The organism is Stutzerimonas kunmingensis, from assembly GCF_021432085.1.
Lineage (GTDB): Bacteria > Pseudomonadota > Gammaproteobacteria > Pseudomonadales > Pseudomonadaceae > Stutzerimonas.
Genome location: NZ_CP090366.1, coordinates 4,485,146 through 4,600,488 on the forward strand (window position 1 = coordinate 4,485,146; position 115,343 = coordinate 4,600,488).

The 115,343-nt window shown below is 64.3% G+C and carries 95 protein-coding genes, 2 tRNA genes and 1 pseudogene (1 of these 98 cut by a window edge); 53 read left to right on the top strand and 45 right to left on the bottom strand.

All coding sequences use genetic code 11. The features are described from left to right. Positions 1–76: 76 nt before the first annotated feature. The 8 genes from fdnG to LW136_RS21505 all read left to right on the top strand — a co-directional run bounded on the left by fdnG (position 77) and on the right by LW136_RS21505 (position 9,719). Complete coding sequence (gene fdnG, locus LW136_RS21470; RefSeq protein WP_234174119.1) at positions 77–3,151, top strand: formate dehydrogenase-N subunit alpha; 3,075 nt, start codon at positions 77–79, stop codon at positions 3,149–3,151. Further along, complete coding sequence (gene fdxH / locus LW136_RS21475; RefSeq protein WP_179486357.1) at positions 3,151–4,089, top strand: formate dehydrogenase subunit beta; 939 nt, start codon at positions 3,151–3,153, stop codon at positions 4,087–4,089. Before fdnG ends, fdxH begins: the two co-directional genes overlap by 1 nt. Positions 4,090–4,146: 57 nt before the next feature. Further along, a complete protein-coding gene (locus tag LW136_RS21480) occupies positions 4,147–4,770 on the top strand; it encodes a formate dehydrogenase subunit gamma (RefSeq protein ID WP_179485140.1) in 624 nt (207 codons plus the stop codon). Between the two features lie 130 nt (positions 4,771–4,900). Next, positions 4,901–5,818, top strand: a complete 918-nt coding sequence (gene fdhE, locus LW136_RS21485) for a formate dehydrogenase accessory protein FdhE (RefSeq protein WP_234174120.1) — start codon at positions 4,901–4,903, stop codon at positions 5,816–5,818. Beyond that, positions 5,815–7,224 (top strand): L-seryl-tRNA(Sec) selenium transferase, encoded by a 1,410-nt coding sequence (selA, locus tag LW136_RS21490; protein WP_044313980.1) that lies wholly within the window; start codon positions 5,815–5,817, stop codon positions 7,222–7,224. Before fdhE ends, selA begins: the two co-directional genes overlap by 4 nt. Continuing rightward, a complete protein-coding gene (gene selB / locus LW136_RS21495; RefSeq protein WP_179485143.1) occupies positions 7,221–9,137 on the top strand; it encodes a selenocysteine-specific translation elongation factor in 1,917 nt (638 codons plus the stop codon). The genes selA and selB overlap by 4 nt, the downstream gene beginning before the upstream one ends. A 38-nt stretch (positions 9,138–9,175) precedes the next feature. After that, positions 9,176–9,271: transfer RNA gene (locus LW136_RS21500), tRNA-Sec, on the top strand. Positions 9,272–9,401: 130 nt separating this feature from the next. After that, positions 9,402–9,719 (top strand): hypothetical protein, encoded by a 318-nt coding sequence (locus LW136_RS21505; protein ID WP_031297438.1) that lies wholly within the window; start codon positions 9,402–9,404, stop codon positions 9,717–9,719. 95 nt (positions 9,720–9,814) lie between these two features. Here the strand turns inward: LW136_RS21505 and LW136_RS21510 are convergent, their stop codons facing one another. Together LW136_RS21510 and LW136_RS21515 are read right to left on the bottom strand one after the other, a co-directional pair. Further along, entirely contained in the window at positions 9,815–10,279 is a 465-nt protein-coding gene (locus LW136_RS21510) for a glycine cleavage system protein H (protein WP_234174121.1), read from the bottom strand. Continuing rightward, positions 10,276–10,650 (bottom strand): DsrE family protein, encoded by a 375-nt coding sequence (locus LW136_RS21515; protein ID WP_234174122.1) that lies wholly within the window; start codon positions 10,648–10,650, stop codon positions 10,276–10,278. Before LW136_RS21515 ends, LW136_RS21510 begins: the two co-directional genes overlap by 4 nt. Positions 10,651–10,799: 149 nt before the next feature. Here LW136_RS21515 and cfaB point away from each other — a divergent pair, with 149 nt between their 5' ends. Then, positions 10,800–11,981 carry a C17 cyclopropane fatty acid synthase CfaB gene (cfaB, locus tag LW136_RS21520; RefSeq protein ID WP_041015408.1) on the top strand — a complete coding sequence of 394 codons (1,182 nt, stop codon included), beginning with the start codon at positions 10,800–10,802 and terminating at the stop codon, positions 11,979–11,981. 39 nt (positions 11,982–12,020) lie between these two features. On the opposite strand, the gene LW136_RS21525 is transcribed toward cfaB, so the two are convergent. From LW136_RS21525 to LW136_RS21535, 3 genes are all read right to left on the bottom strand, one after another. Next, positions 12,021–12,872: a universal stress protein gene (locus tag LW136_RS21525; protein WP_234174124.1), complete on the bottom strand. Its 852-nt coding sequence runs from the start codon at positions 12,870–12,872 to the stop codon at positions 12,021–12,023. Positions 12,873–12,886: 14 nt separating this feature from the next. Next, on the bottom strand, positions 12,887–14,374 hold the full coding sequence (locus LW136_RS21530) for a SulP family inorganic anion transporter (RefSeq protein ID WP_234174125.1): 1,488 nt from the start codon (positions 14,372–14,374) through the stop codon (positions 12,887–12,889). A 292-nt stretch (positions 14,375–14,666) separates the two neighbouring features. After that, a complete protein-coding gene (locus LW136_RS21535; protein ID WP_234174127.1) occupies positions 14,667–15,881 on the bottom strand; it encodes a cyclic di-GMP phosphodiesterase in 1,215 nt (404 codons plus the stop codon). Between the two features lie 200 nt (positions 15,882–16,081). Here LW136_RS21535 and LW136_RS21540 point away from each other — a divergent pair, with 200 nt between their 5' ends. Then, positions 16,082–17,845, top strand: a complete 1,764-nt coding sequence (locus LW136_RS21540) for a sensor histidine kinase (RefSeq protein ID WP_234174128.1) — start codon at positions 16,082–16,084, stop codon at positions 17,843–17,845. Between the two features lie 31 nt (positions 17,846–17,876). Next, complete coding sequence (locus LW136_RS21545) at positions 17,877–19,220, top strand: sigma-54-dependent transcriptional regulator (RefSeq protein WP_234174129.1); 1,344 nt, start codon at positions 17,877–17,879, stop codon at positions 19,218–19,220. Between the two features lie 279 nt (positions 19,221–19,499). Here the strand turns inward: LW136_RS21545 and LW136_RS21550 are convergent, their stop codons facing one another. From LW136_RS21550 to LW136_RS21560, 3 genes are all read right to left on the bottom strand, one after another. Beyond that, a complete protein-coding gene (locus LW136_RS21550; RefSeq protein ID WP_234174130.1) occupies positions 19,500–20,741 on the bottom strand; it encodes an RNA polymerase sigma factor in 1,242 nt (413 codons plus the stop codon). Positions 20,742–20,743: 2 nt separating this feature from the next. Continuing rightward, complete coding sequence (locus tag LW136_RS21555) at positions 20,744–21,100, bottom strand: YciI family protein (RefSeq protein ID WP_023444787.1); 357 nt, start codon at positions 21,098–21,100, stop codon at positions 20,744–20,746. Positions 21,101–21,188: 88 nt separating this feature from the next. Further along, positions 21,189–21,647, bottom strand: a complete 459-nt coding sequence (locus LW136_RS21560; protein ID WP_046618110.1) for a YybH family protein — start codon at positions 21,645–21,647, stop codon at positions 21,189–21,191. A 278-nt stretch (positions 21,648–21,925) separates the two neighbouring features. Between LW136_RS21560 and LW136_RS21565 the strand changes: the two genes are divergently transcribed. The 3 genes from LW136_RS21565 to LW136_RS21575 are packed head-to-tail and all read left to right on the top strand — an operon-like array spanning position 21,926 to position 25,475. Beyond that, on the top strand, positions 21,926–24,130 hold the full coding sequence (locus LW136_RS21565) for a TonB-dependent receptor (protein WP_046618111.1): 2,205 nt from the start codon (positions 21,926–21,928) through the stop codon (positions 24,128–24,130). Next, on the top strand, positions 24,130–25,257 hold the full coding sequence (locus LW136_RS21570; protein ID WP_234174131.1) for a PepSY-associated TM helix domain-containing protein: 1,128 nt from the start codon (positions 24,130–24,132) through the stop codon (positions 25,255–25,257). The genes LW136_RS21565 and LW136_RS21570 overlap by 1 nt, the downstream gene beginning before the upstream one ends. Continuing rightward, positions 25,254–25,475, top strand: coding sequence for a hypothetical protein (locus LW136_RS21575; RefSeq protein ID WP_014822071.1), 222 nt, complete (start codon positions 25,254–25,256; stop codon positions 25,473–25,475). Before LW136_RS21570 ends, LW136_RS21575 begins: the two co-directional genes overlap by 4 nt. Here the strand turns inward: LW136_RS21575 and LW136_RS21580 are convergent. Next, positions 25,438–28,224 carry a response regulator gene (locus LW136_RS21580; protein WP_234174132.1) on the bottom strand — a complete coding sequence of 929 codons (2,787 nt, stop codon included), beginning with the start codon at positions 28,222–28,224 and terminating at the stop codon, positions 25,438–25,440. The two genes, LW136_RS21575 and LW136_RS21580, sit on opposite strands and share 38 nt — an antisense overlap. Then, positions 28,221–29,378 (bottom strand): acyl-CoA dehydrogenase family protein, encoded by a 1,158-nt coding sequence (locus LW136_RS21585; protein WP_041015420.1) that lies wholly within the window; start codon positions 29,376–29,378, stop codon positions 28,221–28,223. Before LW136_RS21585 ends, LW136_RS21580 begins: the two co-directional genes overlap by 4 nt. A 120-nt stretch (positions 29,379–29,498) precedes the next feature. Between LW136_RS21585 and LW136_RS21590 the strand changes: the two genes are divergently transcribed. Continuing rightward, positions 29,499–30,686: a lactonase family protein gene (locus tag LW136_RS21590; protein WP_234174133.1), complete on the top strand. Its 1,188-nt coding sequence runs from the start codon at positions 29,499–29,501 to the stop codon at positions 30,684–30,686. Between the two features lie 70 nt (positions 30,687–30,756). On the opposite strand, the gene LW136_RS21595 is transcribed toward LW136_RS21590, so the two are convergent. Beyond that, entirely contained in the window at positions 30,757–30,969 is a 213-nt protein-coding gene (locus LW136_RS21595) for a hypothetical protein (RefSeq protein ID WP_014822075.1), read from the bottom strand. A 191-nt stretch (positions 30,970–31,160) separates the two neighbouring features. On the opposite strand from LW136_RS21595, the gene LW136_RS21600 reads away from it, so the two are divergent. Further along, entirely contained in the window at positions 31,161–32,582 is a 1,422-nt protein-coding gene (locus tag LW136_RS21600; RefSeq protein ID WP_234174135.1) for an iron-containing redox enzyme family protein, read from the top strand. 23 nt (positions 32,583–32,605) lie between these two features. Next, complete coding sequence (locus LW136_RS21605; RefSeq protein ID WP_234174144.1) at positions 32,606–33,553, top strand: methyltransferase; 948 nt, start codon at positions 32,606–32,608, stop codon at positions 33,551–33,553. Between the two features lie 117 nt (positions 33,554–33,670). Here LW136_RS21605 and LW136_RS21610 read toward each other — a convergent pair whose 3' ends face one another. The 4 genes from LW136_RS21610 to LW136_RS21625 form a co-directional block, all read right to left on the bottom strand. Beyond that, entirely contained in the window at positions 33,671–34,603 is a 933-nt protein-coding gene (locus LW136_RS21610; protein WP_234174146.1) for an AEC family transporter, read from the bottom strand. 129 nt (positions 34,604–34,732) lie between these two features. Then, positions 34,733–35,251: a transcriptional regulator gene (locus LW136_RS21615; protein ID WP_234174147.1), complete on the bottom strand. Its 519-nt coding sequence runs from the start codon at positions 35,249–35,251 to the stop codon at positions 34,733–34,735. A gap of 61 nt (positions 35,252–35,312) precedes the next feature. After that, entirely contained in the window at positions 35,313–36,485 is a 1,173-nt protein-coding gene (locus LW136_RS21620; protein ID WP_234174148.1) for a zinc-dependent alcohol dehydrogenase, read from the bottom strand. A gap of 145 nt (positions 36,486–36,630) precedes the next feature. Then, on the bottom strand, positions 36,631–37,491 hold the full coding sequence (locus tag LW136_RS21625) for an SDR family oxidoreductase (protein ID WP_234174149.1): 861 nt from the start codon (positions 37,489–37,491) through the stop codon (positions 36,631–36,633). 136 nt (positions 37,492–37,627) lie between these two features. On the opposite strand from LW136_RS21625, the gene LW136_RS21630 reads away from it, so the two are divergent. The 3 genes from LW136_RS21630 (at position 37,628) to LW136_RS21640 (ending at position 42,104) form a co-directional block, all read left to right on the top strand. Then, complete coding sequence (locus tag LW136_RS21630; protein WP_234174150.1) at positions 37,628–38,548, top strand: hydrogen peroxide-inducible genes activator; 921 nt, start codon at positions 37,628–37,630, stop codon at positions 38,546–38,548. A gap of 4 nt (positions 38,549–38,552) precedes the next feature. After that, entirely contained in the window at positions 38,553–40,625 is a 2,073-nt protein-coding gene (gene recG / locus LW136_RS21635) for an ATP-dependent DNA helicase RecG (protein WP_023445568.1), read from the top strand. 75 nt (positions 40,626–40,700) lie between these two features. Next, positions 40,701–42,104, top strand: a complete 1,404-nt coding sequence (locus LW136_RS21640) for an aminoacyl-tRNA deacylase and HDOD domain-containing protein (RefSeq protein ID WP_042922894.1) — start codon at positions 40,701–40,703, stop codon at positions 42,102–42,104. 57 nt (positions 42,105–42,161) lie between these two features. Here LW136_RS21640 and LW136_RS21645 read toward each other — a convergent pair whose 3' ends face one another. From LW136_RS21645 to gspE, 9 genes are all read right to left on the bottom strand, one after another. Then, the gene (locus tag LW136_RS21645) at positions 42,162–42,677 is read right to left on the bottom strand and encodes a type II secretion system protein M (protein WP_046618123.1); all 516 of its coding nucleotides are present in this window, start codon (positions 42,675–42,677) and stop codon (positions 42,162–42,164) included. Continuing rightward, positions 42,677–43,810 carry a type II secretion system protein GspL gene (gspL, locus tag LW136_RS21650; RefSeq protein WP_234174151.1) on the bottom strand — a complete coding sequence of 378 codons (1,134 nt, stop codon included), beginning with the start codon at positions 43,808–43,810 and terminating at the stop codon, positions 42,677–42,679. The genes LW136_RS21645 and gspL overlap by 1 nt, the downstream gene beginning before the upstream one ends. Before the next feature lie 3 nt (positions 43,811–43,813). After that, positions 43,814–44,803: a type II secretion system minor pseudopilin GspK gene (gspK, locus tag LW136_RS21655; RefSeq protein WP_234174152.1), complete on the bottom strand. Its 990-nt coding sequence runs from the start codon at positions 44,801–44,803 to the stop codon at positions 43,814–43,816. Then, a complete protein-coding gene (gene gspJ / locus LW136_RS21660) occupies positions 44,800–45,513 on the bottom strand; it encodes a type II secretion system minor pseudopilin GspJ (protein WP_125860850.1) in 714 nt (237 codons plus the stop codon). Before gspJ ends, gspK begins: the two co-directional genes overlap by 4 nt. Beyond that, the gene (gspI, locus tag LW136_RS21665; RefSeq protein WP_101276926.1) at positions 45,510–45,929 is read right to left on the bottom strand and encodes a type II secretion system minor pseudopilin GspI; all 420 of its coding nucleotides are present in this window, start codon (positions 45,927–45,929) and stop codon (positions 45,510–45,512) included. The genes gspJ and gspI overlap by 4 nt, the downstream gene beginning before the upstream one ends. Next, complete coding sequence (gspH, locus tag LW136_RS21670; RefSeq protein ID WP_179485213.1) at positions 45,926–46,495, bottom strand: type II secretion system minor pseudopilin GspH; 570 nt, start codon at positions 46,493–46,495, stop codon at positions 45,926–45,928. The genes gspI and gspH overlap by 4 nt, the downstream gene beginning before the upstream one ends. A gap of 3 nt (positions 46,496–46,498) precedes the next feature. After that, positions 46,499–46,933, bottom strand: coding sequence for a type II secretion system major pseudopilin GspG (gene gspG, locus LW136_RS21675; protein ID WP_003284145.1), 435 nt, complete (start codon positions 46,931–46,933; stop codon positions 46,499–46,501). Positions 46,934–46,938: 5 nt separating this feature from the next. Then, the gene (gene xcpS / locus LW136_RS21680; RefSeq protein WP_234174153.1) at positions 46,939–48,153 is read right to left on the bottom strand and encodes a GspF family T2SS innner membrane protein variant XcpS; all 1,215 of its coding nucleotides are present in this window, start codon (positions 48,151–48,153) and stop codon (positions 46,939–46,941) included. Positions 48,154–48,303: 150 nt separating this feature from the next. Beyond that, positions 48,304–49,818, bottom strand: a complete 1,515-nt coding sequence (gene gspE / locus LW136_RS21685; RefSeq protein ID WP_234174154.1) for a type II secretion system ATPase GspE — start codon at positions 49,816–49,818, stop codon at positions 48,304–48,306. A 522-nt stretch (positions 49,819–50,340) separates the two neighbouring features. Between gspE and LW136_RS21690 the strand changes: the two genes are divergently transcribed. Genes LW136_RS21690 through LW136_RS21700 form a run of 3 tightly spaced genes read left to right on the top strand, consistent with a single transcriptional unit; the run spans position 50,341 to position 53,233 of the window. Then, positions 50,341–51,462: a Re/Si-specific NAD(P)(+) transhydrogenase subunit alpha gene (locus LW136_RS21690; RefSeq protein ID WP_234174156.1), complete on the top strand. Its 1,122-nt coding sequence runs from the start codon at positions 50,341–50,343 to the stop codon at positions 51,460–51,462. Positions 51,463–51,475: 13 nt separating this feature from the next. Then, complete coding sequence (locus LW136_RS21695) at positions 51,476–51,793, top strand: NAD(P) transhydrogenase subunit alpha part 2 (protein WP_234174157.1); 318 nt, start codon at positions 51,476–51,478, stop codon at positions 51,791–51,793. Between the two features lie 3 nt (positions 51,794–51,796). After that, the gene (locus LW136_RS21700) at positions 51,797–53,233 is read left to right on the top strand and encodes an NAD(P)(+) transhydrogenase (Re/Si-specific) subunit beta (protein WP_234174159.1); all 1,437 of its coding nucleotides are present in this window, start codon (positions 51,797–51,799) and stop codon (positions 53,231–53,233) included. Positions 53,234–53,407: 174 nt separating this feature from the next. Here the strand turns inward: LW136_RS21700 and mdaB are convergent, their stop codons facing one another. Together mdaB and LW136_RS21710 are read right to left on the bottom strand one after the other, a co-directional pair. Beyond that, positions 53,408–53,998: an NADPH:quinone oxidoreductase MdaB gene (gene mdaB / locus LW136_RS21705; RefSeq protein ID WP_234174161.1), complete on the bottom strand. Its 591-nt coding sequence runs from the start codon at positions 53,996–53,998 to the stop codon at positions 53,408–53,410. A gap of 120 nt (positions 53,999–54,118) precedes the next feature. After that, positions 54,119–55,108 (bottom strand): bile acid:sodium symporter family protein, encoded by a 990-nt coding sequence (locus LW136_RS21710; RefSeq protein WP_230358341.1) that lies wholly within the window; start codon positions 55,106–55,108, stop codon positions 54,119–54,121. Positions 55,109–55,195: 87 nt separating this feature from the next. On the opposite strand from LW136_RS21710, the gene LW136_RS21715 reads away from it, so the two are divergent. From LW136_RS21715 to LW136_RS21740, 6 genes are all read left to right on the top strand, one after another. Next, a complete protein-coding gene (locus tag LW136_RS21715; protein WP_376785350.1) occupies positions 55,196–55,996 on the top strand; it encodes an AraC family transcriptional regulator in 801 nt (266 codons plus the stop codon). 165 nt (positions 55,997–56,161) lie between these two features. Continuing rightward, complete coding sequence (locus LW136_RS21720; RefSeq protein ID WP_041015440.1) at positions 56,162–56,362, top strand: DUF1127 domain-containing protein; 201 nt, start codon at positions 56,162–56,164, stop codon at positions 56,360–56,362. A 108-nt stretch (positions 56,363–56,470) separates the two neighbouring features. Then, the gene (locus tag LW136_RS21725) at positions 56,471–56,788 is read left to right on the top strand and encodes a DUF2388 domain-containing protein (protein ID WP_023445583.1); all 318 of its coding nucleotides are present in this window, start codon (positions 56,471–56,473) and stop codon (positions 56,786–56,788) included. A 112-nt stretch (positions 56,789–56,900) separates the two neighbouring features. Next, on the top strand, positions 56,901–57,197 hold the full coding sequence (locus LW136_RS21730; RefSeq protein WP_102833369.1) for a DUF2388 domain-containing protein: 297 nt from the start codon (positions 56,901–56,903) through the stop codon (positions 57,195–57,197). 44 nt (positions 57,198–57,241) lie between these two features. Next, on the top strand, positions 57,242–57,562 hold the full coding sequence (locus LW136_RS21735; RefSeq protein WP_014822100.1) for a DUF2388 domain-containing protein: 321 nt from the start codon (positions 57,242–57,244) through the stop codon (positions 57,560–57,562). Beyond that, positions 57,559–59,514, top strand: a complete 1,956-nt coding sequence (locus LW136_RS21740) for a DUF7844 domain-containing protein (RefSeq protein WP_234174162.1) — start codon at positions 57,559–57,561, stop codon at positions 59,512–59,514. The genes LW136_RS21735 and LW136_RS21740 overlap by 4 nt, the downstream gene beginning before the upstream one ends. 228 nt (positions 59,515–59,742) lie before the next feature. Here LW136_RS21740 and LW136_RS21745 read toward each other — a convergent pair whose 3' ends face one another. The 6 genes from LW136_RS21745 to polA all read right to left on the bottom strand — a co-directional run bounded on the left by LW136_RS21745 (position 59,743) and on the right by polA (position 71,202). Continuing rightward, complete coding sequence (locus tag LW136_RS21745; protein WP_234174164.1) at positions 59,743–60,459, bottom strand: hypothetical protein; 717 nt, start codon at positions 60,457–60,459, stop codon at positions 59,743–59,745. Between the two features lie 162 nt (positions 60,460–60,621). Then, positions 60,622–61,875: a hypothetical protein gene (locus LW136_RS21750; protein ID WP_234174165.1), complete on the bottom strand. Its 1,254-nt coding sequence runs from the start codon at positions 61,873–61,875 to the stop codon at positions 60,622–60,624. After that, on the bottom strand, positions 61,872–65,081 hold the full coding sequence (locus LW136_RS21755; protein WP_234174167.1) for a toxin VasX: 3,210 nt from the start codon (positions 65,079–65,081) through the stop codon (positions 61,872–61,874). The genes LW136_RS21750 and LW136_RS21755 overlap by 4 nt, the downstream gene beginning before the upstream one ends. Further along, a complete protein-coding gene (locus LW136_RS21760) occupies positions 65,078–67,228 on the bottom strand; it encodes a type VI secretion system Vgr family protein (protein WP_234174169.1) in 2,151 nt (716 codons plus the stop codon). The genes LW136_RS21755 and LW136_RS21760 overlap by 4 nt, the downstream gene beginning before the upstream one ends. A gap of 183 nt (positions 67,229–67,411) precedes the next feature. After that, entirely contained in the window at positions 67,412–67,930 is a 519-nt protein-coding gene (locus LW136_RS21765; protein ID WP_003286458.1) for an Hcp family type VI secretion system effector, read from the bottom strand. 527 nt (positions 67,931–68,457) lie between these two features. Next, positions 68,458–71,202, bottom strand: coding sequence for a DNA polymerase I (polA, locus tag LW136_RS21770; RefSeq protein ID WP_234174171.1), 2,745 nt, complete (start codon positions 71,200–71,202; stop codon positions 68,458–68,460). Between the two features lie 76 nt (positions 71,203–71,278). Here polA and LW136_RS21775 point away from each other — a divergent pair, with 76 nt between their 5' ends. From LW136_RS21775 to ppnN, 6 genes are all read left to right on the top strand, one after another. After that, positions 71,279–71,563 carry a DUF2782 domain-containing protein gene (locus tag LW136_RS21775; protein ID WP_003291686.1) on the top strand — a complete coding sequence of 95 codons (285 nt, stop codon included), beginning with the start codon at positions 71,279–71,281 and terminating at the stop codon, positions 71,561–71,563. Positions 71,564–71,587: 24 nt separating this feature from the next. Beyond that, positions 71,588–72,541, top strand: coding sequence for a homoserine kinase (locus tag LW136_RS21780; RefSeq protein ID WP_125898007.1), 954 nt, complete (start codon positions 71,588–71,590; stop codon positions 72,539–72,541). Positions 72,542–72,706: 165 nt separating this feature from the next. Continuing rightward, positions 72,707–73,333, top strand: a complete 627-nt coding sequence (locus LW136_RS21785; RefSeq protein ID WP_234174173.1) for a CDP-alcohol phosphatidyltransferase family protein — start codon at positions 72,707–72,709, stop codon at positions 73,331–73,333. Between the two features lie 52 nt (positions 73,334–73,385). After that, the gene (locus LW136_RS21790) at positions 73,386–74,006 is read left to right on the top strand and encodes a lysophospholipid acyltransferase family protein (protein WP_090522555.1); all 621 of its coding nucleotides are present in this window, start codon (positions 73,386–73,388) and stop codon (positions 74,004–74,006) included. A 1-nt stretch (position 74,007) separates the two neighbouring features. Further along, complete coding sequence (locus tag LW136_RS21795) at positions 74,008–74,937, top strand: phosphatidate cytidylyltransferase (protein ID WP_041015453.1); 930 nt, start codon at positions 74,008–74,010, stop codon at positions 74,935–74,937. Between the two features lie 201 nt (positions 74,938–75,138). Beyond that, positions 75,139–76,512 (top strand): nucleotide 5'-monophosphate nucleosidase PpnN, encoded by a 1,374-nt coding sequence (gene ppnN, locus LW136_RS21800; RefSeq protein WP_234174175.1) that lies wholly within the window; start codon positions 75,139–75,141, stop codon positions 76,510–76,512. 39 nt (positions 76,513–76,551) lie between these two features. Here the strand turns inward: ppnN and LW136_RS21805 are convergent. The 6 genes and pseudogenes from LW136_RS21805 to LW136_RS21830 all read right to left on the bottom strand — a co-directional run bounded on the left by LW136_RS21805 (position 76,552) and on the right by LW136_RS21830 (position 83,221). After that, positions 76,552–77,423 (bottom strand): annotated as a pseudogene (locus LW136_RS21805) (DMT family transporter). Between the two features lie 361 nt (positions 77,424–77,784). Next, positions 77,785–78,492 carry a TSCPD domain-containing protein gene (locus LW136_RS21810; protein WP_234174177.1) on the bottom strand — a complete coding sequence of 236 codons (708 nt, stop codon included), beginning with the start codon at positions 78,490–78,492 and terminating at the stop codon, positions 77,785–77,787. Between the two features lie 61 nt (positions 78,493–78,553). Further along, positions 78,554–80,704, bottom strand: a complete 2,151-nt coding sequence (locus LW136_RS21815; RefSeq protein WP_125940364.1) for an adenosylcobalamin-dependent ribonucleoside-diphosphate reductase — start codon at positions 80,702–80,704, stop codon at positions 78,554–78,556. Between the two features lie 193 nt (positions 80,705–80,897). Further along, positions 80,898–81,053: a 50S ribosomal protein L33 gene (gene rpmG / locus LW136_RS21820; RefSeq protein WP_003284185.1), complete on the bottom strand. Its 156-nt coding sequence runs from the start codon at positions 81,051–81,053 to the stop codon at positions 80,898–80,900. Between the two features lie 11 nt (positions 81,054–81,064). Beyond that, entirely contained in the window at positions 81,065–81,301 is a 237-nt protein-coding gene (gene rpmB / locus LW136_RS21825; protein WP_003284186.1) for a 50S ribosomal protein L28, read from the bottom strand. A 294-nt stretch (positions 81,302–81,595) separates the two neighbouring features. Next, positions 81,596–83,221 (bottom strand): AMP-binding protein, encoded by a 1,626-nt coding sequence (locus LW136_RS21830; RefSeq protein ID WP_234174179.1) that lies wholly within the window; start codon positions 83,219–83,221, stop codon positions 81,596–81,598. 169 nt (positions 83,222–83,390) lie between these two features. Here LW136_RS21830 and LW136_RS21835 point away from each other — a divergent pair, with 169 nt between their 5' ends. Further along, positions 83,391–84,176: an IclR family transcriptional regulator gene (locus LW136_RS21835; protein ID WP_234174181.1), complete on the top strand. Its 786-nt coding sequence runs from the start codon at positions 83,391–83,393 to the stop codon at positions 84,174–84,176. Positions 84,177–84,179: 3 nt separating this feature from the next. Here the strand turns inward: LW136_RS21835 and LW136_RS21840 are convergent, their stop codons facing one another. Then, positions 84,180–84,758 (bottom strand): TetR/AcrR family transcriptional regulator, encoded by a 579-nt coding sequence (locus LW136_RS21840; RefSeq protein ID WP_003284191.1) that lies wholly within the window; start codon positions 84,756–84,758, stop codon positions 84,180–84,182. Positions 84,759–84,857: 99 nt separating this feature from the next. Here LW136_RS21840 and LW136_RS21845 point away from each other — a divergent pair, with 99 nt between their 5' ends. Beyond that, a complete protein-coding gene (locus tag LW136_RS21845) occupies positions 84,858–85,742 on the top strand; it encodes an alpha/beta hydrolase family protein (RefSeq protein WP_234174182.1) in 885 nt (294 codons plus the stop codon). 140 nt (positions 85,743–85,882) lie between these two features. Then, on the top strand, positions 85,883–87,241 hold the full coding sequence (locus LW136_RS21850; RefSeq protein WP_125897999.1) for a spinster family MFS transporter: 1,359 nt from the start codon (positions 85,883–85,885) through the stop codon (positions 87,239–87,241). Between the two features lie 357 nt (positions 87,242–87,598). On the opposite strand, the gene LW136_RS21855 is transcribed toward LW136_RS21850, so the two are convergent. From LW136_RS21855 to gabD, 5 genes are all read right to left on the bottom strand, one after another. Continuing rightward, entirely contained in the window at positions 87,599–88,741 is a 1,143-nt protein-coding gene (locus LW136_RS21855; protein WP_234174184.1) for an acyl-CoA dehydrogenase family protein, read from the bottom strand. Positions 88,742–88,753: 12 nt separating this feature from the next. Further along, complete coding sequence (locus LW136_RS21860; RefSeq protein ID WP_234174185.1) at positions 88,754–89,950, bottom strand: acyl-CoA dehydrogenase family protein; 1,197 nt, start codon at positions 89,948–89,950, stop codon at positions 88,754–88,756. A gap of 43 nt (positions 89,951–89,993) precedes the next feature. Next, the gene (locus LW136_RS21865; protein WP_234174186.1) at positions 89,994–92,099 is read right to left on the bottom strand and encodes a 3-hydroxyacyl-CoA dehydrogenase NAD-binding domain-containing protein; all 2,106 of its coding nucleotides are present in this window, start codon (positions 92,097–92,099) and stop codon (positions 89,994–89,996) included. 234 nt (positions 92,100–92,333) lie between these two features. Beyond that, on the bottom strand, positions 92,334–93,539 hold the full coding sequence (locus LW136_RS21870; protein WP_234174187.1) for an HDOD domain-containing protein: 1,206 nt from the start codon (positions 93,537–93,539) through the stop codon (positions 92,334–92,336). Between the two features lie 155 nt (positions 93,540–93,694). After that, positions 93,695–95,143, bottom strand: a complete 1,449-nt coding sequence (gene gabD / locus LW136_RS21875; protein ID WP_003282461.1) for an NADP-dependent succinate-semialdehyde dehydrogenase — start codon at positions 95,141–95,143, stop codon at positions 93,695–93,697. A 313-nt stretch (positions 95,144–95,456) separates the two neighbouring features. Between gabD and LW136_RS21880 the strand changes: the two genes are divergently transcribed. Further along, complete coding sequence (locus LW136_RS21880; RefSeq protein WP_041015466.1) at positions 95,457–95,909, top strand: c-type cytochrome; 453 nt, start codon at positions 95,457–95,459, stop codon at positions 95,907–95,909. Between the two features lie 37 nt (positions 95,910–95,946). Here the strand turns inward: LW136_RS21880 and LW136_RS21885 are convergent, their stop codons facing one another. Beyond that, positions 95,947–96,642, bottom strand: a complete 696-nt coding sequence (locus LW136_RS21885) for a cytochrome b/b6 domain-containing protein (RefSeq protein ID WP_172602790.1) — start codon at positions 96,640–96,642, stop codon at positions 95,947–95,949. A gap of 168 nt (positions 96,643–96,810) precedes the next feature. Here LW136_RS21885 and LW136_RS21890 point away from each other — a divergent pair. The 14 genes from LW136_RS21890 to LW136_RS21955 form a co-directional block, all read left to right on the top strand. Continuing rightward, positions 96,811–96,887, top strand: a tRNA-Arg gene (locus tag LW136_RS21890). 346 nt (positions 96,888–97,233) lie between these two features. Then, a complete protein-coding gene (locus LW136_RS21895) occupies positions 97,234–97,368 on the top strand; it encodes a hypothetical protein (RefSeq protein WP_014822124.1) in 135 nt (44 codons plus the stop codon). Positions 97,369–97,388: 20 nt separating this feature from the next. After that, positions 97,389–98,585: a type VI secretion system-associated FHA domain protein TagH gene (gene tagH, locus LW136_RS21900; protein WP_234174193.1), complete on the top strand. Its 1,197-nt coding sequence runs from the start codon at positions 97,389–97,391 to the stop codon at positions 98,583–98,585. Between the two features lie 4 nt (positions 98,586–98,589). Continuing rightward, a complete protein-coding gene (tssJ, locus tag LW136_RS21905) occupies positions 98,590–99,072 on the top strand; it encodes a type VI secretion system lipoprotein TssJ (RefSeq protein WP_090522908.1) in 483 nt (160 codons plus the stop codon). Positions 99,073–99,074: 2 nt separating this feature from the next. After that, positions 99,075–100,406 carry a type VI secretion system baseplate subunit TssK gene (gene tssK, locus LW136_RS21910; RefSeq protein ID WP_234174194.1) on the top strand — a complete coding sequence of 444 codons (1,332 nt, stop codon included), beginning with the start codon at positions 99,075–99,077 and terminating at the stop codon, positions 100,404–100,406. A 5-nt stretch (positions 100,407–100,411) separates the two neighbouring features. Next, positions 100,412–101,293 carry a type IVB secretion system protein IcmH/DotU gene (icmH, locus tag LW136_RS21915; protein ID WP_234174196.1) on the top strand — a complete coding sequence of 294 codons (882 nt, stop codon included), beginning with the start codon at positions 100,412–100,414 and terminating at the stop codon, positions 101,291–101,293. 1 nt (position 101,294) lies between these two features. Further along, on the top strand, positions 101,295–104,834 hold the full coding sequence (tssM, locus tag LW136_RS21920; RefSeq protein ID WP_234174199.1) for a type VI secretion system membrane subunit TssM: 3,540 nt from the start codon (positions 101,295–101,297) through the stop codon (positions 104,832–104,834). After that, a complete protein-coding gene (locus tag LW136_RS21925) occupies positions 104,834–105,565 on the top strand; it encodes a PP2C family protein-serine/threonine phosphatase (protein ID WP_234174200.1) in 732 nt (243 codons plus the stop codon). The genes tssM and LW136_RS21925 overlap by 1 nt, the downstream gene beginning before the upstream one ends. Further along, positions 105,562–106,539 (top strand): serine/threonine-protein kinase, encoded by a 978-nt coding sequence (locus LW136_RS21930; RefSeq protein ID WP_234174201.1) that lies wholly within the window; start codon positions 105,562–105,564, stop codon positions 106,537–106,539. Before LW136_RS21925 ends, LW136_RS21930 begins: the two co-directional genes overlap by 4 nt. 21 nt (positions 106,540–106,560) lie before the next feature. Continuing rightward, positions 106,561–108,609 (top strand): type VI secretion system Vgr family protein, encoded by a 2,049-nt coding sequence (locus tag LW136_RS21935; RefSeq protein WP_234174202.1) that lies wholly within the window; start codon positions 106,561–106,563, stop codon positions 108,607–108,609. 53 nt (positions 108,610–108,662) lie between these two features. Then, positions 108,663–110,981, top strand: a complete 2,319-nt coding sequence (locus LW136_RS21940) for a hypothetical protein (protein ID WP_234174203.1) — start codon at positions 108,663–108,665, stop codon at positions 110,979–110,981. Further along, complete coding sequence (locus LW136_RS21945) at positions 110,978–111,838, top strand: XAC2610-related protein (RefSeq protein WP_234174204.1); 861 nt, start codon at positions 110,978–110,980, stop codon at positions 111,836–111,838. The genes LW136_RS21940 and LW136_RS21945 overlap by 4 nt, the downstream gene beginning before the upstream one ends. A gap of 449 nt (positions 111,839–112,287) precedes the next feature. Further along, positions 112,288–112,953: a hypothetical protein gene (locus LW136_RS21950; RefSeq protein WP_234174205.1), complete on the top strand. Its 666-nt coding sequence runs from the start codon at positions 112,288–112,290 to the stop codon at positions 112,951–112,953. Between the two features lie 584 nt (positions 112,954–113,537). Next, positions 113,538–115,343: the 5' portion of a di-heme-cytochrome C peroxidase gene (locus LW136_RS21955; protein ID WP_234174206.1), read on the top strand. It continues 66 nt past the right edge of the window; only the first 1,806 of its 1,872 coding nucleotides appear in the window; the start codon lies at positions 113,538–113,540; the stop codon falls past the right edge of the window.

The following is a 115,343-nucleotide window of genomic DNA, read 5'->3' on the forward strand; positions in this document are numbered from 1 at the left end:
CCCATTCTTGACTAAGCTGCTTAGCAGACGCCGGCAAAGCATCGGCGTACCAGCCTGATAAGAAGGAGAACCTCCGATGGATATGAACCGTCGACAGTTCTTCAAGGTCTGCGGTGTGGGCCTTGGGGCGTCGAGCATGGCGGCATTGGGTATGGCCCCGCCGACGGCGTATGCCGAGTCGATCCGGCATTTCAAACTGACCAACACGCGCGAAACCCGCAACACCTGCCCCTACTGCTCCGTCGGTTGCGGGCTGATCATCTACAGCCAGGGCAGCGGCGGCAAGAACGTCGCACAAAACATCATCCACATCGAAGGCGACTCCGATCACCCGGTCAACCGCGGCACCCTGTGCCCGAAAGGCGCCGGCCTGCTCGACTTCGTTCATAGCCCCAACCGCCTGACCCACCCGGAAGTCCGCGAAGCCGGCAGCAACGAGTGGAAGCGCATCGAGTGGAGCGACGCCCTCGACCGCATCGCGCGGCTGATGAAGGACGACCGCGACGCCAACTTCATCGAGCGCAACGACAAGGGCCAGACGGTCAACCGCTGGCTGAGCACCGGTTTCCTCGCCGCCTCGGCGTCCTCCAACGAGGCCGGCTACATCACCCACAAAGTGGTGCGTTCACTCGGCATTCTGGGATTCGATAACCAGGCACGTGTCTGACACGGCCCGACGGTGGCAAGTCTTGCCCCGACGTTTGGCCGTGGAGCCATGACCAATCACTGGTCCGATATCCAGAACGCTGACCTGGTCCTGATCATGGGCGGTAACGCCGCCGAAGCGCACCCGTGCGGCTTCAAATGGGTCACCGAGGCCAAGGCGCGCAACAAGGCGCGGCTGGTGGTGGTCGATCCGCGCTTCACCCGTTCGGCCTCGGTGGCCGACATGTATGCGCCGATCCGCACCGGCACCGACATCGCCTTCCTCGGCGGGCTGATCAACTACCTGCTGGAAAACGACAAGATCCAGCACGAGTACGTGGTCAACTACACCGACGTCTCGTTCATCGTGAAGGAAGGCTTCGGCTTCGAGAATGGTCTGTTCAACGGCTACGACGGCGATCGGCGTACCTATACGGACAAGGCCAGCTGGAGCTACGAGCTGGACGATGAAGGCTTCGCCCGCGTCGACAAGAGCCTGACCCACCCACGCTGCGTGTTTAATCTGCTCAAGCAGCACTACAGCCGTTACACGCCGGAAGTGGTCAGCAACATCTGCGGCACACCGCAGGACAAGATGCTGCAGGTGTGGGAGACCATCGCCGAAACCTCGGCACCGGGCAAGGTCATGACCATCATGTACGCCCTGGGCTGGACGCAGCATTCGGTCGGTTCGCAGATGATCCGCACTGGCGCCATGGTGCAGCTGCTGCTCGGCAACATCGGCATGCCTGGCGGCGGGATGAATGCGCTGCGCGGGCACTCCAATATCCAGGGCCTGACCGATCTCGGCCTGCTCTCCAACCTGCTGCCGGGCTACATGACGCTGCCGCTGGAAGCCGAGCAGGACTACGCGGCCTACATCGCCAAGCGCACCGCCAAGCCGCTGCGCCCGGGGCAGCTGTCCTACTGGCAGCACTACGAGAAATTCCACGTCAGCCTGATGAAGGCCTGGTACGGCAAGAACGCCACCGCGGAGAACAACTGGGGCTACGACTGGCTGCCGAAGCTGGATATCCCCGGCTACGACGTGCTCAAGGTGTTCGACATGATGTACCAGGGGCAGGTCAACGGCTATTTCTGCCAGGGCTTCAACCCCATCGCCTCGTTCCCCAACAAGGCCAAGGTCAGCGCTGCGCTGGCCAAGCTCAAGTACCTGGTGATCATGGACCCGCTGGCCACCGAGACCTCGGAGTTCTGGCGCAACGCCGGCGAATACAACGACGTCGACACCGCCAGCATCCAGACCACGGTGTTCCGCCTGCCGACCACCTGCTTCGCCGAGGAGGACGGCTCGCTGGTCAACAGCGGCCGCTGGCTGCAATGGCACTGGAAGGCCGCCGAGCCGCCGGGCCAGGCGCAGACCGACGTGGTGATCATGGGCGGGCTGTTCCATCGCCTGCGCGAGCTGTATCGCAAGGAAGGCGGCGCCTACGCCGAGCCGCTGCTCAACATCGACTGGGGCTATCGCCAGCCGGAAGAACCGACCGCCGAGGAAATCGCCCAGGAGTACAACGGAAAGGCCCTGAGCGATGTGTTCGACCTACAGACCGGAGCGCAGGTGGCCAAGGCCGGCGAGCTGCTAGCAGGCTTCGGTCTGCTGCGTGCCGACGGCACCACCTCCAGCGGCTGCTGGATCTGGTGTGGCTCCTGGACCCAGGCCGGCAACCAGATGGCCCGACGCGACAATGCCGACCCCTACGGCATGGGGCAGACGCTAGGCTGGGCATGGGCCTGGCCAGCCAACCGGCGCATCCTCTACAACCGCGCTTCGGCCGACCCGGCCGGCGACCCGTGGGACCCGCAGAAGAAACGCCTGGTGTGGTGGGACGGCACCAAGTGGGGCGGCACCGACGTGCCCGACTTCAAGGTCGATTCACCACCCGAAGCCGGCATGAACCCGTTCATCATGAACCCCGAAGGGGTGGCGCGGCTGTTCGCCGTGGACAAGATGAACGAGGGGCCATTCCCCGAGCATTACGAGCCGTTTGAGACGCCCATCGGCCGCAATCCCATGCACCCGGATAACGTCCAGGCCATCAGCAATCCGGCCGCGCGGGTGTTCAAGAACGACATGGAGCTGTTCGGCACCGCGGAGGACTTCCCCTACGCGGCCACCACCTACCGGCTGACGGAGCACTTCCACTTCTGGACCAAACATTGCCGGCTCAATGCGATCACCCAGCCCGAGCAGTTCGTCGAGATCGGCGAGGTGCTGGCCAACGAGCTGGGCATCAAGGCCGGCGAGCGGGTCAAGGTGTCGTCCAACCGCGGCTACATCAAGGCGGTGGCGGTGGTGACCAAGCGCATCAAGCCGCTGACGGTGGACGGCCAGACCGTGCATCACATCGGCATCCCGCTGCATTGGGGCTTCGCCGGGGTGGCGCGCAACGGTTACCTGACCAACACGCTGACGCCGTTCGTCGGTGACGCCAACACCCAGACGCCGGAGTTCAAGTCGTTCCTGGTCAACGTGGAGAAGGCATGATGGCTACTCAAGACGTGATTGCCCGCTCCGCCACGACCACCGAGCGGCCGTCGATCCGTGAGATCGGCGAAGTGGCGAAACTGATCGACGTCTCCAAGTGCATCGGCTGCAAGGCCTGCCAGGTGGCGTGTTCGGAATGGAACGACCTGCGTGATGAAGTCGGCACCAGCAACGGGACCTACGACAACCCGATCGACCTCACCGCCGAATCCTGGACGGTGATGAAGTTCGCCGAGTACGAGAACCCCGGCAGCGGCAACCTCGAGTGGCTGATCCGCAAGGACGGCTGCATGCACTGCGCCGACCCGGGCTGCCTCAAGGCCTGCCCGGCGCCGGGGGCCATCGTGAAGTACGCCAACGGCATCGTCGACTTCAACCAGGACCACTGCATCGGCTGCGGCTACTGCATCACCGGTTGCCCGTTCGACATCCCGCGTATCTCCGAGAAGGACAAGAAGGCCTACAAGTGCACGCTCTGTTCCGACCGCGTGTCGGTCGGGCTCGAGCCGGCCTGCGTGAAGACCTGCCCCACCGGGGCAATTGTCTTCGGCAGCAAGGACGATATGAAGGATCACGCGGCCGGGCGTATCGCCGATCTGAAGGAACGCGGTTTCGACCAGGCCGGCCTGTACGACCCCGATGGTGTCGGCGGTACGCACGTGATGTACGTGCTGCACCATGCCGATCAGCCCTCGCTGTACAACGACCTGCCGAACGAGCCGACCATCAGTCCACTGGTCGGCCTGTGGAAGGGCGTGACCAAGCCCCTCGCCTTGCTGGGCATGGGCGCGGCGGTGCTGGCCGGCTTCTTCCACTACACACGAGTCGGGCCGATCCGCGTCGAGGAAGAGGATGACAACGCCGAACTCAGCGAGCCCGTGGTGCACCAGGTCGATCCTTCGGTGCATGTGGTCGACCCCAAGGAACCGCGCCCCTGATCCCGGCGGCCCCGTTCGCGGGGCCATCCTCGGAGTCGATCGCTCAAGGAGCCAACGATGAATAACAACGACATCGAACGCTACAACCCCTCGCAGCGGACCAATCACTGGATCGTTGCCATCCTCTTCGTACTCGCCGCGCTGTCCGGCCTGGCGCTGTTCCATCCGGCGCTGTTCGGCCTCTCCGGGCTGTTCGGCGGCGGCACCTGGACGCGCATCCTGCACCCCTTCATCGGGGTCGCGATGTTCGTCTTCTTCCTCTGGCTGGCGATCCGCTTCGCCGGGCATAACCGCATCGAAGCACGCGACCGCCAGTGGCTCAGGCAGATCAACGACGTGGTGTGCAACCGCGAGGAAAAACTGCCGGAAGTCGGCCGCTACAACGCCGGACAGAAGGTGCTGTTCTGGGTGCTGATCCTCAGCATGCTGGTGTTGCTGCTCAGTGGCATCGTCATCTGGCGCGAGTATTTCAGCAGTTTCTTCGGCATCGTCTCGCTGCGCTGGGCCAGCCTGCTGCATGCGGCCGCCGCCTTCGTGCTGATCGTCAGCATCATCGTGCACATCTACGCCGCCATCTGGATCAAGGGCTCCATGGGCGCGATGCTCTACGGCACCGTCAGCCGCGCATGGGCGCGCAAGCATCATCCGGCCTGGTATCGGGAGATCACCGAGCGCAAATAAGCACACCGCTGTAGCCGAAGATTCCCCGCACACGCGCGGGAGTCTTCGACCTCGCGCATCATCGAAAGCCGAGCGACAGCCGGTGACGGACTATGCTGTTCGGCACAACCCCAAGAATAAGGAGTCCTGCGTGGCAGGCACCATTCTCGAACCCGGGCAGATCGAAGCCGCTGCCAGCAAACCACCCTTCCTCAACCTGCCACCGCGCAACCTGTTCGCCCTGCGCAGCGAGCGCCTGACCAGGCTCGCCGAAGGCCATCCGTTCGCCGACTACCTGCGCCTGCTGGCAGCGGTGTGCCAGGCGCAACAGCAGGTGCTGGACAACCCGCCGACAATCGCGCCGCTGGACGAACACCGCACCCGCGAAAGTCTCAGGCACAACCTGCCGCCGCTGGCTGCCGATACTCTGGTCCGCGACGATGCCTGGCTGACGATGCTGGATGCCTGGCTGGATGCCTTCGTGGCGCCGGAAAGCCCCGCGGTAGTGACTGCCATCGAGCAACTGCGCAAGGCCGAAAGCGGCCAGCGCAAGGCCTGGGCCGTGGCACTGGTCAGCGGCCAGTACGACAGCCTGCCGCCGGCGCTGGTGCCCTTTCTCGGCGCCGCCCTGCAACTGGCCTGGAGCCACCGGCTGCTGCAGCTCGACCTCTCCGACCTGCGCGAGCGCGAAGACCAGACCCACTGCCCCTGCTGCGGCGCGCCACCGATGGCAGGCATCATCCGCCATCGCGGGCAGCTCAACGGCTTGCGTTATCTGGTCTGCTCGCTGTGCGCCTGCGAGTGGCATTACGTGCGCGTCAAATGCAGCCTCTGCCGCAGCACCAAGAAGCTCGACTACCTGCACTTCGAAGGCTCACCGCAGGGCATCAAGGCCGAGGTCTGCCCCGAGTGCAACGGCTACCTCAAACAGCTCTACCTTGACCTGGCGCCGGATGGCGAAAGCCTGTCCGCCGACCTCGCCACCCTGGACCTGGACCTGCTGCTGGCCGAGCAGGGTTTCCAGCGTCAGGCACCCAACCTGCTGCTGGCACCGGGGGGCGATGCATGAGCAGCAGCCACCTGCCCTCGGTCGACAAGCTGCTGCGCGACCCAGCCTGCCAACCGCTGCAACAGCGCTACGGTCGCCAGGCATTGCTGAGCACCCTGCGCGACCTGCTCGATGAACTGCGCGAGCCGGCCCGCCATGGCCAGCTGGCCGCACTGGAACTGTCCGAAGCGGTGCTCGCCGGGCGCGCCGGCGAACGCCTGGCCAGCCAGCACCGCAGCCGCGTGCGCCGGGTGTTCAACCTCACCGGCACGGTGCTGCACACCAACCTCGGCCGCGCCTTGCTGCCGGATGAAGCCATCGAGGCGATCACCCTTGCGGCGCGCTACCCGCTCAACCTGGAGTTCGATCTCGCCACTGGCAAGCGCGGCGACCGCGACGACCTCATCGAAGGGCTGATCCGCGAGCTGACCGGCGCCGAGGCCGTTACCGTGGTCAACAACAACGCCGCCGCCGTGCTGCTGGCCTTGAACAGTCTCGGCGCACGCAAGGAAGGCATCATTTCCCGCGGCGAGCTGATCGAGATCGGCGGTGCCTTCCGCATCCCCGACATCATGGCCCGCGCCGGCGTGAAGCTGCATGAAGTCGGCACCACCAACCGCACCCACGCCAAGGATTACGAAGCGGCCATCAACTCGCGCTCGGGTCTGTTGATGCGCGTGCACACCAGCAACTACAGCGTGCAAGGCTTCACCGCCAGCGTCGCCACCGCCGAACTGGCGCGCATCGCCCATGCCCACGACCTGCCGTTGCTGGAAGACCTCGGCAGCGGCAGCCTGCTCGACCTCTCGCGTTGGGGTCTGCCGAAGGAGCCGACGGTGCAGGAAGCGCTGCGCGACGGCGCCGATATCGTCACCTTCAGCGGCGACAAACTGCTCGGCGGCCCGCAGGCCGGGCTGATCGTCGGCAGCAAGGCGCTGATCCAGAAGATCAAGAAGAACCCCCTCAAGCGCGCCCTGCGCGTCGACAAGCTGACCCTCGCCGCGCTGGAAGCGGTGCTCAACCTCTATCGCGACCCCGACCGCCTCGCCGAGCGCCTTACCAGCCTGCGCCTGCTCAGTCGCCCGCAGACGGAGATCCGCGACCAGGCCGAACGCATCGCCCCGGCACTGGCCACCGTGCTCGGTAAAACCTGGCTAGTCTCCGTAACCGATGCCCTGGGCATGATCGGCAGCGGCGCGCAGCCGGTGGCACGCCTGCCCAGTGCCGCCCTGTGCATCCGCCCGCAGCAACCCAAGCGCCTGCGCGGCCGCAGCCTGCGCCAGCTGGAAGAAGCCCTGCGCTGCCTGCCGATTCCTGTGCTCGGGCGCATCGATGACGACGCCCTCTGGCTCGACCTGCGCCAGCTCGACGACGAACCGGCCTTCCTCCAGCAAATGGTGCACCTGCAAGAGGAGCTGGCCCGTTGATCGTCGGTACCGCCGGCCATATCGACCATGGCAAGACCGCACTGCTGCAAGCCCTCACCGGGCAACAGGGCGACCGCCGCCGCGAGGAGCGCGAGCGCGGCATCACCATCGACCTCGGCTACGTCTACGCCGACCTCGGTGAAGGCAGCCTCACCGGCTTTATCGACGTGCCGGGCCACGAGCGTTTCGTGCACAACATGCTGGCCGGCGCCAGCGGCATCGACTGCGTGCTGCTGGTGGTCGCCGCCGACGATGGCGTCATGCCGCAGACCCGCGAACACCTGGCCATCGTCGAGCTGCTCGGCATCCGTCGCGCGCTGGTAGCGCTGACCAAGATCGACCGCGTCGAGCCGGTGCGCATCGCCGAAGTCCAGCAGCAGATCGAAGCCCTGCTGGCCGCCGGACCACTGGCCGGCGCGCCGATCTTCCCGGTCTCAAGCATTCGCGGCGACGGCATCGACGCCCTGCGCACCGCGCTGATCGAAGAAGCCGCACGCACCGCCGCACGCAGCGACAGCGGCCACTTCCGCCTGGCCATCGACCGCGCCTTCAGCGTCACCGGCGCGGGTGTGGTGGTCACCGGCACCGCCTTTGCCGGGCGCGTACGAATCGGCGACGAACTATTGCTCGGCCCCGTCGGCAAACGCGTGCGCGTCCGTGGTCTGCACGCACAGAACCGTGAAGCGGGCGAAGCCCATGCCGGCCAGCGCGTGGCGCTGAATCTTGCCGGTGAGCGTTTGGCCGTCGAACAGATCCATCGCGGCGACTGGCTACTGCACCCCTTGCTGCACGCGCCGACGCAACGCATCGATATCGACTTCCAGCTGCTGCCCGGCGAGGCCCACGAACTCAAGCACTGGACGCCGGTGCACGTGCACCTCGGCGCCCAGGACGTCACCGCGCGCGTCGCCCTGCTCGAAGATGCGAGCCTGGCACCGGGCGAACGCGCCTTTGCCCAATTACTGCTGAATGCACCGAGCCACGCCGTGCATGGCGACCGCATCGTCCTGCGCGATCAGTCCGCCCAGCGCACCCTCGGCGGGGGCCGCGTGCTCGACCCGTACGCACCACCGCGCAATCGCCGCCGCGCCGCACGGCTGGAGCAACTTCGCGCCCTCGCCCAGCCGAGCCTGGAGCAGGCATTGCCGCCGCTGCTCGCCAGCGCCGCCAACGGCATCGACCCACAAAGCCTGGAACGCCAGTTCAACCGCCCGCGCGATGGCTGGCAGCTGCCGCACGGCGTAGTGGAAGTAGGTACACGACTGGGCCCACGACTGTTCGATCAGGCCCGCTGGAGCGAACTCGAAACCACCCTGCTCGCCACCCTGCAGCGTTTTCACGAAGAACAACCCGACGAACTCGGCCCTGACCGCGACCGCCTGCGCCGCTATGCGCTGCCGCAACTGGAACGGCCGGTGTTCATCGCCCTGCTGGAGCAGGCACTGGCCGCCGGCAGCATCGAAACCAGCGGCCCCTGGCTGCACCGCCCCGATCACCGGGTGCGCCTGAGCGATACGGAAGAAGGTTTGAAGGAACGCCTGTGGCCACTGCTCGAAGCCGGTCAGTTCGACCCGCCCTGGGTCCGCGACCTGGCCCGCGACCTCGGTGTCGACGAAACGCAGATGCGCAACCTGCTCCGCAAGCTCGCCCGCCTCGGCCTGTTGCAACAGGTGGTGAAAGATTTGTTCTACCCCGAGTTCACCATTCGCCAACTCGCGGGGCATGTACTGCAACTGGAAGCACAAAGCGGCGTGATCCGCGCCGCCGCCTTCCGCGACCGCATCCAGCTCGGCCGCAAACGCAGCATCCAGCTGCTCGAACACTTCGACCGCATCGGCCTCACCCGCCGCTTCGGCAACGAACGCAAAGTCCGCCAGGACAGTGCCTTGGCGATTCAGTCAGGCCTGGGGTAGGCTGGTCTCCGCTTCCTTTTCGCATCTGGACCAAATAAGGAAGGCAATCGCACCCGGTGGTGCGGCCGGGCTTCAAACCCGGTTGGGGGCGGCAGCCGTTCCCGGGTGAGTTCGACTCTCACTGCCTTCCGCCATCTACCCCCTCTACCCCTCGCCACCACCCTGCGACAGCCCTCCTCACTTCGCAATATCAAAAAGCCATCGCGCTCTAGCGCGAAGCGCGTCACAATCGCGGTTTTTCTTTCCAGGGATAGGAGAGGTGTCGTGGGAAACCCGCCAGATGAGCGCCGTGCATTGCACGCGCTGCGTGACCATATCGATTGCCTGCTGGCTGAAGGTGCATCCCTCGTCGGGCGTGACCCGGTGCAGCTGAGCTTTCAGGGCCGGACGCTGACAGTGCAGCACGGCATGCTGGTCAACGAGAGCGGCCATCAGGATCTGATCGAGACGCTGGCCGAGCTGGAGTGGACGAACAAGCGCACGCGCAATATGGCGATCGATATCTGCATCCGCCAGCTGGACCACGCGATCAAGGCGAGCTGCGTGAAGGTGCTCGACCTGTCGACACCGGACAAGCCCTGAGCGCCTGTCCCGCGGCAATTGCCAGCATTGCGCCCTGGCATAGCGTCCGGGCGGCGGGCTGAAAGCCTCCGCTCCTAACCCACCTCAAGCGCCCACTATTTCCACCGCAACGCCTGCACATGGGCGTTGGCAGGATCGAAGTTGTCCAGCCGCATGCGTTCGACGATGGCGGCTTCGGCGGCTTCGCCCAGTGGGAATCGGTCGCGCACGGTGACCCAGTCCGCGGGTTGCAGGCGGACCATCCAGCCCTCCCCATAACAATCCTGATTGATTAGCGCCGGACGCTCGAGCAGTGCTTCGTTCACCGCCAGCAGTTCACCGCTCACCGGGCTGCGCGCCGACGAGGCAGCCTTGGCGAACTCGACCACGCCAAAGCTGCGCTCGCGCTCGATACGTGCGCCGACGCGCTTGGGGGTGAAAGCGAAGATCTGGCCGTACAGCGCGCAGCCGTAAGCGGTCAGGCCGATGGTCAGGCTGCCGTCGGCCTCCTCGCGCAGCCACAGGCTGTGCTCCGGGGCGTAGCGCAGCGAGTCGGGGAATTCCAGCCCGTGCACATTCATAGGGTCAGCACTCGTTCGTATTCGAGGATCATCTGCGCCAGTTCACCGCCGCTGGAGATCTCATCCAGCTCGGCGATCAGCGTGGCGGGGTCGAGCTGAACCCCGGGCTGGCGGCACATCAGCAAGCGCGCGCCAGCCTGCTTGGCGTTGCGGATGAAGCGCAGCAGCGGCTCGCCACCTTCCACCGCGCGCAGCGATTCGGCCACCTCGCGGCGCGCCAACTGCGTGCCTTCACCGGTGAGGTAGAGGGTTACCTCGGCATCCATGCAGGCCAGCAGCGTGGCGATATGAAAAGGCGCGGCGCAGCGCGCCGGGGTACTGGGGCCGCTGGCGACCAGAATCAGTACGAGTTGTGAACCGTTGTATTCCATAAGTCCTCATGCGGTAGCCCGGCGAGTTAAGCCGTCAAATGCACGTTCGCCGCCGTTCGAACCATAGCGCGAAACTATCATCACCATAGCCTACCGGTTGCCGTTTGATGGTCTAGGATTTTCTTCGTGCACTGAAAAGGAGATCGAGCATGTTGGCAACCTTGCTACCGGCCCTTAAAGAACTCGCCCTGCCGTTGAAGCTGCAGCTATGGGATGGCAACGAGATCGAGATCGGCCCTACTCCCTGCGTCACGCTGGTGATCAAGGACCCCAGCCTTGTTACCCGACTGAGGCAGCCGAGCCTGGACGTGCTCGGCGCGGCCTACGTCGAGGGGCAGATCGACCTGCTTGGGCCAGTGGGGGAGGTCATTCGGATCGGCGATGTGATCACAAGGGCGCTGGGCCAGGACGATTTTCCGCTGCCTTCGCGCGAGGCGCATGACAAGGCGACCGACGCCGAAGCCATTTCCTATCACTACGACCTGTCCAACGATTTCTATCGGCTCTGGCTGGATAGGGACATGGTCTATTCCTGCGCCTATTTCGAAACCGGCAGCGAGGATCTGGAACAGGCGCAGCAGGCCAAGCTGCGCCACCTATGCCGCAAATTGCGGCTCAAGCCTGGCGAGCGCCTGCTGGATGTCGGCTGCGGCTGGGGCGGCCTGGCTCGCTATGCCGCACGCGAGTTTGGCGCGAAGGTGTTCGGCATCACCTTGAGCCGCGAGCAGCTCGAACTGGCTCGCGAACGGGTGGCCGAGGAAGGCCTAGCAAAGCAGATCACTCTGGAGCTGATGGACTACCGCGATCTGCCGCAGGATGGCCGCTTCGACAAGGTGGTCAGCGTCGGCATGTTCGAGCATGTCGGCCACGCCAACCTGCCGCTGTACTGCCAGCGCCTGTTTGACGCCGTGCGCCCCGGCGGGCTGGTGATGAACCACGGCATCACCGCCCGACACATCGACGGCCGCCCGGTCGGACATGGCGCCGGCGAGTTCATCAACCGCTACGTATTCCCCCACGGCGAGCTGCCGCACCTGGTGAACATCAGCAGCTGCATCAGCGATGCCGGGCTGGAAATCGTCGACGTGGAAAGCCTGCGCCTGCACTACGCGCGTACGCTGGAATTCTGGAGTGAGCGGCTGGAAGCGCAGCTGGAGCAGGCAAAACGGATGGTTCCCGAGCGCGCGTTGCGCATCTGGCGCCTCTATCTGGCCGGTTGCGCCTACGGCTTCCGCCACAACTGGATCAACCTGCACCAGATCCTCGCCAGCAAGCCGCTGGCGGATGGCTCACACGAACTGCCCTGGAGCCGGGCGGATCTTTACAGCTGACCGCTGCCGCACCCGGGACGGGCGCGCAGCGGATGGTGATCAGCGCAGCAACAGCAGCGGCGTGGAGGTGGTGCTGATCATGTTGGTGGTGGTGCTGCCGACGAAGAACTGGCGAATGCGCGAGTGGCCGTAGGCGCCCATCACCAGCAGGTCGATACCGTGCTCGGCCTGATAGGCATGCAGGGTCGGCTCGACTTCACCGGCGCGGATGGCGATTTCCACGTTGAAACCGGCGGCGGTCAGCACGCCGCGGGCATTTTCCAGCTGGGCCTGATTGTCGGCGGTGTCGGCCGCGACCATTACCAGATGAATCGGCATGCCCTTGAACAGCGGGCTGCCGGCGAGCATTTCCACGCCCTTGCGGCTGGTGGCGCTACCGTCGAAGGCGAGCATCACGCTTTGCGGTGCGCTGAAGTCGCCGGGCGCGACCAGGATCGGCCGCTGCATGGTGCGGATGACGTTTTCCAGCTGGCTGCCGATGTGCTGGATGGCATCGCCGCTGTCCTCGCCCTGACGACCGATGACCAGCAGGCGCGTTTCGTCCTGCAGATCACGCAGGGACTCGACCAAATCACCGTGACGCTGACGGCACTCGGGCTCGGCGACGCCGGCGGAGATCGCCCGCTGACGGGCGGCATCGAGCATCATGCGGCCCTCCTCCAGCGCCAGCTTGGCGCGCTTCTCGTCCAGCGTCGCCAGCTCCTGCAGGAGAAACTCGCGGCTGCCGAGGCCGATGATGCCGCTCAGATCGCCCGACACCGGATACTGCTGGCGATCGAGCACATGCAGCAGCGTCAGGGGTGCATCCAGGCGCTTGCTGGCCCAGGCCGAATAGTCGCAAACCGCCGCTGCCTGCGGTGATCCGTCGATACAAGCCATTACGTGGGTCATTGTTGTTCTCCTGGTCAGTGGCTCATGAGCTTGTCGATGGCCTCGGGTTTGTCATGCACACCGAAGCGGTCGACGATGGTGGCGCTGGCTTCGTTCAGGCCCAGCACTTCCACCTCGGTGCCTTCGCGGCGGAACTTGATGACCACTTTGTCCAGCGCCGCCACAGCAGTGATGTCCCAGAAATGTGCGCGGGACAGATCGATGGTGACCTTGCCGAGCGCTTCCTTGAAATCGAACGCACCGGTGAATTTGTCCGATGAGCTGAAGAATACCTGCCCGATCACCTTGTAGGTGCGCTGATTGCCGGCGGCATCCAACTCCGAACCGATGTGCAGGTAGTGGCCGACCTTGTTGGCAAAGAACATCGCCGCCAGCAGCACACCCGCCAGAACACCGTAGGCCAGGTTGTGGGTGAAGACCACCACCACCACGGTGACGACCATGACGATGTTGGTGGAAAGCGGATAGCGCTTGGGGTTGCGCAGCGAATCCCAGCTGAAGGTGCCGATCGATACCATGATCATCACCGCCACCAGCGCAGCCATGGGGATCTGCCCGACCCAGTCGCTGAGGAACACCACCATCAGCAACAGCACCACGCCGGCGATCAACGTCGACAGGCGCGTGCGGCCGCCGGATTTCACGTTGATCACCGACTGGCCGATCATCGCGCAGCCGGCCATGCCGCCGAACAGGCCGGAGACGATATTGGAAACGCCCTGCCCTTTGCATTCGCGGTTCTTGTCGCTGCCGGTGTCGGTGAGGTCGTCGACGATGGTCGCGGTCATCAGCGATTCCAGCAGGCCGACCACGGCCAGCGCGGCGGAATACGGGAAGATGATCGCCAGGGTTTCGAAGGTCAGCGGCACTTCCGGCCAGAGAAAGACCGGCAGGGTGTCGGGCAGGTCACCCATGTCGGCGACGGTGCGGATATCCAGACCGAAATACATGGCCACCGCCGTCATCGAGAGAATGCACACCAGTGGCGACGGGATGACCTTGCCGAGCTTCGGCACATAGGGGAACAGGTAGATGATGCCGAGGCCCGCGGCGGTCATGGCGTAGACGTGCCAGGTGACGTCCGTCAGCTCCGGCAGCTGCGCCATGAAAATGAGGATGGCCAGCGCGTTGACGAAGCCGGTGACCACCGAACGCGAGACGAAGCGCATCAGCGAACCCAGGCGCAGGTAGCCGGCGCCGATCTGCAACAGGCCGCAGAGCAGCGTCGCCGCCAGCAGGTACTGCAGGCCGTGCTCGCGCACCAGCGTCACCATCAGCAGCGCCATGGCGCCGGTGGCGGCAGAGATCATCCCCGGGCGGCCGCCGACGAAGGCGATCACCACGGCGATACAGAAGGAGGCGTAGAGGCCGACCCGCGGATCGACCCCGGCGATGATGGAGAAGGCGATGGCTTCGGGAATCAGCGCCAACGCGACGACGAGGCCGGACAGCACATCGCCGCGGATGTTGGAGAACCAGTTTTGTTTGATCGATTGCAGCATCGGACTATCCAGAGCAAAAGCACCACCATGCAGGCCACGGACGGCCGGCAGCGATACAAGACGAGATTTTTGGTGTGATTGATTCGGCTGTCAGTCGACGAAACGCACGGACAGCAGCGCACGACCACCCCATGACAGGCAGTCGCAAAGTGACGCGAGGGGGCGCAGCGCTATGGCGGACTAGGCAGCCAGGTCATGGGCATTACGAACTCTTCTCTGAGCGACTCGCCGGGCGAATCGCATTCGGGGGGCGACATTCTAGTCGCATCGCCCCCCGCTTACGACCGCCAATTTAGGTCCAGAGCGCATCCAGATTGCTGAAGCCCCAGGCGGCGGGGTCTTCGCGGCCGACGATGCGGTCGCTGCATTGCGGGCTGGAGAGGTCCAGCTCCACCGGCACGATCGTCGCGCGGGCGCGGGTGGAATAGAACAGTTTCAGGCGCGGCGCCGTCAGCTGCTGCGCGTTGTGTTCGATGACCACGCCGAGCCGCCCGGACTGCAGCCGTACCAACGAGCCCAACGGGTAGATGCCCACCGTGCGCACGAAGGCATGCAGGATCTGGGTATCGAAGTGCCCCTGCCACTGCGCCATGCGCGCCAGCGAGCCCGAAGCGTCCCAGGCGGTTTTGTACGGGCGATCCGAGGTGATGGCGTCATACACGTCGCAGATCGCGCCCATGCGCGCCAGCCGGCTGATCTGCTCGCCGGCCAGCCGATGCGGATAGCCGGTGCCGTCCATCTTCTCGTGATGATGCAGGCAGACATCCAGAACCGCCTCGGACACGGCCGCTCCCGCGCCGAGCAGGATCGCGTGACCACGCTCGGGGTGGCTGCGCATGACGGCGTATTCGTCGTCGCTGAGCTTGCCCGGCTTGTTCAGCACATCCAGCGGCATGGCCATCTTGCCGATGTCGTGCAGCAGCCCGGCAAAGCCGGCTTCCTGGACTTCCTGTTCGCTCAGGCCCAGCTGCCGGCCCAGCGCGACCATCAGCGCGCAGACCGCCACCGAATGCATGTAGGTGTACTCGTCCTTGGTCTTCAGCCGCGCCAGGCTGAGCAATGCCGAACCGTTGCGCGCCAGGGATGCGGAAATCTGCTCGACCAGTGGCAGGCACTGCTGCGGGTCGACGGCCTTGCCCAGGCGCGCCTCGTTGAACAGCGAGGTCACCTGCTGCTTGGAACGCTTGAGCAACTGCGCGGCGCGCTGCATTTCTTCCTGAACGTTGCATTGCTGGACCGACGCGGCGGTCGGCCGAGGCGCAACTGGCACGGCGTCGGAGACCAGCTGTGGAGACTCGGCGGCCGGGGGCGTTGCCGTTTCGACATCGACGCCCTTGCCCGTATCGATCCACAGCGCCTTGACGCCGCTGCTGCGCAGCGCCTGCAGGTCGGCGGGGTCTGTGAGCAAGAATTTGCTGCGCCAGAAGGAATGATCGAACCAGCTGCCGTCCAGCCCATGGACGTACATGCCGAAGCGGAGTTGGCTGACAAGGATTTTTCTGAGCAAGGCGGACCTCGACTGGAGCGGCTGGCCGTTCCGTACTAGCGATCCCTGCTGAGCTGATGGTAACTCCCCGCAGTATAGTGATGATGGCACTATGCCTCCATTGGGATAGATCAAGACTTTGGTGCTATCCCGAGGCTCGCCAATGCGCCACCACTGCCGACTATCGCTTACCATCGTCGCGTCCTGTCGCGAGCGCCGTCATGTCAGCACTGTCCAACCGCCTGCGGGTAACCCTGATCGTTGCGCTGATCCTCATCGGCCTGCTGCTGAGCATGTACTGGGCCGGGCGCCTGGCCGAGCAGCGCGCCTGGGCCGAGCGAGCCCAGGAAGCGCAGGGGCAGCTGGAACTCTATGCCCAGGCGATCCACACCCAGGTCGAACGCTTCCGCTCGGTGCCGGCCCTACTGGCGCTGGACAGCGACATCCAGGCGCTGCTCGCCGAACCGGGCAACCGCGCGCTGCGCCGCCAGCTCAACCAGCGCCTGGAACAGCAGAACCACGCAGCCGGCTCCTCGGTGCTGTACCTGCTCGACCGCGACGGCGAGACCATCGCCGCCAGCAACTGGCGCGACTGGAGCAGCTTCGTCGGCAACAACTACGCCTTCCGCCCGTATTTCCGCGATGCGGTGAGCAACGACAGCGGGCGCTATTTCGCCGTCGGCGTCACCACCGGCATTCCCGGCTACTTTCTCTCCAGCTCGGTGAAGAATGCCGCCGGCGAGGTGCTCGGCGTGCTGGTGGTCAAGCTCGAGCTGGAAGAGATGCAGCGCGACTGGGTCGGCCAGCCGGGCATCCTGCTGATCGCCGACTCGCTCGATATCGTCATCCTCACCAACCGCCCGGCCTGGCGCTTCCGCTATCTGCGCCCGCTCAGCGACGAGGTCCGCAGCCGCCTGGTCGATGCCCGGCGCTATGCCGAACAGACGCTGCAGCCGCTGCCGAGCAGCCGCGTGCAGCAACTCGCCGAGGGCAGCGAGCGACGCCTGGTGGATGGCCCGGACGGCCGCCGCGAATACCTCTGGCAACGCCTGGCGCTGCCGGAAGACGACTGGACCCTGCACCTGCTGCACGACCCACAGATGGTGGTCGCCAGCGTGCGCAGCTATCGCCTGGCCGCGGCTGGCGTGTGGATGACCCTGGCCTTTCTGCTGCTATACCTGGCGCAACGCGGCAAGACCCGCCGCGTCGAACAGCGCAGCCGCAGCGAGCTGGAGCGCCTGGTGCACGAGCGCACCCGTGAGCTACACACCGCCCAGGACGAACTGGTGCATGCGGCGCGCATGGCCGCCCTCGGGCAGATGTCCGCCGCCCTCGCCCACGAGATCAACCAGCCGCTGACCGCATTGCGCATGCAGCTCGCCAGCCTGCGCCTGCTGCTCGACAGCGGCCGCGACGGCGAGGTGCGCGAAGGCCTCGGGCATGTCGAAGGCCTGCTCGAACGCATGGCGGCGTTGACCGGCCACCTGAAGACCTTCGCTCGCAAGAGCCCGGCCGGGCTGCGCCAGCGTCTGAGCCTGGCCGAGGTGCTGGAGCAGGCCCTGCAGCTGCTCTCGCCGCGCATTCGCAGCGAGCAGGTCGAGGTATTCCGCCAGGTACCGGCCGAGGCTGCGGTCAGCGGCGACGCCATCCGCCTCGAGCAGGTGCTGATCAATCTGCTGCACAACGCGCTGGATGCCATGGCCGAGCGCCCGCAGCGACGCCTGCGCATCCTCTGTCAGCTCAACGGTGACCGCTGGCAGCTCAGCGTGGGCGACAACGGCGGCGGTATTGCCAGCGAACATCTGGATCAGGTGTTCGAGCCCTTCTTCACCACCAAGCCGGTCGGCCAGGGCCTCGGTCTCGGGCTGGCGGTGTCCTACGGCATCGTCCGTGAGATGGGCGGTACGCTGGAAGTCAGCAACGACGAGCACGGCGCGGTGTTCACTCTGACGCTGCCGGCTGCCGAAGAGCGCGCCGCCGAGTAAACTGCCGCGACGCGACCGCGAGGAGCAGGCAATGAGCGGGCAGGTAATCTTCATCGACGACGAGGCGGCGATCCGCCAGGCCGTGCAGCAGTGGCTGGAGCTGTCCGGCTTCCAGGTGCGCACCTTCTCCCGCGCCCGCGAGGCGCTGACGGCTCTGGATCGCGATTTTCCTGGTGTGCTGATCAGCGACGTGCGCATGCCCGATCTCGACGGCCTCGGCCTACTCGAACAGCTGGTGGCGCTGGACACCGACCTGCCGGTGATCATGGTCACCGGGCACGGCGACGTGCCAATGGCGGTGCAGGCGCTGCGTCAGGGCGCCTACGACTTCATCGAAAAACCCTTCACCCCGGAACGCCTGCTCGACAGCGTGCGCCGTGCCATGGACAAGCGCCGGCTGGTCTGCGAGAACCGCCAGCTGCGCGAGCAGTTCGCCCGCAAGGGGCGTATCGAATCGCAGCTGCTCGGCGTATCACGGGCGATGGTCAACCTGCGCCGGCAGGTGCTGGAGCTGGCCGGTACCGACGTCAACGTGCTGATCCGCGGCGAGACCGGCAGCGGCAAGGAACAGGTCGCGCGCTGCCTGCATGACTTCAGCCCGCGCGCCGGCGGGCCGTTCGTGGCGCTGAACTGCGCAGCGATCCCGGAAACCATCTTCGAGAGCGAGCTGTTCGGCCACGAGAGCGGCGCCTTCACCGGCGCTCAGGGCAAACGCATCGGCCGCATCGAACACGCCGCCGGCGGCACGCTGTTCCTCGACGAGATTGAAAGCATGCCGCTGGCCCAGCAGGTCAAGCTGCTGCGCGTGCTGCAGGAAAAGACCCTGGAACGCCTGGGTTCAAACCGCAGCATCGAGGTCGACCTGCGGGTGATCAGCGCGGCCAAGCCGGACCTGCTGGAAGAGGTGCGCGGCGGCCGCTTCCGCGAGGACCTGCTGTACCGGCTGAACGTCGCCGAGCTGCATATTCCGCCATTGCGCGAGCGCCGCGAGGACATTCCGCTGCTGTTCGAACACTTCGCCAGCCAGGCCGCCCAGCGCCACGGCCGCGCCGCACCACCGATGACGCCTGGCGAGCTGACGCAACTGCTCGCCCATGACTGGCCGGGCAACGTGCGCGAGCTGATCAACGCCGCCGAACGCCACGCCCTCGGCCTCAGCGCGCCGGCCCCGGCGAGCAGCGGCGGCCAGTCGCTGGCCGAGCAGATGGAAGCCTTCGAGGCGCAATGCCTGCACAACGCCCTGCAGCAGTGCAAAGGCAACATCACCGAGGTCATGACCCAGCTGCAGCTGCCACGGCGCACCCTCAACGAGAAGATGCAGCGCCACGGCCTGAGCCGCAGCGACTATTTGCCGGCGGGCAGCACGGATAGCTGAGCAGTTGGCCGAGCTGCAGAACTTCCGGCAGAGGTCCCCGCGCAACGTGCAACGAGCGCCTCGAACGCCGCACCGCAGCTGACCCGCAGGCTTTGTCGCCAGGCCCTTCAAGGCTTAGCGGCATTGAACATCAGCATCCAGCTCGCCCCCCGAACAAACCTCAGGGCAACCTTGGCCGCGAAGCTTTTGTGCCGCCGCCCGGCGGGCTAGAGCATGGGATCAGCGCACCGGTCGCCTTTCGCGGTCGAGACCGCTCCCACAAAAGGTTTCTGGGTACGGTCAGTCGCCCAACTCATCCAGCTGCCGCTGCAGGAAACGCCGTTCGGGCTCCAACTGCACCAGGCGCAGCGCGCTGCGATAGGCCTCGCGGGCCTCGTCGATACGCGCCAGCCGGCGCAACAGATCGGCACGGGTGGCGTGGCTGAGGTGGTAGTCCTGCAGATCACCGTGCCCGAGGAGTTCATCCACCAACAGCAGGCCGGCCTCGGGCCCGTCGCGCATGGCCACGGCCACCGCGCGGTTCAGTTCCACCACCGACGACGGGCTCAACTGCAGCAGCACATCGTAGAGCCGGACGATCTGCGGCCAGTCGGTCTGCGCGGCGCTCGGCGCCTCGGCATGCACCGCGACGATGGCGGCCTGCAGCGCGTAGGCGCCGAACGCGCGACTGGTCAACGCCAGCTGCACCAACTGCGATCCTTCGGCAATCTGCTGACGGTTCCACAGGCTGCGGTCCTGCTCATCCAGCCGCACCAGCTCACCGGTAGCATCGGTACGCGCAACCCGGCGGGCATCGTGCAGCAGCATCAACGCCAGCAGCCCCATCACCTCGGCGTTGGGCAGCAGTTCGAGGAGCAGTCGGCCCAGGCGAATCGCCTCGGCACAGAGGTCGGCGCGGGTCAGCTCGGCGCCGGCCGATGCGGTGTAGCCCTCGTTGAATACCAGATAGACCACCCGCAGCACGCTCTCCAGCCGCGCCGACAGCTCGTCGCGCTCGGGCACCCGATACGGCAACCGGGCGTCACGGATCTTCGCCTTGGCGCGCACGATGCGCTGGGCAATGGTGGCCGGTGGAGCGAGAAAGGCACGGGCAATCTCCTCGGTGGTCAGGTCGCAGACTTCACGCAGGGTCAGCGCCACGCGGCCATCGGCCGGCAGGGCCGGGTGGCAGCAGGTGAAGATCAGCCGCAGACGGTCGTCTTCCATCTCATCGACCTCCACTGCCTGCGCCGCGTCTTCCAGTTGTTCGGCCAGCAGCCGCAACGAGGCATCGAAGCGCGCCCGGCGGCGCAGAGCATCGATGGCCTTGAAGCGGCCGGCGGAAACCAGCCAGGCACGCGGATTGTCCGGAATCCCATCGCGCGGCCACTGCTGCAGGGCCGCGGCAAAGGCGTCATGCAAGGCCTCTTCGGCGCGATCGAAGTCGCCCAGCAGACGGATCAGCGTGGCCAACACGCGCCGCGACTCGCTGCGATAGACCGCCTCGACCCGCGCCGCCGTGAAATGTCCGGTCAGCGGCATGCTCAGCGCTGCGGCAGCTGGCGCAACGGCCGGACCTCAACGCAGCCAAGGCTGGCCGGCGGAATCTTCGCCGCGATGGCCTCGGCCTCCTGCTGGTCCGCCGCCTCGATCAGGTAGAAGCCCGCCAGCTGCTCGCGGGTTTCGGCGAAGGGGCCGTCGACCACCGAGGTGACGCCATCACGCACGCGCACCGTGCGCGCGGTGCGCACCGACTGCAGCGGTTCGCCGGCGAGCATGTGGCCACTGGCGCGCAACTCTTCGCCGCAACTCACGCAACGCGCGACCAGCGCATGCCACTGTTCGTCGGTCATCGCATCCACACGCTGTTCATCGTAATAAATCAGGCACAGGTAGTTCATGGCGGGGCTCCGTCTGCCGGCAACGCAGCAAAGCTAGCAGCCATTGAACGACCTCGCCCGATCGCGCGACGAACACCGCGGGCCAGCCTCAACCGGTCTGTTGCTGCGATGGTGTCTGATCCATGCATACCTGGCCGGTCTGCATGTCGAAAGGCATCGAAAAGTGCTCGTGGATCACCTTCCACTCACCGTTGCGCCGCGCCCAGACCCGCGTGCCGCGCATCCAGGCCGTTTGCATCTCGCCTTCGGCATTGGGTCCGCCACAATGGGTAAGCATGCGGCTGCAGGCCAGCTCGCCGCCGACATCCACATGCAGTTCATGGGTCTCGAAGAAACCTTCGCCCTGGCAGAACTCGAAGCAGCGCTGCCAGTGCGCCCGGTATTCCTCAACGCCCTTGAATTGCAGTGCGCCGACCGCATCGAAGGCGACTACGTCGTCGGCGTACTGCGCCATGATCCGGTCGAGATCCTTGGCCTTGGTGGCCTGTTCAAACGTTTTGTGCAGCTGGCGAATGGCGCTCTCGTCCTGGCTGTTCTGGCTGTTCATGTCCTTCTCCTCTGATCGGGTGAACGGGGTTCACCAACTAGTCGTTCGGCGACTTCCAGAATCGACAGACCCAATCAGTTTTTTCTACGCAGGCGCGGCCCGCATGCCAGACGCCCTGCGCCGGCGGCGCGCGAGCACACCGCGGCTCCATCGGGCGGAATACGGTTGCGAATTGTTAGCATTGAAATATGATAGTGGCTCTCAGATGGCACAGGCTCTCAACTACCCGCCGCGCCGTCATCCGCCACCCTCACAGCTCAACGTCCGGTCAGGTCCGTATGCCCACTCTTCGCTTCCCGCGTAAAACCGCACTGCTGCCCGTTTGCCTTGCCGCCAGCTTCGCTGGCTCGCCGCTCATGGCTCAGGAGCAACTCGAAGATCAATCTCAAGGCACTGCCGCCGAGCCGGTCGAACTGCAATCGGTGGAAATCACCGCCAGCGCCGACGCCTCGGCCGATGGCCTGACGCAACCCTACGCCGGCGAACAGGTTGCGCGTGGTGGGCGAGTAGGGATTCTCGGCAATCGCGACTACATGGAAACGCCGTTCACCTCGACGTCCTATACCTCGCAGCTGATCCAGGATCAGCAGGCGCGCAGCGTGTCCGACATCGTGCAGAACGATCCTTCGGTGCGCGTGGCGCGTGGCTTCGGCAACATGCAGGAGCTGTACGTCGTGCGCGGATTCCCGCTGTATTCCGATGATATTTCCTACAACGGACTCTACGGTCTGCTGCCGCGCCAGTATGTGGCCGCGGAGTTCATCGAGCGCGCGGAGGTATTCCGTGGTGCAAGCGCCTTTCTCAATGGCGCCGCACCGGGTGGGACCGGCCTTGGCGGTGCTATCAATCTGCTGCCCAAGCGTGCGCCGAACGAGCCCCTGACGCGCATGACATTTGGCGCCAGCTCCGGCGGCCAGGGCACGGTTGCCGCGGACCTGGGTCGCCGCTTCGGTGAGCAGAACCAGTTCGGTGTTCGTCTTAACGCAGCCAAGCGCGCCGGCGAGACAGGCGTTGATGAAGAAGACCAGACGCTGGACATGTTCGCGCTGGGTCTGGACTACCAGGGTGACCGCCTGCGCTTGTCGGCAGACATCGGCCACCAGTATCACTTCATCGACAATCCACGCCCCAGCGTGACTCCCAACGGTGGCCTGCCCAGCGCTCCAGATGCTGACGATAATTTCGCGCAACCCTGGACCTATTCGAAAGAGAAACAGACGTTTGGCACCTTCCGCGCCGAATACGACTTCACCGATGCAGTAACGGGCTGGCTGGCCGCTGGTGTGCGGGAGGGTGAAGAGCAAAATCGCCTGGCCAACCCTCGGGCTACAGCCTCTGGTACGACCACGGCGTCGCGCTTCGACAATTACCGCGAAGACAGCATCTTTACCAGCGAAGCCGGCTTGCGTATGCGCCTTCAGACCGGAGCGGTCTCACATCAGCTCGTGACATCGGCGGCCATCTTCGATTCGCAGGAGAAAGGGGCCAACCAGTTCTACGCTCCTGTCGCGGGTAACCTATACGACTCGTTCGACGCGGCACTGCCCACAACCGTTACCTACGATGGTGGAGACCTGTCTGATCCACACGTAACAGAGCGCATCCATACCAAAAGCATGGCTCTAGCCGACACGCTGGGCTTCATGGATGACCGTCTGCTGGTCACGCTTGGCGCGCGCTGGCAGGGTATCGAAACCAAGAGTTATTCCTCGCAGACCGGTAATCGCAGCGGCCAGTACGACGACCATGAAATCACCCCGGTCGCCGGGATCGTGTACATGCTGACTGACGAACTTTCGATCTACGCCAACTACATCGAAGGTTTGACCAAGGGTGAAACGGCCCCTGCGACATCCGGCGGCCGCCCCGTGCTGAATTCCGATACCTTGGCGCCTTACGTCGCCAAGCAGACCGAAATCGGCCTCAAGTACGATGGCGGCAATCTGGGTGGCAGCATTGCGGTGTTTAGTACCGAGCGGCCCTTCGGTATTGTTGAAAATCAGGTCTTCCGCGAAGGCGGGGAGCAACGCAACCGCGGCATAGAACTGTCGGTGTTCGGCGAGCCCGTCTACGGCGTGCGTCTGCTGGGTGGCGTCACTCTGCTGGATGCCGAGCAGAGGAAGACGCTCAACGGCGCCAACGACGGCAACGATGCCATCGGCGTTCCCAAGCTGCAGGCCAACCTCGGCGGCGAATGGGACGTGCCCGGTATGCAGGGGCTGACGCTGACCAGCCAGGTTGTGCATACCGGCAAGCAGTACGCCAGCGCCAGCAACGACCTCCGCCTGCCATCGTGGACCCGCCTGGATCTGGGCGCACGCTATCGCATGACCATCGAAGACCGTGACGTCACGCTTCGGGCCGGGCTCGACAACGCCACCGGCCGCGATTACTGGGCCTCGACCGGGGGCTATCCGGGCTCCAACTACCTCGTCCTCGGCGCCCCGCGCACGCTCTCGGTCAGCGCTACGGTCGACTTCTGATGCAGGCAGTCACCCTGCGGCGGTGGGGCTGGGTCCACAAGTGGTCCAGTCTCGTCTCTACGCTGTTCATCCTGATGCTGTGCCTGACCGGCCTGCCGCTGATCTTCTCCCACGAGATCGATCACCTCACCGGCAACGAGATCGAGGCGCCGGCGATGCCCGAGGGCACGCCGCGCGCTGCGGTCGACCGGGTTGCGGCCGAAGCTGTGAAGGCCTACCCCGGTCTGGTGCCGCTGTACTTCTTCGCCGAGGAAGACGCACCGGACGTCTGGTACGTCAAGCTCGATACCCGCGTCGACACCGATGAAAGCGAATCGACGCTGATCCTCTCCGATGCCCGCACCGCCGAGGTGCTCGGCGCGCCGAACTTCGACGAAGGCTTCATGAGCGTGATGTACCGCCTGCACGTCGACCTCTACGCGGGGCTCGCCGGCAAGCTGTTTCTCGGGTTCATGGGGCTGCTGCTGATGGTGGCGATCGTCTCCGGCGTGGTGCTTTACGCGCCCTTCATGCGCAAGCTGCGCTTCGGCGAGGTGCGCCAGGAACGCACGCCGCGCACCCGCTGGCTGGACCTGCACAACCTGCTCGGCATCGTCACCCTGGTGTGGGCCCTGGCGGTGGGCTTCACCGGAGTGATCAATACCTGGGCGGATCTGATCTTCCAGGCCTGGCAGGCCGAACAGGTCGCCGCGCTGCAAGCCGGTGAAACGCGGGTACTGCTGGCCACCGATGCCAGTGATGCGCCTGCCGCTGATGGCACCTTGCAGACTGCGGTCGATCGCGTGCTGGCTGCGGCGCCGGACATGGCGGTGTCGATGATTGCCTACCCCGGCACACTGCGCGCCACGCCGGAGCACGTCGCGGTGATCCTGCGCGGCGACACGCCGCTGACTTCCCGCCTGACCCAGGCGCTGCTGGTCGACCCGGCCAATGGCGAAGTGCTCGAAGCCGGGGCCCGGCCCTGGTACGTCACTGCGCTGCAGCTCTCAGAACCGTTGCACTTCGGTGACTACGGCGGCCTGCCGCTCAAGTTCCTGTGGGGGCTGCTGGATATCCTCACCATCGTCGTGCTGGGCAGCGGCCTGTACCTGTGGATCAAGCGCGGCACGACGGAGGTACGCTCATGATGCGCATCTGGTTGTGGCCGGTGCTGATCGGCGTGCTGTCCACGCTCGGGCTGATCGCCGGGCTGGTGTCCGAAGGCGCGGGCGATTGGCTGAGCTGGCTGGCCCTGGCGACGCCCGTCGCCATCGGCCTGCATGGCTTGTCGCGCAGCGGCGCCCGCCCCCAGGCACGCGGCGAGGCCCTTACCCCTGCAGGATCTCGGCGAGCTGGTCGAAGCTGAACGGCTTGGGCAGCGAGCGCGCCGGCAGGTTGCTTTCGATACGCCCTTCACCGGAGACGAATACCAGCCGCAACCATGGCTGGGTTCGCAAGGCATCGGCGGCGAAGTCGGGGCCTAATCGGCCCGGCAGATTGACGTCCAGCAACAGGTGATCGAAGCGCTGTTCGTGCAGCCCCTGCGCGGCCGCTTCAGCATTCGGATAGCCGCAGGCGCGGTAGCCCAGCTCCTCGACCATCTCGCAGGCCAGCACCAGCAGTTGCGGCTGGTCCTCCACCACCATCACCCACTGCTGCTCGACGGGTTTGTCGTCGCTGTGCTGCTTGCCCAGCAACTGGCGCACCTTGCGCGCCAGGTCTTCCTGCCGATAGGGCTTGCTCAGCAACTCCACGCCCGGATCGAGGCGCCCGCCATGCACGATGGCATTGCGCGTGTAGCCGGAGGTGAACAGCACGGCGATATCCGGCAGCAACACGCGAGCCTGGCGCGCCAGTTCAGTGCTGCTGAGCGGCCCCGGCATGACCACATCGGTGAACAGCAGGTCGATGGAAAGGCCGCTCTGCAGGATGCTCAGGGCGCTCTGCGCATCGTTGGCGCGCAGCACCGAATAGCCGAGGCCGGTGAGCAGCTCGATCACCGTGGCCTGCACCGGCAGATCGTCCTCGACCACCAGGATGGTTTCGCTGCCGCCCACAACCGGCCCGACGGTGGATGGCTGCGCCTGTACCTCGGGTTGCTCGGTGCGCGGCAGGTAGAGCTTTACGCTCGTGCCGGCGCCCGGTTCGCTGTACAGGCGGATATGCCCGCCGCTCTGCTTGGCGAAGCCGTAGGCCATGCTCAGCCCCAGCCCGGTGCCCTGCCCTTCTGGCTTGGTGGTGAAGAACGGTTCGAAGGCCTGTTCGATAATGTTGGCGGGCATGCCAACGCCTGTGTCCGACACCGCCAGCAACACGTATTGCCCTGGCGCGACGTCGATCTGGGTACCGGTGTAGTGCTCGTCGAGCATGGCGTTGCCCAGCTCCAGGGTGAGCTTGCCCCCATCAGGCATGGCATCGCGGGCATTGATCGCCAGGTTCAGCACCACCTGTTCGAGCTGGTTCGGGTCGACCATCGTCGTCCACAGCCCGCCCGCCACCACGGTTTCGATTTCGATGCGCTCGCCCAACGCCTGGCGCAGCAGCTCGTCGAGGTCGCGCAAAAGCCGGCTAAGGTTGGTCGGCTGCGGGCGCAGCGGCTGCCGACGGGCGAAGGCCAGCAGTTGCCGCGCCAGCTTGGCACCGCGCTCGACGGCGGAGCTGGCCGTATCGACCCGCTTCGCCGCGCCGCGGTTGGCCTCCACCAGCGGCTGCAGCAATTGCAGATTGCCGGCGATCACCTGCAGCACGTTGTTGAAGTCGTGTGCCACGCCGCCGGTGAGCTTGCCGATGGCTTCGAGCTTCTGCGACTGATACAGCGCCTGGCGGCTGAGTTCCAGCTCGCGGGTGCGCTCCTCGACCAGCTCCTGCAGCTGCTCGCTGGAGCGCTGCAGCGCCTGCTGCGCCAGCACCTGGGCGGTGACATCATGGCCCTGGCAGAAGATGCCGCTGACCTGCTCGTCCTCGCTGAACACCGGCTGGAAAATGAAATTCACATAGTGACGCTCGGCCTTGCCGCCGGCCTGCGGGCGCACGCGCACGGCGATGTCGCGGCCGATATAGGGCCGCCCGGTGACATAGACCTGCTGTAGCAAATCGGAGAGCGCGCGGCTTTCCAGTTGCGGAAACGCCTTGAGCGCCGGACGCCCGAGCAGCTCGCGGGCGCCGACCAGCTGGTGGAAGGCGCGATTGGCGATCTTCAGCTCGTGCTGTGGCCCTTCGGTGATGGCGATGAAGCCCGGCGCCTGGTCGAACAGCCGTTGCAGGTGGGCGCGCTCCTCGCTGAGCTGACGACCATGCAGCTCGTTGGCGCGACGCTCCGCGACCAGCGCCGAGACATCGCGCAAGGTCAGCGCCGCACCCACCACCGCGCCATCCGCAGAACACACGGCGGCGACGACGATCTCCAGCGTTCGCCCGTTAGCCGCATCTTCATGCTGCAGGGTCAGCGTCGTGTCGCAATCCTGGACCTGCGTCAGGGCCTGGCTCAGCTCGGCGCTCCAGAACGGCAGCCCGCTCGCCGCACGGCGTAGCACCTCGCCACGGCCCAGGCCGAACAGCTCGGCAGCACCGGCGCTCCAGTAGAGCACCGCCCCGGCGCGGTCGAGACCGACGATGGCGTCGCGTGCCGCGTCGATGAAATGATGCAGATAGAGCTCTGCCGTGGGTGACGAACGCTTGCTCAACTGCCCGCCATCGACCATCGCGTTGGCCTGCGCCAACGTGGTGCGCAGGCGCGCCCGCCGCCGCACGCTGGCCAAGGCCTGATCAAGCTGCGCCAGCGCGCTGGCGCCGAGGGTGACGATCGACCAGTGAGGCCCGAGCAACGGCGCCGGGCCCAGCTCGCGGTGCAGCGAGTCGACGCCCGCCTCATCGCTGAGGAACAGCAACTCGGTGGCCTTCCAGCGACTGCGCAGCTGCCGGGCCTGCGCCACCGGGCGTTGCAGTCCGGGCGCCAGCAGCACCAGCGCCGGCTCGTTCTCATCGGGCAGCAACGCGCCTGGATCAAGGCTGCGCACCTGCAGACCGTGGGCTGTCGCCCAGCTGTCGATCAGATCGCGCAACGCGGCATCGCCTGCCTCCAGCAGCGCGATCTGATCGAGCAGCAGCTCGCTCATAGCAGCGGCAGCCCCAGCAGGCTGCGACCGGTCCAGAGCTTGAGCAGGCCGGTGGTGGGGGTCATCACGTGCGCGGCCCGCGCGTCACGCAGCAGACGGGCGACACGACTGTTCTCGCGATAGGCGGCACCGCCGCAAAGAGTCATAGCCTCGTTGGCCAGGCGCACTGCGGTCTCCGCCGCATCGGCCTTGCACGCCAGGATGAACGACAACGCCTCGGGGTGGGCGCCATCGCCCCGGCGTGCGGCTTCGCGCACCAGCGCGCGGGTCTTGACCAGCTCGGTCCAGAGTTCGCCATAGCGGATCTGCAGGCTTTCCACATCCCGCAGCGACTCGCCGGAATGGCTGTAATGCCGCGAGCGCAGATGCAGGCTCGCCTCGTCCAGCGCCGCCTGAGCAACGCCCAGATAGGTGCCGGCCATGGCCATGAGGAAGAACGGCGCGACCACCTCGAACACGTACCAGACCTGATCGCCCGGCTCGCCAAGCAGGTTGCGCGCCGGTACCCGGACGCGATCGAGCTGCAGCGGCCGCGAGGAATTGCCACGCATGCCAAAGCCGGCCCAGGGCTCGAGCCAGTTCATGCCGGCACTGCCCTGGTCGACGATCAGGCAGCTGAAATCCCCCGCCTCGGCGCCCGCCGCGACGGTGGACACGACGTAGGAGTCAGCATGGTCGCCGTTAGTAACGAACTGCTTGGTACCGTCGACCAGGAAATCTTCGCCGTCGGCATCCAGACGGGTTTCCGGCAGGTAGAAATGCGCGCCGGTGCCCCGCTCGGAGAGCGCCAGCGTGGTGATGTGCTGTCCCGCGGCGATCTCCCGCAGGTAGTGTTCGCGCTGATGCTCGGTGGCCTTGGCCGCGATCACCGCGGTCGCCACGCAATGCATGCCGTAGCACAGCGCCGACGACGGGCAGGCGCGGGCGATGGTTTCGGTAATCACGCACAAGCCCAGCAGCCCCTGCCCCAGGCCGCCCAGTTCGCTTGGCACCTGCAGCCCGAGCAGCCCGGCGTCGCCAAGTGCGCGCAGCGAATGGGCGGGCCAGCGGCAGTCGGCATCGACCTCGGCCGCCAGCGGCGCAATGACGGTTTCAGCCAGATCGGCGGCGACGTTTTGCAATTCGACGAGCTGAACGGGTAGCAAGTGGTCCATGAATCTTCCTGAATTCGCGGGTGGCTGGCGTCCGCCCAGGTGCATATCAGACCCTGACAGTCGGGTATTGTTCGAACAACGTCTTCGGGAGCGTTGGGCGCCCACGGTGGTCATAGTGGCATGACATCAATGACCAAACGCCCCGTACTGCTTCGCCTCGCTCTCGCTGTGCTGGTCGGCGCGACGCTGTCTGCCGGCGCGCGAGCCGAGACCGACGACATGCACATCCTGATCGGCAGCTACACGCACGACAGCGACAGCCCGGGCGTTCTGCGCCTGCGCTTCGACCCGGTGAAAGGTCGGATCGACCCGCAACCGCTGCAGACCCTCGCCAGCCACAATCCCTCCTGGCTGGTGCTGGACGAGCAGCGCGGGCGCCTCTATGCCACCAACGAGAACAGCCCAACGCACGCCGACCCGGTCGGTCGTGTCAGCGCCTGGCAACTCGACAGCAGCGGCGAGCACCAGCTGATCGGGCAGAACATCAGCCTGGGCGACGAACCGACCCATGCCAGCCTCAGCCATGACGGGCGCTACCTGTTCATCAGCAATTACGGGGCGCGACCGAACCCGGGCGGCAGCCTGGCGGTGATGCCGCTGGCCGAGGATGGCCAGCCGTTGCCGGTCACGCAGCTTCTTGCGCATCAGTCGAGCGGCGTGCACCCCGAGCGACAGCAGGCCGCGCATGTGCACTCCGCCGTACCGAGCCCGGACGACAAGCGCCTGCTGGTCAGCGACCTGGGCGCCGATCGGGTATTCGTCTACCGCTACGACCCGCGCAATGCCGAACGTCCCCTGCAACCCGACGAACCCGCCAGCATCGAGCTGCCAGCGGGCAGCGGCCCGCGCCATCTGGTCTTCCACCCCAATGGCAAGCACGCCTATCTCGCCCTCGAGCTGAGCGCCCAGGTGGCGAGCTTCGACTACACGAACGGCAACCTGATCCGCCGGCAACTGCTGGACCTGAAAGATGCCGCTAGCGAGGTGCATCATTCACCGGGGGCGATCCACACCTCGGCCGATGGCCGTTTCCTCTATGTCAGCGACCGCGGCGACTACAACCACATCATCGTCTTCGCCATCGACAGCGACGGCGCCCTGCGGGAAATCCAGCGCCGCCCCACTGAAGGCCGCGAACCACGAGAATTTGCCATCGCTCCAGACGGGCGTTTCCTGCTGATCGCCAATCAGCTGAGTGATGACGTGGTAGTGATCGGGCGCGATCCGGACAGCGGAAAGCTCGGCGAGACGCTGCAGACCCTGCCGGTCGAGCGCCCGTCGGACATCAAGTTTTTCGCCAAACCCTGAAGCCGAGCGGCGGTATTAGCAGCAGGCCAGCCGGACCGCGTGCCGGCTGAGCCTGACATCGGCGCTCACATCAAGGCTTGCGTTGCGACTCGCGCGAGGCGTCCTCTTCGCTCACCTCCTCGGCCAGGCCCGGCGGCACGTTGTAGGCGCCGCCGGGTACGTCGGCTTCGTCACCACCGGCGACCTCGCCCTGGGTGGACGTGGTTTCCGGATTCTGCTCGTGGGCATCGCCGCTCTGGTCGATGGACTCGATGCTCTCGCGACCCTGGTCGTTCTGACTCATCAGCTGCTCCTCGCGTATCTGTGGCCACGCCCCGGCCTGTCCGGGTGGCTCTATCGATTGGGAGGAGACGTGGCGGCGGAAGTTGCAGCGTAAAGGCGCTTTTCTGGACCGATGGCCGCTCAGCGGTGCAGCTGAACTAAACCACAGGCCCGGCAGCCAAAACTGCACTAGAACTGCCATAGAACAGAATCATGCAACTGACTTCTCGCAGCCTGCCGATCACTCCTGCCCTTCACCCAGCGCAGGATCAGCCCTCACGGGCGCTGTACTTCGCCCTTGCCCGCGAGGTCGACGCGCAATCACGCGATAGCGCTGCGGAGTACCTGCGTGCGCAGCTCGAGGCCGCCGCTGCGCTGCCGTCCGACCTGCCGGAGGACCCGGCCGGCCTGGAAGCCTGGGTCATGCAGCGCACCGAAACGGTCGGTCGCCAGTATCAGGTTTACCTGGACCAGCGCCGTGCCGGCGGTCCGCGCCGCTATTTCGCCAGCAAGGCCCATGCTCTGCATTTCCTCCGCGGGGTGGCACCGACCAAGCTGGTCGATGGTGCCTGGCTCTATGGCCTGCTGCAGCGCTGGGACGATGCGCGCTTCACCGCGCTGATCCAGACCTATCTGGAAGAGCTCGGCGAAGGCCTGCCGGAGAAGAACCATGTGGTGCTCTACCGCAAGCTGCTGGCCAGCCAGGGCTGCGATGACTGGCAGGAGCTGGACGACGAGCACTTCGTCCAGGGCGCCATCCAGCTGGCACTGGCCGAGCATGCCGAGCAGTTCCTGCCGGAAGTGATCGGCTTCAACCTGGGCTACGAACAGTTACCGCTGCACCTGCTGATCACCTCCTACGAGCTGACCGAGCTGGGCATCGATCCCTATTACTTCACCCTGCATGTCACCGTCGACAACGCCGACAACGGCCACGCCAAGAAAGCCGTGCAGGGCGTGCTGGATGCCTTGCCGCAGGTCGGCGACAGCGCGGAGTTCTATCGACGGGTGCGCAACGGCTACCGGCTCAACGATCTGGGCGCCAGCACCGTTTCGGTCATCGGCGATTTCGATCTGTCCCGCGAGGTGCAACGCATCTTCGAGAAGAAGGCTGCCGTCGGCCAGTTTGTGCATTCGGACTACTGCCGCTTCGAAGGCCGCACCGTCAACCAGTGGCTGGCCGAGGACGTCGAGCAGTTCCTCGCCGTGCTGGACAAGCGCGGCTGGATCAAGCGCGGCCATGACCCGCAGGAAAGCCGCTTCTGGCAGCTGATCGCCGGCGAGCAGGCGCCGATGTTCGGCGTCTTCAGCGCTTACGAGCAGCAGATGATCCATGACTGGATCGCTGGCGACTGGCAGGCCGACAGCAAACGCAGCCCACGCGGCGCCTTGCTGCAGCGACAGGCGCTGTTCAACGGGCGCCGTGCCGCCTCGGCACCCGCCATGCCGCAACCCGTAGAGCGGGTCGGCGGCAACGATTTCGATGAAGAGCTGCAGCTGCTCGAGCAGCAGGTGGCACGTCTGCCCGATCGCGCCGCACGCATGCGCCTGCTGCTGCCGCTGCTGGCACCGCAGCGTCACCACAGCGCCGCCGGCCTGCTGGCCACGCGGCTGTTCAACGGACTGTTCAACTGAAGGCACCACCAAGGAAAGCGACGATGACCATGGACAATGCGCAGGACCGCGCGCTGCTGCACCTGGGCCAGGCCCTGCGCGATCGCGGCTATCACTTCATCACCCCCACGCCGCTGACCCATGAACGGGTCAATCAGCGCCCGGAAAACGCGCTCGCCGACGACCTGCCAGGGGTCTTCGGCTGGAGCCGCCCGTTCCAGCACGAACTGCTGCCACCGCCACTGTTCAGCCTCATGGATCAGGCCAACGTGCTGGAGCCCTACGGCTCGCGCTGGCGCTCCAAGGTGCGCCTGTCCAGCCTCGACGGTCAGCTGTTCCTGCACTCGGCCTTTCCCACCGAGGCCAGCGATGCGGTGTTCTTCGGCCCGGACACCTACCGCTTCGCCAGCGCCATCTGCAATCACCTGAATCAGCATGCCGGCGAGATCCGCCGCGTGGTGGACATCGGCTGCGGTTCGGGCGCCGGGGCGATTCTCACCGCACTGGCGCGGCCGCAAGCCGAAGTGCTGGCGGTGGACATCAACCCGCAAGCGCTGCGCCTGACCCGCATCAATGCGGCACTGGCTGGTGTGGACAATCTGCGCGCCGAACACAGTGACCTGCTGAGCAACGCGCAGGGCGAGTTCGATCTGGTCCTGGCCAACCCGCCTTATCTGGTCGACGCCGATCAGCGCGCCTACCGCCACGGCGGCGGCCCGCTGGGGGCTGGCCTGTCGCTGGCGATTCTCGACGCGGCGCTGGGCCGGCTGGCGCCAGGTGGCACGCTGCTGCTGTACACCGGGGTCGCCATGATCGACAACCAGGACCCCTTCCTGGCCGAAGTGCGCCAGCGCCTGGAGCGTACCGACCTGCAGTGGGGCTACCGTGAGATCGACCCGGACGTGTTCGGCGAGGAGCTGCTTGGCGGGGCCTACACCCAGTGCGATCGCATCGCTGCCGTGGTGCTGGAAGTGACGCGGGCGACGAGCTGAACGTTCCCGTGTGGAAACGCTTCGCGGTTTTCCACGGGGTGGCCATCCACCCTACGACCGGCCAGGCGTAGGGTGGATAACGCCGCAGGCTTATCCACGCGCAAGTGAGCGCGCATATCAGACCGGCAATAGCACCAGGATCAGCGACAGGCTGATCAGCGAGCCCAGCGTCGACAGCAGCACCACCCGCGACACCCGCGAGCCCTCGCGCCCATAGAATTCGGCAAGCATGTAGGGGCCAGTCCCGGTCGGCAGCGCGGCGAGCAGCAACGCCGAATAGGCCCACAGCGTCGGCAGCTCGAATACCTGAAAAGCCAGATACCAGGTAATCAGCGGCTGCACCACCAGTTTTAGCCCCACCAGCGGCCACACCCCCTGCACCCGTCCTCCGGGCTGTGGCTGGGCGAGGAAAAGCCCCAGCGACACCAGTGCGCAGGGCGCCGCCGCCGCGCCCAGCAGCTTGAGCAATGTCGCCAGCGGCACCGGCAATTGCAGGCTAGTCGCCGCCCACAGCGCACCGAGCAGCGGCGCGATCACCAGTGGATTGCGTACCAGCGCACTACTGACTTTGCCCAGCGTGCGCAACACGCCCTGCCCGGCATGCAGGCCGGTCTCGACGCAGGCCAGGGCGATGGCGAACAGCACACAGACCACCACGATCGAGGCGACCATCGCCGGCTGCAGCGCCTCGTCGCCCAGCACCAGCATGCACAGCGGAATCCCGACATAGCCGGTATTGGCGTAGGAAGCACCCAGCGCGTCCAGGCTGGCGTCGACCAGCGGCTGCTTCTGCAACATGCGATACGCAAGAGTGAAGGTGAACACACCGAGGCAGCCGATGGCGAACGCGGCGATGAAGCCGGGTTGCCAGAGCTGCTCCCAGGTCGAGGTGGCAACGACGCTGAAAAGCAGCGCCGGCAGGCCCAGCCAGACCACGAAACGGTTGAGTTCGGAGGCGCCGGTCGGCCCCATCCGCCCGCTACGACGGCACAGGTAACCGAGCAGGATCAGCGCAAAGACGGGCAGGACGACATTGACGACCGAAGACATGGACTCTCATCTGCAAACTGGCGGCGCGGCACAGGGCTGCGACCGAAACGGCCGGCCACCATAGCAAATGCGGCGGATCGTCGCGCTCAGAGTCGACCAGGCAATACCCAGCCGACCCTGGGTTTCAGCTCAATGAAGCGACGGCGAATAGCCGTTGGGCTCGGCCCGCGCGGCGGCGAACTCGGCCTCGACGCTGCCACGCATTTGCGCAGTGCCGCCGGGGAAACCGCTGCGGTCTCTGTAGTCCCATTCGACCACCGGCACCTGCTCGGCATCCAGACCCTTGGCGCAGCTCAGGTCCAGCGCAGTAATGCCGGCCACCGCGCCGGCGGCAATAGCCGCATTCGCCGGCTCGTGGCCGTGCTCGATGCTCCAGCCGAGACCGGCCAGGTCCAGTGCATCGCCGCCGATACGACCGTAGATCCAGGGTTTCGGATCATCCGCCAGCAGGATGCCGACACCGGTGGCGATCTCGCGCAGCCCGCAGGCGCGGACCAGCCCGTCGCTGCCGGGCATGCCGATAAAGCGTGCGACCTGCCGCGGCGCCACCAACTGGACGACGCCCAGACCGATACTGAACCAGCCCAGCCCCCGCGCCAGCGTGCGCGCGGAATGGTTGGGCCGGGTGACTTGACGTGGAATGCTCATAAAGACTCCTCGCTCGATAACGTGGCTCGGCCGATCCCTACGTTAGGGATCGGCGACCGGTTCATGGCTTGAGGACCACCTTGATACAGCCGTCATGCTTGTCGCGGAAGGTCTTGTACATCTCCGGACCCTGCTCGAGGCTGACGCAGTGGGTAATGACGAAGCTCGGATCGATCTCGCCTTCCTGGATGCGCCGCAACAGATCGTCGGTCCAGCGATTGACGTGGGTCTGGCCCATGCGGAAGGTCAGGCCCTTGTTCATCGCCGCGCCGAACGGAATCTTGTCGATCAGACCACCGTAGACGCCGGGAATCGAAATGATGCCGGCCGGGCGGCAGACGTAGATCATCTCGCGCAACACGTGCGGCCGGTCGCTCTCGAGCATCAGCGCCTGCTTGGCGCGGTCATACATCGAATCGATCGAACGCGCCGCGTGCGCCTCCATGCCCACCGAGTCGATGCACTTCTCCGGCCCCTTGCCGCGGGTCAGTTCCTTGAGCCGTTCAAGCACGCTCTCTTCGTCGAAGTTGATGGTGATGGCGCCGCCTGCGCGGGCCATCGACAGCCGCTCGGGCACGTTGTCGATGCAGATGACCTGCTCGGCACCCATCATCACCGCGCTGCGGATGGCGAACTGGCCGACCGGCCCGGCGCCCCATACCGCCACCGTGTCGGTGGGCTGGATATCGCACTGCGCCGCGGCCTGCCAGCCGGTGGGCAGGATGTCGCCGAGAAACAGCACCTGCTCGTCCGTCAGGCCGTTGGGGATCACCACCGGGCCGACATCGGCATAGGGCACGCGCACGTACTCGGCCTGGCCGCCGGCATAGCCGCCGGTGAGGTGGGTGTAGCCGTAGAGACCAGCAGTGGTGTGGCCGAAGACCTTGTCGGCGATGTCCTTGTTGCGGTTGGTGCGCTCGCACACCGAGAAATTGCCGCGCCGGCACTGGTCACACTCGCCGCAGACGATGGTGAACGGCACCACCACGCGGTCGCCGACCTTGAGCTTCTTGTTCGCCGAGCCGACTGCCATCACCTCGCCCATGAACTCGTGGCCCATGATGTCGCCGTGCTGCATGCCGGGCATGAAGCCGTCATAGAGGTGCAGGTCGGAGCCGCAGATGGCGCAGGAACTGACCTTGATGATGGCGTCGCGCGGGTCTTCGATGGAGGGATCGGGGACGTGGTTGTCGCAGCGGATGTCGTGCTTGCCGTGCCAGCGGAGGGCTCTCATGGACAATCTCCTGTCGGGTTTCGGAAACGCCGTCTCGGTGATTCTCCTTTGCTGCCTCGCTGTTGCTCCTCTGTCGGTGCGGCGTGCTGTCAGGATTTTAGTAAGCAGCGCCGCACCAGAGTTGCCCGATTACCGACGGGCTGCACTAATGCCGATTGCGATCCAGCGAAGCGTAACCGTCGCGATAGCTGGGATACCTGGGTTTCCAGCCCAGCGCACGGGCGCGGGCATTGCTGCAGCGCTTGCTGCCGGCGCGGCGGGTCATGCTCTGCTCGGCCCAGTGGGTGACGCCCAGGCGTTCGCGCAGCCAGTCGACCACCTCGTGCAACGGTGCCGGGTCATCGTCGACGCCCAGATAGCAATCTTCCAGGGCAGCACCACTGGCGTGGCTCTGCAGCAGAAACGCCAGCAGCCCGGCGGCGTCGTCGCGATGGATGCGGTTGCTGTACTGCGGCGGATCGCGCTCGACACGCAAACCGGCGCGCACCTGATTCTGCAGCCAGGGGCGCTTCGGGTCGTACAGCCCACCCAGACGCACCCGCGTTACCGGCAGGGCGCTGTCGAGCGCCAGCTGTTCGGCCTCCAGCATCACCCGACCGGTGAAGCCGCCGGGCTCGGTGGCCGAGTCCTCGTCGATCCACTCGCCGTCGCGCTGGGCGTACACACCGGTGCTGGAAACGAACAGCAGCCGCCGAGGGCGCTGGCCGCGCTGCTGTAACCAACCGAGCACATTGCGCAGGCCTTCGACATAGGCCTGGCGATAGCCGGCTTCGTCATGTTCGGTGGCGGATGCGGCATAGACCAGATAGTCCAGCGAGCCGTTGGGCCAGCAGCGCGGACAGGTCGGCTCGGAAAGGTCGCCGTTGACCGGCAGGATCGGCACTGCCAGCTGGGCGGCGTTGCGCCGCAGGCCGTACACCGTCCAGCCATCCCGACTCAGTTGCAGACCGAGACGACTGCCAAGGTCGCCACAGCCTGCGATCAATACGCTAAGGCGCTTGCCCATGTTCTGCTCCCTCAGTTGTAACCCGCCGCGCGGGCCGCACGAAACCGCAGTGTACCGACTTTCGAAGCCTGGCCGACCGGTTGGTTCTGCGCTGCGCAAAAGGCTATGCTTGCCGGCACATTGATGGATGCTGACTATGACTCTGACCGAATTGCGCTACATCGTGACCCTTGCCCAGGAACAGCACTTCGGCCGCGCCGCTGAACGCTGCCACGTCAGTCAGCCGACCCTTTCGGTCGGTGTGAAGAAGCTCGAGGACGAGCTCGGTGTGCTGATCTTCGAGCGGACCAAAAGCGCAGTGCGCCTGACCCCCGTCGGCGAAGGCATCGTCACCCAGGCGCAGAAGGTGCTGGAGCAGGCACAGAGCATTCGCGAGCTGGCCCAGGTCGGCAAGAATCAGCTGGCCGCACCGCTGAAGGTCGGCGCCATCTACACCGTCGGCCCTTACATGTTCCCGCACCTGATTCCGCAGCTGCATCGTGTGGCGCCGGACATGCCGCTGTACATCGAAGAGAACTTCACCCACATCCTGCGCGACAAGCTGCGCACCGGCGAACTGGACGCGATCATCGTCGCGCTGCCGTTCCAGGAAGCCGACGTGCTGACCAAGCCGCTCTACGACGAGCCGTTCTACGTACTGATGCCGGCCGACCATCCGTGGACGGCAAAGGAAACCATCGACGCCGAGATGCTCAACGACAAGAGCCTGCTGCTGCTCGGTGAAGGCCACTGCTTCCGCGATCAGGTGCTCGAAGCCTGTCCGACCACCCGCAAGGGCGAGGCACCGAGCCACACCACGGTGGAATCCAGCTCGCTGGAAACCATCCGCCACATGGTCGCCTCGGGCCTGGGCGTGTCGATCCTGCCGCTGTCGGCGGTGGAGAGCCACCACTACTCCCCCGGTGTGCTGGAGACCCGCCCGCTGACGCCGCCGGTGCCGTTCCGCACCGTGGCGATCGCCTGGCGCGCCAGCTTTCCGCGGCCCAAGGCCATCGAGATCCTCGCTGACTCGATCCGCCTGTGTTCGGTAGGCAAGCCGCCATCGTCGAAAGCCTGAGGCCATGAGCGAACTGGCGACCGTTCCGGTCACCGCACTCAAGGGCGTCGGCGCCGCACTGGCCGAGAAGCTCGCCAGGGTCGGCCTGGAAACCCTGCAGGACGTGCTCTTCCACCTGCCGCTGCGTTACCAGGACCGCACCCGCGTGGTGCCCATCGGTGCCCTGCGCCCGGGGCAGGACGCGGTGATCGAAGGCGTGGTGTCCGGCGCTGATATCGTCATGGGCCGCCGCCGCAGCCTGCTGGTACGCCTGCAGGACGGCAGCGGCACCCTGAGTCTGCGCTTCTATCACTTCAGCCAGGCGCAGAAGGAAGCCATGAAGCGCGGCACCCAGCTGCGCTGTTACGGCGAAGCGCGGCCCGGGGCCTCGGGGCTGGAGATCTACCATCCGGAATACCGCGCACTGACCGGCGAGCCGGCGCCTGTCGAGCAGACTCTGACCCCGATCTACCCAACCACCGAAGGCCTGACCCAGCAGCGCCTGCGCAACCTCAGCGAGCAGGCTCTAAGCCGCCTCGGCCCGCACAGCCTGCCGGACTGGCTGCCCGCCGAGCTGGCCCGTGATTATCGGCTCGGCCCGCTGGATCAGGCCCTGCGCTACCTGCACCGTCCGCCGGCCGACGCCAATCTGGAAGAACTCGCCGAAGGCCGCCACTGGGCCCAGCACCGCCTGGCCTTCGAGGAACTGCTGACCCATCAGCTGTCGCTGCAGCGCCTGCGCGAGCGGGTGCGCGCGCAGCAGGCGCCGGCGCTGCCGCCGGCGCAGAAGCTGCCGCAGCGCTTTCTCGCCAACCTCGGTTTCGCGCCCACCGGCGCGCAGCAGCGTGTCGGTGCCGAGATCGCCTATGACCTGGCCCAGGACGAGCCCATGCTGCGTCTGGTGCAGGGTGATGTTGGCGCCGGCAAGACGGTGGTCGCCGCCCTCGCCGCCCTGCAGGCGCTGGAAGCCGGCTACCAGGTGGCGCTGATGGCGCCGACCGAGATCCTCGCCGAGCAGCACTTTCTCAACTTCAGCAAGTGGCTCGAACCGCTCGGCATCGAGGTCGCCTGGCTGGCCGGCAAGCTCAAGGGCAAGGCCCGCGCCGCCGCGCTGGAGCAGATCGCCGGCGGCTGCCCGATGGTGGTCGGCACTCACGCGCTGTTTCAGGACGAGGTGGTCTTCAGGCGCCTGGCGCTGGTGATCATCGACGAGCAGCACCGCTTCGGCGTGCAGCAGCGCCTGGCCCTGCGCCAGAAAGGCATCGACGGTCGACTCTGCCCGCACCAGCTGATCATGACCGCCACGCCAATCCCTCGCACCCTGGCGATGAGTGCCTACGCCGATCTCGATACCTCGATCCTCGACGAACTGCCGCCAGGGCGTACGCCGGTGAACACCCTGGTAATCGCCGATAGCCGGCGCCTGGAGGTGATCGAGCGGGTGCGCATCGCCTGCAACGAGGGGCGCCAGGCGTACTGGGTGTGCACCCTGATCGAGGAATCCGAAGAGCTCACCTGCCAAGCCGCGGAAACCACCTTCGAAGACCTCTCGGCGGCGCTGGTCGGGCTGCGCGTCGGGCTGATCCACGGGCGCATGAAACCGGCCGAGAAAGCCGCGGTGATGGAGCAGTTCAAGCGTGGCGAGCTGCAACTGCTGGTCGCCACCACCGTCATCGAAGTGGGCGTCGACGTGCCCAACGCCAGCCTGATGATCATCGAAAACCCGGAGCGCCTGGGCCTGGCCCAGCTGCACCAGCTGCGCGGGCGGGTCGGCCGTGGCAGTGCGGCAAGTCATTGCGTGCTGCTGTACCATCCGCCGCTGTCGCAGCTCGGCCGCGAACGGCTGGCGATCATGCGCGAGACCTGTGACGGCTTCCTGATCGCCGAGAAAGACCTGGAACTGCGCGGCCCCGGCGAGATGCTCGGCACCCGACAGACCGGCCTCTTGCAGTTCAAGGTCGCCGATCTGATGCGCGATGCCGAGCTGCTCCCGGCGGTGCGCGATGCCGCCCAGGAATTGCTGGCGCGCTGGCCGCAGCACGTCAGCCCGCTGCTCGAGCGTTGGCTGCGTCATGGCCAGGAATACGGCCAGGTATGACAACCATCCGTCGCCACATCATCCGTGGCTGACGGCTTCGCTATACTCCGGCAGGTCACTACAACGGGTCCGCTCATGAATTCTGCTGTCGACACCGAAAGCTGCTCCGAACTGCCCCTCCTGATCACCAAGCTGTTGAAAGACCTCGGTGTGAGTTACCAGATCCAGCGCGATCGCCCCAACATTCCCGCTGCGCAGCGGGTGCAGGCGGTGCTGCTGGACGACAGCATCGGCGCGATGCTGGTGCTCTTCCCGCAGGATCATCTGCTCGACCTTGCACGCCTGGCCGAACTCACCGGCCGCGAGCTGGCCGCGGTCAAGCCGGAGCGGCTGGCGCGCATGCTGGCCAAGCACGAGTTGAGCCGCCTGCCCGGCCTGCCGCCACTGACCAGCTCGCCCTGCCTGTACGAAGAGTGCCTGATGCAGCAGCCACGGCTATTGGTTGAATCCGGCCAGCCTGGCCTGCTGGTGGAGGTCAGCAGTGGCGACTTCAAGCGTCTGCTGAGCAAGGCCACGGCCGGTAGCTTCGCCGTACCGCTGAGCAGCATCCGGCCGAACCTGGACCGCCCGGACGACGACCGCGCCGAGATCAGTCAGGCGGTGCAGAGTTTCACCGCGCGACGCATCCAGAAACGTCTGGAAGAAACCATCGAGATTCCGCCGCTGCCGCATACGGCGCAGAAGATCATCAAGCTGCGGGTCAACCCCGACGCCACGGTCGACGACATCACCGGCGTGGTGGAAACCGACCCGGCATTGGCGGCGCAGGTTATCAGCTGGGCGGCCTCGCCCTACTACGCCGCTCCCGGGCGCATCCGCTCGGTGGAAGACGCCATCGTTCGCGTGCTCGGCTTCGACCTGGTGATCAACCTGGCCCTCGGTCTAGCGCTGGGCAAGACCATCAGCCTGCCGGACGACAAGCCGCAGGACGCCACGCCCTACTGGCAACAGGCGATCTATACAGCCGCGGTCATCGAGGGACTGACCCGTGCGATTCCCCGCGAACAGCGCCCGGAACCCGGCCTGAGCTACCTCGCCGGGCTGCTGCACAACTTCGGCTATCTGGTACTGGCGCACGTCTTTCCACCGCATTTTTCGCTGATCTGCCGGCACCTGGAAGCCAACCCGCACCTGTCGCACAGTCACGTCGAGCAGCATCTGCTGGGTATCACCCGCGAGCAGATCGGTGCCTGGCTGATGCGTCTGTGGGGCATGCCCGAGGAACTGGCGGCCGCCTTGCGTTTCCAGAACGACCCCGGCTATGACGGCGAAGATGCGGCCTATCCGAACCTGGTCTGCCTGGCGGTACGCATGCTGCGCAACCGTGGCATCGGCAGCGGGCCGGATACCGAGGTGCCGCAGCAGCTGTTCGATCGCCTGGGTATCACCCGCGAGAAGGCCAACGACGCGATTGCCAAGGTACTCGCCGCTGAAGCCGCCTTGCGCGCCCTGGCGATGCAGTTCAACTCGCCACACTGAAAGCCCGCGCCGCCGGGTCTGTGCCTCGCACAGGCCCGGCGATGGATCAGGGCGCCATCAACTCCCCGCGCGAAAGCTCACCCGCGCATTCACCAGCCCTTCACCGGCGCGCTCCAGGCTGACGTCAGCAATGCTCACGCCCTGCCCCTGCAGGGTATCGAACCAGCGCAACAGCAACGCGTACGATGCCCCCGGCAGGCTCACCTGCACGCTGCCGTCGCTGCCATTGTCGAAGCTCTCGATTCGCAGGTTGCCCTGCTGCGCGCTTTCGGTGATCACCCCCTGCAGCTGCTCCGGCGCCAGCTCGACCTGGTTGCTGCGCTCCATCTGGCGCGCCAGATCGGTGTTCTGCTCCATGTAGGCATGCAGTTCGCGCTGCGCCTGGTAATACTCGCGAGCGTCGGCGGCCTGGCGTTGCGCCGGCAGCCACAGCCAGAGATAGAACAGCACGGCGAGCAGAAAGGCGCCGAGCAGGCTCAGCGAGGTGCGCTCACGGGGCGCCAGACGCTGCCAGCGCTGCCACAGCGGCGAATCGGCGAGGCGCACGGCCAGTTGTTGCTTGAGATTCATCATCAGCCTCCGATCACCACGCGCGCGCTGACGCCATCGCCTTCTCGACTGGCCGAGCCCAGCTGCACGCTCTGACCGGTGTCACCCAGGCGTTGGCGCAATGTTTCCAGCGTGGGAAAGTCCATGGCCTGCACCTGCAGCGCCAGATCGCCGCGATCCTGGTTGTAGTCGAGCTGGCCGATGGTCACCGGAATGCCGTCCTCCAGTGCCGCGGCGGCGTGGTCGAGCAGGCGCAGAAAGCCCGTCTGGCCACCGCTGCCGCGGGCCAGATGATCATCGAACTGCGCGCGCATGTTGACGATGCGGATGTCTTCGGGAAACAGCTCGCGATACAGCGCCAGACTGGCCTCGGCGTAGGCATCGCCCTGGCGCTGGAAATACCAGGCCTGACTCAGGTTGAAGCCCAGCTGCACCAGCAGGATCAGGCCGGCCACGGCGAATAGCGGTTTCCAGTAACCGAGGCCGGTATTGCCAACCTCCACGGCGAAGTCACCCTGGGCAAGGTTGATCGCTGCCGCGCGCTGCGAACCGAGAAGCGCATAGGGATCGTCCACCTGCCGGTAGTCGTCGAGCGCCAGCGGCGGCTCGCTTTCGCTGCCCTGCGCATGCCAGGGCGCCGGGCAGAGGCCGGACAGCTGCGGCCAATCCTCGGTGGCGAAGGCCAAGCGCGTTTCGCCGACGCCGCCGAGCAGGCCACGCTCACCGATGAACAACAGCTGCGTGCCGTCCCGCGGCAGCAGATCGGCGTCGACATGAATCGCCACGATCAGCAGGCCCAGCTCGCGCAACTGGCCAAGCCAGTCATCCAGAAGCTGGCGGCGGATCGCTACGACCCGCAGGCGGCCGTCCGGCAGTGCTTCGCCGAGGGCCAGATGCAGATCGTCGACGTTTTCCGCCAGCAGTTCCTCGGCGGCGTAGGCCAGCGCCTGCTGCATCCAGCGCGCCTTGCGCGTCGGCAGGGTGACGGCGAAAAAGCTGCAGACTTCCGCCGGCAGGATCAGGCTGATCGCGCCATTGCCTGCGGCGCATTCGCCCAGTGGCTGCCAGCGGCCGGGTTCGTCCTTTGGCAGCCAGTAGACGCGGGTCTCGGCATCGAGCCGGGCCGGACTGTCGGCGGGCAGAAACAGGCAATCCATGGTCTAGCGTTCTCCGTCGGATGGGAGGGTCTGCCGGGCAGGCTGACCGAGATTTCGCGCGAGCACGCGGACGCTGCCGTCCTGCTCACGTTGCAACAGGCTGACCAGCGCCAGCCGGCGGTCGCCCAGGCGCACTTCACTGGTGGCCTGGAAGAATTGACTGCCAACCGCCAGCGCAGTGCCCTGCAGCGTAGTCCCGGCCAGCGCCGGCTGCGCGAGGAACGCCGCGCTGTTGCGAAACGGCGCGGCGCGGCGCAGCTCGACCAGCGACTCGGCCGCGCCAAGGCTGATGTTGTCGCTCAGGCTGGAAAGCACCATCGCGCTCGCCGTGTTGACGTTCAGCGGCACGTTGGGCGGCAACGCGACGACATAGGGCGCCAGGCGCTGGAAATCCTCTTCGCGCATGTCCAGCAGCAGGCGCAGCTCGGACAGGTCGTGGAGCCGGCGACCGGCGCTGCGATAGGGCGTATCGAGGCCGAGATAGGCGTTGTCTTCGGCACCCAGCTCACCGCTCGGCTGCTGGTCGGGATCGATCCAGTCGAGCAGGCGCTCGGCATAGGGCGCGCTGATCTGCAGACGCAGCAGCAGCCGGCGGAACTGCTGAACCGCGGCGGGGTTGGGCTGCTGGTCGCGCAGCAGGTCGTTGAGGTTGAAGCGTCCTGCGAGATCCTCGATACGCACGAGGATCTCGCCCTGATCGATCTCGAACGCCGGCAGCGGCTGCGCCCAGGGCTCGAGCAAATGATCGACGGCCGCGGCCTCACCATTGGCGCCTGTCTCGCCCGTCGCGCCAGCCCGCAGATCGCGAGCGAGCATGGCCTGCGCCAGCGCTTCGCCGCCCAGCGCGTAATGCCAGGCCTGGCGTGCCTGCAGCTGGTTGCTGCTGGCACGAATGCTGAGCTGCTGGCGCGCGACCATCGCCGCGCTGACCACGGTGACGATGGCCACCACCAGCAGCACGGTAATCAGGGCAACGCCGCGCTGGCACCTCATTGCGGCAGCTCCCCTTCGAACGGCTCGGGCACGCCTTCGGCGCCGGGCAATGCCTGCTGCATCGTCTGCTCGACGGCGTCGGGCAGGCGCAGCAGACGGGTGATACGGCCGTAGCGGGCGTGCTCGATATTCAATTCCAGGGCGATCGGCAGGCGCTCGGCGGCGTTCTCCGGGCTGCCGCGACCGAAATCGAACGGCGGCCACTCCTCGTGCCACACCGCCTCCTCGTCCAGGTAGCGCAACTGCAGGCCCTGCACGTCTTCCAGTACCCGCTGCACGCGCGGCTCGCTGTCGAGGTCACGGTCCAGCACCACCCAGTAGACGCGCTCGAGCTTGTCGCCAGCCAGGCGCCAGCGCACCCGCTGCAGATTGGCGCGACGCAGCCCGGTGGGATTGCGCCAGCCGGCACGGGTCAGCTCCAGCACCGGCGCGCCGTCTTCGCCATCGAGCTGACCGATGAAGGCATTGCGCTCGTCGCCGAACTCATCACGGATCGGCCGCCCGACCACCTGCTGCAGGTCACGTTCGAAGGCCCACACCGCGCGGCTCAGCTCGCGCAGCTGCAGCTCCTGGGCACGCACCGCCTCATCGCTTTGCAGCACCGCTTCGAGCATGCGATAGGTGCCGAGGCCAAGCAGCGCGAACAGGGCAATGGCAATCAACAGCTCGAGCAGGGTGAAACCGGCGCTGGTGCGCGCGTGAGCATTCATTGGCGCGCGGCTCCCGGGCCGACACCGATGAATCCGGTGAGGCTGGTGACCGCGCGCTCGGGTACCGGATCGCTGCGGCCACGCGATGTCTGCAGCGCAACCCAGACGGTCACCCGCAGCAGGCCCGGATCGGCGCTGGCCTCGATTTCGCTGAGCGTTTGCCACTGGCGGCTGCCGTACTCCAGCGCCTGGGTTTCGCGGCCGATGGCAGGCGGGGTTTGCTGCAACTGCAGTTCGCTGATGCGGTTGTCGGCGATCCAGCCGGCCAGGGTCAGTTCCTCCAGCCGCCCGGCGTTGGTCAGGCTACGCCCGGCCGCAGTGAGCACCACGGCCGACACGCTGGCGAAGATCGCCAGTGCCACCAGCACTTCCAGCAGGGTGAAACCGCGGCCGGCCCTGGCCAGGCGCCTGCTCATCGCCTGTCCTCGATGACTTGCGCCTCAGGCAGACGGAAGCCGTCGCTGGTGACCAGCCAGCCACCGCCGCGCGGCTTGCGTTCGGACAGGCGCAGGCTGAACGGCGACAGCTCGCCGCTGGAAAGAATCAGCAACTGCGGCTCCAGCCGCGGCGCACGACGTTCGGTTCGCTCACCTTTGCTCGACAGCCCGGCACGGTCGTCCTCGCGCTGGGTCGGGGCCACCAGTTCCAGCGGCGTGCCGTCCAGCTCAAGGTCCAGGCGCATCCACTCCGGCACCTTGTGCACCTTGCGTCGCTCGACTTCCAGCCAGCGCGTCGCTGCCTCGTCATAGCGCAGTACGCGATAGCCCTCGCTGTTGACCAGCAGGCCGTACTCCCGGCTGTCGAGCACCGCCTCGTCGCTGAGCACGCCGATCAGCGCGGCCAGGCGGCGCGCCTCGTCACGCAGCTCGCGCGAGGTGCTCGAGCCTCCGACGCTGAGCACCGCCACGCTGACCAGAATGCCCAGCAGGACGATCACCACCAGCAGTTCGATCAGCGTGAAGGCGCGGGCGCGTTGCCGCATCGATTACAGGTCCCAGTTACCGATGTCGGCGTTTAGATCGCTGCCGCCCGGCTTGCCGTCGGCGCCGAAGGAATAGAGGTCGAACTGGCCCTGGGTGCCTGGCGACAGGTACTGATAGTCGTTGCCCCAAGGGTCCTTGGGCAGGCGCTTGAGATAGCCGTCGCGGTTCCAGTTCTTCGGCTGCGGGTTGCCGGAAGGCTTCTTCACCAGCGCATCCAGGCCCTGCTGGGTGCTCGGATAGGCGAAATTGTCCAGCTTGTACATGTCCAGCGCCGCGGCGATCGCCTTGATGTCGCCCTTGGCCACGGTGACCTTGGCCTGGTCCGGGCGGCTCATCACCTGCGGCACCACCAGCGCGGCGAGGATGCCGAGAATGACCACCACCACCATGATCTCGATGAGGGTGAAGCCCCCTTGCGTACGTCGTTGCAACTTCATTGTCGTTACCCCACCAGTTGGTTGAGAGAGAGGATCGGCATCAGGATGGCCAGCACGATGACCAGCACCACCGCCCCCATGAACACCAGCATGAACGGCTCGAACAGGCCGACCAGCAATGACACCTGGGCGGCAAGGTCGTTCTCCTGATTGCGCGCGGTTCGCGCCAGCATCTGATCCAGTTCACCGGATTTCTCCCCGCTGGCGATCATGTGCAGCATCATCGGCGGGAACTCCCCGGTGGCGTCCAGCGCGCGGGTCAGGCTGCTGCCTTCACGCACCTTCTGCGCCGCCTCCACCACCCGCTCGCGGATGCGCAGGTTGGCGATCACCGCAGCGGCGATAGACAGCGCTTCCACCAGGGGCACGCCGCTGCGCGTCAGGATCGCCAGGGTGGAGGCGAAGCGCGCCGTGTTGGTCGCCCGGCTCAGCCGACCGATCAGCGGTATCCGCAGGATGAACGCATGCCAGCGCAGGCGCAGCGCCGGGTCGCGCAGGGCCGCACGCATGGCCAGGAACGCGCCGACGAGGCCGAGCACGATCAGCCAGCCCCAGTTCTTCACCACGTCGCTGGTAGCGATCAAGCCGCGGGTCAACGCCGGCAATTCCTGGCCGGTGTTGACGAACACCTTGACCACGTCTGGCACCACGTAGCCGAGCAGGAGCACGACGATGGCCAGCGAGGCGACCATCAGGATCACCGGATAGAGCAGCGCCAGCTGGATCTTCTGCCGCGATTGCTGACGCTGATCGGTGTAGTCGGCGAGCTGATCGAGCACCAGCCCGAGATGGCCGGCATGCTCCCCCGCCGCCACGGTGGCGCGGTAGAGCTCGGGAAACGCCGACGGATATTCGCGCAGGGCCGCAGCCAGGCTGTGGCCTTCCATCACCCGCGCACGCACGGCCAGCAGCATCGATTTGATCTTCGCCGAGGTGGACTGTGCCGCTGCCGCGCGCAGGGCTTCCTCGATAGGCAGCGCAGCCTGCACCAGCGTCGCCAGCTGCCGGGTGACCAATGCCAGATCGCGCGCCGACAGGCCGCGGCCGAAACTCAGGCCGCCACGGCTGACGTCTTCTTTGGACTTGGCCTGCTTCACCTCCAGCGGCGCCCACTGCTTCTCGCGCAGCAACTGGCGCGCCTGACGCGGGCTGTCGGCTTCGATCAGGCCCTTCTGCTCACGGCCACGCGGGTCGAGGGCAAGGTATTCGAAGGCAGCCATCAGGCGGTCTCCAACAGGGGCGATCCGCGGTCGAGAGCGCCGCTACACAGACACCGGACAGCCGAGGGAGCAGCCGCGAATGGCACCACCATGCGATGTCGGTCAGGCTGCGGATGCCTCTGCGGGCGCGTCGGAATCAACCTCATCCCCTCACTCCTCACGCGTCACCCTCAGCACTTCCTCGATGGTGGTCACCCCCTCGCGCACCTTGCGCAGCCCGTCCTCGCGGATGCTCGGGCCCAGCTCACGGGCATGGCGCAGCATGTCCTGCTCGCTGGCGCGGGTGTGCACCATGGTGCGCAGGGCGTCGTCGAACAGCACAAGCTCATAGATGCCGGTACGCCCGCGGTAACCGAGGCCCCGGCACTGCTCGCAGCCTTCGGCGTGATACAGCGTCGGCGCCTCGGCCAGGCTGGCCCCGAGCAGCTCGCACTCGGCGGCATCGGCAACGTAGGCGCGCTTGCAGTCATAGCACAACACCCGCACGAGGCGCTGGGCCAGTACGGCGAGCAGCGAGGAGGAGATCAGGAACGGCTCGACGCCCATGTCCACCAGGCGCGTGACGGCGCCGATGGCGCTGTTGGTGTGCAGCGTGGAGAGCACCAGGTGACCGGTGAGCGAGGCCTGCACGGCCATGTCGGCGGTTTCCTGGTCGCGGATCTCGCCGACCATCACCACGTCCGGGTCCTGGCGCAGAATCGCACGCAAGCCGCGGGCAAAGGTCATGTCGACCTTGGTGTTGACCTGGGTCTGGCCGATGCCTTCGAGGTGGTACTCGATGGGGTCCTCGACGGTGAGGATGTTGCGCGTGCGGTCATTCAACGTGGTCAGCGCGGCGTAGAGCGTGGTGGTCTTGCCCGACCCGGTGGGGCCGGTCACCAGAATAATGCCGTGCGGTTTCTTCACCGCCCGCTCCAGGTGGTCGCGATCCTGCTCGTTCATGCCCAGATGGCGCAGGGTCAGGCGACCGGCCTGCTTGTCCAGGAGACGCAACACCACCCGCTCGCCATTGGCCGAGGGCAGCGTGGAGACACGGATGTCGACCTCGCGGCCGCCGACGCGCAGCGAGATGCGCCCGTCCTGCGGGATGCGCTTCTCGGCGATGTCCAGCTTGGCCATGACCTTGATCCGCGACACCAGCAGCGCCGCCAGCTCGCGCTTGGGCTGCACCACTTCACGGAGGATGCCATCGACGCGAAAGCGGATCACCAGGCGCTTCTCGAAGGTTTCGATATGGATATCCGAGGCGTTCTCGTTGATCGCCTCGCCGAGGATGGCGTTGATCAGGCGAATGATCGGCGCGTCGTCCTCCTGCTCCAACAGATCCTCGGTTTCCTGGATCTGGTCGGCCAGGCTGGCTAGGTCCAGGTCGTTGCCCAGCCCCTCGACCATCAACATCGCCGCCGAGGAATCGTGCTGGTAGGCGGCACCAAGCGCCTGATCGAAATCAGCCTGCGCTAGCCATTGCATCGGCAGACGCATACCAACGACCCGCTGCGCCTCCTGCACCGCCGTCAGCGCGGCGCCCTCGCGCAGGCCAAGGCGCAGCTCGCCGCCACGCTCCAGCAGGATCACGCCGTGCCGACGCGCAAAGGCGAACGGCAGGCGGCGCTGGGCCGGCTGTTCGAGCAGCGTGGTGACTTCGTTTACATCGAGTTCGGGCATCGTCCAGCTCCACCAGCGATACGCAGCGACCCGACGTCACTGCGCTCGAAACACTCCAATCGGGTCCAACCAGCCTAGTTGGACTACAAGGATTGAATGACATTTCAACGTGCGCGCGTTTTTCCTGCATACCCGACTTAACCCGACACCAAGGTCGGAGATGCTTGGCACCGCTGACGAATACCCTGTCAATGGCGCGTCATTCATGATGCGGCCGTGTCGTGTGCCTGGCGCGGACGAACTGGTCGTACGCAGAGCCAAACAGGACGCAATCTGCAGCGAAGCACGGAAAACAGGCAGTCATCCTGCGACCGGCGCGTCAAATACAATCGTTTGATTGAAACAGTTGTTTGATTTTTTCAAGGCTTGCAGAATGCCGCGCCGGGCGATCCGTTTTTGCGCATCGCCCGGCTGGCTTCACCTGTTCCATACCCCGTTCGCCAGAGCAGCGGGCGGGTGAAAAGCACGTCGGTGCGCGGTTCGCCGCAGCACCGGTCATGATCACGCAGGAGAACAACAACAATGCACATCGGTGTTCCTCTCGAAACCCACTCCGGGGAAACGCGCGTCGCCGCGACCCCGGAAACCGTCAAGAAACTGATCGGCCAAGGGCACCGGGTGACGCTGCAAAGCGGCGCCGGGTTGCTTTCCAGCGTGCCGGACAGCGCCTATGAAGCGGTCGGCGCGACCATCGGCGGTGCGGCCGCGGCGCTTGCCGCCGAGCTGGTGCTGAAGGTCAACGCGCCGGACGATGCCGAACTGGCGCAGATGCAGTCCGGCAGCGTGCTGCTGGGCATGCTCAACCCGTTCGACAATGACTGCATCGCGCGCATGGCTGCCCGCGGCATCACCGCCTTCGCGCTGGAGGCCGCGCCGCGTACTTCCCGCGCGCAGAGCCTGGACGTGCTGTCGTCGCAGGCCAACATCGCCGGCTACAAGGCGGTGCTGGTCGGCGCCCATCACTACCCGCGCTTCATGCCGATGCTGATGACCGCCGCCGGTACGGTGAAGGCCGCACGCGTGCTGATCCTCGGTGCCGGTGTCGCCGGGCTGCAGGCCATCGCCACGGCCAAGCGCCTGGGTGCGGTGGTCGAGGCTTCGGACGTGCGCCCGGCGGTGAAGGAGCAGATCGAATCGCTCGGCGCCAAGTTCGTCGACGTGCCGCTGGAGACCGACGAAGAGCGCGAATGCGCCGAAGGCGTCGGTGGCTATGCGCGGCCGATGCCGGCCTCGTGGATGGCGCGTCAGGCACAGGCCGTGCACGACCGTGCGCTGCAGTCGGACATCGTCATCACCACCGCGCTGATCCCCGGCCGCAAGGCGCCGACGCTGCTGCAGGAAGCCACCGTCGAGCAGATGAAGCCCGGCTCGGTGATCGTCGACCTGGCGGCCGGGCATGGCGGCAACTGCCCGCTGACCGAGATCGACCAGGTGGTGGTGCGCCACGGTGTGACCATCGTCGGCCACGCCAACCTGGCGACGCTGGTAGCGGCCGACGCCTCGGCGCTGTACGCCCGCAACCTGCTGGATTTTCTCAAGCTGGTCATCGACAAGGACGGCCAGTTCCAGCTCAACCTCGAAGACGACATCGTCGCCGCGTGCCTGATGTGCCGCGACGGCCAGGTCGTGCGGACCAACGGTTAAGGGAGACGCGAACATGGATCTGATTTCGGACGGCATCTACAACCTGATCATCTTCGTGCTGGCGATCTACGTCGGCTACCACGTGGTCTGGAACGTCACCCCGGCCCTGCACACTCCGCTGATGGCAGTCACCAACGCGATTTCGGCGATCGTCATCGTCGGCGCCATGCTGGCCGCCGCGCTCACCGTCACCCCGCTGGGCAAGACGATGGGCACCCTGGCCGTGGCGCTGGCCGCGGTCAACGTGTTCGGGGGCTTCCTGGTCACCCGTCGCATGCTGGAAATGTTCAAGAAGAAGGACCGCAGCGCGGCCAAGGCGGAGGGCAAGTAAGCCATGAGCATGAACCTGATCACCCTGCTCTATCTGGTTGCCTCGGTGTGCTTCATCCAGGCACTGAAGGGCCTTTCCCACCCCACCACCTCACGGCGCGGCAACCTGTTCGGCATGATCGGCATGGGGCTGGCGGTACTGACCACGGTCGGCCTGATCTTCAAGCTCGGCAGCGAGCTGGCCACCGCCGGCATCGGCTACGTGATCGTCGGCCTGCTGATCGGCGGCAGCGTCGGCACCGTCATGGCCAAGCGCGTCGAGATGACCAAGATGCCCGAGCTGGTCGCCTTCATGCACAGCATGATCGGCCTGGCCGCGGTGTTCATCGCCATCGCCGCGGTGGTCGAGCCGCAGTCGTTGGGTATCGTCGAGCAGATGGGTTACGCGATTCCGGTGGGCAACCGCCTGGAACTGTTCCTCGGCGCGGCCATCGGTGCCATCACCTTCTCCGGTTCGGTGATCGCCTTCGGCAAGCTGTCCGGCAAGTACAAGTTCCGCCTGTTCCAGGGTGCCCCGGTGGTATTCAAGGGCCAGCACATGGTCAACCTGGCCGTCGGCCTGGCGATCCTCGGCCTGGGCCTGGTCTACACCTTCACCGGCAACCTGACCGCCTTTGCCATCCTGGTGGCACTGGCGTTCGTCATCGGCGTGCTGATCATCATCCCCATCGGCGGTGCGGACATGCCGGTGGTGGTGTCGATGCTCAACAGCTACTCGGGCTGGGCGGCCGCCGGTATCGGCTTCTCGCTGAACAACTCGATGCTGATCATCGCCGGCTCGCTGGTGGGCTCTTCCGGCGCGATCCTCTCGTACATCATGTGCAAGGCGATGAACCGCTCGTTCTTCAACGTGATCCTCGGCGGCTTCGGGGCCGACGCCGATGCCGGCGGCCCGGCGGGCGCCCAGCTGGAGCGCAACGTGAAGTCCGGTTCGGCCGACGACGCCGCCTTCCTGCTGACCAACGCCGACACCGTGATCATCGTTCCCGGCTACGGCCTGGCGGTGGCCCGCGCGCAGCACGCGCTGATGGAGCTGGCCGAGAAGCTGACGCACATGGGCGTGACCGTGAAGTACGCGATCCACCCGGTCGCCGGGCGCATGCCGGGGCACATGAACGTGCTGCTGGCCGAAGCCGAGGTGCCCTACGAGCAGGTCTTCGAGATGGAAGACATCAACTCCGAGTTCGGCCAGGCCGACGTGGTGCTGGTACTTGGCGCCAACGACGTGGTCAACCCGGCGGCGAAGAACGATCCAAAGTCGCCCATCGCCGGCATGCCGATCCTCGAGGCGTACAAGGCCAAGACGGTCATCGTCAACAAGCGCTCCATGGCCAGCGGCTATGCAGGCCTGGACAACGAGCTGTTCTACATGGACAAGACCATGATGGTCTTCGGCGACGCCAAGAAGGTGGTCGAGGACATGGTCAAGGCCGTGGAATGATGGCCTCGCTCTGAACGAAAACCCCTCCCGGCCCGTGCCGCGAGGGGTTTTTCTTTACGTAGGGTGGGCTTCAGTCCACCAAAGCCGGTCGGCTTGGCCAGGCGCTAATCGCAGCGCTTTCCACACCGGCAACTCCAGGCTCGGCGTCAGCCTTCGGGCAGCTGAAGCAAAGCGTCATACGGCAAAGCCGAATACCTCACCCAGGTGCCGGCGATAGCGCTCGACATCCGCCTCGATCTGCGGCCGCTTCATCACATCAACGCTGAGAAAGGTCGGCAGGCCCTGCATGCCGAGAAACTCGTTGGCCTTGTGAAATGGCAGGTAGACCGCATCCACACCCTTGCCGGCGAAAAAGTCGCTGGGGTCGTCGAAGGCCTGCTGCGGCGCGTTCCAGGTCGCGGAGATCATGTAGCGTTTGCCCTGCAGCAGACCGCCGCTGCCGTACTTCTGCGAGGCGTCGGAGCGGGTGCGGCCGTCGTTGGCGTAGAGGCTGCCGTGGCCGGCGGTGAACACCTCGTCCAGGTATTTCTTCACCGTCCAGGGTGCACCCATCCACCAGCCGGGCATCTGATAGATCAGCGCATCCGCCCAGAGAATCTTCTCGACTTCCTGCTGCACGTCGTAGCCGGCGTCGATCTCGGTGGTGCGGACCTCGAAGCCGGCCGCGGTCAGGGTTTCGATGGCTGTCTGATGCAGCGTTGCGTTGTACTGGCCGGCGGAATGGGCGAAGGCCTTGCCGCCATTGAGTAGCAGAATCTTCTTCATGGGAACGCCTCAGCAACAGAATGGCGCGCAGCTTAGCCACCCCTGCGCACCGCTCCCAGACCGTAGCGGGCAAATGATCTTTGCGCTGCAGTCACGAATCCGCCGCTGATTGGCTTTGGGTCAGCCGGCTTTTGCGACCGCTGTTGTTTCTGGTCGCGATGCATAGCGCTGCGCCAGTACCGCGCAGACCATCAGCTGAATCTGGTGGAACAGCATCAACGGCAGGATCAGCGTGCCCAGCGCACCGCCAGCGAACAGCACCTGCGCCATGGGAATGCCGGTGGCCAGGCTCTTCTTCGAGCCGGCGAAGAGAATGGTGATGCGGTCTTCCAGATCGAAGCCCAGCCAGCGCGCGACCAGCCAGGTGATCAGCAGGGCCAGCGCCAGCAGTAGACAGCAGGCCAGCACCAGACCCAGCAGCTGCGGCAGCGGCACCTGCTGCCAGATGCCCTCGACCACCGCATGGCTGAACGCGGTGTAGACCACCAGCAGGATAGAACTCTGGTCGACGTTCTTTAGCCAGCCCTTGTTGCGCGCCACCCAGTCGCCAATCCAGCGCCGCGCGATCTGCCCGGCGATGAACGGCAGCAGCAGCTGCACGACGATCTTGCCGATGGCATCCAGCGTCGAGCCGCCTTCGCCCTGCGCGCCCATCAGCAGCAGTACCAGCAGCGGCGTGAGGAAGATGCCGATCAGGCTGGAAGCCGCCGCGCTGCATACCGCCGCAGGGATGTTGCCGCGCGCCAGCGAGGTGAAGGCGATGGCCGACTGCACCGTGGCCGGCAAGGCACAGAGGTAGAGCATGCCCAGGTACAGCTCGGTGCCGATCATCGGCGTCAGCAGCGGGCGCAGCGCCAGCCCGAGCAGCGGGAACAGCACGAAGGTGCAGCTGAACACCAGGAGATGCAGGCGCCAATGGCCCATGCCGGCGAGGATCGCACTGCCCGAGAGCTTGGCGCCGTGCATGAAGAACAGCAGGCCGATGGCCAGGTTAGTGATCCACTCGAATACCGCTACGCCCTGCCCCCGCGCTGGCAGCAGCGTGGCGATGGCCACCGCACCGAGCAGGGCCAGAGTGAAGTTGTCCGGTAACAGGCGAGGTCTGGCCATGGGCGCTCCTGATTGTGTGGCTTGCGGCAGGTTGCCAGCGAGTCTACTGTCGCGCTGGATATCCGACTAACGCCATAAGCCAGACAAATGTCGAGAAAAGGACAAAGCAGCCTCGTGCAACGCAGCATCCCGGCCATGGATGCACTGCCGCGCCCGCTCTTCGCCCGCAGCGAATCCCTGGCTGAACGCACCACCACGCCACGCCACCGCCATCCCTGGGCACAGCTGTCCTACGCCATCAGCGGCGTGCTGCGCGTGCATACCGAGCGCGGGCGCTTTCTCGCTCCGCCGCAGCGCGCCATCCTGATTCCGCCGGGCCTGCTGCACGAGGTGATCAGCTCGCCGCACACCGAGATGCGCAGCCTGTACATCGACCAGCGCGCCGTGGCCTGGGCGCCCGAGCATTGCCAGGTGCTCGCGGTCAGCCCACTGCTGCGCGAGCTGATCCGCGCCTTTGGCGCGCTGCCGGCGGAGTATGACGAGCAAGGTGCCGAAGGCCGCCTGGCAGCGGTGCTGCTGGACCAGCTGCGGGCGGCGCCGGCAATCGGCTATTCCCTGCCCTGGCCCGGGGATGCCCGGCTTCGTCAGCTGTGCGAAGCGCTCTATGAGCAGCCCGATCTTTCACTCAGCCTGAAGCAATGGAGCGAGCGCCTCCAGGTCTCGGAGAAAACCCTGACCCGCCAGTTCCAGCATGACACCGGCCTCAGCTTCCGCGCCTGGCGCCAGCGTCTGCGCCTGCTCAGCGCGCTCCCTTTGCTGGAGCAGGGCCAGCCGGTTACCGATGTCGCGCTGGCCTGCGGCTACGAATCCACCTCGGCGTTTATCGCCGCGTTCGGTCAACAGTTCGGCACCACACCAGGCGCTCTGGCACGCACACCGGACCGATAATCAGCGCAGCGAAAACAGTTGGCACGTTCGCGACCAATACAGTTGCATCCATTTCTGGAACTGCACCGGCACAATCGAGAATCCCTGTGGCTGTTGCACTTGGCTGACGCGCGCGATCCTGTTCTCCCATAACCCGTACCCGGTCACACCGGGAAGGAGCGCAGCATGGATCGCACGCTGTCTCGTCCGTATGTCGCCACCCGCGCCCGCCGCAACTGGCTACAGCTGCTGCAAGTATTGCAGCGCTGGCAACGCAACTACCGTACCCGCCAGCAACTGGCGCAGCTTGACGACCGCCAGCTGGCGGATGTCGGCATCAGCCATAGCGACCGCTCGGCAGAGCTGGACAAGCCGTTCTGGCGCTGAGGCATTCCGCGCCCACCGATTCGAGCCTATGCTGCGTGCTACAAGGCCGCAGCAACGGGAACGTCGCACCCATGGCGCGGTCTAGAGCCTCACCACTGGAGATCTGCCATGTCCCGAATCCTGCTCCCCTTCTTCGCTGCCGGCTTGCTGCTGAGCGGCGGCGCGTCCGCTGCCAGCTTCACCGCTACCACCGACATGGTGGTCGGCGGCCTGATCAATACCGTGGACGCAACCTCGGACCTGACCTCGTCGCTGCGCGACGACAAACTGGTGCTCGATGCTCGCGACGATGCGGCGCGTTTCGTTGCCAGCCAGGGCGATCTGCGCGGCGCCCACCTCGAAGCGGCGCTGCGCCACATTCGTAGCCAGCAGCCAGAACTGGGCGCCAGCGATCTGCAACTGGCTCAGGCGATTCTGGCGCTCTGATGCGTGCAGCAGCGCATGAGCGCTGCTGCAACCTGCGGAAGCAACCGGGCGCTGGCTCTACAGCCGGCGTTTCGCTAGCCTTGGCGCCGTTTTTCCCGGCAACAGGTTCCGCATGCGTTCGTATTCAATCGTTCTCTTATTTCTCAGCCTCACAGCTGGCGCCGCCCAGGCTTTCGATGTCACCACCGCAGGTGTCGTGCAGACCAGCTACGTCAGCAGCCAGCTGACCAGTGCTCCCTTCGACAACAAGCTGATCGCCGAGGCCCGCGAAGACGCGGCCGGCTTCGTCGCCAGCGAAGGCCAGCTCGACGCGGCTCGCCTGCAAGCGGCCATGGCGCGGCTGCGCCAGGAACACCCGGAGCTTGCCGCCAGCGACCTGGAACTGGCCGAAGCGATCCTCGTCCAATAATCGCACCGGCCTGCCGGTGCCCCGACCGTGAGAGATTCCAACCGATGAACAAGCTATTGCTCGCCGCCCCGCTGGCGCTGGCCGTCGCCGCGGGCACAGCCCAGGCACAGACCCTCGTCGCCACCAGCAACATCGTCGTGCGTGCCCTGGACCGAAGCATCAATTTCACCTCCGATGTGACCAGCCGCATCAGTGACATGAAGGTCGTCGTCGAAGCGCGTGAAGACGCCGCCAGCTTCGTCGCCAGCGCCGGCGAGATTCGCGGTGCGCATCTGGAAGCCGCGATCGGCACCCTGCGCAGCGAACTCCCTGCAGCGCGCAATGCCAGCGACCTGCAACTGGCCGAAGCCATCCTCGCCCTGTGATACGCCCCGGCGCCTGGCTGCTGGCAGGCTGCCTGAGCCTTGCTGCAGGTGTAGCCCAGGCCGACCTGCGCCTGGTTCTCGACTCACGCACACTGGACGCCGAGCAACGCGCCGCCAGCCAGGCGCTGCTGGACGAAGCCATGGCCGCACTGCCACCCCGCCTGGTGCAGAGCCTCGATCGCGAGGTGCGCGTGCAGTGGCGCGATGATCTGCCGGAACAGGCCTATGGCCGCGCCGGTGGCAATCGCCTGGAACTCAACCGCCGCCTGCTGCCGGCGCTCACCAACGGCAGCGCTGCCGAGGAAAAGACCAATCGACCCCACGGCACGGTACGCCGCGAGCTGCTCGCCACCGTCATTCACGAAGTGGCGCATCTGTACGATCGCGCTCGCCTGTGGTCGCCGGATCAATACCTGCTGCAGGGCCATTGCCGTCAGCGCGCCAGCAATCTCGGGCAGGTCGGCCTGCCGGACGACTGCCGCGGGCAGACCGACCGCCGCTTCACCCTCAGCGATGACCCGCGCCTGCTCGACCTGGCCGGCTGGCCGCAACGGGTCGGCAAGCGCGGCCTGCGTGAACACGACAACGCGCAGCTGGCGCGCAGTCCCGATCCGTACGAGCTGACCAGCCCGCTGGAATTCGTCGCGGTGAACCTTGAGTACTTCCTGCTCGACCCCAGCTACGCCTGCCGTCGCCCTTCGCTGCACCGTTACCTGCGTGAACACTTCGGTTGGGCGCCAGCAAACGCTGCCGGTTGCGCCGATGACTACCCATTTCTGAACGCGGGCCGCGAATTCGGCCGCACGCCACTGCTGAGCCTCAATCCGTCGCGCGTCTACGAGGTCGACTACCTGTTCGCCGAAGCCAACGAGGCCTGGGTCAGCCGCTGGGGCCACAGCATGCTGCGCCTGGTGATCTGCGCGCCCGGCCGCGAGCCCGGTCCCGCTTGCCGACTGGATCTGGATCACCACCTGGTGCTGTCCTTCCGCGCCTTCGTCGACGATGTGCAGCTGTCCAGCTGGGACGGCCTCACCGGCGTCTACCCCTCGCGGCTGTTCATCCTGCCCCTGGGCCAGGTGATCGACGAATACACCAAGGTGGAGCTGCGCGGGCTGGCCTCGGTACCGCTGAAGCTGCAGCACGAAGAGATTCGCGCACTGGTCGAGCGTAGCGCTGAGCTGCACTGGAGCTACGACGGCGACTACTACTTCCTGTCCAACAACTGCGCGGTGGAAACCCTCAAGCTGCTACGCAGCGGAACCACACGCGACGAACTCGTCGCCCTGGACAGCATCATGCCCAACGGGCTGCTGGAGGTGCTGATCCACCGCGACCTGGCCGACGCCAGCGTGCTCGACGATCCCCGCGAGGCGCTGCGCCTGGGCTATCGCTTCGACTCCTACCGCGATCGCTACCAGGCCATGTTCACCATCCTCAAGGAGCGCCTCGGTCTACCGCAGGACAGCGTCGAACAGTGGCTGGAACTCAGTGCCGCTGAACGCCAGCCATGGATCGACCGCGCCGATCTACGCGCCTCCGCCGCCCTGCTGCTGGTCGAACAGGCCGCCCTGCGCCGCCAGCTGCTCCTCGCCCAGGACGAGCTGAAGAACCGCTACCTCGGCGGCCGCGGGCGCGACGCCAGCCTGAACAAGGCCGACGGCGCCCTGCAGGAAATCCTCGCCAACAGCGGCTACCTCAGCCGCCCCGCCGAACTGCTCGACGGCCACGGCTACGGCCTGCCACAACCCAGCGAATGGACCCGCCTCGAACGCGAAAGCGAACAACGCCAACTACGCCTGAATCAGCTGAGCGAAGAACTGGACCAAGAAGTCCGGGTGCTGCTGGGGGATGAGCGGCGGGAGGAACTCGAAGCGATCGAAGTGAACCTGGCCCAGATCGGCGAGCATCTGCGTGGGTTGCACAAGGCTGGGGGTGGGTTGGAGTTGCCGTGAGAAATTACGTTTCGGGAGTAAGCCAATTAGCCAAACAACTCAATTGCAGTAATCGGACAACTACCTCTTGCGTCGGGTACGAGGATTGGTTCACACGTCCAATCCCCGCTCTCGCTCCAGGTCGAGTAAACGTGTAGTCGGGCCATTGGGTTGCAGACGTTCGGTGACGATCCGTGGCCAGCGGTTACGGGAACGACGTTTGGCGATGTTATACGTGAACTCCTGCAATCAGTTCATCGGATAGAAGAGCAAGTGTCCCAGGTACAGTACCGTATCCGTCCATTCCAAGTAGTTCTTGCCCTCGTTGGCTGCTTTTTTCTCGGCAATCCTTTGCCGCCGGTAGGCAAGAAACCCGGTGGGGTTGGTATGGGCAGAAAGCATTTTCTTGATGTAGGCGTCGGACGCGCTGTGCTGGCCGTTTTCATCGAACCAAGGACCATTGTCCATATAGGCACGTAGCCATTCCCAACGACCCTTCTGCATTTGAAGAGTTTTGCCCATTGGTAAACCGAGGCTTACCAGCCAGGCATTGTCGGACTCGCCCAAGCGGCGTACGAGGATTTCCAACGAGGCATTTCGCATTCCTCCTGTGTGCCGGCCAACCATGAGAAACTCTCCCGCCAGCGCTTGTATACCGTCCCAAGGGCTGTGGTAGGGCTCGCCGTTGTGATCGAAATAGACTTCGCGGGTACGGCGATTGAAGAGGATTGGTAGGGGAAGTGGACGGCATGTTTCCCAAGTAAAAGGAATAACAAATAGAACGACAGCCAAGATAAGGCCTATCCAGATACCATCTGTATTTCCGCTCAGGATAAGGATGGCAAGCATGACACACGTGGTTACGCCTCCGATTCCCCCGATTGCTCCAGTTAGCATTCCCCTGTCTGTGTCCCCGCCGGCCTTTAGTGCCAGATAGTGATCGGTATGTTCGTCGGTAACGAACATTTCCCAAGGCTTTCTCCTGTGGGTTCGTCGGCGTGCAAGATCACGCAAGGGGCCTGACCGAAGCGAGTGCGGGCTTGTTGGATTAGGTCGCTTACAGCCATGCGAGCTCCTTGAGCAAGCGGTTGCCGGTGAGCACCAGAGCACCGAGCTTTTCCGGTAACTTCACCCCCGATGAATATTGTCGTAATCATCGCCCTTGGGCGTGGCCTGGATACCCTTGGCTTCCTGCTGGCGGTAGTAGGTTTCGATGCCTAGGTTGGGGTCGATCTTGGCTTGGAGGATGCAGGGTTGCTCTTGCCACTTGTACACACGGTTGAGCTTAATCATCTCCGCACGGCTACGTCGCTCCCAGACCCTATAAGGCATATCGCGCCAGCGGCGCGGGTCGCGTTTGCTCTGCCGGTCGTGCTCGGCAGTGGTGGGGTCGAGGTGGCGGAACTGTTCGAGGATCGGCAGTTCGGGCAAGGGCTGGGTCACGTCCATATAGCGTTGCAACGTATCCCAGAACGCCATGGCTTCTTCCAGGCTCATGCCCAGAGATTGGATTTTGCCGCCAAGAAACACCTCGACCGAGGTGTAGCGGTGATGCAGCCAGATAGCGAAACCACTGTTTCCAAGGGGGCCGGGACGGAATTCCAGGGTGGCATCGAACTCATAGAAGGGAGCGCTAAAGGGCTTTTGGAAGCGCCTACCAATGGTCAGCATACCGGTCTGGCGGTTAAAGCCGCTTCCATCGTGGGCGAATATGCGTAGGTAGAGGTCTTGTAAGTAATCCCAGCCGATCAGTCCCATAAAGACGCTAAAGGCCATGCCGGCGCAGAGCCAGAACAGGTCGACTCCGTAGGGAGAGGCTTGAAAGGTTAGTAACGAAACAATTATAGCGACGGCAAAGCCTATTCCGGCGTGAACTAAGTATTCCTTATATCGAGGATTATCTTTTCCCCATACAAGCCAAGCACTTAAGCCCATCATTGCCATAGAGAAGAAAACTAACAGTATATCGGCCGCCATTCCGATACTGGCGCCGAAAGCTTGATCTATCCATTTAATTTTATTAGCCAGCGCCCCTCCGAGGCTAAGCATCCAAAAACCCCAAGAGATGAAAAATAAAGATGAATACTTAAAATATGGAATCAAAATCATCCATTTGCTGGTGTTATCGAAATTCCAGCGCTTTTGGTTGATATATATATTATCTTCTTTTTTTTTATCTAGGTAGCCACGCATGTCGGGCTGCAACTGTGCATCCACATCCTGCCACGGCTCCAGATTAGCGTAATGCCCCCAGCGCAGTTGCGTTCGAATTGGCCCGGTACGGTCGGCATCTTGCGACCATTTATGCGGCGGCTGTGCGGGGATGGCATTGCTGCGGTAAGCAGAATTGGCATAGGACGCTGTAGGTGCAGAGGCATTCATATTTTGGCAAAGTCCCTTTGGGTGATCAGCCAGTAGGCCACGTCACCGGCATTGTCGCTGTCTGTGGGCATCTGTGCTGCAAACGCTTGCCAGTTACGCGGCTTCGGCTGGGGGAGCGTGATGCGGTTATAGCCAGGGAAGGGATCGTCCGCATGGCAAATAGTTTCGCCCAGCTGGAACTGCCCGTAGACCTTGAGGCTGTATTCGATGGCTTGCCGGTAGCGCAGCGGGTCACCCGCCGCGGGCACGCCAAACTGCGCGGGCAGCACAAAGAGCAAACGGTTGCCGGTGAGTACCAGGGGGCCGAGCTTTTCCTTGGAAATCGGCTGGTAACGGTAGGTCCAACCTGAGGTGTGACCGCGAGTGCGCAGCACTTCCTTGGCGATCAGGCGAAATTCGAGGCCATTACGGAACTGGCCCAGCAGCGGGGTGCTTACTTCGACCACCCAGTCCTGCGCGGCCAGGGAAGCGCGTGCTTCGTTTTGTGCGGCTAGCAGGCCGGCCTTGTCCGCCGCGCTGGCCTTGTTCTGCCATAACTGCAGACGCTCGATCTGCACGCGGGGCTCGCCTAAAGCCCCCAGCAGTTGCTTGTAAGCCTGCAAGGGATCGTGCATCTGCGGCAGGCGCTGCTTGGTGCCAAAGGGGCCGTGCTTGATAGCCTGTTCTACCGCGCTATCGGCCAGTAGCACAGTCCCAATAAGCCCGGCCACCAGCAAGCCGACGCCCAGCCCGAGCAGCCAGGGGCTGGCCAGCAGGCCAATGGTATAGAGCGCCCAAATACCCGAGCCACTGGCTGCGATCATATTGGCTATGGCGACATCGTCGTCGCCGTCACGCAGAGCACGACCGGCATCCCAGGCAAATAGGATAGCTGTTACCCCCATGGCAGCAGCGGAGCCGAGGCGCGAGGCACTTAGCCAGGTGCCACCGGTACGCTTTAGCAGGTTGTCGGCCCAGAAACCGGAGGTCTGGAAACGGCCTCGCTCCCAGAAGACATGCCAAGGATTACCAGTACGTTTGGCATCACTCAGTAATTTGAGAGCAACGTTATTGGTGGCAAGCCCAAGATCTGCTAACGCTCCTCCTACACCTACATGGAAGCGCGCTTTTTCGCCGTTAGTACGTAAAGACTTAGCGCCTTCTGTATTCGCATACAAACTAAACCCTGCACACACCGTCGCTAGTATGGGCAGAGTTTTACTGTTGGCGAGCAATCTGGCGGTGCTCAGGTGGGCGGCGCTGGTGCGCCATTGTTTGTAGTCGGCCACCAGTGGGTCGCTGGCCTCGGCGGCCACCACCATGACCTGGCCCAGGTCTTTGCGGGCAAAGTTCAGGCGCTCGGCCAGCTTGCCGCTGCTGGTGGCGAGTACCTGACCATTCTTCTTCTCCAGGCTGGCATAGAGGTAGTTGTCACGGGTCAGGGCCGCACGCTCGGCGGCGGTGATACCAAAGCTGAAGCCATCACCATGCACGCCCAGCACCACCATATTCTTGGCCAGGGCTTCGCCTTGCGGCAGGAGTTTCAGCCCTTTGGCCTGGCTATGCAGTTTTTTCAGCACATCGAAGGTGGGGGCGAAGCTGCGGTGCAGTTGCACCTGAGTAACGCTATGGCTTTCGCTGATACGTCTGACCGCGAGTGCGCTGGCGGTGGCCACATGGTTGAGCAATTCGTCCAGAGCTGAAGCCAGGTTTTGCCCAGCATAGGCGGTGCTAAGGAAACTCAGTGCGCTTAGGCCCAAGCGCTCAGGCTTGACGGCAAGGCCGCCTGCCGCCAGTGCCTGCAGGCGCTTGGCGGTTTCTGGTAATTCCCCCTGAGCATCGGCCAGCAAGCCTTTGGTCAATGCATGGGTAGCCTCGATCAGTTGGCGGCTGAGTTTGTCCACGGCAGCGCTGACTTTCAGGTCGTGCGCTTCGATGCAGCGCGGGTCGCAGCCTTTGGGCGAGCGGTTAAGCACTTCCAGCAGTTCGGCTAGCTGGGCATAGGGTTCCAGCAGGCGTTCATCACGGCTGTGGATAAAGTCGTTCCATACCGACGGCAACCGTTCGACCAGCTTGAGCATGCGTTCCTGTTGGCGATAGAGCTGTTCGCGGGCTTGCTCGCGCTCGCTGTGCAGGGTGGCTTTCTTCAGCGTCTCTATGTCGATATGGCTTTTAAATTCCTGCAGTGGGCCACCCGCAGGCATGACCTCTTGGTAAAGCACCTCGGCATAACGGCCAAAGGGTTGGTGCGGAACCGATGCATTGAGGGTTTGCAACAGCTCAGCACATAGCCTCGACTGAGCAACTGCATGGCGCAGGGCAAAAATGGGGTCGTCGAGCATTACCCCGACCAATTGCGGATGGCCGCGCAACTGGTATTCGGAGAGCAAGTCTTTATTGGCGTGGAGTGCCGGCAATGGCTCGGGTGGAGTGCTGTTGATAAAGCCAGCCAGTTCCTTTTGGCGTTGCTCAAGCCGCTTGACCAACGATGTTGCGGGTAATTCAGTTAGGCCGGCATTGAATAGCAGAGGGTCTTCCAGCAGGGTTTCAAGATGCAGCTCACGGGCGCACATGCCTTTGCTAATGCGGGTGATCTGAATAATTGGCATCGCTTGCGTGGCTTTCCATTGCTCTGGGCCTACAACGGCGGCTGCCCACGCCGGTGCAATGTTCTGGCAACGTTGCTTGACCCGCGCAGAGCTGGCTTCCAACCACTGGATGTACTCCCAGGTCCAGGGCAGTTCGCTGTAGGCCATGGCGAGCTGGTCGCCGACAAAACGGCCTTGTAACAACATGGGTACAAGAATCAGATGCTGCTTGGCACCAACAGGCTTACGCTCATCTGCCTTGCCGCCACTCTTTGCGGTTTTGCGCCAGTGCGCGACATCCACCTCGAAAAGCTGACCTTTGCCGTCACTTTCCAGCTCACGCCACAGTTTGCCCTGGCGAAAAACGTAAAGACGACCGGGGCGAAGTACCCCGCCTTTAGGTGCCTGATCATATTTTTCATAACCCGGCAGACGCGCCATGGGCACCACAGCAAGAAAGGTATTTTGCTGGATGCTCTCTTCTTCTTCGTGGCTGCGCATATCTGTTTCAACAACGATTTGCAGCATTCCGCCATCGCTACGCTCGATATTCAGCCCAAGCCTCGCGCGGCGGGCGTTGTCATAATCCGTGCGCTTACGCGTGCCTTGGTTGATGGGCTGGTCCTTTAGCTCGCTCATGCGTCACCCTCCGGGTTAAGCAATTGAACTTGCCCGCCTTGCTCCGGGTCGCCCCAGACGTCCACGATCAACTGTTGCGGCCCCTTGACTCCTTTTTCTGTTGAGGCTGGTAACGGGTTCAGATTGGCAGTGCCGATTTTCTCGCCTACTGGTGCAGTATCTGCGGGTTTGGGCAATGTCGGCGCTATGGGCGCCGCCCCCGAACCGTTACCCGGCGCGCCGCCGGAGTTCATCCTGATCAAAGGCCCGACCATGGTGATGCCACCACCGTCGAGCTTGATAAAGTTGCCGCCAGCCTTGAAGGTCAGTTCGCTGCCCGCTTCGAGCACCACCTTGAGGCCGCTGGAGAGGTGGATTTCATTGCCCGCCTCGATGAATTGCCCAGTGCCGATCTTCAGGTGCTGGCTGTTGCCGACGGTGAGGTGGTCGTTGGCGCGGATTTCTGTCTTGCGGTCGGCGTGGGTGGTGCGGTGTTCTTCGGCGCGGAATTCGCTATAGCTGTTGGCTTCCACCGTATCGTGGCGTTCGTGGCCGACGCGGATCTTCTGGTCGTGCTCGATGTTCTCGTCCCAGTCGCGCTGGGCGTGAATGTAGATCTGCTCGGCGCCCTTGCGGTCTTCGATGCGCAGTTCGTTGTAGCCGCCACCGCCCGGGCTGCTCAGGGTCTTGAACACCGTGCGGGTCTTGTTCGCCGGCAGGTCGTAGGGGACCTGATGCTCCTTGTGGTAGAGGCAGCCGGTCACCAGCGGTTGGTCGGGGTCGCCTTCGAGAAAGGTCACCAGCACTTCCATGCCAACGCGCGGGATGGCGATGCCGCCGTAGCGGTCGCCGGCCCAGCTGGACGACACGCGCAGCCAGCAGCTGGTCTTGTCGTCGGCCTGGCCTTCACGATCCCAGTGGAACTGGACTTTTACGCGACCGTACTCGTCGCAGTGGATTTCTTCGCCGGCCGGGCCGGTGACCACGGCGGTCTGGCTGCCGAGAACCTTCGGCTTCGGATGCTTCAGAGCCGGGCGGAAGGGGATGTCCCAGGGGGTGGCAGTGAATTGGTTGCGGTAGCCTTGTTGGAAGTGGGAGCTGGCAAGAGCTCCCTCACCCCTGGCCTCTCCCCATAGGGGAGAGGGGGCCAGTCCGTCGTGAGCTGGGACATTGGTAATTGATTCCTCCAGCACCTGTGGCTGCTTACCTTCATGCAGCACTTCGGTCAGCAGCCAGAGCTGGTTCCAGTCGCTGCGGGGGTGTTCGCCGAGCGGGAGGAAGTGCCCGCTCGCCAGTTGCGGCTGGTCGCTTTCGCCTTCGGCCAGTTCGTAGTCGTGGCGATGGCGTTCCAGGGCGCGTTGCGACAGGTGCTTGCCCCGGGCGCGCTCGGTGAAGCGGCCGGGGTAAACGTAGTCTTCAAGGTCGGGCTGGAAGTCGCTGTGGAAGGCGGCCTCCATGGCCAGACGTGGCTTCTCGAAATCGTAATCGCGGCGCGTGACCCGGCTGGTACGGGTTTCCAGGCGCAGGCCGAAGCGCTTGATCACCGGCTGGTCGGCGACCAGGCCGGTGTCCTGCTGATAGGCGGTGGCAGCGAGCCTGGGGAAGACGGTCTGGTCATCGCCGAACACCAGGGCATGACCGGCCGCGGTGTGCTGGAAGTGATAGTGAATGCCCTCTTCCTCGCACAGGCGCTGGATGAAGTGCATGTCCGATTCGTCGTACTGCACGCAATATTCGCGCGGCGGGTAAATCACTGGGCCGAGCTGGAAGCGGTAGGCATCGACCTGGATGCCATGTTCTTCGAGCACCTGGGCGATGATCTGCGGCACGGTCAGGTGCTGGAAGATGCGCTGGTTGGTGCGATGGGCGAGGTAGGCCAGCTGCGGCACGAGCGTGAGCCGGTAGCGCGTCAGGCGCTGGCCGGACTCACCCTGGGCGGCCTGATGCACCAGCCCGTGGATGCCGCTGCCGTCCGACGCGAAGGAAAGGAAGGCCGGGCGATGCAGCAGGCTTTCCAGATCCAGATCGGGGTGCTCGCTGACCAGTTCCAGGTCGAAGCGATAGGGCTGGCTGATGGCCTCGCGGCCCTGGAATTCGAGCACCTTGAAGTCGTGCTCGACGCCTTCGAGGGTCAGTGTGAAGTGGGCCTGGTTGGCTGGGGCGAACATCCATGTTCCTCCTGTTCAGTCCATGTATCAGCGCATGGGCGCTTGCAGAGCCCCGTTTAACACAGGCCGGCCGCTCTAGAATGCATGGTTCGCGCATTCCAGAACGACGATGGCGGAATCTGCTCAGTGCTTCGCAAAAAGCGTTCGGCCAGGCGAGCCTGGCCGAAGCGGGACCGCGGCGAATCAGCCAGCGATCGGGGTGCGCCAGTCGTCGGAGCCGGAGGTGCCGGAAACCTCGTGGGTCCAGACGATCTTGCGGTAGGTGAAGTACACATCTTCCAGATGAGTGAAATGGGACATGTTCGGGTCCTGGCAGTTGGGCATGCGCGACTGCACATCGACGATCACCGCATCTTCCAGTTCGATGGTGAAGTAGTGTTCCTGGGTGCCGGTGGACGAGGTGCGGTACCACTCCAGACGGCACTTGTTCAGGCGCTCGCCGGAAGTCAGAGCGTTGAATATCAGCGGCGACGACTTATCGAATACCTTGGTGATCATCAGCGGCTTGTGTACGCGCTGGCCAGTCGGCTGGCCGGACTGCGGGTCTCGCGGGATGATGACCTGATGCTGGAAGGCCTGCACCAGGATCTGGTCCTCATGGCCTTCCTGGAAGATGTTGCCAACCGAGTCCTCGGTGAAGGTGCCGGCGGTGATCAGGCCTTGCTTGGTGCCTTCGAGGGACAGATACGCGGGTGTTGGCATGGGTGCTCTCCTTGTCTGAAATGAGTGCCAAATGGCCATTTCGTAACAACAAGCGCCGTGCCAAAAATAAAAAATTCTTATTTATCAAAGAAATATTTAATTTACACCACACAACCCGAATAGCAGAGTTGATGCCCGACACAGAAAGCTGCGCAAGTTCCTGCGCAGACATGGCAACAAGTTGCGCAACGCCCACCAAGCTCGCGACTCATCGCACTGCGAACAGCTTACCCACAAACTTATCCACAGAATGCTGCGCAAAAAATTGCGCAAGCCATTGCTCCTGGTGAGGCCTCATCCACTTTTCTGCAGGCAAAAAAAACCTCGAACTTCATTGGGGGAGGGGGAAGTTCGAGGTCCAAATCCGGACCGCTAGGGCGGGGTCCAGAGATCTGCCAACACTTAACACAACAAGGAGCATCGAAGGGCTTTTACACCCTTCGCATGCTCTGACCGGATGGTTGCAGCGGAAGTTCAACGCGAGCGAAAAAAATTTCGTCGACTATCGACATTTTTCGGCAGCCCGGTCAGTGCGCCTCGTCCCAGTTGTTGCCAACGCCCGCTTCGACCAGCAGCGGTACGTCCAGCTGGGCCGCCTCGCTCATCAACGGACAGATCTGCTGGCGGACCGGCTCGACCAGGTCTTCGCGCACTTCCAGCACCAATTCATCGTGGACCTGCAGGATCACCCTCGCATCCAGCCCACTGTCCTGCAGCCAGCCGTCCACAGCGATCATGGCGCGCTTGATGATGTCCGCTGCGGTGCCCTGCATCGGCGCGTTGATCGCGGTGCGCTCGGCGCCCTTGCGCATGGCGCCGTTCTTCGAATTGATCTCCGGCAGGTACAGCCGCCGACCGAACAGCGTCTCGACATAGCCCTGCTCGGCGGCCTGGGTGCGGGTGCGCTCCATGTAGGCCAGCACGCCGGGGTAACGGGCGAAATAACGGTCGATGTACTCCTGCGCTTCCTTGCGGCCGACGTCGATCTGCTTGGCCAGGCCGAAAGCGCTCATGCCGTAGATCAGGCCGAAGTTGATCGCCTTGGCGCTGCGTCGCTGGTCGTTGCTGACCTGCTCCAGCGGCACGCCGAACACCTCGGCAGCGGTGGCGCGGTGCACGTCGAGGTCGTTCTGGAAAGCGTGCAGCAGACCGGCATCCTGCGCCAGATGAGCCATGATGCGCAGCTCGATCTGCGAGTAGTCGGCCGCGAGCAGCTTGTAGCCCGGCGCCGCGATGAAGGCCTGGCGAATACGCCGGCCCTCAGCGGTGCGGATCGGGATGTTCTGCAGGTTCGGGTCGCTGGAGGACAGCCGGCCGGTGGCGGTCACCGCCTGGTGGTAGCTGGTGTGGATGCGCCCGGTGCGCGGGTTGATCTGCTGCGGCAGCTTGTCGGTGTAGGTGCCCTTGAGCTTGCTCAAGGAGCGGTGCTGCATGATCACCTTGGGCAGCGGGTAATCCTGCTCGGCCAGTTCGGCCAGCACGCTTTCCGCGGTGGACGGCTGGCCGCCGGCGGTCTTGGAGATTACCGGGCAGCCGAGCTTGTCATAGAGGATCGCGCAGAGCTGCTTGGGCGAGCCGAGGTTGAACTCCTCGCCGGCAATATCGAAGGCCTCGCGTTCCAGCTGCACCAGTTTGTCGCCCAGCTCGACGCTCTGCTGGCCGAGCAGCTGCGCATCGACCAGCGCACCGTTGCGCTCGATGCGCGCCAGCACCGGCACCAGCGGCATCTCGATCTCGGTCAGCACCTTGAGCAGCGATGGCGTCTGCTCCAGCTTGCCGAGCAGGGTCTGGTGCAGGCGCAGGGTGACATCGGCGTCCTCGGCAGCGTAGGGCCCCGCCTGCTCGATGGCGATCTGGTCGAAGGTCAGCTGCTTGGCGCCCTTGCCGGCGATGTCCTCGAAGCGGATGGTGCCACGGCCGAGGTACTTCAGCGCCAGGCTATCCATGTCGTGGCGAGTGGCGGTGGCGTCCAGCACGTAGGATTCGAGCATGGTGTCGAAGGTCATGCCGCGCATCTCGATGCCGTAGTGCATCAGCACGTTCATGTCGTATTTGCCGTGCTGGCAGATCTTGGTCTTCGCCGGATCCTCCAGCAGCGGCTTGAGCGCGCCAAGCACGGCATCAAGCTCGAGCTGCTGCGGCACACCCATATAGGAATGACGCAGCGGCACGTAGGCCGCCTGGCCCGGCTCGACGGCGAACGACACGCCGACCAGCTCGGCGCGCTGAGCATCGATGCTGGTGGTTTCGGTATCGAAGGCGAAGCACTCGGCGTTCTTCAGGCGCTCGAGCCAGGCATCGAACTCGGCCGGATCGAGGATCGTGGTGTACTCGGCTTCGGCCTGGATCGAGCAGCCTTCGGGCTGCACCTCGCAGTTCTCGCCGGCGGCCTTGGCCTCGCGCAGCAGGTCGTCCAGCCAGTTCTTGAATTCCAGCTCGCGGTACAGCGCAATCAGCGCCTCGCGGTGCGGCTCGCCGGGCATCAGGTCGGCGACCTCGACGTCCAGCGGCACGTCGAGCTTGATGGTCGCCAGCTCATAGGACATGAAGGCGGCGTCGCGGTGTTCGGCGAGCTTGGCGCCCAGTGACTTGGCGCCGCGGATCGGCAGGCCGGCGACCTGGTCGAGGTTGTCGTAAAGCCCCTTGAGCCCGCCGGGAATACCGTTGAGCAGGCCACAGGCAGTCTTTTCACCCACGCCTGGCACGCCCGGAATGTTGTCGACCTTGTCGCCCATCAGCGCAAGGAAGTCGATGATTAGCTCCGGGCCGACGCCGAACTTGTTCTTCACGCCTTCGATGTCATAAACGCTGCCGGTCATGGTGTTGACCAGGGTGACGTGCGGACAGACCAGCTGCGCCATGTCCTTGTCGCCGGTGGAGATGATCACGTCGCGGCCGAGCGCCGCGCACTGACGCGCCAGGGTGCCAATGACGTCGTCGGCCTCCACGCCTTCCACGCACAGCAGCGGCATGCCGAGGGCGCGGACGCTGGCATGCAGCGGCTCGACCTGGGAGCGCAGGTCATCCGGCATCGGCGGACGATGAGACTTGTAGTTCTCGAACAGCGCGTCGCGGAAGGTTGGCCCCTTGGCATCGAAAACCACCGCGAACGGACTGTCCGGGTATTGCCGACGCAGGCTGAGCAGCATGTTCAGCACGCCCTTGACCGCGCCGGTCGGCTTTCCGGTGGAGGTGGTCAGAGGAGGCAGGGCATGGAAGGCGCGATAGAGGTAGGACGAACCGTCCACCAGGATGAGGGGAGCTTGGCTCATGAGCGGAATCAACCTTTTCGGCGGGCCCGGAGCTAGAATGCCAAGGACCACTTATCGACAAAGGGACAAGGTTACCATGCGCGCTCTCAAACACCTGATGCTGGCCAGCCTGCTGGCGTGCGCTCCCCTGGCCGGTTTTGCCCAGGAGTCGGTCGACGGCGAGCCCGACGTAACCATCCGTCAGGAAGGCGACCGTACCGTCGAGGAATACCGCGTCAATGGCTTCCTCTATGCCGTGAAAGTCACGCCCAAGCATGGCAAACCGTACTTTCTGGTGCGCGCAGACGGCAACGACGGCAACTTCGTCCGTTCCGACCAGCCGGACATGCTGATCCCCTCCTGGAAGATCTTCAGCTGGTAACCCATCAACCGCCGGGAGGACAGCATGTCGGTATTCACGCCCCTGCAACGCGATGAACTGGAAGCCTTCCTGGCGCCGTACCGGCTCGGCCGGTTGCGCGACTTCCAGGGCATCGTCGCAGGCAGCGAGAACAGCAATTTCTTCGTCAGCCTCGAACAGGGCGAATACGTCCTGACGCTGATCGAGCGTGGTCCGACCCAGGATTTGCCGTTCTTCATTGAGCTGCTCGACGTGCTGCACCGCGCCGGCCTGCCGGTGCCCTACGCGCTGCGCAGCGAGCAGGGCGAGGCCCTGCGCGAGCTGGCGGAAAAGCCTGCGCTGCTGCAGCCGCGCCTGCCCGGCAAGCATGTGATGGCGCCCAATCCGCACCATTGCGCCGAGGTCGGCCGGCTGCTGGCGCGTCTGCATCTGGCCACCCGCGAGCACATCCTCGAACGCGCCAGCGACCGCGGCCTGGACTGGATGCAGGAACAGGGGCCAAGCCTGGCGCTGAGCCTCTCCGAGGACCAGCTGCCGCTGTTGCGCGAAGGCCTGGCAGAGATCGCCGAGCTGCGGCCGAAACTCCTCGCCCTACCGCGCGCAAACCTGCACGCCGATCTGTTCCGCGATAACGTGCTGTTCGAAGGCAGCCACCTGACCGGTGTGATCGACTTCTACAACGCCTGCTCCGGGCCGATGCTCTACGACCTGGCCATCGCCGTGAACGACTGGTGCTCGCACCCCAATGGCGAGATCGACGGTGAACGCAGCGAACCCTTGCTGGCGGCCTACTCCGCACTGCGCCGCTTCACCCCGGCCGAAGCCGAGCTCTGGCAGCCGATGCTGCGCGTGGCCTGCGTGCGTTTCTGGCTATCGCGACTGATCGCGGCGCAGCGTCACGAAGGCAAGACGGACGTGCAGGTGAAAGATCCCGATGAGTTTCACCGCCTGCTGAAGGCGCGCCAGCATCCATCCAGCGCGCTGCCTTTCGCTTTCTAAATCGAATCCCAGGCACAAACCCCGCGCGAAAGCGTTCAACACCTCGCAAATTTTCCAGTGCAGCTTGCGACCGCCGGGGCTTTACCCCAAAGTGCCGGGCGCACAGGATGCGCGCTGGCGTTAGCCGAAACGCGCGACTCGCCGATCATCGAAAGGAATCGATGCATGCCCTCCATCTATCAGCTCAAACCCCGTTTTCAGGCACTACTGCGCCCACTGGTCCAGCGCCTCCATGACAGCGGCATCACCGCCAATCAGGTCACGCTGACAGCGCTGGTCGTGTCGCTGGCAGTCGCAGCGGCGGTCGCGCTGCTGATCGAGCACCTCTGGATCTTCCTGCTGATCCCACTGTGGATGCTGCTGCGCATGGCACTGAACGTCATCGACGGCATGCTGGCGCGAGAATTCGGCCAGCAATCGAAGCTCGGGGCCTACCTCAACGAACTCTGCGATGTGGCCGCCGATGCGGCGCTCTACCTGCCGCTCGCGCTGGTGACCGGCGTCTGGCCAGCTGCCGTGGTGCTGGTGGTGGTGCTCGCAGCGCTGACCGAGTACGCCGGTGTGCTCGGTCCGATGGTGGGTGCCTCACGCCGTTACGACGGCCCGATGGGCAAGAGCGACAGGGCCTTCGCCTTCGGCGTGCTGGCCACCAGCGTCGCCCTGGGCCTGTTGCCAGCCGCCTGGATCAACGGCTTGTTGCTGCTGATCGCCGGGCTGTCGATCCTCACGCTGAGCAACCGGGTCAGACAAGGCCTGGCGGAAACCGCAGCGGCGCCAGCCGAAGCGGACTGAACCGCCACCCTCCCGCACCACCGACTTTCCGCCCGATACCGAGGAACCTCCCATGCTCGGCGCCCTGCTCGCCTTCGCGATCACTTCCGTTGCACGCCTGCTGACCGGTACGCGCAGCCTCTGGATCGGCTGCGCGCCGCTCAACCGGCAACGCATCTATTTCGCCAACCACAGCAGCCACGGTGATTTCGTGCTGCTCTGGGCATCGCTGCCGCCTGACCTGCGGCGCAGGACCCGGCCCGTCGCTGGCGCCGATTACTGGCAGAGCAGCGCGCTGCGCCGCTTCGTCATCCATCGCCTGTTCAACGGTGTACTGGTGGATCGCGAGCGCAGCGGCCCGGAGTCGAATCCGCTGCAACCGATGCTCGACGCCCTGGCCGGCGGCGATTCACTGATCCTATTCCCCGAGGGCACGCGCAATCTGGAAGAAGGCCTGCTGCCGTTCAAGAGCGGGCTGTATCGCCTGGGCCTGGCGTGTCCGGACGTGGAGCTGGTGCCGGTGTGGATCGCCAACCTCAATCGGGTGATGCCCAAGGGCCGCAGCCTGCCGCTGCCCCTGCTGTGCAGCGTCAGCTTCGGTGCACCAATGAGTATTGAAAAGGACGAGGACAAGGACGCGTTTCTGCAGCGCGCTCGCCTGGCTCTGCTAGAACTGGCCCCGAAGGAAGACTGACATGGATCGCAATACCCTGCTGCTGTTCGCCGGTATCGGTGCCCTGCTCGCCCTGGCATCGCTGATCGGCTTCGTCCTCAAGCGTCGCAGCGGCGGCGATAGTCCGGTGATCGACAACCTCAACGCCCGCATCAATGCCTGGTGGGTGATGGTCGCGCTGATCGGTATCGCCTTCTGGCTCGGCCACACCGCCGTGGTGATCCTTTTCTACCTGGTGTCGTTCTTCGCGTTACGCGAATTCATGACACTGACGCCGACGCGCAGCAGCGACTATCCGGCCTTGGTCGCGGCGTTCTACCTGGTGCTGCCGCTGCAGTATCTGCTGGTGGCGGTCGGCTGGTACGGCCTGTTCGCCATCTTCATTCCGGTCTACGTCTTCCTGTTGCTGCCGATCCTGGCTTCGCTGGGCGGCGACACCACGCGTTTTCTCGAACGTGCCTCGAAGGTGCAATGGGGCCTGATGATCGCAGTCTTCTGCGTCTCCCACGTCCCTGCCCTGCTCACCCTGGAAATTGCCGGCTACGAAGGTCGCAACCTGCTGCTGATCGCCTGGCTGATCATCGTCGTGCAGCTCTCCGACGTGTTGCAGTACGTGTGCGGCAAGTTGGCCGGCAAGCGCAAGATCGCCCCGCGCCTGTCGCCGTCCAAGACTGTCGAAGGCTTCGTCGGCGGGATCTTCCTCGCGACACTGATCGGCGCGGCGCTGTTCTGGATCACCCCGTTCGCCTGGTGGCAGGCGGCGCTGATGGCGCTGCTGCTGAACCTGCTGGGCTTCTTCGGTGGCCTGGTGATGTCGGCGATCAAACGCGACCGTGGCGTCAAGGACTGGGGGCACATGATCGAGGGCCACGGCGGCATGCTCGACCGGCTCGACTCGGTCTGCTTCGCCGCGCCGATCTTCTTCCACCTGGTGCGCTACGGCTGGACCTGACCAGCCAGGGACTTGCGCTGCGGGCGAACCGCCGATTGTTGCGAGGGTCGAACCTGCCACGGCTCTCGGAGCGATTTGCCTCTCGCCTACCGAACGGATCGCCCACCGCCGCTGCGCCACCGCGTTAAGATGGCGGCACGCAGCCGCCGTTTCGGTGCACCAGCTCCGCGATGGTGTCGCCATCGAATTCAGGAATCACCAATGACCCAACGCAACGTAATCAACGCCTCGGTTACCCCCAAAGGCAGCCTGGAAACCCTGTCGCAACGCGAAGTACAGCAGCTGAGCGAAGTCGGTTCCGGCAGCACGCACAAGCTGTTCCGCCAGTGTGCCCTGGCAATCCTCAACACCGGCACGCGCATCGATAACGCCAAGACCATCCTCGAAGCCTATGAGGACTTCGAGGTGCGCATCCTGCAGCAGGACCGCGGCGTACGCCTCGAGCTGTTCAATGCGCCGGCCGATGCCTTCGTCGATGGCGAGATGATCGCCAGCACCCGCGAGATGCTCTTCAGCGCGCTGCGGGACATCGTCTATACCGAGAGCGAACTGAGCAGCGCTCGCATCGATCTGAGCACTTCCCAGGGCATTACCGACTACGTCTTTCATCTGCTGCGCAACGCCCGCACGCTGCGCCCGGGCATCGAGCCGAACATGGTGGTGTGCTGGGGTGGCCACTCGATCAGCACCGAAGAGTACAAGTACAGCAAGCGCGTCGGCCATGAACTGGGCCTGCGCAGCCTGGATGTCTGCACCGGCTGCGGTCCGGGCGTGATGAAGGGGCCAATGAAGGGTGCCACCATTGCCCACGCCAAACAGCGCCGCGTTGGCAGCCGCTACCTGGGGCTGACGGAGCCGGGCATCATCGCCGCCGAGGCACCGAACCCGATCGTCAACGAGCTGGTGATCCTGCCGGACATTGAAAAGCGCCTGGAAGCCTTCGTCCGCGTCGGCCACGGCATCATCATCTTCCCCGGCGGCGTCGGCACGGCCGAGGAGTTCCTCTACCTGCTCGGCATCCTGCTGCACCCGGCCAATCGTGACGTGCCCTTCCCGGTCATCCTAACGGGGCCGAGCGATGCCGCGGACTATCTGCAGCAACTGCACGATTTCGTCGGCACCACCCTTGGCGAGGAAGCCCAGAAGCGCTACCAGATCATCTTCAACGACCCTACCGAAGTGGCCCGGCAGATGACCGAGGGCCTGCGCGAAGTACGACGGTTCCGCCGCGAGCGCAACGATGCCTTCCACTTCAATTGGCTGCTGAAGATCGAGGAAGGCTTCCAACGGCCTTTCGATCCGACTCACGAGAATATGGCCAACCTACCGCTGCGCCGCGACCTGCCGCCACACGAGCTGGCCGCCAATCTGCGCCGTGCCTTCTCCGGCATCGTCGCCGGCAACGTCAAGGACAAGGGCATCCGCCGCATCGAGCAGTACGGCCGTTACGAAATCCACGGCGATGCGGCAATCATGCAGCCGCTGGACAAACTGCTGCAGGCCTTCGTCGAACAGCACCGCATGAAGCTGCCCGGCGGCGTGCCCTACACGCCGTGCTACCGCGTGGTCAGCTGAAGCTGCCGAAAGGCCGGGCAGCAACCGCCCGGCCTTTGCTCATCCGCGATGCGGCTGCGGCGCGGCCCTGAACACCAGCGCCAGCCCCAGCAGAATCGCCCCCATTCCCAGCAAGCCGGTGCGCGACAGCTGATTGCCGAGGAACAGGTAATCCATCCCCACGGTCACCACCGGCACCAGGTAGAACAGACTGGTGACGTTCACCAGATTGCCGGTCTGGATCATGCGGTACAGCAGCAGCTGCGCCGCCACCGAGATCACCAGACCCAACCACAGCACCGGAATGATGAAGCCCGTCACCGCTTCCAGGCGGATCGGCTGGAACGGCACGAACGCAAGGCACAGCAGCAGGCTGACCCCGTACTGGGTCGGCAGCACCTCCACCGGGCTCTGGCGAACGCGCTGCTGCAGGATCGCACCCACTGTCATGCACAGCAGCGCGCCGAGGGCGAAGAGCATCCCGGCGAGTGAGAAACGTGCCAGCACCAGACTCTGGAATACCACCGCGGCCAACCCGGCCAGTGCCACCAGTAATCCCAGCAGACGCAGCGGCGAGAAGCGTCGTTCGAGGAGCAACAGGGTGAGAATCGGCTGCACGCCAAGCAGCGTCGCGATCACACCCGGCGTCACGCCATGGGCCATGGCCTGGAAATAGCAGATCGAATAACAGCCGATCATCAGCAGCCCGGTCGCCGCCGTCTGCCAAGCAGCGCCAGGCGCTGGCCGCAGCGCCTACGGTAGAGGCCGATAAGCAGAACTGCAGTCAGCGCGAGAGCAAAGCGCACGATCAGCAGGGCGAAGGGGGTAGCGTGGTCCAGTCCCCAGCGGGTGAAGATGGCCGCACTGCCCCACAGCAATACGAACACAGTCATGACGCCATAGGACGTCCACAACGATTTGTTGAAAGTCATCAGTGATTACCTGTCGAAGCGAAACAGGCTCCAGCGAACGCCGAAAGCGTGCGCGCACCGACCCGGAAGGATCAGAAGCGAAAACCGGAGCTGCGAAATGTGGGCGGATCAGCCCAGCGCAACCGCCTGTGGAGGTGGTGGCGCGATTGCCAGATCGGCAACGACAGAGGGAGGTGGAGCGATTGCGCACAGCCGGGCCGCGCCGAGATCGGCTGGCTTCATGGGTAACAGGCTGTGAGCAGTGGAAGACATTGGGTCAACGGCCGGACGGCGGTATGGAGAACGAAAACTAGCAGAGCCAGGCCCGCCGGGTAAAGCGAGCCTGACGAGCGTCACGGCAGGCGAAATCAGCGCAAGCCGTTTAGCCGCACTTGGAGTTGCCGCAGTTCAGGCAGGTGGCGCAGCCGTCCATCTGCACCACGGCCTGGGTATTGCACTTGTTGCACAGCTGCGCGCCGGTCGGGAAACCCTCGCCCGGCTCGACCGCCACCGCGCCCTGGCTCGCCTCGTAGGCGGCGCGCTTCTCGGCCAGGTACTTGAGCTGGGTTTCGTCCAGCGCATGACCTTCGAGCATGCCGATGGCGATCAGATGGCGCTCCAGCACCGCACCGATCTCGGCCACGATCGACGGCATGTAGACGCCGCCCTTCTTCAGGTAGCCGCCGCGCGGATCGAACACCGCCTTCAGCTCCTCGACGAGGAAGGTGCAGTCGCCACCCTTGCGGAACACCGCGGACATGATGCGGGTCAGCGCCACGATCCACTGGAAGTGGTCCATGTTCTTCGAATTGATGAATATCTCGAACGGCCGACGCTGCTCGTGCGGGGTGCCGGCGTTGAGCACGATGTCGTTCACGGTGACGTACAGCGCGTGTTCGAACAGCGGCGACTTGATCTTGTAGGTCATGCCGATCAGGGTTTCCGGACGCTGCAGGCTCTCGTCCATTTCCACCACATTGACGGCCTTGCTCGCCTTGTTATCGGTGCTGGCGGCAGCGGCCGCGGGGCGTTCGAGGGCCTCGTCGACGACCTTGAAGCCCTTGATGCGCTGGGTGATCTTTACGGTCATTGTGCAGATTCTCCTGCCGGGCGCAGCGATGGCCCGGCGCTTATACGATTGGCAGTCCGGTTCAGTACTTGCCGTAATAGCCTTCTTTGAGGGCGTCGAACAGGTTGGCGGCGGTGTTCACCTCGCCGTCGTACTCGACCTCCTGGTTGCCCTTGAGCTCGACCACGCTGCCGTCCTCCAAAGTGAAGCGGTACAGGGTCTTTTCCAGATCGGCTTCCTTGACCAGCACGCCCTGGAAGGCCGCCGGATTGAAGCGGAAGGTGGTGCAGCCCTTGAGGCCCTGGCGCCAGGCGTAGCGGTAGATGTCCTTGAACGCCTCGAATGGATAATCGGTCGGCACGTTGGCGGTCTTGGAGATAGACGAATCGACCCAGCGCTGCGCGGCGGCCTGGATATCCACGTGCTGGGTCGGACTGACGTCATCGGCGGTGATGAAGTAGTCCGGCAGCTTCTCGCCCGGCTCGTCGGAGCCCGGCTTGGCGCGCTCGTTGATCAGCGTGCGATAGGCCAGCAGCTCGTAGCTGAACACCTCGATCTTCTCCTTGGCCTTGCGGCCCGGACGGATCAGGTTGCGCGAGTAGTGATGGGCGAAGCTCGGCTCGATGCCGTTGGAGGCGTTGTTGGCCAGGCTCAGGCTGATGGTGCCGGTAGGCGCGATCGAGCTGTGGTGGGTGAAGCGCGCGCCCTGCTCGGCCAGCGCCTCGATCAGCTCGGGCGCGTACTCGGCGACCTTCTGCATGTAACGCGAATACTTCGCGTGCAGCACGCGACCGGCGATCTGATCGCCGACCTTGTAGCCGTCTTTCGCCATTTCCGGACGCTTACGCAACATCTCGGCGGTGACTTCGAAGGTCTGGCTCAGCAACGGTGCCGGACCCTTCTCCTTGGACAGCTCCAGCGCCTGCTCCCAGCCGACCAGCGCCATCTCGCGGGCGACTTCCTCGGTAAACACGCAGGCTTCCGGGCTGCCATAGCGCAGCTTGAGCAGTGTCAGGGTCGAGCCGAGACCGAGGAAGCCCATACCATGGCGGCGCTTGCTTTCGATTTCATGGCGCTGCTGTTCGAGCGGCAGGCCGTTGATCTCGACGACGTTGTCGAGCATGCGGGTGAAGACGCGCACGACTTCGCGATACTTGTCCCAATCGAAGCGCGCATCGGCGCCGAACGGGTCGATGACGAAGTTGGTCAGGTTGATCGAGCCCAGTAGACACGACCCGTACGGCGGCAGCGGCTGCTCACCACAGGGGTTGGTCGCACGGATCGCCTCGCACCACCAGTTGTTGTTCAGCTGGTTGACGCGGTCGATGAGGATGAAGCCCGGCTCGGCGTAGTCATAGGTGGAGACCATGATCATGTCCCACAGATGCCGCGCCTTGACCCGCCCGTATATCTTGCAGGCCACCAGGCCGTCGTCACGCACGATGTAGCCATCATGCACCGGCCATTCGCGCCAGAGCACATGCTCGGCGTCCGCCAGGTCCAGCTCGGCGGCTTCCTTGGCGTGCACCGGGAAGATCAGCGGCCACTCGCCGTCGACCTCCACCGCCTGCATGAATTCATCGGTGATCAACAGGCTGAGGTTGAACTGGCGCAGCCGGCCGTCCTCGCGCTTGGCGCGGATGAACTCGCGCACATCCGGATGGCCGACATCAAAGGTGCCCATTTGCGCGCCGCGGCGGCCGCCGGCCGAACTCACGGTGAAGCACATCTTGTCGAAGATATCCATGAACGACAGCGGGCCGCTGGTGTGCGCACCGGCACCCGAGACGAAGGAGCCGCGCGGACGCAGGGTGCTGAACTCGTAGCCGATGCCGCAACCGGCCTTGAGCGTCAGACCGGCCTCGTGGACCTTGCCGAGGATGTCATCCATCGAGTCGGTGATCGAACCCGAGACAGTGCAGTTGATGGTCGAGGTAGCCGGTTTGTAATCCTGCGCGCCGGCGTTGGAGATGATCCGTCCGGCCGGGATGGCGCCGTTGCGCAGCGCCCAGAGGAAACGCTCGTGCCAGTGCTCGCGCTGCTTGGCCGGCTCGACGTCAGCCAGGGCGCGGGCGACGCGCTGCCAGGTGGCGTCGACGCTGTCATCGATCGGCGTGCCGTCCTTGCTGGTCAGACGGTATTTCTGTGCCCAGATATCTTCGGAAGCCGCCTGCAGGGCGATGCTGGAAGTGCTCTTGCTGTCTGCCGCGATGGGCCCGTCCGTCTTCGCCATGCGCTGCGCATCCTCGTGCCGAAAGTGGGAGAAAAGAAAGCTCGCACGATAGGCGAATTCGACAGGCGCCGTACATGATGCATATCAAACTAGGCAACGCGAACGACGACTGGTGTCAGGCATCGACACCAAGCGTTCGCCAGAAACGAAAAAACCCGCCGAGAGGCGGGTTCTTTCTTCAAGGGCCGATCAATTACTTGATCTTGGCTTCCTTGTAGATCACGTGCTTGCGTACGACCGGATCGAATTTCTTGATTTCGATCTTGTCGGGGGTGGTGCGCTTGTTCTTGTCGGTGGTGTAGAAGTGGCCGGTACCGGCGCTGGACACCAAACGGATCAGGTCACGCATGATTGCTCTCCTTAAACCTTTTCGCCGCGGGCGCGCAGCTCGGACAGAACGACGTCAATGCCGCGCTTGTCGATGATGCGCATGCCTTTGGCACTCAGGCGCAGACGGACGAAGCGGTTCTCCGACTCGACCCAGAAGCGATGATGCTGCAGGTTCGGCAGGAAACGACGACGGGTTTTGTTCATTGCGTGGGAAACGTTGTTCCCGGTTACCGGACCCTTACCGGTAACTTGACAGACTCTCGACATGCCTCAGCCCTCTAAAACCACATGCCCAACCCGGCATGGGTTGGCCGCTTGAATTCACTTGTCAGTTCGGCGCTCAGCGCCACGTTTCATGGGGGTCTTACCGGCCACGTTGCGAACGAAGATACCGGGCCCCTAGAAAAGAGCGCTGCTTTATATCAGAAACCCCCTAGGGCAACAAGCGCGGATTGAAATTTCCGCCCGACTGCCGTGCCTTCGAGAGTTGCTGCTCGATGCCGACCGGGGCCTGAGCACTGCAGCCCGTTCGTCAGCTCACCACCTATATATAGGTGGCAATCAACCTGCGCTACCCCGCGCCTCGTCGCGCAGCTGCCGACGCAGCAACTTGCCCACGGCTGTCTTCGGCAGCTCGTCGCGCAGCTCGAGATAGCTCGGCATCTTGTAGCCGGTGAGATACTGCCGGCAATGCTCGAGCAACGCCTGCTCGTCGGCCGCATCGTCCTTGAGGCTGACGAAGACCTTCACTGCCTCACCCTTGCGCGCATCCGGTACGCCGACCGCCACGCATTCACGCACGGATGGATGCTGCATCAGCACATCCTCGATCTCGTTGGGAAAGACGTTGAAGCCGGAGACCAGGATCATGTCCTTCTTGCGATCGACGATCTTCACGAAGCCGGCGGCATCCAGCAAGGCGATGTCGCCGGTCTTCAGCCATCCCTCGGGCGTGAGCACCTTGGCCGTCTCGTCCGGTCGCTGCCAGTAGCCCTGCATCACCTGCGGGCCGCGCAGCCATAGCTCGCCCGGCATTTCCGGCGTTACGTCGTTGCCCTCGTCATCCACGGTGCGCAGCTCGGTTTCGATCAGCGCCTGGCCGATGTAGCCCTCGCGGTAAGGGCTCAGCTGTGTACCGGTCGCCACAACAGGCGAGGCCTCGGTCAGGCCGAAACCTTCGCGGATCGGCGCCCCGGTCAGTGCCTGCCAGCGACGCCCGACTTCACTGTTGAGCGGCGCGCCGCCGGACGTCGCCCACTTCAGATGGGAGAAATCGATGCGGCGAAACTCCGGGTGATTCATCAGCCCGACGAACAGCGTGTTGATGCCGCTGAGCAGGCTGAACGGATAGCGCTGCATGGCACCGATGGTTTCGTCCAGATTGCGCCCGTCACGGATGAATACGGTGTGCAGGCCCATACCCACCGAACTCAGGCAGTTCGTGGCAAACGCCATGATGTGATACAGCGGCAGCGGCGCGATGCGCACGTCCTTTTCAGGCTCCAGCAGACCCGGCTTGTCGAACAGCTCGATGGTCTGCAGCACGTTGGCTAGCAGATTGCGGTGACTGAGCATCGCGCCCTTGGAAACGCCGGTCGTACCGCCGGTGTACTGCAACAACGCCAGCCGGTCGAGGCCTGCCTCGCGCTCCAGCGGCGGGCTTTCCGCCCCCAGCCGCAGGGCCTGCATGAAGCGCTGCGTTCCCGCCTCACTGCCTTCGTGAATCGGCCTCTGCAGATCATCGATGCTGGTGAGCATGACGTGCTCTAGCTCGGTGTCCGCCTGCACCGCGCGTACCAGCGGAAGCAGCCGATCGAGCACAAGGATCGCCCTGGCGCCGGAATCGCGGAACTGATGGCGGGCTTCGGCGGCCGTGTACTGCGGATTGGTATTGACGATCACCAGCCCGGCCTTGAGTGCGCCAAACACGGCGATGGGATATTGCAACGAATTGGGCAGCTGCAGCGCCAGCCGGTCACCGGGTTGCAGCCCGGCGTGATGCCGCAGGTAGCGCGCGAACGCGTCGGCAAGACTGCCCAGCTCGGCGTAGGTGAGCTGGTCGTCGCCACAGGAAAATGCCGCGCGCTGCGGATGCTTCGCGCAGGCCTGAGCCAGCAGGTCATGGACGTTCTGGTAGCCGCCACGGGCGAGTTCGGTAGCCACGTAGCCTTGCACGGAAGCGGACATCGACATTCTCCAAAATGAATTATTGTTTTACTGTGCGAAACTGGATGTCGAATCCGATAGTAGTAGATCGCTTTTTCCGTCGCAATGATCGCCAATGGCCGCACTGCCCGGCGTCGGGCGATCTGCTATCGTTCGCCACCGCTGCCCACTAGCCAGACAGACCGAGACCATGAGCGACGACATCGAAGACACCGGCACTCCCAAGGATCGCAAGTTCGTCGAGGCCCTCGCCCGCGGGCTGGACGTGCTGCGTGCCTTCACCCATGGCTCGGTGGTGATGGGTAATCAGGACATCGCACGCATCACCGGGCTGCCAAAGCCCACCGTGTCGCGCATGACCTACACGCTGACCAAGCTCGGCTACCTCAGCTATTCGCAGCAGCTGGAGAAGTACCAACTCGACTCCGGTGTGCTGGCGCTCGGCTACGCCTACGTTTCCAACCTGCGCGTGCGCCAGCTGGCCAAGCCGTACATGGACGAGTTCGCCCGCCGCACCAACACCACCGTGGGCCTGACCTGCCGCGACCGGCTGTCGATGATCTACGTGGAGAATTGCCGCCCGGCCGAGGTCACCACCCTGCGCATGGACGCCGGCGTGCGTCTGCCGCTGGCCACCACCGCCGCTGGCCGCGCCTTTCTCGCCGCCACCCCGGAGAAGGAACGCGAGCATCTGATGGCCGCTCTGGCCAGCAAGTACGGTGATGACTGGGCCGCCATCGAGGCTTCGCTGCACGCCTCGTTCGAGGATTTCGTGCAGCACGGCTTCTGCCTGTCGCTCGGCGACTGGGACCGCAACGTGATGGCCGCCGGTGTGCCGCTGCACCTGGCCGATGGCAGCATCATGGCGCTGACCTGCGGCGCGCCGTCATTCCAGCTCAGCGAGGAAACCCTGAAGAACTCGCTGGCCCACCAGCTGGAAATGCTCGCCCGCGATATCGAAAGCCTCGGCGTCTGACCGTCAGGCCCTGACGCTGGCCCAGGCGATGTCCGCGAGCAGCTCGCGGCAGTCGGCCAGCGCGGTGCGGGAACGGCCCGCCAGCCAGTTACGCGCCATGTCATGGCAGGGCCCGATCACCACCGCGAGAAAGCAGTCGCCGGGCATCCGCCGAAAGGCTCCGCTTTCCCGATGGCGCCGCAGAATCGCTCCGACCCGCTCACCGTGGGCGCGATTGACCTCGCGCAGCCGTTCGCCCATCTCCCCGGCCTCGACCCGCCCACGGTTGTGCAGAACGAAGCGCGCCCAATCCGGGTTCGCCACCACCCAGTCGATGTAGCTGGTGACGAACAGCCGGACGCAGGCCTCGGCATCGAGCGTCTCGATCAGTCCGGCTTCCAGCAGCGCGGCGTACTCGCCGATGCCTTCCAGATACAGCGCAGCGATGATCCGCTCACGATTGCCGAAGTGGTGATAGAGGCTGCCAATGCTGGCGCCGGAACGATCACGAATCATCTCGATGGTGGTCGCCTCCACACCGAACTCGGTGAAACAGGCGAGTGCGGCCTGAAGGATTTCCTGCTTGCGGCTACTACGGGCCATCCGGCCTCCAAACTGACTAGAATATTTTTCTAGAATTATCTTCTACCCTTCGTATACTGCACCGATCGCAGCATTCGCAGAAGCGCGGAGAACAACAAGATGGCGACGATACAGGTTGAAGAACGCTCCATCGACAACGGCAACGGCCATGTCCTGTCCAGCTACTGGTATCAGCCGAGCAGCGCGCCAGGCGGCGTCGTGCTGATCGCGCCGGCGATGGGCGTGCCGCAGCGCTTCTACACCGACTTTGCCAATTGGCTGGCCGGCCAGGGCTATTTGGCGGTGACCTTCGATTACCTGGGCATGGGTCGCTCGCGGCGGGTGCCGCTCCGCCAGTTGAACGTCGACATCCTCGACTGGGCGCGCCACGACTGCAGCGCGGTGCTCGCCGCGGCGGCCGAGGTTGCCGGTGAGCTGCCGCTGTACTGGATCGGCCACAGTGTCGGCGCGCAGATCCTGCCGCTGGTCAAAGGCCATGAGCGCCTGACCCGCATCGTCACCATTGCCGCCGGCAGCGGCTACTGGCGCGAGAACAGCCCGCAGATCCGCAACAAGGCCTGGCTGCTCTGGCATGGTCTGGCGCCCGTGCTGACCGCCGTGGCCGGCTACTTCCCGGGCGGTCGCATCGGAGCGGTCGGCGACCTGCCCGCCGGGGTGATTCGCCAGTGGCGGCGCTGGTGCCTGCATCCGGACTACCTGGTCGGTGTCGAGGGCGAGCCCATGCGCCAGGCCTTCGCAGCCGTGCGCACGCCCCTGACCTCGCTGTCCTTCAGCGACGACGAAATGATGTCGGCGCGCAACACCGAATCCCTGCATGGCTTCTACAGCTCGGCACCGAAAACCATGCAGCGCATCGCGCCCGCAGAAATCGGCGCCACGCGGATCGGCCACTTCGGCTTCTTCCGTCGCGGCTTCGCCGACAACCTGTGGACGCCGCGCTTGTTGCCGGAGCTGATGCCGAGCCAGCAACAAACGATGGCGTGACTCCTAACTATCGGTTTCGCAGAGCGGAACACTGCTAGCATATTTCGAAACATATGCGAGGGTTATTCCGCTTGCCGGATCGGCGATCTCCGACAAAAGTGAGGATGGGCTGCAGCCCCTCTCGCTAATCGGAGCTTGCCATGCACAACAACAATAACGGCTACCCCTCGCAAACCCGCGCCTGGGTCACGGTCGCCATCCTCATGCTCGCCTACGTGCTGTCCTTCGTCGATCGGCAGATCCTCAACCTGCTGGTCGAGCCGATCCGCCGCGACCTGGACATCACCGACACCCACATGAGCCTGCTGATGGGCTTCTCCTTCGCGGTGTTCTACACCATCTGCGGCGTGCCCATCGGACGCCTGGCCGACCGCAAGAGCCGCCGCGGCATCATCGCCATCGGCGTGCTGGTGTGGAGCCTGATGACCGCCCTGTGCGGCACCGCGCGGACCTTCTGGCAGTTTCTCGTGTTCCGCATCGGCGTCGGTGTCGGCGAGGCGGCGCTGTCGCCCTCGGCCTATTCGCTGATCGCCGACAGCTTCCCGCCCAAGCTGCGCGGCACCGCCATGAGCGTCTATTCGATGGGCATCTACATCGGCTCCGGTCTGGCCTTTCTGCTCGGCGGGCTGGTGGTCAAGTTCGCCTCGGCGCAAGGTGATGTGGAGTTACCGGTGCTCGGCATGGTCCGACCCTGGCAGCTGATTTTCCTCGTGCTCGGTGCAGCCGGCGTGCTTTTCACCGCCGTGCTCTTGCTGATCCGCGAGCCGTCGCGCAAGGGCGTCGGCGCCGGCGTCGAGGTCCCACTCAGCGAGGTGGCGGGCTACATCCGCCAGAACCGCCGCACCGTGCTCTGCCACAACTTCGGCTTCGCCTGCCTGGCGTTCGCCGCCTATGGCAGTTCGGCGTGGATTCCGACGTTTTTCATCCGCACCTACGGCTGGTCGGCCAGCGACGTCGGCGTGCTCTACGGCTCGGTGGTGGCAGTGGCCGGCTCGATCGGCATCATCGCCGGCGGGCGGCTGTCGGACCTGCTGCACCGCCGCGGTTATCGCGACGCACCGCTGCGTGTCGGCATCATCTCCGCCGCGCTGACCCTGCCGCTCAATCTCGCCTACATGGCCGGCACCGGCGAACTGGCGCTGGCGCTGATCGCCCTGCACGTCTTCACCATCGCCATGCCCTTCGGCGTCGGTCCGGCGGCGATTCAGGAAATCATGCCCAATTCCATGCGTGGCCAGGCGTCGGCGGTGTACCTGTTCGTCATCACCATGGTCGGCCTGGGCATCGGCCCGACCGCTGTGGCGCTGGGCACCGATTTCGTCTTCGGCGACGACAACGCCCTGCGCTACTCGCTGCTGATCGTCACCGGCGTTGCGCTGGTCGGCGCGATAGTCCTGCTCGGCATGGGGCTCAAGCATTACCGCGGCAGCCTGGATCGCTTGCAGGAGTGGAAGCCGCAAGGTGTAGCGCCAGCCGAGGCAGAGGCGAAACCGGCCTGATCGGACGCGGGACGTCAGGCGTAGGGTGGATCACGCTTTACCGATCCACCGATCCACGGGTACCGACCCACCCGCGTGGATGTGAAATGCGACATCCACCCTATAAACCCGAACCGACAGCATAGGGTGGATCACGCTCCTCCGATCCACCGCCCCACCCAGCCACCGTGCCGACCCGCCGCGTGTGGGGAAGCGCGCCAACCGCCCTACCGGACTGTTCGCGTACCCGGCTTAGCACCGGAGCCAAGGAACGTCGCGGATAAATCCGCTCCCACAGCACAATCACCGCAACAGTATCCACCGCCCACAAAAAACCCGCTCCTGAGAGCGGGCTCTTTATGTCTCGCGATCAACCGATCACGCCACCTGCATCAGCTTCGCATAAGCCTTCAAATGATGATCATCGTCACCGAACTGGTGGGCGATCATCACCAGGCGCTTGGCGTGGTGGGCGAGGTTGTATTCCCAGGTCATGCCGATGCCGCCGTGTAGCTGGATGGCTTCCTCGGCCACCTTGCGCGCGGCGCGGGCGCAGATGTACTTGGCGGCAGCGATGATGCGGCTGCGCTCGTCGGTGTCTTCGCCATCGGCAAAGGTCGCGGCGAGGATCGCCATGCTGGTGGCCTGCTCCAGCTCGGTCTGCATGTCCACCATGCGGTGCTGCAGCACCTGGAACTTGCCGATCGGCACGCCGAACTGCTTGCGCGTCTTCAGATAGTCGAGGGTCAGCTTGCAGGCTTCGTCCATGCTGCCGAGTGCATCGGCGCACTGCGCGGCGATGGCACGGCCCTGTTGGTAGCGCAGCGCCGGTAATGCATTACCAACCTCGCCAAGCACGGCGTCAGCACCGACCTGCACGTTGTCGAGGAACAGCTCGCAACCCTTGCGCCCGTCGATGGTCGGGTAGACCCGGCGGCTCACGCCCGGAGCATTCGGATCGACCAGGAACAGGCTGATGCCGGCTTCGTCGCGACTGTCGCCGACGGTGCGCGCGGAGACGATGATCTGCCCGGCGCTGTGTCCACCGATGACAACTGCCTTACGGCCGGACAAGCGATACCCGCCGTCGACCGCCTCGGCTTTGGTCTGTACATCGTGGAGGTTGTAGTGGCTCTGCGGCTCGTCGAAGGCCACCGCCAGCTGCAGCGAACCAGCAGCAACCTGCGGCAGCAAGTCCGCTATCTGCGCATCGCTGCCCAGCTGATTGAGCAATCCGCCGCCGAAGATCACAGACTGCAGGTAGGGCTCAAGCGTCAGGCCGCGACCCAGTTCGGTCATGACCAGCATGGTTTCCACGCCGCCGCCGCCAAAGCCGCCGATCTCTTCGGCGAACGGTACGGCGGTCAGGCCCAGTTCGCCCAGCTGGCCCCAGAACTCGGCAGAAAAGCCCAGTTCCGACTCGCTGAATTTCTCGCGCTGCTCGAACGGGTAGGCGTCGCGCACCAGGCGCGCCGCGGTGTCTTGCAGCATTTGCTGCTCTTCAGTCAGTTTGAAGTCCATTGCGGTGCCCCCTTACAGCTCGAGAATCATCTTCGAGACGATGTTCTTCTGGATTTCGTTGGAGCCGCCGAAGATCGACAGCTTGCGCATGTTGAAGTAGTCGCCTGCCAGCGACGCGCTGTAGTCGGCATGCAGCAGCTCGCCGTCATAGTCCAGCTGCAGCTCTTCTTCGAGGAACGGCAGCGCGTACGGCCCGATAACCTTGCGCAACAGGTGAGTGATCGCCTGGCGAATCTCGGTGCCCTTGACCTTGAGAATCGACGACTCGGCACCGGGCACGCCGCCTTCCTTCGCCGCGGCGAGGATGCGCAGGGTGCTCATCTCGATGGCCATCAGCTGCATCTCGACCTCCGCGACCTGAGCGCGGAACAGCGGGTCTTCAAGCATCGGCTTGCCGTCGCAAACTTCCTTCATCGCGATGCGCTTCAGATGCGCCAACACCGCCTTCGAAGAGCCGATGCCGGCCAGGCCCGTGCGCTCGTGGGTCAGCAGGTACTTGGCGCAGGTCCAGCCCTGGTTTTCCTCGCCGACGAGGTTCTCCACCGGCACGCGGACGTTGTCGAAGAAGACTTCGTTGACCTCGTGGTCGCCGTCCAGAGTGATGATCGGCCGCACGCTGATACCCGGGCTTTTCATGTCGATCAGGAGAAAGCTGATCCCGCGCTGCTGCTGCGCCTCGGGATCGGTGCGCACCAGGCAGAAGATCATGTTGGCGTGCTGGCCGAGGGTGGTCCAGGTCTTCTGGCCGTTGACCACGTAGTGGTCGCCGTCGCGCACGGCGCGGGTCTTCAGGCTGGCCAGGTCGGAGCCGGCACCAGGCTCGGAATAGCCCTGGCACCACCAGTCCTCACCGGAGAGGATGCGCGGCAGGTAATGGTCGATCTGCTGCTGGCTGCCGAACTTGATGATCACCGGGGCGACCATGTTGACGCCAAAGGGCACGGTACGCGGCGCGCCGAAGGCCGAGCACTCCTCGTCGAAGATGTGCTTTTCCACCGGGCCCCAGGTGGTGCCGCCCAGCTCCACCGGCCAGCCCGGCGCATACCAGCCTCGCTTGACCAGGATCTGCTGCCAGCGCTCGTGATCCGCTTTGGACATGTGCTTGCCGAGCTTGACCTTGGCGGCGATGTCCGCCGGCAGCTCGCTTTTCAGGAAGGCGCGCACTTCATCGCGAAAGGCGAGCTCTTCGGCCGTGTAGTTGACGTTCATGGGAAAGTCCTCATGGTGCGTTCGGATTGCAGGCGGGTCGCGTTCATTGCCCGGCCTGCCATTCGGTGAAGGTGCGGCCTTCGGCGGCCAGTTTTTCCAGCAGTGGCGCCGGCTTCCACCAGTCGCCGCAACGTGCGTGCAGTTCCTTGACCCGCGCCAGCACGGTGTCCAGGCCAACGCGGTCGGCATAGAACATCGGCCCGCCGCGGAACGCCGGGAAGCCGTAGCCGTTGAGGTAGATGACGTCGATATCACTGGAGCGCTGGGCAATGCCCTCTTCAAGGATCTTCGCGCCCTCGTTGACCAGCGCGAAGATGCAGCGCTCGACGATGTACTGCTCGTCCAGCGCCTTTCGCTCGATGCCTTTCTCCTGCGACGCTGCCTCCAGCATAGGCGCGAGGTCGGGGTTTTCCTGCGGGGTGCGGTTGCCCGGCTCGTAGCGGTAATAGCCGGCGCCGGTCTTCTGCCCGAGCATGCCAGCGGCGCAGAGCTTGTCGGAGACGGTGGGGAAATCCAGGTGCGCCGGCAGCGTCGCGCGCTGGCGCTTGCGGATCGCCTGGCCGATGTCCAGGCCCGACAGATCGCGCATGGCGAACGGCCCCATGGCCATGCCGAAATTGCGCAGCGCGCCATCGACCTGTCCTGGCGTGGCGCCTTCCTCCAGCAAGAACTCCGCCTCACGGCCGTACTGGAAGACCATGCGGTTGCCGACAAAGCCGTCACACACGCCCACTACCACCGAGACCTTCTTCAGCTGTTTGCCGATAGCCATGGCGGTGGCCAGCACTTCATTGCTGGTCTTCTCGCCGCGCACCACTTCCAGCAGGCGCATGACGTTGGCCGGGCTGAAGAAATGCAGGCCGACCACGTCCTCGGGGCGCTTGGTGAAGGCGGCGATGGCATCCAGATCCAGCGATGAAGTATTCGAAGCGAGAACCGCGCCGGGCTTGCAGACGGCATCCAGCTGTTCGAACACCTGCTGCTTGACGCCCATTTCCTCGAACACCGCCTCGACCACCACATCGGCATCGGCCAGCGCGGCGTACTCGGTGACGCCTTCGACCAGCGCGAGGCGCTTCTCCATCGCCTCCTCGGTCAGGCTGCCGCGCTTGACGCTGGCTGCATAGGTATCCCGGGCACGCTGCAAACCGCGCTGCAGGGCTTCACTATTGATTTCGAGGAGCTTCACCGGAACCCCAGCATTGGCGAAGCTCAGCGCGATGCCGACACCCATGGTGCCGCCACCGATCACCGCGGCGGTCTTGATCGTGCGCGGTTTCACGTCGGATGGCAGATCATTGATCTTGCCAGCCTGGCGTTCTGAGAAGAATGAATGGACCAAGGCACCACGCTGCGGCGAGTTCAGGCACTCGGCGAAGAGTTCGCGCTCACGCTTGAGGCCCTCGGTCAGCGGCAGCTGTGTCGCGGCTTCAACCGCCGCAATGCAGCGCAGCGGCGAGAACAGTCCGGGCATGCGCTTGGCGACTTCTGCGTGCTTGGCGCGGATCAGCGCCTCGTTGTCGACCCCTTCGAGGCCATGGGTCTGTTCACCCGTGCGGTGCGGGCCGCGGCCTTCGTCTACCAGCCGACGCGCATAAGCCAGGCCGGCCTCGCGCAGATCACCCTCGAACAGATCGTCGACGATGTGGTGCTCGACCGCCTCCGTCACACCGATGGGTGAGCCACTGACAATCATGTCCAGCGCCTTCTCAACCCCTGCCAGACGCGGCAAGCGCTGGGTACCACCGGCACCGGGTAACAGACCCAGCTTCACTTCGGGCAGGCCGACCTTGGCGTCCTTGCGGGCGATCCGGTAATGACAGCCCAGCGCGACTTCCAGCCCCCCACCGAGCGCGGTGCCATGAATGACGGCGACGCTCGGCTTGCTGCAGCCTTCGATAGCTTCGATCACCTCCGGCAGGCTCGGCGCTTGCGGCGGCTTGCCGAATTCCTTGATGTCAGCGCCGGCAATAAAGGTAGTGCCCTCGCAGACCAGCGCCACGGCACGGAGCTGCTGGTCCGCTTCGGCCTGCTGAAAGGCCTTCAGCAGGCCTTCACGCACTGCCTGGCCAAGGGCGTTAACCGGTGGGTTGTTGACCGTGATCAGCGCGATCTCGCCCTGAATTTCGAGCCGTACGACGTCTGTCATGACTGGCCTCCGCTGTGTGAAAAGCTAATTGGAATTGTAATTTCACGGAATCATGTTTCGCACAGCAGAATAAAGGAGTCACGTTACGCATGTCGATAGGCCGGCATTGCCCAGCAATCAGGCGGGGCAAAGGCGCGTAATGCGCGTCAGCGCTTGATATTGCCGGCAGCCGGACCGGCGTCGGACAGCACTATCAGTCAGAGGAATGTCGCCGCCAAAGTGGGCGCGGCGGTTTCAGCCGGAAACGGCATGCCGCGGGGCGCGAGCGAGCAGGTCGGGGTCGATACGCAGCAAACGCACCGTCCGCTCGCCGGAAAGGGAGGCGGGCTCGCCGCCTTCCGGCAGATCGATCAGCAGCCGCGTCAGGTTGAGCACCAGCGCTTCGCGGCTGAGTGCGCCGGCGCCCAGGGCGTAGTAGGCCGCGATCACCTGGCGCAACTCCAGCGGCAGCGCCCATTGCGCGCGCAACGCCGAGCCAAAGCCTGCGGCCCGTTCCCGCAGGCAGCGCTGAAGACTCGACTCATCCAGCTCGCCGCCACTGTCGAGCCAGTCCTGCAGGCTGCGTAAAAGCGCCAGTTCACCGATGTTCCTCAGCAGGCCGGCGCTGAAGCAGAGCTCTCTGTCCAGCTTCAGCTGCCGCGCCAACCAGCTGGCCAGGCGTGCGGTGCGCAGCGCCTGCGCGCCAAGCTGCGCACCCAGTTCGGCCAGACGTGGCTCGATCAGCCGGGCGTTGTGCTGCAGCGCCAGCTCGGTCACCAGCTGGAGACTGCGCGCAGCGCCGAGTCGGCGCTGTGCCTCGCCCAGGCTGAGGCATGGTGCGGCCTGTTGCGTACCGCTGCTGGCGACGCTGATCAGCCGCGCGGTCACCTGCGGGTCGCGGGCCAACAGCTCTTCGAGCTCGGCGAAATCCTGATCACCGCTCTGCAGACGCTGCAGTGCCACCAGCACCCCCTCCTGCAGCGGCGCGCCGCGGTTATGCGGGCGCATGCGCTCGAGAAAACCGTCCACGCTGTCTGTCGATGCGGGCGTCGTTATCCCTGCACGACCGGCCGAACGCGGCAACAGTTTGTCCAGGCGCTGGCGCAGGTCGTCGAGATCATAGGGTTTGCCCAGGTAGGCGGCGGGTGCCAGCGGCAGCACGGTGCGTACGCTGGCGGTATCGGTGCGCGCGCTGATCAGCACGCAGGGCAGGCGCTGGGTCGGACCGTGGCGACGCAGTTCGCGCAGCAGTTGGCGGCCATCAAGGCCATCCAGCTCACCATCGACAATCAACAGGCTGGGCACCTGACGCTTGCACAGTTCCAGCGCGGCATGCCCATCGGCCGCTGGCTGCACGCGCATACCGGGGCGCAGTTCGCGCACCAGCTGACAAAGCTGATCCGCGCGCCAGGGCTCGTTGTAGGCAACCAGAACGAATGAAACTTGGGCGGAGATGCTCACTGCACTGCTCGCTGGAGATGTCACCACAGCCTAGCGACGGTGTAGGTAGATGGCGAAAGATCCTTGAGAGGGATCGCGCCAGTGGGGGCGCGATTCTGCACGGACCTATAGCAAACAGCCAGCCTCGGCCCCTGAGGCCAGCTGTCGCAGGTGGCTCAGATGCCCATGCAGAGATACTTGATCTCCAGGTAATCCTCGATGCCGTACTTCGAGCCCTCGCGGCCGAGACCGGAGGACTTCACGCCGCCGAACGGCGCCACTTCGGTAGAGATCAGTCCGGTATTGATGCCGACCATGCCGTACTCCAGCGCCTCGGCGACGCGGAACACCCGGCCCAGATCGCGCGCGTAGAAGTAGGAGGCCAGGCCGAACTCGGTGTCGTTGGCCTTGGCGATCGCATCGGCCTCGTCCTTGAAGCGGAACAGCGGCGCCAACGGGCCGAAGGTCTCTTCCTTGGCCACCTTGGCGCTGTCCGGCACGTCGACCAGCACGGTCGGCTCGAAATAGCTGCCGCCAAGCGCATGGGCCTGGCCGCCCGCCACCAGTCGCGCGCCCTGGGCGACGGCATCCTCGATATGCTCGCGGACTTTGGCGGCAGCGCGATCGTCGATCAGCGGGCCGAGATCCGTGCCCTCCTCCAGGCCATTACCGACCCGCAGCCTGGCCACCGCCGCCTGAAACTTCTCGGCGAAGGCGTCATACACGCCATCCTGCACATAGATGCGATTGACGCAGACACAGGTCTGCCCGGCATTGCGGTACTTGGACTGCACGGCACCCTTCACCGCCTCGTCCAGATCGGCGTCGTCGAAGACGATGAACGGCGCATTGCCACCGAGCTCCAGCGAGACCTTCTTGATCCCCGGCGCGCACTGCTCCATCAGCTTGGCACCCACTTCGGTGGAGCCGGTGAACGAAATCTTGCGGACCTTGGGGTTGGCGGTCAGCTCGTTGCCGATGTCGCCGGCCGAGCCGGTCACGACGCTGAGCACGCCCTTGGGAATCCCGGCGCGTTCGGCCAGCTCGACCATCGCCAGTGCCGAGAACGGCGTCTGCGAAGCGGGTTTGATCACCATGGTGCAGCCAGCTGCGAGTGCCGGGCCGGCCTTGCGGGTGATCATCGCTGCCGGGAAATTCCACGGGGTGATCGCCGCGGTCACGCCGATCGGCTGCTTGATGACGATGATGCGTTTGTCTTTCTGATGGCCGGGAATGGTATCGCCGTAGATGCGCTTGGCTTCCTCGGCGAACCACTCGATGAAGGAGGCGGCGTAGGCGATCTCGCCCTTGGCCTCGGCCAGCGGCTTGCCCTGCTCCAGGGTCATCAGGCGGCCAAGGTCGTCCTGGTTCTCCATCAAAAGCTCGAACCAGCGGCGCAGCTTCTGCGAACGCTCCTTGGCGGTCAGATCACGCCAGGCCGGCAACGCACGCTCGGCGGCATCGACGGCGCGACGGGTTTCCGCGGCGCCCATCTTCGGCACCGTGCCAAGCGTTTCGCCGGTGGCCGGGTTGTTCACGCTGATGGTCTGGCCGCTGTCGGCATCGACCCAGGCGCCATCGATATAGGCCTGCTGACGGAACAGAGCGGTGTCTTTGAGTTGCATGGCAGTCTCCTCGGGCATCGTAGCGGCAGGCCCGCTGCGGAAAGTTTGGCTGATACGACGATCATCTGAACCGTCCTTCGCCGCCCGGTTCCTGTCGCCGCATTGCACTGCGAACGGCCATGCTAGGACCGCAGCCACTGGCCCGGCAAGCTCATGACGCATGACGTTGTCGCGCCATTGACCAGCCTGATACATCGCACGGCCTGTCACGACTTGTTACCCAAACCCTACTACTGGCCGGGGTATAGTTGCGCGCGAGCGGCCTCGGCCGCCGATAACCAAGGATCGATAAGGAGTTACCGTGAAATCATTGATGACAGGCGCCGTGGCCGCCGCCCTGCTGGCCAGCACTGCCGTCCAGGCGCAGATGAAGCCGGAAGAGATGGTCGAAACCCGCCAGGCCGGCTACCAGTTCATGTCCTGGAACATGGGCAAGATCAAGGCCCAGGTGGTCGACGGTAAGGAGCCCTACGACCAGGCCAAGGTCGCCGCCGCCGCCAATGCCATCGCCGCCATCGCCAATTCCGGCATGGGCAGCCTGTACAGCCCGGATACCACCACCGAGCAACTGGGCAAGGCCACCCGCCTGAAGCCTGAGTTCTTCCAGAACCTCGACGAAGCCGGGCAGATCGGCCGCAAGTTCACCGCCGCCGCCAACCAGCTCGCCAAGGTTGCAGCGGAAGGTGATCAGGCCGCCATTAAGAAAGCCTTTGGCGATGTCGGCGGCAGCTGCAAGTCCTGCCACGACAAGTTCCGCGCCGACTGACCCGGCGCAGCCAGCCGATACCTGCCAGTCGGCTGGCTTACCAGTCCAGGCTCGGTGCGACCGCGGCGGGTTCCGGCTCCAGCCAATCCCCTACCGCTTGCACACCCCATACGCAGGCCGCACCCAGCGCAATCGCCAGCACCGCCGCAAACAGCGAACCACCGCGGGCATCCTGCTGGGTCGGGTGCTCGCGCTGCGTTCTTCCTGCAATCATCGCGCGCACCAGCGGACGGCGCATCACCAGCGTGTAATAGATGATGGCCCCGATGTGCATGCCGATCAGCACCAGCAGCAGCCACTTTGCCTGCCGATGCAGGCCGCTCAGCGCGCTGCCGGTTTCGCTGCTGACCAACGCATAAAGCGGGCCCTGGAAGGCAATGTCATCGGTTGCCATCAAGCCGCTGGTCACCTGAAAGCTCACCAGCAGCAGCATGGCCAGCACCGAAAAAGCACCGAGCGGGTTGTGCCCGGCCTCGCGCCAGTTGCCCTGCAAATAGTCCTTCACACCGACGGTTGCCGCGAAGATCCGCGACCAGCGTGCGTAGGTCGACCCGACGAAGCCCCACACCAGACGAAATACCAGCAGCCCCAGCACCAGCAGACCGAGCCGGCCATGCCAGGGCATCAGATTGCCGCCCACCCAGCCGGTGACGACGGCCGCGATCACCGTCCCGGCGAACAACCAGTGAAACAGCCGCAGCGGCGCATCCCAGAGTTTGATATGGCCCGACATCTCCATCCCCTCGCCATTCGAACAACCACGACCCCCGGCCGCGACACGCAAGGGTACCAGCCGGACCAGCCTCGGGCAGCTGCGAAAAAACCGCACCTGGACCGTATCCGTCCGGCCGCACCAGCATGGACGCCCGTCAACGACATGCGTATGATTGCGCCCCGCAACGCATCCGTAGCTCAGCTGGATAGAGTACTGCCCTCCGAAGGCAGGGGTCGTGGGTTCGAATCCCGCCGGATGCGCCATATAGATAGTCGTTTCGAGTCCCGCTCGAAACGCTCCGACAAAGCCCGCTCACTGCGGGCTTTGTCGTTTCTGCGCACCATCTTCAGACCGTTGCCCTTGATCGGCCAAAAGCCAACACAGGCAAGTGCAGGCCGCCCTGCCTGCATCGGGATGCTGATGCAAGGGAAACCTGCCATGCGGCGCCATCGGCCTGCGCCAACCTGACCTCACGCTCGTTTTAGACGCATCCAACGGGTGTTCTGTGAACCCGATCACCGAGCCTGCAGGACAACTGAACTTCAATGCGCCGACCAGGTCGCGCCATGCGCACCTTGCCCCCACACACGACTTCAAGGAGGAAATCGCGTGCCCGTGCGCTATTACGCCCTCGTTTCGCTCTTCGCCGCGGCCCTGCTCACCGGCTGCACCGGCAACTACAAATTCAACGATGACCAATATCGTCCGCTGGGCGACCCGCAGGCTTTGAATCGCGGCCAGTGACCGCAAGGAGCGACACGACCATGGAACTGGTCTTCGATATGGTGGGTGCCCAGCAATTCGTGCCCGGGCTGCTGACCACCAAAACCTTCAAGCAGGCCGGCGGCGTGATCGGCCGGGCCGAAGGTTGCGACTGGGTGATCCCCGATCGCAAGCGTGTACTTTCCGGGCGCCACGCGGTGGTCAGCTATCGCGACGGCGCGTTCTTTCTCACTGACACCAGCAGCAACGGCATCCAGCTCAAGGACAGTGGCGCCAGCCTGGTCAAGGGCCAGCCGCAGCGCATCGAGCATGGCAGCGTCTACTGCCTGGGCGACTTCGAGATCCGCGCCCGGCTGATTCAGGACCCGGCGCTGTTCGAAGGCGACATCGGCCGCCCGCAGCCGGCCGGCAGCATCATCCCCGACGACGCTTTTCTCGACCTCGATCCGCTGGTTGCCATGGATCAGCAGGAGCGCGTCTATGCCGAGGTAGACGACCTCGACCTCGCCCTGGTAGCGCCACAGCGCCAGGCGCAGCAGCGCGACTACGCGCGCATCGACATGGAAAGCCTGCCGTTGCCGGAGCTGGTCATGCCTCAGGCAGCGCCGGAAGCCAAGCGCGAAGCCGAGCCCGAACGACAGCCGCAGGGATTCTGGGCGCGTTTCGGCGAGGCGCTGGGCATCGATCTTGACGATCTCGATGAGGACCAGCGCCAGGCCCTGGCACTGACTGCCGCTCGCCTGCTCAAGCAGAGCGTCGGCGGCCTGCAGCAGAGCCTACGCACCCGCAGCGAGCTGAAGAACGAGTTGCGCCTGGCGTTGACCACTGTGCAGAGCGCCGGCAACAACCCACTCAAGCACAGTGCCGATACGGGTGAGGCCGTGAGCGCCCTGCTGCGCGGTGGCAAGCCCGGCCAGCTCTCGGCCGAACAGGCCATCGGACGCGCCTTCCGCGACCTGCAGGCGCATCAGGTGGCACTGCTGGCGGCCAGCCGCGCCGCCGTTCACGCCATGTTCGAACAGCTGGCGCCGGAGCAGCTGGCACTGCGTTTCGAACGCGAGGGCCGCAAGCCGCTGATCGCCACCGCCGGCAGTCGCTGGCGCGCCTACCGCCGGTTGCATCACAGCCTCGGCCAGGACGCCGACTGGAGCGAACGGCTGTTCGCCCGCGACTTCGCCAAGACCTATGAGGAGCAGGTGCGCCTGATCGCCACGCTCGATTCAACCCATCAAGGATGATCCCATGCCTCGTCGCATCACCCTGGCCATGCTGGCCTCGCTGCTCGTGCTGGGCGGCTGCTCGGCGCTGTCGCCGTACTCCAAGCTGACCAAGCTCGACCTCGAACTGCACGGCAGCGACCATCTCAATCCCGACCTCAACGGCCGGCCGTCGCCGATCGTGCTGCGCCTGCTGGAGCTCAAGCATCCGGTGGCGTTCGAAAACGGCGACTTCTTCGCCCTCTACCAGCGGCCCAAGGAAGCCCTGGCGCCAGACCTGGTGACCTCCGAGGAACTGGAACTGCGTCCCGGCGAAAGCCGCGAGCTGAAGCTATCGGTGCAGGAGGGCAGCCGCTATGTCGGCGTGCTGGCCGCCTACCGCGACCTGCCGGAAGCCAGCTGGCGCTACGTCATCGCCGTGCCGCCGCAAGAGCGCACCCGTGTCGCCCTAAGCCTGGATGAGCGCGGCATCGCGCTGTTCGACCCGCTCGCCGAAGAAGGAAAATAAGCATGAGCCTGCACAAGGTTGTCTGGCAGGAAGGCATGCTGCTGCGTCCGCAGCACTTCCAGCAGAACGATCGCTACTACGATCACCAACTCAAGGCGCGCACCCAGAAGCTGGGCAGCTATGCCTGGGGTTTCTTCAATTTGGAGATCGACCGCCAGTTCCTCAACATGGGCAAGCTGGTGCTCAGCCAGGCCAGAGGCATCCTGCCGGATGGCACGCTGTTCGAGCTGGGCAGCGAGCGCGAGCCACTGGCGCTGGACATTCCGCCGAACACCGGCAGTACACCGGTATACCTCGCGCTGCCACTGGTCACCGGCAACCACATCGAAACGCGTCGCCCCGAACAGAAGGACGTGCTGGCGCGCTACACCGCCCATGAGCTGGATGTCGCCGACTCCAATGCCGGCGACAGCAGCACCAGCCAGGTCAGCACCGGGCTGCCGGATTTCCGCCTGCTGCTGGGCGAGCAGCAGAGCGACCAGGCCTACGTGAAACTGCAGCTGTGCGAGGTGCTCGACACCACGCCGGACGGGGTCATCAGCCTCGACCCCGAGTTCATTCCGACCTACGTCAACTTCCAGGCCTCAGGCTATCTGCTGTCCTGCCTGAAGGAAGTGATCAGCATGCTCGCCCACCGCGGCGACACCCTCGCCGAGCGCATCAGCGCCACCGGCAAGGTCGGTGGCGCCGAGGTCGGCGACTTCATGATGCTGCAGCTGATCAACCGTCACGAACCGGTGCTGCGCCACTACCTGGGCGTGGAGCAGGTGCACCCGGAGCAGATCTACCGCGACCTGCTTGGTCTGCTCGGCGAGCTGGCGACCTTCTCCAGCGAGAGCAAGCGCCCACGCCTGGAGGGTCGTTACCAGCACAGTGACCAGGGCGCGAGCTTCCGCAAGCTGATGGACGCGATCCGCCAGGTGCTGTCGATGGTGCTCGAGCAGCACGCCATTGAACTGCTGCTGCAGCAGCGCCAGTACGGCATCCAGGTATCGCCACTGCACGATCACAAGCTGCTCGGCACGGCATCCTTCGTGCTTGCCGCCAGCGCTCAGTGCGATTCGGAAACCCTGCGCACCCGCCTGCCGGCGCACCTGAAGATCGGCCCGGTGGAGCGCATCCGCCAGCTGGTCAACCTGCATCTGCCGGGCATCCGCATCAAACCGCTGCCTGTGGCTCCGCGGCAGATCCCCTTCCATGCCGGCAAGACCTATTTCGCGCTGGAACTCAGCGCCGAAGACCAGGCGCAGCTGGAGCGCTCCGGCGGCTTTGCCTTCCATGTGTCCGGTGACTTCGCCGGGCTCGAACTGAAATTCTGGGCGGTCAGGGACTGAGCGACATGATCAAGGAAATGGATTACGGACAGAACGACCACACGGTCATCGTCAACCGCGCCGGCGAGGCCCCGGCACAGAGCCCGTTGACCGACTTCGACACCCCGCCGCGCTTCGAGCAGCTGGAGGAGCGGATGATCTACGCCGCCCGCCTGCGCCCGGCGGAAACCTTCAACATCAGTCTCAATCCGCTGGTGGCCGCCGCCTCACCGCTGCTCTCGGAAGTGGTACGGCTCAAGCACAGCCTGGACAGCGAAGACCTGCAGGCACTGCACCGGCAATTGAGCAGCGCGATCAAGCTGTTCGAGCACCGCGCCCTGCACGACGGCGCCGAGAGCAGTCAGGTGATGGCGGCGCGCTACGTGCTCTGCACCATTCTCGACGAGGCCGTAGTGACCACGCCCTGGGGCAACGAGAGCGAATGGTCGCAGATGAGCCTGCTGTCCTCCTTCCACAACGAAACCTTCGGCGGCGAGAAGTTCTTCCAGCTGCTCGAGCGGCTATCGCGCAACCCGGTCAAGCACCTGCCGATGCTCGAGCTGATGTACCTGTGCCTATCCCTCGGCTTCGAGGGCAAGTACCGCGTGTTGCCGCGCGGCATGCTCGAGCTGGAAGCGGTGCGCGACAGCCTCTACCGGCAGATCAGGCAGATGCGTGGCGACATACCGCGCGAGCTGTCGCCGCACTGGGAGGGCCTCAAGGACACCCGCCGGCGCCTGGTGCGCATCGTACCCTGGTGGATGGTCGCGCTGTTCACCCTGATGTGCCTCGGGGTGATCTACGGCGGCTTCGCCTGGGTCCTCGGCGAACAACGCGAGAGCGTGCTGCAGCCCTATCGCTCGCTGGACATGGATGCCGGCGATTCCACCTTGTCAGGGATGAAATGAGATGAAGACGTTCTTCGGCAAACTCGGCGCCGTGCTGCGCCGAACCTGGGTCTGGAGCCTGCTGCTGGTCCTGCTGCTGGCGGTTCTGGTGTGGTTCGTCGGACCGCTGCTGGCGGTGAATGACCACCGCTTCTGGGAGTCATCCAGCAGTCGTCTGCTGAGCATCAGCGTCCTGTTCCTCGGCTGGGGCCTGGCCATGGTCTTCGCCAGCTGGCGCGCCAGCGTGCGCAAGAAGCGCGATGCCGAGGACCAGGACATTCAGGAGCAGCTGCGCCGCGACGGTCTGATCGGCGAGGAGCAACAGGAACTGCGCCATCGCTTCAAACAGGCGCTGCGCACCCTGAAAACCTCCAGCCTCTACCGCGGGCGCAGCGAGAAATGGCGCAGCGAGCTGCCCTGGTACCTGCTGATTGGCCCCCAGGGTAGCGGCAAGACCAGCCTGCTGGATTTCTCCGGGCTGGATTTCCCGCTCAACCGCAGCGAGCAGCAGCGCCTGACCAAGGACGTTTCAGGCACCCGCTACGCCGATTGGTACTTCGCCGATCATGCCGTGCTGATCGATACCGCCGGCCGCTATCTGACCCAGCCCGACGTCGCCGTCGACGGTAGCGCCTGGGACACTCTGCTCGGCCTGCTGCGCAAGCGCCGTGCCCGACCGCTCAACGGTGTACTGGTCAACCTGCCGGTGGATCAGCTGCTAGGCGGCAATGAACTGGAGCTGGAGAACCTTGCCCGTCAGGCTCGCCAGCGCCTGCATGAGATCTACCAGCGCCTGGGCGTCGATGTACCCGTCTATCTGGTGCTGAGCAAGGCCGATCGGATTCTCGGTTTCGACGAGTTCTTCGATCAGCTGTCCCGCGAGGAAAGCGATCAGGTGCTCGGCGCCAGCTTCCGTAAGGAGCAGGACGGCAGCGATGCGCAGGTGGTACGCGAGGAGTTCGAGGAACTGCTGCGCCGGCTGAACAGCCAGGTAATCATGCGCATGCACCAGGAACGTGACACCCAGCGCCGCGGACGCATCCTCGACTTTCCGCATCAGCTGGGGCAGATCGGCGAGCGCCTGAGCCTGTTCATCGAGCTCGCGTTTGCCGGCAACCGCTACCAGCGTGCCAGCCAGTTGCGTGGTTTCTACCTAACCAGCGCGCCGCAGCTGCGCGAAGGTCTCGACCCGCTCACTGCCGGCATCGGCCGCCAGCTCGGCCTGGCCAGCAGCGCTCTGCCGACCTTCCGCAGTGGTCGTGCACGCTTCATCAATCAACTGCTCAGCCGAGTGATCTTTCCCGAAGCCGAACTGGCGGGCCTCGACCAGCGCGAGGTCCGCCGCATCGACTGGGGCCAACGCGCGCTTTATGCGGGCGCCTTCGGTTGCCTAGTGCTGTTCGGCGGCGCCTGGGCACTGAACTTCTCCAGCAACCACGAGCGCCTCGAACAGCTGCGCGGCATCGCCCAGACGCTGGGCGGCGAACGCAAGACCATCGAGGTGGAAGACGAAGCACTGCGCACCCTCAAGGTGCTCGATGGCAGCTACGCGGCAACCCAAGTATTTCCGCCCAGGGACGATGTGTCCTGGCTACGCCGTGGTGGCCTGTATCAGGGCGAGGCGGTCGACCCGACATTGCACGACGCCTACCGCCGCGATCTGGAAACGCTGCTGCTGCCACGGGTCGCCCGGCAGCTGGAAGCGCAGATCCGCGCCAACCTGAATGATCGCGAACAGCTGCTCGGCAGCCTGCGCGCATACCTCATGCTGAACCTTGCCGAACGCCGTGATGCGGCGTTTCTCAAGGACTGGCTGGCCGCCGACTGGTCGCTGCGCCATCCCGGCAATGCCGTGGCACAGCAGGGACTCAACACGCACTTTGCGCGGCTGCTGGAAGAATCCTTTGCGCCGTATCAGCTGAACGACAATCTGGTGGCCAAGGCCCGTGCCCAGCTACGCAGCGAATCGCTGGCGGCGGTGGTGTACCGCATGCTGCGCGATCAGGCGCGCAACCTTCCCGACTATCGACTGAACACCCAGCTCGGCCCGCAGGCGCCACTATTCGTCGGTGGCGATTACACGATTCCCGGCTTCTATACCCAGCGCGGCTACCAAAAACTGTTCGTCGCTCAGGGCGCCGATCTGGTCAGCGAAATCCTCCGCGACAACTGGGTGCTGGGCGAAGGCGACAGCCTCAGCGCCAAGGACCTCGGCCGTCTGCTGGTGGAAATGGAGCAGCTGTACTTCCGCGATTATGCCGCGCACTGGAGTGAAGCGATCGCCCAGCTGAACATCCTCCCCGCCGGTAGTGCGGCCCTGGGTGCCGCGCAGCTCGCCGGGCTCACCGCTGCCAACTCGCCGCTGCTGCAACTGCTGCTGGAAGTACGCGAGAACACCCGCTTCGCCGGTCTGGCCGAGGCGACCGCCGGGGCCGGCGAGCTGGCCGAAGCGGCGCAAGGCGCGGGCGGCAAGCTCGGCAAGGCGGCCAAGCTGGCCACCGCTGCAGCCGAGCAGGCCCAGGCCGCCATGCTGAAGAATATCCCGGACACCGCGCGCAAGACCCTGGAGCGCCGCTTCGCACCGCTGCACCAGCTGCTCGACGAGAACGGCGCGGCTGGCCGAGAGCTGACGGCAAGCCTGCAGGCACTCGATGCTCTGCAATTGCAACTGGCCTCGCTGGCCCACGCCAGCGCACCGGAACAGGCCGCATTCGAGATGGCCAAGGCGCGCATGGGCGGTCAGCGCGACGCCATCAACCAGCTGCGCAGCAGTGCTGCTCGCCTACCGCAACCGGTCGGCAAGTGGCTGGGACTGCTGGCCGAGGACAGCTGGTCGCTGGTGCTCAGCGACGCCTATCACTACCTCAACCAGCGCTATCGCAACGAGCTCTACGCCAGCTACCGCGGTTCGCTGCGCGAGCGTTACCCATTCAGCGCCCACAGCGCCAGCGACGTCGCCCTCGCCGACTTCCGCGAGTTCTTCAAGGCCCAGGGCCTGGCGGACAGCTTCTTCGAGCGCTACCTCAAGCCCTTCGTCAGCGGCAGCGCCGGCCAGTACCGGTTACGCCGGGTCGACGGTCGCGGCCTGCCGTTGTCCGAGCAGTTCCTCGCGCAGATGAGCCGCGCGCAAACCATTCGCCGCAGCTTCTTCGCCGAGAACCCCAACGAGCCGCTGATCCTGTTCAAGCTCGAGCCCTATTCGCTGGATTCGAGCCTCGGCCGGGCCGACTTCCGCTTCGGCAACCAGCAGATGGAGTATCGCCACGGTCCGATCGTGCAGACCGCATTCCGCTGGCCAGCCGAGGCCGACGACGGGCGCACCAGCCTGGTGGTGGAAGAACTCGGCGGCCGTCGCGTCGGCATCGAGAAGAACACCGGGCCCTGGTCGCTGTTCCGCTTGATCGACCTAATGCAGGTCGACTACCACAGCGGCCGCGACGTGCTGATGCTCAAGGCCGATCTCGGCGGCCTGCGCGCCAACTACCTGCTGCATGCCCAGCGCTCGCCGAATCCGTTCGACCTCGCGCTGCTGCGCGGCTTCAAGCTGCCGGCAACACTGTGATGAGTGCAACGGTGTGCAGCTGGCGCAGCGCGGCGCGCACCGACACCGGCAAGGTGCGGGCGCGCAACGAAGATGCCTTCCTCGACCTGCCGCAGGCCGGCCTCTGGGCCGTGGCCGACGGCATGGGCGGACACCAGAACGGCGCGCTGGCGAGTCGCCTGATCGTCGAGCAGCTGGCCGATCTGTCCTCTACGGGCGACCTGCCAGAGCGGGTGCTGGCGCTGCGGTGCTGCCTGCACGAGCTGAATCGCCGGCTCAGCCAGGAACTGACGGTCACCGCCGAACGCCCGGACCCGGTGATCGGCAGCACCGTGGTCGCCCTGCTCGTGGAGGATGACCGCGCGGCATGCATCTGGGCCGGCGACAGCCGCTGTTATCTGTGGCGCAGTGGGCGGCTCTATCAGCTATCGCGGGATCATTCGCTGTTGCAGCAGCTGCTCGACGAGCAACAACTGACCCCCGTACAAGCAGCCAGGCATCCTGCGGCCCATGCGCTGACCCGCGCCATCGGGGCCAGTGAAAAGCTGGAGCTGGATATCCTCGAGTTCGACGTGTTTCCCGGTGACACGCTGCTGCTGTGCAGCGATGGGCTTCATCAAAGCATGTCCGCCGATGCCCTCGGTGCGGCACTCAGCCTGCCATCCACTCACCTGTCACTCGAAAGGCTGTTTCGTCAGGCATTGAAGGGGCCGGCGCGGGACAACCTTAGCGCCGTGGTGATCCGCCGATGAACGCACCGCAACTGCAGGCCAGCGACCTCACCTACTTTGCCCTGACGTCCACCGCGGCCACGCCAGCAGCGGTCAAACCGAAGACAGCCCCTGGCGAGCTGCCGGACGTGCTCGGTGGCCGCTACCGGATCGAGCGCCTGCTCGGCGTCGGCGGCATGGGTGAGGTCTATCGCGCGCGCGATCTGCTGCGCGAACAGTTTGGTGATCCGGAACCTTACGTGGCGCTGAAGACGCTCAGCGAGGATTTCGCCGAATACCCGGACGCCAGCGCGCTGCTCTACAGCGAGTACGCACTGACGACACGCCTCAGCCATCGGCATGTGGTGCGCCTGTACAACTTCGATATCGACCCGGCCAGCCAGCGCGCCTTCATCACCCTGGAACTGCTCAAGGGGCCAACCCTCGACCAACTGCTGTGCGAACGCCCGCAGGGCATAGCCTGGAGCGAACTGCAGGGCATCGCGCTACCGCTGCTGGAAGCGCTGAGCTATTCCCACAGCCTGGGCGTGCTGCATGGCGACCTGAAGCCGAGCAATGTGATGCTCGCCGAGGACGGCCTGCGCCTGTTCGACTACGGCCTCGGCCAGCCGCTGGAAGGCCTGCTACCCGGTCTGCCGCGCCTGTGTCGCACGCGTTTTGCGGCTTGGACGCCGCGCTATGCGGCACTGGAACTGCTCGACGGCGGCGAGCTGACCGCCAGCGCCGATATCTATGCGCTGGCCTGCGTGCTCTACGAACTGGCCAGCGGCAGCCATCCGTTTCGCCGGCTCAGCGCTCGCCAGGCCAAGGCGATGGAGCTGGATAGCACCCTGCAGCGCCCGCCGCAGCTTCCCGCGCATTGCTGGCCAGCCCTACGCACAGCACTGGCGTTCGACGCAGCGCAGCGCTCGATCGATGCAGCAGGCTTGCTGCAGGCCTTCAGCCGCCCCGCACCGAGCCGCTTGCAGCGCTGGTTCGGTCACTCCCACGGATGACATCAGGACAAGGAAAGCCCCATGTTCAACGCGGCCAATGAAACCCACTTCAGCCTGACGCTCGAAGGCGTGGAGCACGATCTGCAGGTCCTCGCCTTCAGTGGTCGGGAAGCCATCAGCCAACCGTACCGCTTCGACCTCGAGCTGATCAGCGAGCTGCCTGATCTGGATCTGCAGGCGCTGCTGCATAAACCCGCCTTTCTCGCTTTCGACCCCGCCGGCATGGGCATCCACGGCCTGGTCCACCGCATCGCCCAGGGTGAATCGGGCAAACGCTTGACCCGCTATCGCCTTACGCTCGTTCCGCAACTGGCCTATCTCGCGCATCGCACCAACCAGCGCATCTTCCAGCACCTCAGCGTGCCGCAGATCATCGCCCAGGTGCTCGAGGAGCACGGCATCCAGGCCGATGTCTACCGCTTCCAACTCGGCCCAGTGATCTACCCGCCGCGCGAATATTGCGTGCAGTACGACGAAACCGACCTGCACTTCATCCAGCGCCTGTGTGAGGAAGAAGGTATCCATTACCACTTCGAGCACAGCACCAGAGGTCATGTGCTGGTTTTCGGCGATGACCAGACCAGCTTCGCCAGACTCGGCCAGCCGACCGCCTATCTGCAGGACAACGGCATGACGGCCGACGAGCCGGTGATCAAGCGCTTCGCCGTGCGTGTCGCGACACGCACCAGCCGCGTCAGCCGTCGTGACTATGATTTCGAGCAGCCCAGATTACTGATGGAAGCGGCCTATCGCGCCGAGCCAGCACAGGCCTCCAACTCGCAACCAGACCTCGAAGACTACGACTATCCGGGTCGCTTCACCGAGCGCGCCCGTGGCAAGCAGATGTCGCAACGCGCTCTGGAGCGCCATCGCAGCGATTACCGCCTCGCCGAGGGCGGCAGCGACCAGCCGCAGCTGGTCAGCGGTCATCTACTGGAAATCTCCGACCACCCGCGCCGCGAATGGAACGACCTCTGGCTGCTCACCGAAGTGCTGCATGAAGGCAAGCAGCCGCAGGTGTTGGAAGAGTCGATCACCAATAACGTCGATACCGGTGACGGCTTTGCCCAGGGCTACCGCAACCGTTTCAGCGCCACGCCCTGGGACATTCCTTTCCGTCCGCCGCTGAACCATCAGAAGCCGAAGGTTCTCGGCAGCCAGACCGCCGTAGTTACCGGGCCGGCGGGCGAAGAAATCCACTGCGATGAATACGGCCGCGTGCGCGTCCAGTTCCACTGGGACCGCGAAGGCCAGGCCGACGACAAGACCAGCTGCTGGCTGCGCGTGTCGTCCAGCTGGGCCGGCGACCGCTACGGCGGCATCGCCATCCCGCGGGTCGGCATGGAAGTGCTGGTGACCTTCCTCGAAGGCGACCCCGATCAGCCGCTGGTGACCGGTTGCCTCTACCACAAGGAACACCAGGTTCCCTACGACCTGCCGGCGAACAAGACCCGCACGGTGTTCAAGACCCTCAGCTCACCAGGCGGTGGCGGCTACAACGAACTGCGCGTCGAAGACCGCAAGGGCGCCGAGCAGATCTACATTCACGCCCAGCGCGACTGGGACGAGAACATCGAGCACGACCAGAAGATCCGCGTCGGCCACGAGCGTCACGACACGGTGGAGGCCAACAGCTACAGCGAATTCCGCGCCGAGGAGCACCTGGCCGTTGCCGGCGACCGCAAGGTCGAAGTCAAACCCCACGACCACCTCACCGTCGGCCAGACCCAGCACATCAAGCTCGGCACTGCCCATCTGACCAAGGCCGGCCGCGAGATCCACCTCAAGGCCGGGCAGAAAATGGTCATCGAAGCCGGCATCGAGCTGACCCTCAAGGCCGGCGGCAGCTTCATCAAGCTCGACCCGGTCGGCATCACCGTCTCCGGCCCGCTGGCACGAATAAACGCCGGCGGCTCGCCGGGCAAGGGCTCGGGGATCAAGATCAAATCACCGGTGCTGCCGGGAATGGCCGATAGCGACAAGGCCGGAAGCCTACTGGAGCAGGCAATGCCAAGTGAGGCGGACAGCCTGCTCAGCAAACGCAAGCGCTCGCTCAATTTTTCAGGCTAAGAAAAGGACAGAGCCGGCTGCCCCGCCGGCTCGAACGCAAGGATGCATCGAACATGAACCAATCCAACCCGATCAGCTGGGCATACCCGTTTCCTGGCAAGGACAGCAGCAACAATGCGCTGCAGCTGCTTACGCATATGGCCCAGGCCAAGGGCGGGTTCTACCCCACCGGCGAGAACGGCTTATGGCATGGCGGCGTGCACTTCGACGAAGGCACGAGTGCTGCATTCGACCAGTCGAGTGTGCGCTGTATCGCCGACGGAGAAGTAATTGCCTACCGCATCGATGAGCGCTACCTGGTCAGCGAATTCACCGACGACATTCCGTTGGTCAAACGAGCGCCCTTTTCCACGGGGTTCGTTCTGGTCAAGCACAGCCTGCAGCCGCCGCCGCTGACGAACGCTGACGGCAGCATCGTCGAAGGGCAAACCCCTCCAAGCCTCACTCTCTACAGCCTGTACATGCACCTGCTGGATTGGGTGAGCTACCAGGCACAAGCGGACCTTCCGCGCCCCGCCTTCTGGGAAACCAAACGCTATACCGTGAATACGCAGCACGATGGCCTGAGCGTTCGCGCAGGCCCGAGCAAGCACACCACCAAGCTGTCGGAGCTGTCCAAGGGTGCCGAGATCACCATCGGCGAGACGGAAGGCGAGTTCAGCAAGCTGGTCAGCCTGATCAGCGGGACGGCACAACCCGCCCTATCAGCCGACGACGAGGGGCAACTGCCCGGCTATGTATCCACCAGCTTGCTCAAACCGCACAGCGAGCCAGCGGAATACGGCAAGGTCATCGTTCTCGACAGCGGGTTACCGATCAAGGCGGGTGACCTTATTGGCCATCCCGGCCTGTACCAGAACCACGACAGCGCCGCTCAGCGCATGGTCCATGTCGAACTGTTCAGCTGCGACGATGTGCCCGCCTTTATCGCCCGGAGCCGCGCCTGGGCCAGCCGCTTGCCGGACGACAAGAAAACCCTGCTCAAGGTCTACAAAGGTGCGAGCAAACTGATCACCCATCGGGACGATATCAATGCCGAGAACCCGCCCAAGTTGGACGACGATGGCACGCAGATCGGCGTCGACCTGATCATTCCGCAGTCCTTGCTGGATGGACTCTCCGCTTCGAGAAAAATCCAGGTCAAGGATGGTGCTGACAACATTATGCGCTGGTGGCAGCTGGACGGCCTGTTCGCCGACGCCAACGGCAATCCCATCGACGGCTGGCTCGCCGAACAGGAGCTGATCACTACTCGTCACAGCCCTTGGGAATGGGAAGGCTTCCAGTGCTTCGAGGAAACCGGAACGCCCATCGAAAAGCTCGCCTACGCCTTCAATGCCAGAGGCCTGCTAAGCGCAGACGAACAGCACAACTACCGGGCGCAGATCAGCAAAGCCGATGGCGGTCCAATCGTAACGCTCGCTCGACTCTACGATATCGCCGATACCAACAAGGATGGCGTATTGACCAGCGCTGAAATCCAAGCCGCGCTGACCAGGCCTTGGCACGCCCAAGTGCTTGGCCAATTGGTCGCCAAATATGAAAGCGAGTGGTTCTGGAACAAGGGCAAGTGGGATGAGCTTGATCCCTTGTTAGCGGAGGAGCCCGGAAAACCGAACCTTGTTTGGGAGGTGGAAAAGCAGCGAATCAAGACGTTGAGTTGGTGGAACGATCTGGCTGGGAGACATGGGATTCCTACGAGCGGAATAATGTGGAATATTTCACCAAACGGTTTCTTATCAAGCTTCGCCAACAGGGCTCTTCTGGTTTCTAGAGCAGCGCTTGCGTATATCATGAACTCAGCTTCCGACGAGATACTCGATAAGTACCTTCTTCCGATCAACAATACGCTTGAAGCATTTGAAATAAATACACCTCTTCGTATAGCACATTTTTTGTCTCAAATAGGGCATGAAACCGGAGAGCTGCGGTACTCTGCGGAACTCAGCTCTGGCAAACAATACGAAGGTCGTTCAGACCTAGGCAACACCCAAGCAGGCGACGGGCAAAAATTTAAGGGGCGCGGACTCTTGCAAATAACTGGGCGAAGCAATTACGAAGCCTGCGAAGCCTTTCTAAAAAACATAAAAGAGTTCGAAAACCTCGATATTACAAGTTCCACTGAGCGCGCAGAGCAGCTGGCGTGCAATCCAAAGCTAGCAGCACTCGCATCCGGCTACTACTGGGCTAAGCTGAAACCTAACTTAAATGCAGCCGCTGATAGCGATGACTTATTCTGGGTATCAGTCTACGTGAATGGATGGGCAAGGCAGGACAGACCATTCTACCCAAACAGAAGCAAAGAACCTAACAACATGCATCACCGCGCGCAAATGCTGGAACGAGCAAAGCGAGCTTTGGGAATTTTATGAAGAGAGTTATCACTGCAGTTCTTTCATTAGCTTATCTGCACGTATGCCATGCGGAAACTGCATCTGTGACAGAGATAATAGCCTATGAAGGCAAGGTCGCTGGAAGCGAAATTTTTATGACGCTATCGGAAACTGACGGCGATATTGTAGGAGGCTACCATTATAAAAAATATGGCACAGCCATACCGCTGCGAGGCTCAATTGAAAACAACCATATAATATTGATAGAAAAGTCCACCTTAGGCAAGGCAAAGATAAGTGCCGAGCTTGACAATCAATTGATGAAGGGCACCTGGAAAGGTGACAGGATTAGCCACAGTATTCATGCCAGCGCCCTCAGCAAAAGCTACAAAAATCTCATTAACGGAATAGACATTTCAAAAAATCACCCAAGTACTAATATAGCAATTAAATTTATAGACGGCAGAACCCAAAATCTTGAAATAGAGACCCTAACGGATACCACATCGATCGTGTTCGAGGACTACAACTTCGACGGCTTCCCTGATTTGAGAGTACTCGAGAGCAGCACTGGTTCCAATACAACTTACATTGCATGGACTTACGAGCCAAGCAAAAAAGCATTTGAATACTCTGAGGAAATGTCAATGCTGTCGAGCCCTAAGGTCCTGCATAGCGAAAGGGCAATACTATCCTTATCTCGAGATGGCTGTTGTCGTTACATCGCCTCCAAATCAGCGGGCCACGAAAAGCACTCTGTCGAATTCGAGTATGAGAAGCTTACAGGGGTTGAACGCGTAACTGATTTAAAAACAAATACAACCACAACTAGATTAATAAGCCAGAAATACTTCGAGCGAAAATATCTTACTCCCATGGGAGCTGATGGCTTATAGGTACTCCATCTTCAAAAAAGCAGAACAAGGATTGGTGGACGGAGAACATAACGATCAATCTTCTAGTTCTCCTTACGATCCGCCCGCACTCTACAAGCCGATGCCAATTTCGTAAGCCAACCGGATAAAGCAGCCGAGCCCGAACATTCTGTCCGATTATGATCTAAGATATGAAAGAAGGTAATTTTTACCGGAAAAAAACTAAGCGACTATATTAATTCTGTTGAGGTAGATTATGTAGAGGCTCGCAGAATAATCAACGGCTCTGATCAGCATTAACTTATAGCCGGCTATGCAAGAAAGCTTGAATCCATCCTAAGAAAAACGTCCTCGGCAAAGAAAAGCTTCGCTCCATGAGACACGTACGGTTTTTAGCTCTGCTTATCTCACTAACGATGACTACCAGCGCACACGCAAGCACTTACACCATTTCATCCAACGACGACGGGGTGCCGGACATCTATACAGCAGACATGGAAGCGGGCACTCTGACGATCAAGCAGGGAACGGAAACGACAATTATCACCGATATAGTTGGCTACGCAGGGCAGACAGCCAGAACGTTGGTACGGTTCAATGGCGGGCCCGCACTGAGCTATGAAAACTCTGGATCGAATACACATTTCGAAGTCTTTTATACCCTAAAAGTCAAAGATAATATCCCTCTTATCGACTGCATATACAGCAATATTCGCAACGGGCAGAATGGTGCCTCCATTCGAAAAGCTGTTTGCAACCTTAAAAAAATATTATCGAGCGATTACCAGGATACAGCTTTCCGTTACACAGACGCCTGGATTGAGGAATCTAATAGAGTGTCCCTACAATCTGTTATGGCCGAGCCTGCTGAAGCCGCTGTAACACCCCTCGGCAAGCTAGGCGATGTGCTTGTTGGGCTGCGCTACGACTCGATTGAAGATCTAATGTCTGCTACTCCGAAAACCATAGCTTCAGTAGCCGGGAAAACTTATGTAGTGACCATCGGTAACGCTTATTTGGTGTATGACGTCGATGGTGTTACAGCATCAGCGCTGGATGTGGAAACGGACCCTGTAGCACATTCATTGAAGCGCCTGACAGCTACAGAGCTATTGCAAGCTATTAAGAAAAACTAAATTTTCTCACCGCCTGATGCACCCACCCATTATTCATGCTTAGATTCATACACGCCATAACCTATACTATTATAGCGGTGCTGACTGTCCCACTTACCGCAGCAACGGAACGTCTACCACCATTTTTTTACTGCAAATCGAAATCCGACAAAACCCTAGAGTTATATAAACAGAACAATACGATCAGCTATAAATTTGGGCATCCGGGCCGCACACCCGACCTTGAATTAAATAGATTGGTGGATGAGGTTTACATATCAATAGGTAACGCGACCGGCAGCGAACTGAGTAACTCTGTCACGTTCACCAATAGCTCCTACTCGTATACGGTTATATCCACAATTAACAGAGTGACTGACGTCCAAATACCCGAGCACGGCATCCTAGTGAAGAAAAACTCAAAATACCTAAGTTATATCTCATGCATTCCAGCCTCCGTGCGCGGAAACCTGCTGGACGTTGAATAATTGCCTAAAGCGGCGACTACTTGTTGCCTGCGGTGCAAAACATACGACTTCTTATTGCCATCACCCCACAACCCTGCCATAAACGCGCACTCGCCATGACGCTACAAGGATGTACCGATGCGATTGCTGCGCCGAGCCCTGGGGGCTGTCTTGTTGTTGGCCGTGCTGGTCGTGGGGGTCGGGCTGTATTTCGTGGCCTACCCGAACCTTCCAGAGTACGAAGCGCCCGAAGCGCTGCATTATCTGGAGCAGTGGGACACCACGCAGCGGCAGACCTATTACTACACGCCGCAAGGCACCCAGGTTAAGGGACTGGAGTACGACTGGTTCCGTGCGCTGGAGCGGCCCTTCAGCCGGGACAGGTTCGCCACGCCCGACTACCTCGCGCGCTTCGGCTTTCTGGTCGATCCCGCACAGCAAGCCACCGCGCTGAACCCCGGCAACCTGCCGGTCGGCTTTGCCCGCCACGAGGATGATGAGACCGGTCGCGCCTATCTGGATGTGACCTGCGCTGCCTGCCACACCGGCGAGCTGCGCTACGGGGGTCAGGCCATTCGTATCGACGGCGGCGCGGCGATGCATTCGCTGGCCTCCACCGTGCCGACCTTGCGCGGTGGAGCCTTTGGCCAGGCGCTGGGCATGAGCATGGCCTTCACCTACTACAACCCGCTCAAGTTCCGTCGCTTCGCCGTGCAGGTGCTGGGCGAGCGTTACGAGCGGGACCGCGCGCAGTTGCGCCACGACTTCAAGCAGGTGCTCGACCGTCTGCTCGGTACGGCCTACAACGACTGGCACCGCGGGCTCTACCCCACCGAAGAAGGCTTCGGCCGTACCGATGCGTTCGGTCGCATCGCCAACAGCGTGTTCGGCGACACCATCGATCCGGCGAATTACCGCGTGGCCAACGCGCCGGTGAGCTACCCGCATCTGTGGGATATCTGGAAGTTCGACTGGGTGCAGTGGAACGGCTCGGCCATGCAGCCGATGGCGCGCAATATCGGCGAGGCGCTGGGTGTTGGCGCCACGCTGCGGCTGCTGCATGAGAACGGCCAGCCCGTCTCCGAAGCCGAGCGCTACGCATCGGGCGTTCGCGTACGAGACCTGCACAGGCTGGAAACCACGCTCATGCAGCTGGCCCCGCCCCGCTGGCCCGAAGACGTGCTGGGCGCGATCGATCTCACGCAGGCCAGCCTCGGTCGCGCGCTGTACAAGGAAAACTGCGCGCATTGCCACGACGCCAGGCCCAAGCCGGTCGACAAGCGTTTCGCTGCCGAGCGCGACCCCGAGTGGCGCATGAAGGTGATCCCCACCTCCTTCGTCGGTACCGATCCGACCACGGCCGACAATATCGCCGACCACCGCTTCGACCTGACCCGTCTGGGCTGGACTCAGGACGAGCTGGATCGTCTGGATGTGCAGCTGTATGGCGCGCCAGCCGGCCCGCTCGATCTCGCCAGCCTGTCCAGCGCCAAGGGGCTGGCCTATATCACGGCCTATGTCGAAGAGCGCGCCTACCGTGACGCCGGCATCGACGAGGTCGAGCGCGCGGAATTCGACGGCTTCGGCCTGCCGATCGGCGTGCAGGAACTGCGCGGCTACAAGACACGTCCGCTGGACGGCATCTGGGCGACGCCGCCGTTCCTGCATAACGGCTCGGTCCCCACTCTGTTCCAGCTGCTGTCGCCGGTCGCCGAACGGCAGAAGCAGTTCTGGGTGGGTAGTCGCGAATACGATCCGCAGCACGTAGGTATCCGCACCGAGCGCTTCGACGGCGGCTTTCTGCTGGATACCGCGATCACCGGCAACGGCAACCGCGGCCATGAATTCCGCGCCGGCTGCCGTGGCAACGGCGTGATCGGCCGGGCACTGGCACCGCACGAGCGCTGGGCGCTGGTCGAGTACCTCAAGGTGCTCGGCGACCCC

Coding starts and splice junctions, on each gene's coding strand:
- LW136_RS21855 (WP_234174184.1), bottom strand. CDS start 88,741: ATGGACTTCAAACTGACTGAAGAGCAGCAAATGCTGCAAGACACCGCG.
- cfaB (WP_041015408.1), top strand. CDS start 10,800: ATGTTGGCAACCTTGCTACCGGCCCTTAAAGAACTCGCCCTGCCGTTG.
- LW136_RS21480 (WP_179485140.1), top strand. CDS start 4,147: ATGAATAACAACGACATCGAACGCTACAACCCCTCGCAGCGGACCAAT.
- LW136_RS21510 (WP_234174121.1), bottom strand. CDS start 10,279: ATGAATGTGCACGGGCTGGAATTCCCCGACTCGCTGCGCTACGCCCCG.
- LW136_RS21565 (WP_046618111.1), top strand. CDS start 21,926: ATGCCCACTCTTCGCTTCCCGCGTAAAACCGCACTGCTGCCCGTTTGC.
- LW136_RS21525 (WP_234174124.1), bottom strand. CDS start 12,872: ATGACCCACGTAATGGCTTGTATCGACGGATCACCGCAGGCAGCGGCG.
- LW136_RS21840 (WP_003284191.1), bottom strand. CDS start 84,758: ATGGCCCGTAGTAGCCGCAAGCAGGAAATCCTTCAGGCCGCACTCGCC.
- LW136_RS21640 (WP_042922894.1), top strand. CDS start 40,701: ATGAATTCTGCTGTCGACACCGAAAGCTGCTCCGAACTGCCCCTCCTG.
- xcpS (WP_234174153.1), bottom strand. CDS start 48,153: ATGGCTGCCTTCGAATACCTTGCCCTCGACCCGCGTGGCCGTGAGCAG.
- LW136_RS21935 (WP_234174202.1), top strand. CDS start 106,561: ATGTTCAACGCGGCCAATGAAACCCACTTCAGCCTGACGCTCGAAGGC.
- gspE (WP_234174154.1), bottom strand. CDS start 49,818: ATGCCCGAACTCGATGTAAACGAAGTCACCACGCTGCTCGAACAGCCG.
- LW136_RS21605 (WP_234174144.1), top strand. CDS start 32,606: ATGACCATGGACAATGCGCAGGACCGCGCGCTGCTGCACCTGGGCCAG.
- gspG (WP_003284145.1), bottom strand. CDS start 46,933: ATGAAGTTGCAACGACGTACGCAAGGGGGCTTCACCCTCATCGAGATC.
- recG (WP_023445568.1), top strand. CDS start 38,553: ATGAGCGAACTGGCGACCGTTCCGGTCACCGCACTCAAGGGCGTCGGC.
- LW136_RS21645 (WP_046618123.1), bottom strand. CDS start 42,677: ATGATGAATCTCAAGCAACAACTGGCCGTGCGCCTCGCCGATTCGCCG.
- LW136_RS21795 (WP_041015453.1), top strand. CDS start 74,008: ATGGATCGCAATACCCTGCTGCTGTTCGCCGGTATCGGTGCCCTGCTC.
- LW136_RS21885 (WP_172602790.1), bottom strand. CDS start 96,642: ATGTCGGGCCATATCAAACTCTGGGATGCGCCGCTGCGGCTGTTTCAC.
- LW136_RS21540 (WP_234174128.1), top strand. CDS start 16,082: ATGTCAGCACTGTCCAACCGCCTGCGGGTAACCCTGATCGTTGCGCTG.
- tssK (WP_234174194.1), top strand. CDS start 99,075: ATGAGCCTGCACAAGGTTGTCTGGCAGGAAGGCATGCTGCTGCGTCCG.
- fdxH (WP_179486357.1), top strand. CDS start 3,151: ATGGCTACTCAAGACGTGATTGCCCGCTCCGCCACGACCACCGAGCGG.
- LW136_RS21725 (WP_023445583.1), top strand. CDS start 56,471: ATGTCCCGAATCCTGCTCCCCTTCTTCGCTGCCGGCTTGCTGCTGAGC.
- LW136_RS21755 (WP_234174167.1), bottom strand. CDS start 65,081: ATGAGCGAGCTAAAGGACCAGCCCATCAACCAAGGCACGCGTAAGCGC.
- LW136_RS21785 (WP_234174173.1), top strand. CDS start 72,707: ATGCCCTCCATCTATCAGCTCAAACCCCGTTTTCAGGCACTACTGCGC.
- LW136_RS21790 (WP_090522555.1), top strand. CDS start 73,386: ATGCTCGGCGCCCTGCTCGCCTTCGCGATCACTTCCGTTGCACGCCTG.
- LW136_RS21745 (WP_234174164.1), bottom strand. CDS start 60,459: ATGTTCGTTACCGACGAACATACCGATCACTATCTGGCACTAAAGGCC.
- LW136_RS21940 (WP_234174203.1), top strand. CDS start 108,663: ATGAACCAATCCAACCCGATCAGCTGGGCATACCCGTTTCCTGGCAAG.
- LW136_RS21545 (WP_234174129.1), top strand. CDS start 17,877: ATGAGCGGGCAGGTAATCTTCATCGACGACGAGGCGGCGATCCGCCAG.
- LW136_RS21700 (WP_234174159.1), top strand. CDS start 51,797: ATGAGCATGAACCTGATCACCCTGCTCTATCTGGTTGCCTCGGTGTGC.
- LW136_RS21775 (WP_003291686.1), top strand. CDS start 71,279: ATGCGCGCTCTCAAACACCTGATGCTGGCCAGCCTGCTGGCGTGCGCT.
- LW136_RS21930 (WP_234174201.1), top strand. CDS start 105,562: ATGAACGCACCGCAACTGCAGGCCAGCGACCTCACCTACTTTGCCCTG.
- tssM (WP_234174199.1), top strand. CDS start 101,295: ATGAAGACGTTCTTCGGCAAACTCGGCGCCGTGCTGCGCCGAACCTGG.
- icmH (WP_234174196.1), top strand. CDS start 100,412: ATGATCAAGGAAATGGATTACGGACAGAACGACCACACGGTCATCGTC.
- LW136_RS21865 (WP_234174186.1), bottom strand. CDS start 92,099: ATGACAGACGTCGTACGGCTCGAAATTCAGGGCGAGATCGCGCTGATC.
- LW136_RS21720 (WP_041015440.1), top strand. CDS start 56,162: ATGGATCGCACGCTGTCTCGTCCGTATGTCGCCACCCGCGCCCGCCGC.
- tagH (WP_234174193.1), top strand. CDS start 97,389: ATGGAACTGGTCTTCGATATGGTGGGTGCCCAGCAATTCGTGCCCGGG.
- gabD (WP_003282461.1), bottom strand. CDS start 95,143: ATGCAACTCAAAGACACCGCTCTGTTCCGTCAGCAGGCCTATATCGAT.
- LW136_RS21555 (WP_023444787.1), bottom strand. CDS start 21,100: ATGAACTACCTGTGCCTGATTTATTACGATGAACAGCGTGTGGATGCG.
- LW136_RS21610 (WP_234174146.1), bottom strand. CDS start 34,603: ATGTCTTCGGTCGTCAATGTCGTCCTGCCCGTCTTTGCGCTGATCCTG.
- LW136_RS21580 (WP_234174132.1), bottom strand. CDS start 28,224: ATGAGCGAGCTGCTGCTCGATCAGATCGCGCTGCTGGAGGCAGGCGAT.
- LW136_RS21630 (WP_234174150.1), top strand. CDS start 37,628: ATGACTCTGACCGAATTGCGCTACATCGTGACCCTTGCCCAGGAACAG.
- selA (WP_044313980.1), top strand. CDS start 5,815: ATGAGCAGCAGCCACCTGCCCTCGGTCGACAAGCTGCTGCGCGACCCA.
- LW136_RS21730 (WP_102833369.1), top strand. CDS start 56,901: ATGCGTTCGTATTCAATCGTTCTCTTATTTCTCAGCCTCACAGCTGGC.
- LW136_RS21710 (WP_230358341.1), bottom strand. CDS start 55,108: ATGGCCAGACCTCGCCTGTTACCGGACAACTTCACTCTGGCCCTGCTC.
- LW136_RS21945 (WP_234174204.1), top strand. CDS start 110,978: ATGAAGAGAGTTATCACTGCAGTTCTTTCATTAGCTTATCTGCACGTA.
- LW136_RS21845 (WP_234174182.1), top strand. CDS start 84,858: ATGGCGACGATACAGGTTGAAGAACGCTCCATCGACAACGGCAACGGC.
- LW136_RS21585 (WP_041015420.1), bottom strand. CDS start 29,378: ATGGACCACTTGCTACCCGTTCAGCTCGTCGAATTGCAAAACGTCGCC.
- LW136_RS21530 (WP_234174125.1), bottom strand. CDS start 14,374: ATGCTGCAATCGATCAAACAAAACTGGTTCTCCAACATCCGCGGCGAT.
- LW136_RS21515 (WP_234174122.1), bottom strand. CDS start 10,650: ATGGAATACAACGGTTCACAACTCGTACTGATTCTGGTCGCCAGCGGC.
- gspI (WP_101276926.1), bottom strand. CDS start 45,929: ATGAGCAGGCGCCTGGCCAGGGCCGGCCGCGGTTTCACCCTGCTGGAA.
- LW136_RS21765 (WP_003286458.1), bottom strand. CDS start 67,930: ATGCCAACACCCGCGTATCTGTCCCTCGAAGGCACCAAGCAAGGCCTG.
- LW136_RS21830 (WP_234174179.1), bottom strand. CDS start 83,221: ATGTCCGCTTCCGTGCAAGGCTACGTGGCTACCGAACTCGCCCGTGGC.
- tssJ (WP_090522908.1), top strand. CDS start 98,590: ATGCCTCGTCGCATCACCCTGGCCATGCTGGCCTCGCTGCTCGTGCTG.
- LW136_RS21760 (WP_234174169.1), bottom strand. CDS start 67,228: ATGTTCGCCCCAGCCAACCAGGCCCACTTCACACTGACCCTCGAAGGC.
- LW136_RS21925 (WP_234174200.1), top strand. CDS start 104,834: ATGAGTGCAACGGTGTGCAGCTGGCGCAGCGCGGCGCGCACCGACACC.
- LW136_RS21615 (WP_234174147.1), bottom strand. CDS start 35,251: ATGAGCATTCCACGTCAAGTCACCCGGCCCAACCATTCCGCGCGCACG.
- LW136_RS21815 (WP_125940364.1), bottom strand. CDS start 80,704: ATGGCGAAGACGGACGGGCCCATCGCGGCAGACAGCAAGAGCACTTCC.
- polA (WP_234174171.1), bottom strand. CDS start 71,202: ATGAGCCAAGCTCCCCTCATCCTGGTGGACGGTTCGTCCTACCTCTAT.
- mdaB (WP_234174161.1), bottom strand. CDS start 53,998: ATGAAGAAGATTCTGCTACTCAATGGCGGCAAGGCCTTCGCCCATTCC.
- gspK (WP_234174152.1), bottom strand. CDS start 44,803: ATGAGGTGCCAGCGCGGCGTTGCCCTGATTACCGTGCTGCTGGTGGTG.
- gspH (WP_179485213.1), bottom strand. CDS start 46,495: ATGCGGCAACGCGCCCGCGCCTTCACGCTGATCGAACTGCTGGTGGTG.
- LW136_RS21880 (WP_041015466.1), top strand. CDS start 95,457: ATGACAGGCGCCGTGGCCGCCGCCCTGCTGGCCAGCACTGCCGTCCAG.
- LW136_RS21570 (WP_234174131.1), top strand. CDS start 24,130: ATGCAGGCAGTCACCCTGCGGCGGTGGGGCTGGGTCCACAAGTGGTCC.
- rpmB (WP_003284186.1), bottom strand. CDS start 81,301: ATGTCGAGAGTCTGTCAAGTTACCGGTAAGGGTCCGGTAACCGGGAAC.
- ppnN (WP_234174175.1), top strand. CDS start 75,139: ATGACCCAACGCAACGTAATCAACGCCTCGGTTACCCCCAAAGGCAGC.
- LW136_RS21835 (WP_234174181.1), top strand. CDS start 83,391: ATGAGCGACGACATCGAAGACACCGGCACTCCCAAGGATCGCAAGTTC.
- LW136_RS21625 (WP_234174149.1), bottom strand. CDS start 37,491: ATGGGCAAGCGCCTTAGCGTATTGATCGCAGGCTGTGGCGACCTTGGC.
- LW136_RS21600 (WP_234174135.1), top strand. CDS start 31,161: ATGCAACTGACTTCTCGCAGCCTGCCGATCACTCCTGCCCTTCACCCA.
- LW136_RS21590 (WP_234174133.1), top strand. CDS start 29,499: ATGACATCAATGACCAAACGCCCCGTACTGCTTCGCCTCGCTCTCGCT.
- LW136_RS21810 (WP_234174177.1), bottom strand. CDS start 78,492: ATGACCGTAAAGATCACCCAGCGCATCAAGGGCTTCAAGGTCGTCGAC.
- LW136_RS21550 (WP_234174130.1), bottom strand. CDS start 20,741: ATGCCGCTGACCGGACATTTCACGGCGGCGCGGGTCGAGGCGGTCTAT.
- LW136_RS21695 (WP_234174157.1), top strand. CDS start 51,476: ATGGATCTGATTTCGGACGGCATCTACAACCTGATCATCTTCGTGCTG.
- LW136_RS21575 (WP_014822071.1), top strand. CDS start 25,254: ATGATGCGCATCTGGTTGTGGCCGGTGCTGATCGGCGTGCTGTCCACG.
- gspL (WP_234174151.1), bottom strand. CDS start 43,810: ATGGATTGCCTGTTTCTGCCCGCCGACAGTCCGGCCCGGCTCGATGCC.
- gspJ (WP_125860850.1), bottom strand. CDS start 45,513: ATGAATGCTCACGCGCGCACCAGCGCCGGTTTCACCCTGCTCGAGCTG.
- LW136_RS21850 (WP_125897999.1), top strand. CDS start 85,883: ATGCACAACAACAATAACGGCTACCCCTCGCAAACCCGCGCCTGGGTC.
- LW136_RS21595 (WP_014822075.1), bottom strand. CDS start 30,969: ATGAGTCAGAACGACCAGGGTCGCGAGAGCATCGAGTCCATCGACCAG.
- LW136_RS21735 (WP_014822100.1), top strand. CDS start 57,242: ATGAACAAGCTATTGCTCGCCGCCCCGCTGGCGCTGGCCGTCGCCGCG.
- LW136_RS21860 (WP_234174185.1), bottom strand. CDS start 89,950: ATGAACGTCAACTACACGGCCGAAGAGCTCGCCTTTCGCGATGAAGTG.
- LW136_RS21560 (WP_046618110.1), bottom strand. CDS start 21,647: ATGAACAGCCAGAACAGCCAGGACGAGAGCGCCATTCGCCAGCTGCAC.
- rpmG (WP_003284185.1), bottom strand. CDS start 81,053: ATGCGTGACCTGATCCGTTTGGTGTCCAGCGCCGGTACCGGCCACTTC.
- LW136_RS21750 (WP_234174165.1), bottom strand. CDS start 61,875: ATGAATGCCTCTGCACCTACAGCGTCCTATGCCAATTCTGCTTACCGC.
- LW136_RS21620 (WP_234174148.1), bottom strand. CDS start 36,485: ATGAGAGCCCTCCGCTGGCACGGCAAGCACGACATCCGCTGCGACAAC.
- LW136_RS21715 (WP_376785350.1), top strand. CDS start 55,196: ATGTCGAGAAAAGGACAAAGCAGCCTCGTGCAACGCAGCATCCCGGCC.
- LW136_RS21780 (WP_125898007.1), top strand. CDS start 71,588: ATGTCGGTATTCACGCCCCTGCAACGCGATGAACTGGAAGCCTTCCTG.
- LW136_RS21690 (WP_234174156.1), top strand. CDS start 50,341: ATGCACATCGGTGTTCCTCTCGAAACCCACTCCGGGGAAACGCGCGTC.